This window comes from Catellatospora methionotrophica (assembly GCF_011297335.1).
Classification (GTDB): domain Bacteria; phylum Actinomycetota; class Actinomycetes; order Mycobacteriales; family Micromonosporaceae; genus Catellatospora; species Catellatospora methionotrophica.
The window spans coordinates 1-81,495 of the sequence record NZ_JAAOTJ010000023.1 but is presented as its reverse complement, the minus strand read 5'-3'; the positions used below and the strand labels follow the sequence as shown (position 1 = coordinate 81,495).

Below are 81,495 nucleotides of genomic sequence, written 5' to 3'. Positions count from 1 at the left end.
GACCAAGAAGAGACGACGTCAGCACGGGCGACCACCACCACGGCACCACCACCCCGACCACGGCCGCAACCGCCACGCACGGTTTTCACCCGTGAACGGGCCGCCATTCAGGCGAAGGGACTAACCCGTGCAGTCACCAAGGTCCAGGACGAGCGGAGCGCCAGGGTTGTCGGGCCTCCAGCCCTGATGAAGAGCGGTTCGTATGCTCGCTGCCACGATGGCGGGCAGCACGGGTTGAACCGGGAGTTTCAGCCAGTTGCTCGGATGTGGCGCTGAGGTGCGAACAACCAGGACCGTGCCAGTACCCTCCGCCGACTCGACTGCGAAGGTCAACGGGGTCCAGCCCATACCTTGGCAGTAGGTGGGCTTCCTTCTCACGGTCCAGCGGTAGCCACGGGCGTCAACGGTGATGTGCCGGCTACCTCGCTTCGCCAAGCTCACACTGCCTCCATCAAGCCTTGAACTGGCTCGCAGGGTACAGCGTGGACGACGGGCGAGTCGTTCGGGCGGCCGGACGTTGTGCCTCACTCGCCCACGGCGGGCGACCTACGCCCAGGCTAAGACACCGTGGTTCGCATCTACGTTTGAGATCGTCTTCAGCCTGCTGACATCCGCGTATGGCGGAGCCGCACCCCACGACGGGAGGAGTTGTCGTGGGGTGCGGCGGCAGGCGGACCGGATCAGCGGGTGATGTTGATTGCCGCCTCCGCCTCTGCGGCGCGCTTGCCGCCGAAGCCGAGCACCGACAGGAACGCCAGCAGTGCCATGACCGCGGCCACGCCGAGGACCGCGGGCACGGTGCCGAACCCGTCGAGCGCGAACCCGGCGACCAGCGCCCCGATGGAGTTGGTGCCGGACGCCAGCAGCATCGAGATCGACCCGACCCGTCCCTGCATCCGGTTGGGCGTGGTCTTGACCTGGTACACCATCCCGGCCACGTTCGACACGCCCGCCCCGTACACGATGGCGGTGTAGATCGCGGCGAGCACGACGGCGTTGTCGGCGAACGCGATGAGCGGCATGAGCACCGCCCAGCTGATGTTGACGAAGATGATGATGCGCCGGATACCGATCAGCTTCATGAAGAAGTTGCTGCTCAGCGCGCCGAGCATGCCACCGATCCCGTTGACCGCGAGCACGAAGCCGATGATCGCCGGCGAGCCGCCGATGTCCTTGACGATGATGATCAGGGCGAGGTTGAGCACCTGGAACAGGATGTTGCTGGCCGCGATGAGGCTGAGCGCGCGGAGCAGGTACACCTGCTCCCAGACGAACGCGAAGCCTTCGCGGACCCGGGCCAGGATGCGCGGCGGGGTGCCCTGCTCGTCGAGCGGCACCCGCAGGTCTTTGCGGATGAACAGCAGCGTGGTCAGCGAGATCAGGTAGGCGATGGCGCTGAAGCCGAACGGCATCCAGCGGGTGAGGGCGTAGAACAGCGTGCCGACGGGCTGGCCGATGAGCCCGGCGGCCTGGCCGCGTGCCTCGTTGCCGGCCATGGCCGCGCCGAGCTGGGTCTCGTCGACGACGTTGCGGACGGCGGCGCGTTCGGACAGGCGGTAGAACACGCCGAGGCTGGCCTCGACGAACGCGGCCGCCATGATCAGCGGCACCCAGACGTAGCCGAGCAGCACGGCGGCGAACACGCCGCCGACGGCGACGATCCGGCCCACGTCACAGATGATCATCGTCTTGCGCCGGTCCCACTGGTCGACCAGGGCCCCGGCGGGCAGCTGCACCAGCAGGTTGGGCAGCAGCGCCGCGAACCCGACCAGGCCCGCGGCGGTCGCCGAGCCGGTGGACCAGAAGACCAGCAGGGTGTACGCGATGGCGCTGACCCGGCCGCCGAGGAACGCCATCCCGGCGCCGGTCCACAGCAGGATGAAGTCGCGGTTGCGCCACAGGCCCGGCGGCTTGGGCCGCTGCTCGGGCTCCGGGGCCCCGTCCGTCCCGGTCGCCGGGTCCGAGCGGACCGCGGGTGTCGCCCCTGCGGCCTCGGTGGCTGCCTTCTCGGCCTGGAGGGCCGTCACCAGGGCCGCGGCTGCCTCCGCCGGGGCGGCCTGGTCCGGCGGCGACTGCTGTGCCCCGGTCTGCTCGCCGACTACCGTCATGCGGTCTCATCCTCTCCGGGCGCGATCGAGCGGCACCAGTCAAGGACCGCCATCGCGCTGTACATCTTGTTCTCGGCCTGGAAGAAGGCGAGGCTGGCCGGTCCGTCGAGGACGTCGGCGCTCACCTCCTCGCCGCGGTGTGCGGGCAGGTCGTGCAGGAACACGGCGTGCGGGCTGTGCCGCCACAGGTCGGCGGTGACCTGGAAGGGGGCGAACACGGTGCGCCAGTCCGGGTCGGGTTTGCTGGTGCCGGTGGTCTGCCAGCGGGTGGTGTAGATCGCGTCGACGTCCTTGGGCAGCTGGTCCATGTCGTGGCGTTCGACGATGACCGCCCCGGTCCGGGCCGCCTGGGCGTGTGCCCGTGCGGCGAGGTCGGCCGGGAGCCCGTACCCCGGTGGGGTGCGCAGTTCCAGGGTGGTGCCGGGCAGGCGGGTCATGGCCAGGGCCAGGGCGGTGGCGGTGTTGTTGCCCTCGCCGACGTAGAGCAGGTGCAGGTCGTGCAGGCGGCCGAAGTGCCGGTACAGCGTGGTCAGGTCGGCCAGGGCCTGGGTGGGGTGCTCCTGGGCGCTCATCGCGTTGACGACCGACATCCGGTCCTGCCCGGCCCAGCCGCGCATCTCGGCCTGGTCGGCGGCGGTGCGGGCGACGAGCACGTCGAGCATGCCCGACAGCACCCGGCCGGTGTCCTCGGTCGTCTCCCCGGTGTTGAGTTGCAGGTCGCCGGGCCCGTACGCGATGAGCCGCGCGCCCAGCCGCAGTGCCCCGCTGGAGAAGGCGGTGCGGGTGCGGGTGGAGGTCCGTGCGAAGTAGACCCCCACCACCTGGCCGGCCAGGGGGTGGTCGTGCTCCCCCCGGGCCATCCGCGCGCCTGCCCGTGCGACGGCGACGATGTCGGTGTCGCTCAGGTCGTCCATCGAGATGAGGTGCCGCGCACCCATCGGTTGCCTCCTGGTCATGGCCGGGTCCACTCGTCGCTGCGGCTGAGGGCTTCCCCGACGAACTGGATGATCTCTTTGCCGTTCTCGCCGTTGGTCAGCACGACCACGCCCGCCCCGGCGCGCAGCCGGGAGAACGCCATCGCGCGGTGGCCGGCGGGTTCGCCGCCGTGGCCGAACTCGATGTCGTCGCCGGTCGCGTCGACGATGCTGCCCAGGCCGTAGAGGCTGGCCGGGTGCATGGTCAGCAGCTGCTCGGCGTCGGTGCGGCGCAGCACCCGGCCGGTGTCGTACAGGTGGGCGTTGCGGATCTCCCGGGCGACCTTGGCGAGGTCGGGGGCGGTGGTCCACAGGCCTGCGGCGGCGGCGTCGACGCGTTCACGCCAGCAGCCGTCGATCGGGCGGCCGTGCCGGTCGTGGCCGATCGCCACCGGGCGGCCCTGCGGGAACGCCTGGTCGAAGCTGCTGTCGGCCATGTCCAGCGGGTCGAGCACCAGCTCGCGCATGAGTGGCGCGAACGGGGTTCCGGTGATCGACTCCATCAGTTCCTGCAGGACCCAGTAGTGCACGTTGGCCTTGCGGTAGGCCGCGCCGGGCACGCCTTCGGCCCGCAGGCCGCCGAGCAGGTCGCGTAGCGACGGTCCGGTGGTGCCGGGCGCGTGGCCGACGTGGTCGACCGGGGCGAGCCCGGACAGGTGCCCGAGCAACTGGCGGGCGGTGACCGGGTGGTCGCCGGGGACCCGCAGGCCGCGCAGGTGGTTGTTGACGTCGTCGTCGAGTGACAGCGACCCGTTCGCGGCCAGGCGCAGCACGCCCAGTGCGGTCAGGTGCTTGCTGACCGAGCCGACGGCGAACACCGTGTCGGCGGTCACCGGGTGCCCGCCGGGGGTGAGCACCCCGAAGGCGCGTACGTCGGCCAGTTCGCCGCCGTCGATCAGCGCGACGACGGTGCCGGGCACGTGCTCGGTGGCCATGGCCGCCAGCGGGCTGGGCAGGGCCCGGCCGGTGCGCCAGCGCAGGGCGCGCAGGGTGTCCTCGGCCAGGCGGGTGACCTCGCCGTGGTCGTGGGCGTCGGCGTGGAAGGCCCAGCTGAGCTGGAGCCTGCCGCCGTCGACCGCGGTCTGCACGGCGACCGGGGGCCGTGGCGCGTCGGCGTCGCGGACGATCCGGTCGAGCTGCCAGCCCTTGCGCCTGCCGTTACGGGCCCGGTGGTGCAGCCGCACCGTCGCGCCGGTGCCGCCGACGGCCCGGTTGACCGCCGCGACCAGCACCTCGGGCAGGGCCGAGGCGTCCAGCAGCAGCGCGGCGGTGGCTTCGACGGACAGTTCCATGACGACCCGCTGCGGGGCGACGTCGAGTTCGCTGAGCCGCTCGACGGTGACCGGTGTCGCGGGCAGCACCTCGACCGCGCCGGTGCGGCGGGTGCGTTCCGTGCCCTCGTTCAGGCTCGTGACCACGTCGGCCCAGTCCAGGTCGGACAGGGTGTCGGCGGTCAGCGCGACCAGCAGGTGCACGGGCTTGCCGTTCGTCTCGACCAGGGCGCTGTGGCCCTGCTCGATCAGCGCGGCGAGTTCCCCGGCCCGGCGGCGGCCGGCTTTGCCGACCTCGGCCCGCCGGAGCTGGCCGAGGTTGACGGCGCGGGTGGCCAGGGCCGTGGTGACGGCGCACCAGGCCTGGTCACCGTCCATGCCGGAGGGCACGGACAGCTGTACGACGCACTGCGCCTGGGCCGGTGCGGGCTGCTCCGGTTCGTCGGCCGGGGTTTCCGGGGCGACGGCCGCGGCGAGGTCGCGCAGGGTCTGGTCCTGGTAGAGCTGGCGCAGGCCGAGCGGGAGACCCGCCTGCCTGGCTGCCGCGATCACTTGGATGATCAGGATCGAGTGGCCGCCCAAGGCGAAGAACCGGTCGTCCAGACCGATCCGCTCGACGCCGAGCACCCGCTGCCAGATCCCGGCGAGCAGCGCCTCCGTCGGCGTCGACGGGGGCACGTACGCGGGGCCGCTGTCGGCGGTGTCGGGGGTGGGCAGGGCCCGCCGGTCGACCTTGCCGTTGGCGTTGAGCGGCATCTCGGCCAGCGCCACGAAGTACGTGGGGACCATGTACTCCGGGAGGTTCTGCTGGCAGTAAGCGGCCAGGTCGGCGGTGTCGCCGTCGGCGACGTAGTAGGCGACCAGGCGGCGGTCGCCGGGGCTGACCTCGTACGCGGTCACGTACGAGTCGGCGACGCCGGGGTGCGCCGACAGCGCTGCCTGGATCTCGCCGGGCTCGATCCGGTAACCGCGGATCTTCACCTGGTCGTCGATGCGGCCCGCGAAGTCGACCACGCCGCTGGGCAGCCAGCGGGCCAGGTCGCCGGTGCGGTACAGGCGCGACCCGGCCGGCCCGAACGGGTCGGGCACGAACTTGGCCGCGGTCAGCTCCGGCTGGCGGGCGTAGCCGCGGGACACGCCGTAGCCGCCGACGTACAGCTCGCCGATGACCCCGACCGGCACCGGGCGCATGTTCACGTCCAGCACGTGCATGGTCATCCGGGGCAGCGGGTGGCCGATCGGCAGCACGTCGAAGTCCTGCGGCCCGTCGACGGGGTAGATGCAGGTGCCGACGGACGCCTCGGTCGGGCCGTACTCGTTGACGACCTTGGTGGTCGGGGACAGCGCGGTCCACGCGTCGAGGGTGCGGCGGGTGAACGGTTCGCCCGCGACGACCAGCACCGGGGTCAGCGCTGCGGCCTCGGCGGCGGTGAGCTGGTGGGTGAGCACGTCGAGGTGGCCGGGGGTCAGCTTGATGAAGCTGAACGGGCCCGCCGCGACGAGCTGCCGCCCGAGGTCGTCGAGGGTCGCGTCGGCCGGGAACAGCCAGGTGCGCCGCCCGGTGATCAGCGGCGCCCACACGTTGGGCACCACCAGGTCGAACGCGACCGAGGAGAAGACCGGGGCGCCGCCGGGGCGGTCACCGATCAGCTCGGCTGCGGCCCACCGGACGTGGTTGGCCAGGCCGCCGTGGGTGACCTGCACGCCCTTGGGGCGGCCGGTGGAACCCGACGTGAAGATGACGTACGCGAGCTGGTCGAGGTCGACCGGCGGCTGGGCGGCGGGTTCGTGCCCGGCGATGGCGTCGGCGTCGCGGTCGAGCAGCACCAGCCGCACCCCGTCGCCGAACCGGTCGGCGGTGGCCTGCTGGGTCACCACGACGTCGGCTCCGGCGGTGGCCAGCATGTGCGCGATCCGCTCGGCGGGCTGCGCCGGGTCCAGCGGCAGGTACGCGCCGCCGGCCCGCCATACGCCCAGGAAGGTGGCCAGCAGGTCGGTGCCGCGCTCGACGAGCACGCCGACGGCCTGCTCCCGTTGTACGCCGAGGGCGAGCAGGTGGGCGGCGATGCGCCCGGCCCGCGCGTCGAGTGCGGCGTAGGTCAGGTCCCCGGCCGCGATCGCGTCGGGGGTGGCCGCGACCTGGGCCGCGAACAGCTCCGGCACCGACGCGGTGACCTCGGCCGTCAGCGCGGCCGGGTACGCCGGGTCGTTCCAGGTGACGGTGACGTCGTGCAGCTCGCCCTCGGGCAGCAGCGCGACGGTCGCGTCGCCGTCGGCGTCGGCGGCCATCGCCTCCAGCACCTGCCGGAAGATCTGCGCGACGCGGCGGGCGCTGTCGGGGGTCAGCGAGCGGGTGTCGGTGCGCAGCACCAGGTGGCCGGGTTCGGTGGCCACCGACAGCGGGAACTCGTTGGCGCCCGCGCCGATGGTCGCGCCCTCGGCGACCAGGTCCCCGACGACCTCGTCGAAGTCGTGGTAGCTGAAGTAGACGTCGATGAGCCGTTCCCCGGCGCCCTGGCCGCGGCGGATCGCCGGGGACGGGTAGCGCCGGTGCGGGAACATCTCGATCTCCCGGGCGTACACCTGCTCGACGAGTTCGCGCCAGGTGCGCGCGGACCGGTCGTGGGCGAACGGCAGCGTGTTGAGCGACATGCCCAGCACCCGTTCGGCGCCCAGCACGGCGGGGCGGCTGTTGGAGACCAGTCCGGTGGAGAACTCGGCCTGGTCGGTCAGGCGGCTCATGACGTTGAGGTGCGCGGCGTGCAGCACGCTCTTGAACGACACCCGGGCCTTCGACGCCAGGGCGCGCAGGTCGCGCTCCAGGTCGAACAGGCGCACCCGCACCGTGTACGGCTGCCCGGCGCTCGACGGGTCGCCCCAGCCCGCGGGCAGGGTGAACTTGTCGAACCGGTCGACGAGGCGCTGCCAGTGGCCGCGGTCGTCCTCCGACGCCAGGGCCTCCTGCTCGCCGGCGATGACGTCGGCGAAGCGCACCGCGGGCAGCGGCTCCAGCTGCACCGGGCCACCGGCCCGCAGCTGCCGGTACGCCGACAGGATCTCGGTGAGCAGCGCGTGCAGGCTCCAGCCTTCCAGGATCACGTGGCAGACGGTCAGCCCGAGCCGCCACGTCTCGTCGGTCTCCAGGTGCGCGTCGACGCGGATCAGCGGCGCGGCGGTGACGTCGAACGGGGTGGCGTACTGCCGGGCGGTGAACTCCCGCACGGCGGTGTCCTGCTCGGCCTCGTCGAGGTGGCGCAGGTCGTGCACGGTCACCGGCAGCGTCGCCGCGCGGTGCACGAGCTGCAGCGGCTCGCTGTAGTCGGTGGCGTCGACGCTGGTGCGCAGCACCTCGTGCCGGTCGGCGACCAGCTGCACCGCGTCGGCGAGGGCCACCGCGTCGAACGGTTCGGCGTCGGGGATCCGGAACGAGGCCACGTTGTGGTAGGTCCGGGTCTCGCCCTCGGTCATCAGCTCGACGAGCATGCCCAGCTGCACCCGGGCCAGCGGGTACGCGTCGACCACGTCTTCGGGCAGGCGCTCGCGGTCGGCGTCGGCGATCAGCGAGAACGGGGCGGCCTGCCGCTCCTCCTCCACGTCGCCGTCGCGTTCGGACAGGGCCGCGCACAGCGCCTCGACGGTCTGCAGTTGCAGGATGTCGCGGACCGTGGCCGCGAACCCGGCCGCCCGCAGCGCGCCGACCAGCGCGATGGCGCGGATCGAGTGGCCGCCGATGTCGAAGAACCCGTCGCGCACGCCGACCCGGTCCACCCCGAGCACGGTCGCCCAGACGGCGGCGACCTGCTCCTCGACGGGCGTGCGCGGGGCGACGTACTCCCATACCGCGGCCTGGGCCGACGGGTCCGGGTGCGGCAGGGCCCGCTTGTCGAGCTTGCCGTTCGGGGTCAGCGGCAGCGCGGCCAGCGGCACGAACGCCGACGGGATCATGTAGTCGGGCAGGGTACGGGCCAGCATCGTGCGCAGCTGCGCCGGGCGCGGCACCTCCTCGCCCTCGGGCACCGCGTAGGCGACCAGGCGCTTGTCGCCGGGGGTGTCCTCGCGGACGACCACGACGGCGTCGCGGATGCCGGGCACGGCCGCCAGCGCGGCCTGGATCTCGCCGAGCTCGATGCGGTAGCCACGGATCTTGACCTGGTCGTCGATGCGGCCCAGGAACTCCAGGCTCCCGTCCGGCAGGCGCTTGGCCAGGTCACCGGAGCGGTAGAGGCGCGAACCGGCGGGGCCGAACGGGTCCGGGACGAACCGCTGCGCGGTCAGCTCGGGCCGGTTCAGGTAGCCCCGCGCCACACCCGGGCCGGCGACGTAGATCTCGCCGGGGACCCCGGCGGGGACCAGGTTGCCGCTGGCGTCGAGCAGGTGCACCCGCAGGTCGGACAGGGGGCGGCCGACCCGGTTCGGGGCGCCGGGTTCCAGGTCGCGCTTGGTGACCCGGTGGTAGGTGGTGTGCACCGTCGTCTCGGTGATGCCGTACATGTTGAGCAACGCGGTGCGGGCCAGGCCCATCCGGTCCACCCACGGGCGCAGCTCGGGGATGTCGAGCTTCTCCCCCGCGAACACCACCGCGCGCAGCGACAGGCGCTTGACGCGCGGGTCGCCGTCGCGGGCCAGGCCGACCAGGCCCCGGAACGCCGACGGGGTCTGGTTCAGCACGGTCACGCCGTGCTCGACCAGCAGGTCGGCGAACTCGTCGGGCGAGCGGGTCACGTCGCGCGGGACGACGACGAGCTTGCCGCCGTACAGCAGCGAGCCCCACAGCTCCCAGACGGACACGTCGAAGGCGTAGGAGTGGAACAGCGGCCACACGTCGGTCTCGTCGAAGCCGTAGTGCTCCTGGGCCACGAGCAGCAGCCGCAGCACGTTGGCGTGGGTGAGGCTGACGCCCTTCGGGCGGCCGGTCGAGCCGGACGTGTAGATGACGTAGATGAGGTTGTCGGGGGTGCCGAACACGGCCGGGTTGGCCTCGGGCTCGGTGTCGAAGGTCTGCCTGTCGAGCAGGATCATCCGGCCGGAGTACACCTCGGACAGGGCCGGGGCCAGGTCGGATGTGGTGACGACCAGGGACAGGCCCGCGTCGTCGACCATGAACCCGAGCCGGTCGGCGGGCTGGATCGGGTCCAGCGGCAGGTACGCCGCCCCGGACTTGAGCACGCCCAGCAGCGCCGGGACGAGTTCGGCTCCGCGCTCCAGGTGTACGCCGACCAGGGTCTCCGGGCCCGCGCCGAGCCCGCGCAGGTGGTGCGCGAGCCGGTTGGCCTTCGCGTTGAGCTGCGCGTACGTCAGCTCGACACCCTCGAACTCAACCGCCGTGGCGTGCGGGGTCGCGGCGGCCTGCGCCTCGAACGCCTGGTGCACACACCGGTCGACGGCCTCGGCCGGGGTGGAATCGGCCGCGCCGAGCAGCCGCTCCCGCTCGCCCGGGGGCAGGCACGGGGCCTGGGCGTTGCCGTCGACGTCGGCGACGATCGCCTCCAGCACCGCCCGGTACATGGCCGCGATCCGGTCCAGGTTGGCGCGGCTCAGGGTGCGGTTGTCGGTGGACAGGCTGTACGCGCCGTCGCGGGCGACGACGGCCAGGCCGAACTCGGTCGAGCCCTCGCCCATGCGTACCCCGACCCGGCCCTCGCCGGAGTGCTCCCCCGCCGCCCTGGTGAAGTCCTGGTAGCTGAAGAAGACCTCGATCAGTCCCCGGCCGACCTCCTGCTGGATGGTCGGCAGCGGGTAGCGGCGGTGCGGCCACAGCTCGACCTCGCGGGCCAGCGTCGCGGTGATCAGCTCGCGCCAGGTGCGCGCGGACCGGTCGTGGGCGAACGGCAGCGTGTTGAGGTACATGCCGTGCACCCGGTCAGCGCCGGTCAGCTCGGGCCGGGCGTCGCAGACCAGGCCGGTGAAGAACGACTCGTCGCCGACGAGCTGGCTCATCACCTTCAGGTGCGCGGCGTGCAGCACCGCCTTCAGCGACGACTGGGCCGTGCCGGCCACGGCGCGCAGGCCGTCGGCCAGGTCGCGGTAGTCGACGGTGGCCCGCAGCGCCTCGCGCGGCGTGCCCTCGTCCTCGCCCCACCCGGCGGGCAGCGTGAACCGCGCGTGGCGGGCCACGACGTCGTGCCAGTAGGACCGGTCGTCGGCGGAGTTCAGCGACGCCAGCTCACCGGCGATGAAGTCGGCGTAGCGCAGCGGCGGCCGCTCCAGCGTCACGGGGGTGCCGTCGCGCAGGCCGTCGAAGACCTCCAGCAGCTCGGCCAGCAGCGTGTTGACGCTCCAGCCCTCGGTGACGGCGTGGCACATGGTGAACGTCAGCCACCAGGCCTGGTCGCTCTCCAGGTGCGCGGCGATGCGCACCAGCGGCGCGGCGGTCAGGTCGAACGGGCGGGCCCGCTCGGCGGCGATGAACTCCTCCAGGGCCGCGCTCTGCTCGGCGGCCGGCAGCCGCCGGCCGTCGACGATCGTCACCGGCGGCGCGACCGTCTCGTGGACCAGCTGCATCGGCGTCGACAGGCCGGTGACCTCGAACGAGGTCCGCAGCACGTCGTGGTGCCCGAGCACCGCCGACACGGCCTTGGTGAACAGGTCGGCGTCGAAGGGCCGGTCGTCGCTGATCCGGTGCGCGATGACGCTGTGGTAGCTGCCGCGCTCGTCGCCCGCGGCCAGCTCCACCAGCATGCCGAGCTGGATCTGCGACATCGGGTACGCGTCGGCGAGCCCACTACGGGCGTGCAGCGCGGACCGGTCCCAGTTGGAGATCAGCGCGAACGGCTCGGTCGAGGTCACCGCGTCGGCCGCCTCGCCGAGATCGATCGTCGCGGCGAGCGCGGCGATGGTCCGGGTCGCGAACACGTCGCGCACCGAGGTCGCGATACCGGCCTCGCGCAGCGCGCCGACCAGCACGACGGCGCGCATCGAGTCGCCGCCGAGGTCGAAGAACGAGTCCTCGACGCCCACCTTCTCGGCGCCGAGCACGGTCGCCCAGACCCGGGCGAGCCGGGCCTCGGTCTCGTCGCGGGGGGCGACGTACTCGCCGGTGACGTAGGCGTCGGTGTCGGGGGCGGGCAGCAGGCGGCGGTCCAGCTTGCCGTTGGGGCTCAGCGGCAGGGCCGCGACCCGCACGAACGCGCTGGGCAGCATCGTCTCCGGCAGGGACCGGCGCAGCTGCTCGCGCAGCTCGGCCGGCTCCGGGGACTCCCCCGGCGCGGGGACGACGTAGCCGACGAGGCTGCGGCGGCCTGATTCGTTGGTGTAGACGCTGGCCGCGGCCTCGGCGACGCCGGGGCAGCCGCGCAGTGCGACCTCGATCTCGCCGAGCTCGATGCGGACACCGTTGAGCTTGATCTGGGTGTCGATCCGGCCCAGGTAGTCCAGGCTGCCGTCGGGCCGCCACGAACCGGCGTCGCCGGTGCGGTAGAGCCGCCCGCCGACGTCGAACGGGTCGGGCACGAACTTCGACGCGGTCATCGCGGGCTGGTTGTGGTAGCCCCGCGACAGGGCCGTGCCCGCGACGTACACCTCGCCGGGAGCGCCGACCGGGACCGGCTGGAGCTGCTCGTCGAGCACGTACAGGCGCACGTTCGGGTACGGGACGCCGATCGGGGTGCGCTCCAGCGCGCCGACGACCGCCGGGTCGCAGGTCCAGTGGCTGACCTCGATCGCGGCCTCGGCCGGGCCGTAGCCGTTGGCCAGGGTGCACCACGGCATCGCCGCAGTGACCCGGCGGACCAGGTCGATCGGCAGTTCCTCGCCGACCGCCTCGATGGTCTTGAGGTCGCGGCACTGCTCCAGGCCCTCGCCCAGCATCACGCCGAGCATCGACGGCACGAACACCACGACGGTGACCTTCTCGTCGCGCATCAGGCCGGTCAGGTACGCCGGGTCGCGGTGCCCGCCGGGGCGGGCCACCACCAGGCGGCCGCCGACCAGCAGGGTGCCCCAGATCTCGCCCATCGACAGATCGAAACCGGTCTCGGTCTTGAGCAGCACCGTCGACGTCGCATCCACGCCGAACGCGGGCGCGGCGCCGAGCAGCGACCGGTTGACCAGGGCCCGGTGGGTGTTGAGCGTGCCCTTGGGGCGACCGGTCGAACCGGAGGTGTAGATGACGTAGGAGATGTCGTCCGGGCTCGCGGTCGGGACCGGGTCGGTGGCGGGCCGGTCGGCCCACGCCTGCGGCTCGTCGAGCACGACCAGGGTCGCCGCCGTCTGCGGCAGCTCGCCGACCAGCGCCCGCTGCGCCAGCAGCACCGGCGCGGCGGTGTCCTCGACGAGGTACGCCAGCCGGTCGGCCGGGTACTCCGGGTCCAGCGGCACGTAGCCGCCGCCCGCCTTGGCGATGGCCAGCACGGCGACAACCAGCTCGGTGGAGCGGCCGGCGCACACGGCGACCAGCACGTCCGGGCCGACACCGAGGTCGCGCAGGTGGTGGGCGAGCCGGTTGGCGCGGCCGTTCAGGTCGGCGTACGTGACGTGCACGCCGTCCTCGGTGACCGCGACCGCGTCCGGGGTCGCCTCGGCCTGCGCCTCGAAGGCGAGCTGGGCGGTGTCCGGCAGCACGGTCGACGTGCCGGTGTCGGTCCAGGTGTGCAGGATCGTCTCCCGTTCCGTGGCGGGCAGGTGATTGACGCGGGCGTCACCGTCGGGGTCGGCCGCGATCGCGGCCAGCACCTCGCGGTACATCGCGCCGAGCCGTTCGGCGTCGGCCCGCCCGAGGGCGGCGGTGGTCAGCACGATGTGCCCGCCCGCGGTGCTGACCGCGAGCGCGAACTCGGTGCTGCCCTCGCCGACGCTCTCGCGGGCGTCGATCGGGCCGTCGGCGACCTGCCGGAAGTCCTGGTAGTTGAAGATGACGCCGATCAGCGGCCGGCCGCCCGCGTCGCGCTGGATCTGCGGCAGCGGGTAGTGCCGGTGCGCCCACAGCTCGTTCTCGCGGTCGAAGACCCGGTGCACGAGTTCGCGCCAGGTGCGCGCGCCACGGTCGTGGCCGAAGGGCAGCGTGTTGATGTACATGCCGTGCACCCGGTCCGCGCCGGGGGCCTCGGGGCGGGCGTCGGCGACCAGGCCGCTGGAGAACGCGGCCTCGGTGGTGAGCTGGCCGAGCACCTTGAGGTGCGCGGCGTGCAGCACCGACTTGAGCGACACCTGCTCGGCGTCGGCCAGGGCGCGCAGGGCCGGGGCGAGGTCGTGGTACGGCACCCGCACCTTGACGGTCTCCCCCTGGGCGGACCAGGTCACGGGCAGCGCGAACGGCGCGTACCGCTCGGCGACGCCGGACCAGTAGGCCCGGTCGTCGGCCGAGGCCAGGGCGGCGAGTTCACCGGCGATGAAGTCGGCGTAGCGCACGGCGGCGGGCGGCGCGGTCTGCGCCGGGGTGCCGTCGCGGTGGGCCTGGTAGCGGCCGGTCAGCTCGGCGAGCAGGGAGTTGAAGTCCCAGCCGCCGGTGACCAGGTGGCTGACCGTGACCGTGAGCCACCAGCCGCCGTCGCCCGGGTGGGCGGCGATCCGCAGCAGCCCCGGCCGGTCCAGGCCGAACGGCAGCGAGCGCTGCCCGTCCAGGTAGGACTGGTGAGCCGACGCGTCATCGGAGACGGTGACGTCCACACTGGTCGCGTCGTGCACGAGCTGCAGCGGCACCGAGTAGCCCGCCGGAGCGAACGAGGTGCGCAGCGTCTCGTGGTGCACGACCAGCTCCGCCACGGCGGCGCGCAGCGCGTCGCCGTCCACGGCGGACCCGTCGCGGACCTTGACGGCGGTGACGATGTGGTACGCCCGGTCGCCGCTGTTCTGCGCGGCGACGACCATGCCGATCTGGGCCTGCGACATCGGGTACGCGTCGGTGACGCCCTCGGGCAGCAGCGCCCGGTCGGCGTCGGTGACCAGCGCGAACGGTGCGACAGCCGCGACGGGGACGGCGACGGTGTCCCCGGCCAGCTCGGCCAGGCGGGCGACGCTCTGGTGCACGAACACGTCGCGTACGCCGATCGCGAAGCCCGCGGCGCGCAGCGCCCCGGCCAGCGCGACGGCCCGCAGCGAGTCGCCGCCCAGCTCGAAGAACCCGTCGTGCACGCCGACCTGCTCGACGCCCAGCACCTCGGCGAAGACCCGGGCGAGCCCGGCCTCGGCGTCGGTGCGCGGGGCGATGTGCTCGCGGGTGCGCAGCGCGGACTGGTCCGGCGCGGGCAGCGCCCGGCGGTCCAGCTTGCCGGTCGAGGTCAGCGGGATGCGGTCCAGCGCCACGAACGCCGACGGGATCATGTACTCGGGCAGGGTCTGCCCGAGCGCGGTGCGCAGCACCGCCGCGTCGAGGGTGCCCTCGGCGATGACGTAGGCGACCAGGTTGCCGTCACGGACGATCACGACCGCGTCGGTCACGCCGTCCTGCGCCCGCAGCGCGGCCTGGATCTCGCCCAGCTCGATGCGGTAGCCACGGATCTTGACCTGGTCGTCGATGCGGCCCAGGAACTCCAGACTGCCGTCCGGCAGGCGCTTGGCCAGGTCACCGGAGCGGTAGAGGCGCGATCCGGCGGGACCGTACGGGTCCGGGACGAACCGCTGCGCCGTCAGCTCCGGGCGGTTCAGGTAACCGCGTGCCACGCCGGGGCCGCCGACATGGATCTCGCCGGGGACACCCACGGGCACCAGGTGACCCTGCTGGTCGAACAGGTAGACGGCCAGGTCGTCCAGGGGCCCGCCGACCGGCGAGACGCCCAGGACGCGCATGTCGTCGGCGGTCACCGGCCGGAACGTGGTGTGCACCGTCGTCTCGGTGATGCCGTACATGTTGACCAGCACCGGGGCGTCGAGCCCGACGCGGTCCGTCCACGGGGTGAGGTCGGCCAGCTCCAGCTTCTCGCCGCCGAACACCACGACCCGCAGGGCCAGGGCGTCGACGCGCGGGTCGCCGGACGCGGCGGCCGCGACCAGGGCACGGAACGCCGACGGCGTCTGGTTGAGGACGGTGACCTGCTCGTCGACCAGCAGCTGGAGGAAGTCCTCCGGCGAGCGGGCGACATCGAACGGGACGACGACGAGGCGGCCGCCGTACAGCAGCGGACCCCACAGCTCCCAGACCGAGAAGTCGAACGCGTAGGAGTGGAACAGCGTCCACACGTCGGACGAACCGAAGGAGAACTCGGGCAGCTCAGCGGTCACGGTGAACAGGCGGTGCACGTTGGCGTGGGTCAGCGCGACGCCCTTGGGGCGGCCCGTGGACCCGGACGTGTAGATGACGTAGATCAGGTCGTCGGGGGTGGTGACCGGCGGCGGGTTCGCGGCCGGGTGGGCGCTCAGGTCGGTCTCGTCGAGCAGGATCAGCTCGCGGTCGGCCGTGAACAGGCCCGCGTGGGCGCGTTCGGTGAGCACGATGCGGGCGTCGCCGTCGGCGAGCATGAACTCGCGCCGGTCGGCCGGGTACGCCGGGTCCAGCGGCAGGTACGCCGCGCCGGACTTGAGCACGCCCAGCAGCGCCGGGACCAGTTCGGCACCGCGGTCGAGGCAGACGCCGACCAGGACACCGGGTCCCGCGCCGAGCCCGCGCAGGTGATGGGCGAGCCGGTTGGCCTCGGCGTTGAGCTGCGCGTAGGTCAGCGATCCGGTTCCGGCGGTCACCGCGACCGCGTCGGGCGTCGCGGCGACCTGGGCCTCGAACAGCTCGTGCAGCGTCCGGCGGTCCTGCGGGGCGTCCGCGACGACCGGGGCCGGGGTGAGCAGGCGAGCCTCGCCCGGCGGCAGGTACACGGCCTGGGCGTCGCCGTCGGGGCCGGCCGCCATCGCGGCGAGCACGGCCTCGTACATCAGGGACAGGCGGTTCATGTGGTGCCGGTTGAACACGCCGGTGTGGCTGCTCAGACCCAGGTAGCCGCCCATGGTGGTGACGGACAGGTCGAACTCGGTCGGGCTGTCGCTGATGGTGCTGTCGGCGTCGACGGTCTCGCCGTCGATGTTGTGGAAGTCCAGGTAGGTGAAGATGCAGTCGATCAGGCGTACGCCGCCGGCCTCGCGCTGCACGGCGGGCAGCGGGAAGCGGCGGTGCGGCCACAGCGCGACCTCACCGGCGAACACCTGCTGCACCAGCTCACGCCAGGTGCGGGCGGTGCGGGCGGTGCGGTCGAAGCCGAACGGCAGCGTGTTGAGGTGCATGCCGTACACCCGCTCCGCGCCCAGGACCTCCGGGCGGGCGTCGCAGACCAGGCCCGCCGAGAACGACTCGGCCTCGGTCAGCTGGCTGAGCACCTTCAGGTGCGCGGCCAGCAGCACCGACTTGATCGGCACGCGGGTCTGCGCGGCCAGAGCCTTGAGCCCGTCGGCGAAGCGGCCCAGGGCCACGCCGCCACGGATCGGCTCGCGGGCCACGTCCGCGTACGCCCACCCGGCCGGGATCGCCACCGGCGGGTACGACGCGACGACGTCGCGCCAGTAGCCGCGGTCGTCGGCGGACTCCAGCGACGCCAGCTCGGCGGCGATGAAGTCGGCGTAGCGCACCGGCGGCTTGGCCGGGTCGGCGGCCCGGCCGCCGTCGCGCAGGGTGCGGTAGCAGTCCAGCAGCTCCATGAGCAGGGAGTGGTAGCTCCAGCCCTCGGTGATGGTGTGCGACTGGGTGAACGTGACCCGGTAGGCGTCGTCGGACAGCAGGTGCACGGCGAAGCGCAGCAGCGGCGCCTGGCTGAGGTCGAACAGCACCTCCCGCTCGGCGGCCACGAACCCGCGCACAGCGAGGCGCTGCGCCTCGGTGTCGAGGTCGCGCAGGTCGTGCACGGCCACCGGGATCTCGACGCCGTCGAGCACGAGCTGCATCGGCACCGAGTACGCGGTCAGCTCCATCGCGGTGCGCAGGATCTCGTGCCGTCCGGCGACCTGCCGCGCGGCGGCCCGGAACGGCTCGGCCGCGAACGGCACGTCGTCGGCGATCCGGAACGAGGTCACGTTGTGGTAGGCGTTCTTGCCGTCCCCGGCCAGCATCTCCACGAGCATGCCGACCTGCGCCTGCGACATCGGGTACGCGTCGACCACGTTGCCCGGCAGCGCGGCCCGGTCGGCGTCGCTGATCAGCGCGTACGGCGCGACGGGCGTGAACTGCTCGGCCGGGGCGGTGCGCCCGCCGACCAGTTCGGCCAGCTCGGCGACGCTCTGGTGCTCGAACACGTCGCGCACGGCCAGGTCGAACCCGGCCGCGCGGGCCGCGCCGACCAGGGCGACCGCGCGGATCGAGTCGCCGCCCAGGTCGAAGAAGCTGTCGTGCACGCCGACCTGATCGACGCCGAGCCCGTCGCGCCACACCTCGGCGAGGCGCTCCTCGGCGTCGGTGCGCGGCGCGACGAACTCCCGCTCGGCGCGCAGCGCACCCCGGTCGGGGGCGGGCAGGGCCCGCCGGTCGAGCTTGCCGTTGACGGTCATCGGGACGGCGTCGATCGCCACGAACGCCGACGGCACCATGTACGGCGGCACGTGCGCGCCGACGTGCTCGGCCAGCTCAGCCGCCGTCGGCGCGGCGACGTTGCCGGCCGCGTCGGCGGTGTCCGAGGCGGTGTCGGCGGCGACCGTGAAGTAGGCGACCAGGCGCTTGTCGCCGGGGCTGTCCTCGCGGACGACGACGACGCCGTCGCGCACCCCGGGGTGGGCGTTGAGCGCGGCCTGGATCTCGCCGAGCTCGATGCGGTAGCCGCGGATCTTGACCTGGTCGTCGATGCGGCCCAGGAACTCCAGGCTGCCGTCGGGCAGGCGGCGGGCCAGGTCACCGGAGCGGTACAGGCGCGAACCGGCCGGGCCGAACGGGTCCGGGACGAACTTGCTCGCGGTCAGCTCCGGGCGGTGCAGGTAGCCGCGGGCAACGCCGGGGCCGCCGACGTGGATCTCACCGGGCACGCCCAGCGGCACCAGGTGGCCGTTCTGGTCGTACAGGTGCACGGTCAGGTCGCCCAGCGGGTGCCCGACGGGGTTGCCGGTGCCGGACGCCACGTCGGCGGCCTGCACCTGGTAGAAGGTGGTGTGCACGGTCGTCTCGGTGATGCCGTACATGTTGAGCAGGCGCGGGGCCTCGTAGCCGCGGCGCGCGGTCCACGGGGCCAGCTCGCCGAACTCCAGCTTCTCCCCCGCGAACACCACGGCGCGCAGTTTCAGCGCGTCGATGCGCGGGTCGCCGTCGCGGGCCAGGCCGACCAGGCCCCGGAACGCCGACGGGGTCTGGTTGAGCACCGTGACGCCGTGCGTGACGAGCAGGTCGAGGAAGTCCTCCGGCGACCGGGTGACCTCGCGCGGGACGACGACGAGCTTGCCGCCGTAGAGCAGCGAACCCCACAGCTCCCAGACGGAGACGTCGAACGCGTACGAGTGGAACAGCGGCCACACGTCGGACGGGCCGAAGCCGTAGTGCTCCTCGGCGATCAGCAGCAGCCGCAGCACGCTGGCGTGCGACAGGCTGACGCCCTTGGGCCGGCCGGTCGAACCGGACGTGTAGATGACGTAGATCAGGTTGTCGGGCGTGGACACCGTCACCGGGTTCGTGTCCGGCTCGGTCTCGAACGTCTGCTCGTCGACGAACAGCAGCGTGCCGGGGTAGCCGTCGAACAGGTGCGCGTGGGCGAACTGGGTCACCACGACCGGCGCCTGGGCGTCGGACAGCATGAAGCCCAGCCGCTCGGCGGGCTGCGCCGAGTCCAGCGGCAGGTACGCCCCGCCGGACTTGAGCACGCCCAGCAGCGCCGGGACGAGCTCCGCGCCCCGGTCGAGGCATACCCCGACCAAGGTCTCCGGGCGCACGCCCAGGCCGCGCAGGTGGTGCGCGAGCCGGTTGGCCTTGGCGTTGAGCTGCGCGTAGGACAGCACCTGGCCGTCGAACTCGACCGCCGGAGCGTCCGGGGCCGCCGCGACCTGGGCCTCGAAGACCTCGTGCACGCAGCGGGTCGCGGGCACGGACCGCACCGCGTACGAGCGCTCGGCAAGGACCGTGGCGTCGACGGCGGGCAGCAGCACCCGCTGGGCGTCGCCGTCCGGGTCGGCGACGATCTCCTCCAGCACCGCCCGGTACATCGCCGCCAGGCGGCGGGTGTTGTCGCGGCTCAGGTGCGCCGAGTTGGCGGTGAGCATGAACGCCCCGGCCCGGCTGGAGACCGTCAGCGGGAACTCGGTCGGGCTGTCGTCGATGCTGGCCTGGTAGTCGACCAGGTTCGTGTCGACCTGGTTGAAGTCCTGGTAGTTGAAGTAGACGCCGATCAGGCGCTCGCCGCCGGCCTCGCGCTGCACGGCGGGCAGCGGGAACCGGCGGTGCGGCCACAGCGCCACCTCACCGGCGAACACCTGCTGCACCAGCTCACGCCACGTGCGGGCGGTGCGGTCGAAGCCGAACGGCAGCGTGTTGAGGTACATGCCGTAGACCTTGTCCGCGCCGAGCAGTTCGGGGCGGGCGTCGCAGACCAGGCCCGCCGAGAACGACGCGGCCTCGGTCAGCTGGCTGAGCACCTTGAGGTGGGTGGCCAGCATGACGGCCTTGAACGACACCTTCGCGCTCGCCGCGAACGCCCGGAGCTGGTGGTCGAGGTCGTGGTAGGGCGCGGGCTGCACGTACATCTCGGCGGGCGCGGAGTCGTCGCCCCAGCCCGTCGGCACGTCGAAGCGGGGGTACGCGGCGACGACGTCACGCCAGTAGGTGCGGCTGTCGGCGGACTCCAGCGCGGCCAGCTCGGCGGCGATGAAGTCGGCGTAGCGCACCTGCTGGGCGGGACGCTCGGCGGGGACGCCGCCGGAGCGTAGCGCGCGGTAGACCTCCAGCAGCTCCATGAGCAGCGAGTGCAGGCTCCAGCCTTCGAGGATGGCGTGGCACTCGGTGACCGACAGCCACCACGCGCCGCCGTCGACCTGGTGCGCGTGCACCCGGAACAGGGTCGGCGCGGCGAGGTCGAACAGGGTCGCGCGCTCGCTGGCGGCGTACGCCCGCAGGCCTTGGGCGATGCCAGCGGCGTCGCGGCCGGTGAGGTCGGTGACGCCGCTGGCCATGACGGCGCTCTCGTGCACGAGCTGCAGCGGCTGCGAGAACGAGATCAGGTCGAAGCCGGTGCGCAGCACGTCGTGGCGGGCCACGACGGTCGCGGCGGCCCCGGCGAGAGCGTCGGCGTCGACCGGGTCGGCGTCGACGATCCGGAACGAGGTGACGTTGTGGTAGTTGTTCTGACCGGTCCCGGTCAGCATCTCCACGATCATGCCCGCCTGGACCTGCGACAGCGGGTACGCGTCGACGATCCCGGCCGGCAGCTTGCCCCGGTCCAGTTCGGAGATCAGCGCGTACGGCGCGACCGTGCGCTGCTGCTCGGGGGCGGGGCGGCCGGTGACGTGCTCGGCGAGCGCGGCGACGGTGCGGTGCTCGAACACGTCGCGCACGGCGACGTCGAAGCCCTCCTGGCGCAGCGCGCCGACCAGCGCGACGGCGCGGATCGAGTCGCCGCCCAGGTCGAAGAAGCCGTCCTGGACGCCGACGCGCTCGGTCTTGAGGACCTGCTGCCAGACGTCGGCCATGCGCTGCTCGGCGGGCGTGCGCGGGGCGACGTAGTCGGCGCCGCTGACGATGGTGGCACGGTCGGGTGAGGGCAGGGCCTTGCGGTCGAGTTTGCCGTTGGCGGTCAGCGGCAGGCGCGGCAGGGCCAGGAACGCGGTCGGCACCATGTAGTCGGGCAGGGTCCGGCCCATCAGGGCGCGGATCTGCACCGGGGAGGGCAGCTGCTCCTCGCCGTCGGGCACGGCGTAGCCGACCAGGCGCTTGTCGCCGGGGGTGTCCTCGCGCACGATGACGACAGCCTCGCGGATGCCGGGCACGGCGTTCAGCGCGGCCTGGATCTCGCCCAGCTCGATCCGGTAGCCGCGGATCTTGACCTGGTCGTCGATGCGGCCCAGGAACTCCAGACTGCCGTCGGCCAGGCGCTTGGCGAGGTCACCGGACCGGTAGAGCCGCGATCCGGCGGGACCGTACGGGTCCGGGACGAACCGCTGCGCGGTCAGCTCGGGGCGGTTGAGGTAGCCGCGGGCCACGCCGGGGCCGCCGACGTGGATCTCGCCGGGAACCCCGATCGGGACCGGGTGGCCGTGCTGGTCGAGCAGGTACACCGACAGGTCGTCGAGCGGACCGCCGACCGGGGACGCGCCGAGCACGCGCATGTCCGCGCCGTTGATCGGCCGGAACGTGGTGTGCACCGTGGTCTCGGTGATGCCGTACATGTTGACCAGCACGGGACCGTGCAGGCCGACGCGGTCGACCCACGGGGTGAGGTCGGCCAGTTCCAGCTTCTCCCCGCCGAACACGACGGCCCGCAGGGCGAGCCGGTCGACCCAGGGGTCACCGGACGCGGCGGCCGCGACCAGGGCACGGAACGCCGACGGGGTCTGGTTCAGCACGGTGACCTGCTCGTCGACCAGCAGCTGGAGGAAGTCCTCCGGCGAGCGGGCGACATCGAACGGCACGACGACCAGGCGGCCGCCATACAGCAGCGGACCCCACAGCTCCCAGACCGAGAAGTCGAACGCGTACGAGTGGAACAGCGTCCACACGTCCGACGTCCCGAAGGAGAACTCGGGCAGCTCGGCGGTCACGGTGAACAGGCGGTGCACGTTGGCGTGAGTCAGCGCGACGCCCTTGGGGCGGCCCGTCGAACCCGACGTGTAGATCACGTAGATCAGGTCGTCGGCGGTGTTGCGCAGCTCGGGGTCGGTGTCAGGCTGGGCGGCCAGCTCGGGGGCGTCGGTGTCGACGAGCACGGCGTGGCCGGTGAAGCCGTCGAGCAGCGCGCGGTGCTCGACGTCGGTGACCACGTGTGCGGCGGCCGCGTCGTCGAGCATGTACGCGATGCGGTCGGCGGGCACGGACGGGTCCAGCGGCAGGTACGCCGCACCGGACTTGAGCACGCCCAGCAGCGCCGGGACCAGCTCGGCTCCCCGGTCGAGGCAGACTCCGACCAGGACACCCGGCCCCGCACCCAGTCCGCGCAGGTGGTGGGCGAGCTGGTTGGCCTTGGCGTTGAGCTGCGCGTAGGTCAGCGACACGGTCCCTGAGGTCACCGCGACGGCGTCGGGCGTGGCCGTGACCTGGGTCTCGAACAGCTCCTGCAGGGTGCGGTAGTCCTGCGGGGTGGCGGCGGTCAGCGGCGCGGGGGTGACGAGCGCGGTCTCGGCGGCGTCGAGCAGGCCGAGGTCGCCGACCCGGGCGGACGGGTCAGCGACCACGTGCTCCAGCAGCCGGATCAGGTGCGCGGCGAAGCGCTGCACGGTCCGCGCGTCGAACAGCGCGGTGGCGTACTCGAACCGCCCGGCCAGGCCGCCATCGAGGCGGTCCTCGACGTGCAGGGTGAGGTCGACCTTGGACACCTGCCAGCGGATCGGCACCGGGGTGATGCCGACGGTGCCGTCACCGGCGGTGCGCTCCTCGTGCATGGTGAACACGGTCTGGTAGAGCGGGCTGCGGGACATGTCCCGGTCGGGCTGCAGCTCGTCGACCAGCTTCGCGAACGGGGTGTCCTGGTGGTCGAAGGCGTCCAGCACCGTGCCCCGGACCCGGCCGAGCAGCGTCGTGAAGTCCGGGTCGTCGTCCCACTGGGAGCGGATGACCAGGCTGTTGATGCCGTACCCCAGCAGCTGCTGCAGCTCGGGCCGGTTGCGTCCGGACACGACGGTGCCCACGGCGACGTCGGCCTTGCCGGTGTAGCGCGACAGCAGCGCCTGGTAGGCGGCCATCAGGGTGACGAACACGGTGGTATCGGCCTCGGCGGCGAGTTTGCGCACCCCGGCGGCCAGGTCGGCGGGCAGCACGATCGGGACCGAGCCGCCGCGCCAGTCGCGCCGGGCCGGGCGGGCCCGGTCGGTCGGCAGTTCCAGCGGCTCAAGGTCGGCGAGCTGGGTCCGCCAGTAGGCGAGCTGGCGGTCCAGGATGTCGCCGCCGAGCCGGGCGCGCTGCCAGGCGGCGAAGTCGGCGTACTGGACCTGCGGCTCGGCCAGCGGGGCGCCCGCGTACAGGGCGCCCAGCTCGCGGACGAACACCTCGGTCGACCAGGCGTCGCAGGCGATGTGGTGGAACGTGGTGACCAGGATGCGGTCGCCGTCCGACAGCCGGATCAGGTGCCCGCGCACCGGCCACTGCCGCTCCAGGTCGAACCCGGTGACGGTCTCGGTGTCGACGAGTGCGGCGGCGCGCTGCTCGCGCTCGTCGGCGGCCAGGCCGGTCAGGTCGGTGACGGTCAGCGCGCCGTCGCGCGGGGCGTCGACGACCTGCACCGGCTCGTCGTCGACCAGCTCGTAGCGGGTGCGCAGCACCTCGTGCCGGGCGATGACCTGCTGCCAGGCCGCCGCGAGGGCGGCCTCGTCGACCGGGCCGGTCAGCCGCAGGGCGACCGGCACCAGGTACTCGGCGCTGTCGGGCTCCAGCCGGTTCAGGAACCACATCTGCTGCTGCCCGAACGACAGCGGCAGCGGGCGGGTCCGGTCCGCGGCGGGGATGCGCGTGCGGCGGGTCCCGGCCGACCCGGCCAGGCGGCGGCGGATCAGCTCCTCGCGGGACTGCGCCTCGTACGCGGTGCTGGTCATGCCGAAAGCTCCTTCAACGACGTCTGCGCTGCGGTGGGGGCGGACTCCTCCGCCCAGATGCGGTCCTCGATCGCTTCGGCCAGGCCGGCGACGGTGGGCCGCTCGAAGATGAGCCGGATGGACAGGTCCAGGTCGAACTCCTCCTGCAGGCGCGACACCAGCCGCACGGCGAGGATGGAGTGGCCGCCCAGGGCGAAGAAGTTCTGCCGTACGCCGTGGACCGGCGTGCCGAGCAGTTCCGTCCAGATGCCGGCGATGCGCTGCTGGGCCAGGGTGGTCGGCGGTTCGCCGCCCTCGGGGGCGGTGGCGCTGTCCGGGTCGGGCAGCGCGCCGCGGTCGACCTTGCCGTTGGCGTTGAGCGGCAGGTGCTCCAGCGGCACGAACGCACTGGGCATCATGTAGTCGGGCAGCCGGGTGGCGCAGTGCTCGGCCAGTGCGGCAAGGTCGTCGCCGACGACGTACGCGACCAGGCGCTTGTCGCCGTTGGGGCGCTTGTCGACCACGACGGCGCTGCTGCGCACGCCCGGGTGGGCGTCGATGACGGCCTTGATCTCGCCCAGCTCGATCCGGTAGCCCCGGATCTTCACCTGGTCGTCGATGCGGCCGAGGAACTCCACGGCCCCGCCCGGTAGACGCCGGGCCAGGTCACCGGTGCGGTACAGGCGCGTGCCGTCGGCGGCGAACGGGTCGGGCAGGAAACGCTCGGCGGTCAGGTCGGGCCGCCCGGCGTAGCCGCGGGCCACGCCGGTGCCGCCGACGTACAGCTCGCCGATGACACCGTCGGGCAGCAGCCGCAGCCCGGCGTCGAGCACGTGCATGGCCATGTTCGGCAGCGGGTAGCCGATCGGCACCACCTCGACGCCGTCCTGCGCGACGTTGATCGGGTAGATGCAGGTGCCGACGGACGCCTCGGTCGGGCCGTACTCGTTGACCAGGCCGCCCGGTCCGAGCAGGTCCAGCCAGCGGGTTGCCAGCGCGCCGGGCAGGCCCTCGCCCGCCACGACGATGATCGGGGCGAGCGCGGCGGCCTGCTCGTCGTCGAGCTGGTGGCCGAGCAGTTCCAGGTGGCCGGGGGTCAGCTTGATGAAGCTGTACGGTCCGGCCTCCGACAGCAGCTTGCCGAGCTGGGTGACCTCGACGTCGGCGGGCAGCATCCGCACCGCCTGCCCGGTCACCAGCGGACCCCACAGGTTCGGCACGACCAGGTCGAACGCGGTCGAGGAGAACAGCGGCGCGCCGCCGGTGCCCTTGGTCGCGAGTTCCTGCGCCGCCCAGACCACGTGGTTGGCCAGGCCCCGATGGGTGACCATGACGCCCTTGGGCAGCCCGGTCGAACCGGACGTGAAGATGACGTATGCCAGCTCGTCGGGCTCGGTGTCGCGGCGCAGCGGCTTGGCCGGCGACGCCGCGATCATGAGGGCGTGCGTGTCGACGAGCAGCATCGGCACGTCGAACCGGTCGGCGTACGCGGCCTGGGTGACCACGGTGCGGGCACCGGCGATCGACAGCATGTGCGCGACCCGCTCGACCGGGTAGGTCGGGTCGACCGGCAGGTATGCCGCGCCGGCCTTCCATGCGCCGAGCATCGCGGCGGGCAGCGACGCGGAGCGGTCCAGCAGCACCGCCACCACCGAGCCCGGCCCGGCTCCCATGGCGCGCAGCTGGTGCGCGATCTGGTCGGCCATGGCGTCGAGTTCGGCGTAGCTGATGTCGCCGGTGTCGGTGGCGACCGCGACAGCCTTGGGCCGGGCCGCGGCGCGCGCCTCGAACAGGTCGAGCACGCTGTCGCTGGTCCGCAGCACGGCCGCGTCGTTGTAGGTGACCAGCAGGCGGTGGCGTTCCTCGGCGGTGATCAGGTCGAGTTCGCCGAGCGGGGTCGCCGGGGCGGCGACGGCCTGCTCCAGCAGGCGTACGAACCGGTCGGCGAGCAGCTGCACGGTGCCCGGGTCGAAGATCGCGGTGGCGTACTCGAAGGCCGCCTCCAGGCTGCCGTCCTCACGCCGCCACATGAACAGGGTCAGGTCGGTCTTGGCGACCTGCCAGGCGCGCTGGAAGGCGTCCATGGCCAGGCCGTCGCTCGCCACGACGCTGGTGCCGCCCTCGTCCTGCAGGTCGAAGGCGACCTGGTAGAGCGGGGTGCGGGACAGGTCGCGCTCGGGGGCGAGCTCGTCGACCAGCCGCTCGAACGGCACGCTGGAGTGCGCGAACGCCTCGGTGCAGGTCTGCTTGGCGAGCCGGACCGCGTCGGTGAAGGTCAGCTCCGGGGTCAGCGTGTTGCGCAGCACGAGCGAGTTGAGGAAGAACCCGGCCACGTTCTCGATCTCGGGGCGCACCCGCCCGGCGACCGGCGTGCCGACGGGCACGTCCCACTGCCCGGCCTGGCGGGCCAGGGTGGTGGCGAACCCGGCGAGCAGCGTCATGAACGGGGTCGCGCCCTCGGCCCGGCCCAGCTCGGTGACGGCGGCGGCCAGTGCGGGACGGATCGTGACGCGCACACCGGAGCCGCGGCTGTCGCGCTCGGCCGGCCGGGGCCGGTCGAGGGGCAGGTCCAGCGGGGTGAGATCGGCGAGGTTTTGCCGCCAGAACGTGAGGTCCTGGGCGATGAGCTCGTCGGTGAGTTCGGCGCGCTGCCAGACGGCGTAGTCGGCGTACTGCACGGGCAGGTCCGGCAGGCGGGCCGGGCGGCCCTGCGCCAGGGCGGTGCACAGTTCGCGCAGGTCGCGCTCCAGCAGCACGGTGGTCCAGCCGTCGGAGGCGATGTGGTGCAGGGTGACCAGCAGGACGTGCTCGGCGGCGGGCAGGCGCACCAGCATGGCGCGCCACAGCGGGCCGTCAGCCAGGTCGAAGCCGCGCCGGAACTGCTCGCCGAACAGGCCGGTGACCTGGTCCGGGGTGGCGTCCTCGACGCGCAGCTCGACCTCGCCGGCCTCCACGATGACCTGGCGGGGTTCGCCGCCGCGGGTGACGTAGCGGGTGCGCAGGGCCTCGTGCCGCTGCTCCAGCAGGCGCAGCGCCTCGTGCACGGTGGCGGCCGAGGTGTCGGCGGGAAGGCGCAGGAACAGCGGCGACACCCACTCGGGGCTGCCGGGGTGCATCCGGTCGAGGAACCACAGCCGGTGCTGGCCGAACGACAGCGGCAGGCCGTCGCCGCGCTCGACCGGGGCCAGGGGGCGGGTCTCGGGTTCGGTGCTGTCGTCGAGCAGCTGCGCCTGGGCCTGCACGGTCGCGGCGCGGAACAGCTTGCGCAGCGCGATACGGCCGCCGGAGTGCGCGTTGAGGCGGTTGGCGAGCCGGGTCAGCACCAGCGAGGAGCCGCCCAGCTCGAAGAAGTCGTCGTGCACGCCGACGGTCGCCACCCCGAGCAGGTCCTGCCACACCTGGGCGACGGCCTGTTCGGACGGGGTGCGCGGGGCGACGAACGCGCGGCGGACCGGCTCGTCGATCGGCGGCAGCGCCTTGCGGTCGACCTTGCCGCTGGGGGTCAGCGGCAGCGTCTCCAGGAATCGCAGCGCGGTCGGGATCAGGGCTTCGGGCAGCCGGGTGGCGAGGAAGTCGCGCAGTCCGGTGCTGTCCAGTTCGGAGCGCTTGACGACGTAGGCGGCCAGCCGCTTGGCGCCGCTGGCGTCGGTGTAGGAGGTGACGGTCGCCGACTGCACGCTGTCGTGGCCGACCAGGGTCGCCTCGATCTCGGCGGGCTCGATCCGGACACCGTTGATCTTTACCTGGTCGTCGATGCGGCCCAGGTATTCCAGCACCCCGTCGGCGCGCCAGCGCACCTGGTCACCGGTGCGGTAGAGGCGGCCGCCGGCCGGGCCGTACGGGTCGGGCACGAACCGCTCGGCGGTCGCGTCGGCGCGGCCCAGGTAGCCGCGGGCCAGCGCGACGCCGCCCACGTGCAGTTCCCCGGCCATGCCGACGGGCACCGGGTCGCCCTCGTCGTCGAGCACCAGCAGGCGGGTGCCGTCGATCGGGCGGCCGATCGGGATCGGGCCCGCGGCCAGCGCCGGGTCGACCTCGAACGCGCTGACGTCGATGGAGCACTCGGTGGGGCCGTAGGTGTTCCACACGGTCAGCGCGTGCGGGCCGCGCAGGCGGGTGGCGAGTTCGGCGTGCAGCGGCTCACCGGCCGAGAAGACCAGCCGCAGGCTGGCACAGGCCGCCCAGCCGGGCTCGTCGGCCAGCAGGCGCAGCACCGAGGGCACGCCCTGCAGCACGGTGACGCCGTGCTCGGCGATCGCGGCGACCAGCAGGCCCGGGTCGCGCTCGGCGCCCTCGGGGGCCAGCACGATGGTGCCGCCGCTGCTCAGCGGGCCGAAGAACTCCCAGCCCGCGGCGTCGAAGCTGATCGACGTCTTCTGGATGACGCGGTCGCCCGCGCCGAGGCCGTGGCGGCGCACGGTCCAGGCGACGCGGTTGGCGATGCCCGCGTGGGTGATGACGACGCCCTTGGGGCGGCCGGTGGAACCGGAGGTGTAGATGGCGTACGCGGGGGCGTCCGGGCTGACCTCGACCTGCGGGTCGTACTCCGGCTGGCCGTGCAGGGCGTCGGTGTCGTCGAGCAGGATCGTGTCGACCGCGGTGCCGGGCTCGATGCCGCGCTCGGTCAGCAGGATCCGCGCGCCGGTGTCGGCCAGGATCCAGGCGCGGCGGTCCACGGGGTGTGACGGGTCCAGCGGCACGTACGCGCCGCCGGCCCGCCACACTCCGAGCAGGGCCGTGACCAGGTCGAACCCGCGCTCCAGGCATACCCCGACCAGGCTTTCGGGACCGACTCCGCGGTCACGCAGCAGGTGGGCGAGCCGGTTGGCCCGGCGGTCGAGCTCCCGGTAGGTCATCGTGCGCACGCCGTCGGCGGCCGCGATGGCGTCGGGGGTCGCCGCGGCCTGGTGCGCGACGAGGTGGTGCAACAGCGAAGGCAGGTCGTCGCCGGTCCGGTGGGCCGGGGCTGCCGTCAGTGGGGCGTCCATCGCGTTCCTCGCTCAGTTCGGCTGGTCAGGGGTGGGGGGTCAGGCGGTCGCGGTCGCCATGCGGCGGCGCAGGCTGGCCGGGCGCATGTCGGTCCAGACCTCGGCGATGTTGGCCAGGCACTCGTCCTTGGTGCCGGTGAAGCCCTGCGCGGTCCAGCCGGCCGGGATCTCGCGGTCGGCCCACCAGATCGAGTACTGCTCCTCGTCGTTGCGCACGACGGTGTAGCGGGTCTCGTCGCTCACGGGTTTGCTCCTTCGTTGGTGTGGGACGGGGCGGCCGCGGCGGCCTGCCCGGAGTCGTTGCCGGTGATGAACCCGGTGACGGTGGTGCCTACGCCCTGCCGCAGCGCCTGGGTGCGGACCCAGGCCGCCAGGGCCAGGTCGAGCACGCCGAGGCCGAAGGGCGAGAACACGACGGTCCGGGCCGGGCCGGGGGCGTGCGCCCGGCCGCGGATCAGCTGGCCGATGGACGCGTCGATGAAGTCGCGCCCGCCGGTGGCCTGCTCGGCCAGGTGCAGCGAGGTGCGCTCCCGGCAGACGTGGTCGGCGTCGTCGACGACGTTGGCCGCGCCGAGGACCGCCTCGACGGTGAGGTCGCGCAGCGACACGTGCAGCACGCGGCTGCCCGGTGCGCAGGGCGACAGGTCCAGGTGCGGCTCACCGGCCGTGGTGGCCAGCGAGATCAGGGGCTGCGCGGCCAGGGCCCCGGTCGCCGACGCGGCGACGGTGAAGGCCGCCTTCGGGCACAGCGCGGCGGCCCGCACAGCGAAGTCCTCGGCCCGGGCCGGGTCGTGGTCGTACACCACGACCTGCTCGAACGGCGGCAGCAGCGCGGCCAGGAAGCGCAGCACCTCGAAGTTGATGACCCCGCAGCCGATCAGCGCGACCCCGGCCGGTCGGGCCTGCCCGGTGAGCAGGTCGGCGGCGAGCGCGGCGCTGGCCGCGGTGCGCTGGGCGGAGATGAGCGCGCCCTCGATGAAGGCGACCGGGTGGCCGGTCTCCAGCGAGTTCAGCACGACGGCCGCGCTGGCCCGCGCGACGCCCCGGTCGATGTTGCCCGGGAACGAGGAGATCCATTTGAGACCGGCCACCGGCTGCGGCCCGCCGACGTAGGCGGGCAGGCCGATGATCCGGTCGCGCGGGGAGTCCGGGAAGCGCAGGAAGACCGAGTGCGGCAGCGCGGTGTCGCCCTCGTCGTGGCGGCGGTACGTGTCGCGCACCAGCTCGACGACGTCGAGCTCGCGGTCGGCGAGCACCGCGCGCACGTCGTCATGGCCGAGAATCAGCACGGGTGTGTTCCTTCCACAGGTGCGAGACCTCTCCGAAGTGCCGGTGCACCCATTCGTCGGAGTAGATGGTGTCGAGGTACCGGTCGCCGCCGTCCGGGAAGATCATCACGGCGGTGGCGCCGGCGGGGATGCGCGGCAGGTGCCGCTCCAGGGCGGCCACGACCGCACCGGACGAACCGCCAGCGAGGATCGCCTCGCGGTTGACCAGCAGCCGGCAGGCGACCACGCACTCCAGGTCGGAGATGTGCGCGACCTCGTGCGCGGCCGTCGGGTCCAGCAGCGGCGGCACGACCGACGCGCCGTGGCCCGGAATGAGCCGCGGGGCGCGCTGGCCGCCGAAGATGACGCTGCCGATCGCGTCGACGGCGACGAACTTGGTGCGCAGGTCGTGCAGCCGCGCGTAGTCGGCGCAGCCGCGCAGGGTGCCGAAGGTGCTGGTCGAGCAGAACAGGTAGTCGACCCGGCCGCCCAGGCCGTGCACGATCTCGGCCATGGTGCGCTGGTGGGCGCGCGGGTTGAGGTGGTTGTGGTACTGGTTGGGGCTGTACGCGTGCGGGATGCTGCCCACCAGTTCCCGCACCCGCGCCATCCGCAGCGGCAGGTACTGGCTGGTGTCGCCGTCCTCGGCGCACACCATCTCGATCTCGGTCTGGTAGGCGCGCAGGATCGCCAGGTTCTGCTCGGTCGTCTTCGGATCCACCACGCAGATGAAGCGGATGCCGTAGTACGCGCAGATCTGGGCGATGCCGATGGCGAGGTTGCCCGAGCTCGACTCCACCACGACCGCGCGGCCGGGCACCAGCTCCCCCGAGTGAATCTTCGCGAGCAGCATGCTGAGCGCCGAACGGTCCTTGATGCTGCCGCCGGGGTTGAACCGCTCCAGCTTCGCGAAGACCCGGACGGGAGAGCCGTGGAACAGGTTTTCCAGCTCGACCAATGGCGTATTGCCCACCGTCGAGAGAATGCCTTTGACGCTGATGGTTGCCACGGCCTTCTCCTTCCCTCGGGGCCGCCATTCCGTTGTCCTCGACAAGGGTGTGGCGGCCCGCTATACCGGGTCTATACGGAATCGATGACTCAGGCCGAGCCGAGCGCGAACAGGCGCGACTGCTCGTCGGCGTCGACCAGGGACACCCGGGACAGCCGGGTTTGCGGGGCGTCACAGGCGACCGTGACCACCCGCAGCAGGTGGTCGGCGAAGCGTTCGAAGGTTTCGCGCTCGTACAGCTCGGTGTCGTAGCGCAGCGCGACGCTGAAGCCGCGCGGCCCCTGGGTGAACTCGACGGTCAGGTCGGTCTGCCCCTCCAGGTGCGGCACGTCGAGCATCTGCACGGTGTGCGGGCCCAGCCGCACCGGCGGGTCGCCGGCGGTGGGGATCTGGTCGGCGCGCTGCGCGGCGACCATGGTCACGGTCGTACGCACGAGCGGCCCGTCCGCGCTTCGACCGGCGTTGACCAGCGCGAACGGGTACGTGCCACGGGCCATCGCGCCGGTGAGCCGGTGCCCCACGGCGGCCAGCGCCTGCGCGACGGTGTCCGTACGCGACATGCGCACCCGCAGCAGGACCGTGTTGACCAGCAGCCCGACCACGTCCCGCAGGACCCGGCTGCGCCGGGTGGTGGTGGGGCAGCCGATGGTCAGGTCCTCCTGGCCGGTGTAGCGGTGCAGCAGGATCAGCAGTGATCCGGTCAGCACCGCGAACGGGGTGACCCCGGTGGCGACCGCGGTCTCGCGTACCCGCTGGGCCAGGTCGACCGGCAGGGTGCGGACCACGGTCGCCCCGGTGTATCCCGGCCGCGAGCCGCGCGGGTGGTCCGGCGGCACGGCGGCCGCCTGCGACCCGTCGGCGACGTCGCGCCAGTACGCGGCAAGCTCCGCCGCCAGGGGCGAGGCCAGCATGTCGCGTTCGTTGGTGACGTAGTCGTCGAAGGTGCCGCGCTGCGGCGGCAGTTCCGGCTCGGCGCCCGACGCCAGGGCCAGGTACGTCGCGGCCAGTTCCCGCCAGACCAGGCGCTGGGACAGCGCGTCGGTGGCGATGTGGTGCACCGCGACCACGAGCACGGCGTCGTGCGGGCGGTGCAGCAGCACCGCCCGGAACACGCCGTGTTCGAGGTCGAAGGGCTCCCTGGCCAGCTCGCGGGTCAGCGTGAGCAGCGCGGCGTCGTCGAGACCGGACACGTCCCGCCGCACCAGCCCGTACGAGCCGGGCGGCGCGATCTCCCGCACCGGCCCGTCGCCGTCGCGGACGAACCGCGAGCGCAGCATGTCGTGCCGGGTGACCAGCAGGTCCACGGCACGGCACAGTGCGTCGGCGTCGGGCCCCGGCGTGAACAGCGCCGCGTCGGCGTCGTTGTAGGCCGAGCTCTCCGGGGCGAGCGTGTGGTGCAGCCACAGGGCCTGCTGGCCGGCCGACAGCGGCACGAGGGTGCCTCGGCTCACCTCAGCCGACCCGTGTCCCGGCCACGAAGTCGACGAGGTGGCGCACCTGGATGAAGGTGCTCACGTCGTCGTCGGGCACGGTGACGTCGAACTCGCTCTCGGCGGCGGCCAGCAGGTCGACGCGGTTGAGCGAGTCCATGCCCAGCTCCTCGAAGCTGGTGTCGAGGGTGATCTCGCGGTCGGTGAGCTCGGGCATCACCTGGCGGATCAGCCGGACGATGTCGGTGAGCACTGCGTTTTCGGACATGTCGATTCCCATCGCGGTTGTTTCGGATCGGTCTTCCGCCGGGCGGCGGGCGGTCAGGTCAGGGCATCCGGACGATCTGTCCGGCGTAGGTCAGGCCGGCGCCGAAGCCGAGCAGCAGGACGAGGTCGCCCGGTGTGGTCTTGCCGCTCTCGCGCAGGCGGGTCAGCGCCAGCGGCACCGAGGCGGCCGAGGTGTTGCCGGTGTGGATGACGTCGCGGGAGACCTGGTCGTCGGCGAAGCCGAGCACCCGGGTGAGGGTGTCGATGATGCGGCGGTTGGCCTGGTGCGGCACGAACCAGGCGACGTCGGACATGGCCACGCCCGCCCGCTCGCACGCCTGCCGGGCCACCTTCGGCATGGTCGCCGTCGACCACTTGTAGACCAGCGGGCCGTCCATCGCGACGTACTCGTTGCCGTCGTCGAAGATCCGGGTCTCCAGCACCGCGTGCCGGCCGCCGTCGCTGCCCCACACCGAGGGGCCGATGTCGGCGCGCTCGGAGCGCGACACCACCGCCGCCCCGGCCCCGTCGCCGAAGATGACGTACGTGTCCGGGGTGTCCTTGTTGATCAGGTCGGAGGTGCGCTCGGCGCCCACGACCAGGGCGTTGCGGGCGTCGCCGAGGCGCACCGCGTTGGACGCGTTGGCCAGCGAGTAGGTGAAGCCGGCGCAGACCGCGTTGACGTCGAACGCGCCTGCCGACGGGATGCCCAGCCGGCTGGCGATCTGCGCCGCCGCCCCGGGGATCCGCTGCAGCCGCGTCGAGGTCGCCAGGATGAGCAGGTCCACGTCGGCGGTGTCGACGTCGGCCATGGCGAGTGCCTTGCCGCACGCCTCGACCGACATCGTGACGATGTCCTCGTCGGGTGAGGCGTGATGCCTGGTCTGGATACCGGTGCGGTCGACGATCCAGTCCGGGGTGACCGAGGTGAGCTGAGCCAGCTCCTCATTGCCGACGCAGTGCGCCGGACGGTAAGCCCCGAGTCCCGTAATGGTCGACCCGTACACGTCGAGCATCGCATTCCCTTCGTCGGATGCACCGCATTGGCGGTGGTACGCGAAAAGGAACTGTCGACACCGTGGCTATATGTTTCCTATACGAATTCCCGGGGCCGCGTCTATAGGAACGGTATAGCGGGCCTGCGTAGTTTTCGGATTCGCGCTGATCCGACTACGAGGGCACGGCGAGGGAGAGCATCATGGGCGGCCTGCCCGATTTCGACGAGGTGACGCCCGCGCGCTGCGGGGAACTGGCGGACCGGTTCGGTTCGCCGCTCTACGTGTACGACGGCTCGACCCTGGTGCGCTCGCTGCGCGAGCTGACCGGCGTGCTGCACCCGGCCATGGAGGTCTTCTACTCCCTCAAGGCCAACCCGAACATCAGCGTGCTGTCGCTGCTGGCCGCGCACGGCGCGCGCGCCGAGGTGTCGTCGCTGGTCGAGCTGCGCACCGCGCTGGCCGCCGGGGTCGCCCCGGCCGACGTCATCTTCCTCGGACCGGGCAAGAAGCCCGACGAGCTGCGCGCCTGCCTCGACGCCGGCATCTACGCCGTGGTCGCCGAGTCGTTCGCCGAGCTGTCCGAACTGGACGCTCTCGCGGCCGCCGCGGGACGCCGGGTGCGGGTGCTGGTGCGGGTCAACCCGGCCGAGACCGCGCAGGGCGCGCGGCTGGCGATGGGCGGCAAGCCCCGCCAGTTCGGCATCGACGAGGCGCAGCTGCTGGCCGCCGGTGACCTGCCCGGCCGCCACCGCCACCTGGACTTCGCCGGAGTGCACGGCTACCTGGGCACCCGCATCCTGGACCACACCACCGCCGTGGCCAACACGGTGCAGGTGCTGGCGTTGGCCGAGCGGCTGGCCGAGGCGACCGGCATCGGGATCGACGCCGTCGACGTCGGCGGCGGCCTGGGCATCGCGTACTTCGACAAGGAGACCGACCTCGACCTCGACGCGCTGCGCGCCGGGATGTACGAGGCCGTCGAGCCGTTCCACCGCCGCCACCCGCACACCCGGCTGCTGTTCGAGGCGGGCCGCTTCCTGGCGGGCCGGGCCGGGGTCTACGTGACCCGGGTCCGCTACGTCAAGGAGTCGATGGGCCAGCGGTTCGCGGTCACCGACGGCGGCACGCACCACCACATGGCCGCGGTCGGGGTGGGCTCGTTCGTCAAGCGCAACTTCCCCGTCGTGGCGCTGAGCAGCCCCGATGCCCCGGCCACCGGCCCGTGGCAGCTGACCGGGCCGCTGTGTACGCCCAACGACCTCATCGCCAAGGACGTGGCCCTGCCCGACCTGGCCCCCGGCGACCTGGTCGGCATCGCGCGCTCCGGCGCGTACGGGCCGTCGGCGTCGCCGGTGCTGTTCCTCAGCCACGGTCACCCGGCCGAGGTGCTCGTCCACGAGGGGACCGCGTACCTGGTGCGTGACCGTGACGAGCCCGCGGACCTGCTGCGCCAGCAGCACCTGCACCACTTCCCCGCCACCGTCCCCGCGACGGCCTGACCACCGTTTCAAGGAGTGCGCACATGAACCGCAACGACGTCATCGACCAGATCCGGATCGTGGTCGGCAAGGTGCTCGGCCACGAGATCAAGGCGCTGTCGCCCGACGAGCGGCTGCTCGACGGCCTGAACCTCGACTCGACCAGCATGCTGGAGATCCTGATGGAGCTCGAGGACACCCTCGGGTTCGAGGTCGACATCGACTCGCTGGACCCGGCCGTGTTCGAGACCGTGGGCAGCTTCGCCGACTACATCGTCGACGCCGTCCAGAAGGGCTGAGCCGGTGTCGCCCGCTCTGATCAGCGTCGCGGCCGGTGAGCTCCGGCGCGTCGCGCGCGAGCGCGGCCTGGCTGCCGGGCTGGGCGCGATCATCCGTGGCGGTGTCCCGGTCCCCTGCTCGGCCACGGGCCTGACCCTGCTGCCGGTCGGCGTGCTCGGCGAGGTCGCCGCGTGGCGGCTGCCGGGGGCGACGGTGCCCGCCGACCGGGCCACGGTCACCGTGCTGGCCCACGCGCTGGGCGAGACCGAGGGCCTGACCCAGGTCCGGATCGTCGCGCGTGGCGAGCAGGTGCCGTCGCAGCGTACGGCCGAACCCGAGCCGGACGACGCGGTGCTGCTGCTGGCGTCGGTGCGGCTGGGGCTGCTGGAGCACATGCTCGAAGCGGCCGTCGCGCACCTGAACAGCCGGATCGTCGACGGCAGGCCGCTGACCACCCGGCAGATGATCCAGGCCGCGGTCGCCGACACGGTGACCGTCGCCCGGACCATCGCGCACGTGCTCGACGACCCCGAACTGCCCGGCGGCGCGCTGGCCGAGGCGCACGAACGCCTCGACGAGGCCGGCTGGACCGTGACCACCCTGTTCGGCGCGGGCGGCTACCTGCGTGAGCACCCGGTGCGCTGCCTGTACGTGGCGGGCCTGGTCCACGACGCCTGGCACACCGACGACTACCGATAGGAACCCCTGTGGACCCCGACGACGAGCTTGAGGCACTACGCGCGCAGGCCGGTGAGCATGCGGCGCAGCTGCGTGCGCTGGCGCTGTCCGTGGACGCCGCACCCGATCGCGTGGACGAGCATCTGTCGTCCCCGGCGATGCAGGCCGTGCGCGGGCTCGACCCGATCGCCCTGGGCGCGCGGCGCACCGTGGCGATGCTGGTGGAGCTTGCCCGCGGCGACGCAGGCATGGTGCTGGCCTGCCCGGGACCGGCGCTGGCCGGGGTCGTCACGGGCATCATCGGCTCCCCCGAGCAGCAGGAGCGCCTGCGGTCGGCCGTCGCCGACGGCCGCGGCTGGGCGTTTCTGGCCATCACCGAACCCGATGTGGGCAGCGACGCGACCGCGCTGCGCACCGAACTGCGCCCGGCCGGCGACGGCACCTTCCGGCTGTACGGCGTCAAGCGCTACATCGGCAACGGCGCGCGGGCCCGGATCGGCGTCGTGCTGGCCCGCACCGGCCCGGGGCCGCTCGCGCTGCGCGCGGTCCTGGTCGACGGCGCGAGCCCGCAGTTGCGGGCCCGCCCGCTGGACATGGTCGGGCTGCGCGGGGCGCAGATCAGCGAGCTGGCGTTCGACGGCATGCCCGTCGGCCCCCAGGACCTGCTCGGCGAGCACCTGAGCCCGCTGCGGCGCGGCATGTGGGGCGTGATGCAGGGCTTCACCACGGTACGGGTGCAGATCGCCGCGATGGCGGTCGGCACCTCGCTGGCCGTGCACGAGTACGTACACGCGCAACGGCGCGGCTGGCGGACCGGCGAGCTCGCCGTGCTGGACCGCGCCCACGCCGAGATCGCCGCCGTCCACCGCCTCACCCAGCGGGCCGCCGCCGCGGTGGACGCCGACCGCCGCCACACCCATCCCGCGTCCCTGGCCAAGCTCGCCGCGGTGAGCCTGGCCAGGACGGTCACCCGCCGGCTGCCCCGGCTGCTGGGCCGTGGCGCGCTGCTGGAGCACCCCCTGCTCGAGAAGTGGTGGCGTGACGTGTGCGCCTTCGAGTTCATGGAGGGCACCAGCCACATCCAGCGCCTGCACGTGGCCCAGCACTGCCTGAAGAACGGGTTCGATCATGACAACTAACGTTCGGGTCGGAGTGGACGTGCTGCTGCGCGAGCGGTTCCACCGCCTGGCGCAGCACCCCCGCTACCGGGCCCTGCTGTTCACCGAGGACGAGCTGGGCCAGGCCCCGGCGGGCGCGTCGCCGCAGCGGGTCGAGGAGTACCTGGCGGGCCGGTTCGCGGCCAAGGAGGCCGTGGCGAAGGTGCTGGGCACCGGGTTCCTGCGCGGCATCGTCTGGCACGACATCGAGGTGCTGCGCGACCGGCTCGGCGGGCCGTCGGTGACCCTGCGCAAGGGCGCCCGGCGGGCGGCCGAGGAGAACCGGCTCAGCGACATCTCCGTCTCCATCACCCATCAGGGACCCGTGGTGGTCTCCGTCGCGGCAGGACTGTCATCGTGAGCGAACAGAGCTGGGATGCCATCGTCGTCGGCGCGGGCCAGGGCGGTCTCACGGCGGCGGCCTACCTGGCCGCCGTCGGCGGGCAGCGGGTGCTGGTGCTGGAGGCCAACGCCATCGCGGGCGGCAGCACCCAGGTGTTCCGCCGCCGGGGCCGGTTCGAGTTCGACGTGGGCACCCACTACCTGCCCGAGTGCGGGCCCGGCGGGGTGCTCCACGCCGCATACCAGGGCCTCGGGCTCGGCGAGCGGATCACGTTCGGCCGCCTGGACCCGGACTGCTTCGACCGGATCGTGCTGCCCGGCGGCCTGGACGTGGCGGTGCCCAGCGACCCGGCCGGCTACCGCGAGCGCATGGCCGCCGCGCTGCCGGGCGAGGCCGACGCGGTACGCGCCTACGCCGACCTGCTGTCGGAGCTGTACGACCAGGTCCGTGGCGCGGTGATCCGCCCGCTCGGCGGCGCCGAGAACCCCGCCGCGGGTCCGGCGGTGCCGAACCGGTGGAGCACCGCGACGCTGGACCGGCTGATGCGCCACTGCGGGCTGTCCCCGCGCGCGCGGACCGCGCTGTCCGCCCAGTCGCTCAACTACGGCCTGGGCCCGTCGCAGGTAAGCGCGCTGGGTCACGCCGCGATGCTGGGCGACTACCTGGCCGGGGCCTGGTATCCGCACGGCGGCGGCCAGATGCTCAGCGCGACCCTGCTGGAGGTCATCGACGCGTACGGCGGAGAGCTGCGCACCCGCAGCCGCGTCGGGGAGATCCTGGTCGAGGGCGGGCGGGCCGCCGGGGTGCGCCTGACCGACGGCACCGAGCTGCGTGCCCCGGTCGTGGTGTCCAACGCCGACTACCGCCGCACCATGCTGGAACTGGTCGGCGCGGAGCACCTGCCGCCCGCGGTCGCGGGCCGGGCCGAGCGTGCGGTGATGGCGCTGCCGCTGGTCAGCGTCTACCTGGCAGTGGACGCGGCGGCTGTGCGCCCACAGGCACACAACATCTGGTGGTACGAGACCGACGACGTCGACGGCGTCTACGAGCGCCTCAACGCGGGCGAGTTCGAACGGCCGGAGATGGCGTTCCTCAGCTCCGGCAGCGCGAAGAACCCGCTGCACGAGGCAGCCGACCACCACACCATCGAGATCGTCACCGTGGTCCCGCCCGGCTGGGCCCCGTGGGCCGCCGAGCCCGCGGTCGCCGAGTCCTACGCGTACCGCCGCGACGAGGCGTACCAGACCGAGAAGGAGCGGGTCGGGCAGCTGCTGCTGGACCTGGCCGAACGGGCGCTCGGGCCGCTGCGCCCGCACCTGCTGCACTACGAGGTCGCCACGCCGCTGACCCAGACCCGCTTCGCCGGGGCCACCGGCGGCACGCCTTACGGCCTGGCGACCACGCCGCGCCAGTACGGCGCGCTGCGCCCGGATCACACCAGCCCGGTGCCAGGGTTGTTCCTGGCCGGGTCGAGCAGCCGCAACGGGTGCGGCATCAGCGCGGTGACGGTCGGCGGGGTGCGCTGCGCCGAGGCGGTGCTCGGGCAGTCGCTGCTGTCGGAGGTGCTGGCGGGCAAGGTGTACGGCTCGGCCGCGGCGCTGCCCGAGCGCGGGCCCGGCTGGGATCCGCTGCTGGCCTCGCGCGGCAGCCGGGCGCTCAAGCACCGGAGGCGGGCATGAGCGCGACCTCGCTGGCCGCCGTTGGCAGCTTCCTGCCAGACACCGACGTGACCCTGGAACAAGCTGCCACCGTGCTGGGCCTGACCGACCAGGAACTCAAGCGCTACCGGCGCTTCTTCGGCCTGGACCGGGTGCGCTGGGCGACCGGCGCGCGGCAGGAGGACCTGCTCGTCGCCGCGATCGGGCAGCTGCCCGACCTGGACGCCTACCGCGGCCGCATCCGCTACGCGATCCACGCCCGCACCATCGAACCGACCGGGGCGTACTCCTCGCAGCCCCTGCACACCGCGCTGGCCCGGACCGGACTCGGGCACGCGCAGGCGTTCGCGCTGAGCCAGCACGCCTGCTCCTCGGGGCTGCTCGCGGTCGACCTGGCCGGGCGGCTGCTCGACACCGACGGCGACCCCGACGCGCTGGTGCTGGTGCTGACCGGGGAGAAGACCTATCCGCACGTGGCCCGGTTCATGCCGGCCGCGATGGTGATGGGCGAGTCCTCGGCGGCCTGCCTGGTCGGGCGGGACGGCGAACGCGACCGCGTGCTGGCGTACACCACCCGCACCTACGGGCAGTTCAACGCGGTCACCGTCCGGTCGGGGCCACAGGCTGCGGCGTTCGAGCAGATGTACATCCCGGGGCTGGCCGACCTGATCCGCGACACCGTCGCGCAGGCCGGGCTGACCCTGGACGACCTGCGCCTGGTGCTGCCGCACAACGTCAACCGGATCTCCTGGACCCGGCTGGCCAGGCTGCTGGACCTGCCGCTGGACCGGCTGATGCTCGACAACATCGCCCGGACCGGGCACTGCTTCTGCGCCGACCCGTTCGTCAACTACTCCCGCGCCCGCGAGCTGGACCTGCTGCGGCCGGGCGACCACTACCTCATGGCGAGCGTGGGCCTGGGCGCCACGTTCTCGGCCATGCTGCTGCGACACTAGGAGACGACGTGCTCAGGCTCACCGCCGTCAGGCACTTCCCGTTCGACCTGGACGACGCGCGACCCTCCTGCCACGGGCTGGCCGAGGTGTTCGCCGAGCGGCTGGCCGGCGACGGGGTGCCCGCCGACCCGGCCGCCGCACTGGTCGGCAACCGCAACAGCTTCTCGCTGATGAGCGCGCACGTGGCCGCGCAACTGTGCCCCGACCCGGACGTGGTGCTGGTCGGGCACGCCGCGCACGACTGCGATCTGAGCACGTCGGTCGCCGGATACCTGCAACAGCGGCTGCCCGGCGACCCGCTGGTGCTGGCGGTCAGCGAACAGGGCGCGACCACCGGCTTCGCGGCGCTGACCATGGCACGGGCGCTGCACGACACCGGCGCGGGCCGCCGCATCCTGGTCGTGCTCGCCGACCAGGCGACCTTCACCTACGACGATCCGCGCCTGTCCGGCCTGGACCGGCGGCGTGACCACGCCGTGGGGCTGCTGTTCACCGACGACGGCGGCACCCCGGTGACCGAGCTGCGGGTGCTGGCACAGGTCGACCGGCAGTCGCTGCCCTCGGCACTGGCCGCGGCGGCCAAGGAGGCCGTGTCGGCCCCGCACGGGGTGCTGGTCGCCGGAGCGGGACTCAGCCCTGCCGACACCGCCGCGGCGACCGGCGGGCAGGTGGCCGTACGCCACGCCGCCGCCGACCGGCTGACCACGGCGGTCTGGTCGGCGCTGGCCGACGAGCTGGCCGCCCCCGCCACGTGCGAGCGCACCGTGGTCGCCGTCGAGTACGAGCCGGACCTCGGCTACCTGTCCACCCTGGCGCTGACCGTGCCGCCCGCCCCGACGTCTGGAGCCGTCCGTGACTGACCTGCTGCATGACCTGCTCGACCGGGCCGCCGCGCGGCTGCCCGACGCCCCCGCGCTGACCTGCAACGAAACGACGCTGACCTGGGCCGGGCTGGCCGAGGGCAGCAGGCGTGCCGCGGCCCGGCTGCGCGCCCGCGGGGTGCGCCGCGGCGACCGGGTGGTGGTCATCGCCCCGAACCATCCGTCGGTGGCGCTGCTCACCTACGCCTGCTCGCGGCTGGGCGCGGTGTTCGTGGTGCTGCACGAGCAGGTACGCGGGCCGGGCCTGGTGCACGTGCTCACCGACGCCGAGCCCACGCTGCTGGTCACCGACGCGCCCGCGGCCCGCTGGGAGGCTGCCGAGCTGGGCATCGCCGTGCTCGGCGTCGACGAGGCGGCGGGCGGCGACCCGACCGCCGAGGAGGTCGCGGCGCTGGCCGAGCTGCCGGGGTGCCGGGCGCTGGGCGTCGACCCGCTGTGCCTGATCTACACCTCGGGCAGCACCGGCATGCCCAAGGCCGTCGTCTCCACGCACGCCCAGCTCGTGTTCGCCGCCCGCGCGATCCAGAGCCGGCTGAACTACCACGCCGTCGACACCGTCTACATCGCTCTGCCGCTGTCCTTCGACTACGGGCTGTACCAGCTGTTCCTGGGCGCGCTCAGTGGCGCGCACTGCTGGGTGGGCACGTCGGCGGAGATCGGCCCCGGGCTGCTGCGCAACCTGCGCCGCTCGCGGGCCACGGTGCTGCCCGCGGTGCCGTCGCTGGCCGAGAACCTGGCCCGGATGCTGGCCCGTTACGGCGGGGACCTGCCGCTGCGGCTGATCACCAATACCGGCGCGGCGATGCAGCCGGCCACCCTGGCCCGGCTGCGGGAACTGCTGCCCGACCTGAAGGTGCAGCTGATGTTCGGGCTGACCGAGTGCAAGCGGGTCGCCATCATGACCCCTGACGAGGACCTGCGCCGCCCCGGCGCGTGCGGGCTGCCGCTGCCGGGCACGGAGGTGCTGGTGCTCGACGACGACGGCGAGCCGGTGGCACCGGGGGTGATCGGCGAGATCGTGGTGCGCGGCCCGCACGTGATGAGCGGCTACTGGCGCCGCCCGGAGCTCAGCCAGCAGCGCTTCCCGCGCCGCGAAGGGCTGTTCCCGCAGCTGAACTCGGGCGACTACGGGTGGCTGGACGCCGACGGCTACCTGTACTTCAGCGGGCGGCGCGACGACCTGTACAAGGCGCACGGTTTCCGGGTCAGCGCGACCGAGGTCGAGGCGGCCGCGTGCCGCCTGCCGGGGATCGAGGCCGCGGCGGTGCTGCCGCCCACCGCGCAGCGGGCCGAGCCGCTGCTGTTCGTGGTCGGCAAGCTCACCGGGGCTGAGGTGCTGGAACGGCTGCGGGCGGAGATGGAGCCGTACAAGGTGCCGCCGCGCTGCACGGTCGTCGAGGCGATGCCGCTGACCGGAAACGGCAAGACCGACCGCAAGGCGCTCGCGGTGACCTACGGCTGAGCTGCGCCGATGCTCACGGGCGGCCCGGTGTTCACGCCGGGCCGCCATCGTCACGTGCGACCTGCGATGGCACCCGATAGGGCGCCGCGCAACGGCTCGCGCCATACCGGAAACCCGCTCGCGTTTCAATGCGTCACCGCAGGTCAGCGGCTTACGCTCTGCGGCGGGCGTCGGCAGCATGTTGCCACGGCAGGTTGATGCAAGATCGAAGCGCGGATTTCTTTCTCCAGGGTCGGTAGAAATCAATTCAGCAAAGCAAGTCCACCCCCAAAGGAGATCGAAATGCGCACCTCGACCAAGGCGATCACCGGCCTCGTGGCGACCACCGTGATGGCCCTCGGAATGGCCGTTGCCGTCCTCGCCGCCGGCGCGGACACGACCGCCCCGACGAACGGGATCCAGGCCGAAGGCTTCGGCTGGGACAGCGTCGAAGGCGGCTTCGGCTGGGACTCCGTGTCGCCCTCACCCAGCGCTTCGCCGCAGGCCTGAACTCGGCCGGTGTGACCGGCCTGCGCACCGATGGTGCGGCCACCCCTCTTATGGACACCTATTACATCCGGATCGGAAAGAGATGGAATTTCGAATTCTCGGACCTGTGGAGGTCTGGGGAAGCGACGGGGAAATACCACTCGACGGTTCCAAACAACGCACCGTTCTAGCCGCCCTCCTCCTCGCTCGGGGCCGCATGGTCTCCGACTCGCACCTGTGCCGGCTGCTCTGGCACGACAACCCGCCGGCGACCTTCAACGCCCAGATCTACACCTACGTCTCCCGGCTGCGTAAATACCTCGGGAACGCGGTGACGATCGCCCGCCAGCGCCCCGGATACCTGCTGCGGGTGGACCCCCGCCAGGTGGACTCGGAGAACTTCGCCCGGCTCGCCCGCCTGGGCGGCGAGGCGCTCAAGGCCGAGGACTACGACCTCGCTTCCGGGCTGCTCGGCCAGGCGCTGGAGCTGTGGCGCGGGCCGGCGCTGACCAACGTGACCCAGCAACTCGCCGACGAGCAGGCACATCGTCTCGACGAGTCCCGGCTGGTCGCCCTGGAGGGCCGCATCGAGGCGGACCTGGCCCTGGGCAGGCACGTGGACCTGCTCCCCGAACTGACCGGTGTGGTCGCCGAGCATCCCATGCACGAGCGGTTCCGCGCCCTGCTCATGTCGACGCTGTGGCGCTGCGACCGGCAGGCCGACGCGCTGGCCGTGTTCCACGACGGGCGTAAGGTTCTGGCCGAGGAACTCGGAGTGTCACCCGGCCGCCTGCTGACCGACACCTACCGGGCGATCCTCGTCGGTGAGACGCAGCAACGGCCCGGCCGGGCCGCCACGGTGAGGCACGCCGCCGCGGTGTAGCACCCGGCCCCGAGCCGAGGCACGGCGATCGCTCCAGCCCCCCGCACCTTCGATCCAACCATCGCCGTTCTCGCACCCGGGGAAGGACCATGCCTCGAATCACCCCGTCCACGGACGTCCACGGGATCCACCGATGTATCTCGTGATCGCCATCGTGGACACGCCCGGGCACCTCGCCGAGCTGGAGACCGTACGGCGGCGCCTCGTCGAGGGCGCCGCCGGCACGGACCGCCTCGAACACGTCTACCTGGCCATCCGGCCCGGCGGCATCGCCTGCTCCCTCTACCTGCGGGCAGAGGACGAGGGGCAGGCCCGGCAACTGGCCGAGCAGCTGGTCCGGCGCACCATGGCCACCCTGCCCGGCCTGGACCAGTGGTCACTGCACCTGCTGTGGAACCGGTGAGCGGCCGGCGGGGGGACCCGCCGGCCGCTCACGCGAGGTCGGCGTCGGTGATCCAGCCGCGTTCGGCGGCGAGCACGCCCGCCTGGAACCGGCTGCGCGCCCCGAGCTGCTGCAGCAGATCGGCCGTGTTGCGGCGCACGGTGCGCACCGACACGCCGAGCTTGCGCGCCATCGCCTCGTCGGTATAGCCCGAGGCCAGCAGCCGCAGCACCTGCTTCTCCTGACTGGACAGGCCGGAGTCGTCGCTGACCCGGCTCACGCCCAGCGGCGTGGAGATCTCCCACACGAAGTAGAACAGCGAGACCAGCGCCTCGACCAGCCCGGCCCCGGACAGCACCACCGCACCGGCATTGCTGCGGTCGCTGTCGATCGGCACCACCGCGTGTTCACGGTCGACGATCAGCATGCGCACCGGCAGCACCGGGGTGGTGCGCACCTCGCTGCCGAGTTCCTGCAGCCACAGCGCGTACGCCGTGGTGCGGGCGTCGTTGAACATGCTGTCGAGGTACACGGTGCGGATCTTGACGCCACGGGCTACGGCAGCCTCGTCGAGCACCCGGCTGGCCCGCAGACCCTCCGGGGACTGCGCGCCGCCCGGCATGAACGACAGCGCCTCGGTGCGGCAGGAGACCGCCAGCTCCTCCAGCCGGCCACGGATGGCGTCGAGGCCGATCAGCCGCTCGACCGCCGGGTCGTTGCTGTTGGCCTTGATCTCGGCGTGGTTGATCAGCAGTTGCGCCACCGCCGCGCGGCTGCGCGCGATCTCGTGGTTGCGCTGGGCCAGCTTCTCCTGCTCGCGTTCCAGCAGCGCGGTCAGGCCGAGCTCCGGGCTGACCGCACGGAACTCGCGCGGCTCCTCCCAGCGCAACCGGACCAGTTCCAGGTGTGCGAGCTGGTCGAGGGTGCAGCGCACGGTCTGTTCGTCGACGCCCAGCTCGGCCGACACGTCCGTCACGCCGATGTCCGGTTGTCTGAGCACCGCCAGATACACGGATTGCATAAGGTCACTCAAGCCCAAGGATTCGAGCATGTTTCCCCCATGAAACATCGATGTGCCTTGCACACGAAGACGCACACTACCGGACTGCCATCCGCATGCCATCAGGTCGTTTCACCATGTGAATGAAGGGTAGGGCCAATCAGCTCCTGGTTAACAGCCTTCCACCTTGATAAATGTCGATATTTCCGCAACGTCCTATGTGGTCACTGAAGGGAGACTCGCCGGTAACATAGAAGTCTTCGGAGATCAGGACGTCACGATTGTCGATTGGCGACTCAGTTGTCGGAAGCGCGACTATCAGCGCCGATCGTGGAGGGCAACCAAACGCAATGCGATCAGCGTAAGACAGCTGGATGGCGTGCCGGGGCGGCCGCCCGCAGCGCCGTCAGCGCCGCGTCCAGAGCAGCCGTCAGCGGCTCGATCGACCGCATGGCCTGGGTCAGCAGCAGGCCGCCCTGGACCGCGGCGAACACCGCCAGCGCGAGCCGGCCGGGATCGGCGTCGGCGCGCAGCAGCCCGCTCTCACGCATCCGGCCCAGCCCGTCGCGCAGGAGGCCGCGCCACCGGTCCATGTGCCCGACCACCTCGGCCGCGGCGGCCGGGTCGGTGCCGACCAGCTCGCTGACCAGCGTGCCGATCGGGCAACCCCAGTGCGGCTGCGAGCCGTAGTAGGCCACCAGCGCGTCGCGCCAGCCGTCCCACGCCGCCCAGGTGTCGAGCGTGTCCAGAAACGGACGCTGCGCCCGCAGCACCCGCTCCATCTGCAGGTCCGCGATGGCCAGCACCAGCTCGCTCTTGCCGCCGGGAAAGTAGTGGAACAGCTGGCTCTTGCTGGTCAGGGTGCCCGCGCGCACATCGTCGAGGCTCGTGCCACCGACCCCGCGCGCCAGCACCAGGTCCGCCGCGGTCGCGACGATGCGCGCCCGGGTGGCGGCTCCCTTGGCGGTCAGCCGGGCAGGGGTGGCGGTCGTCATCAGGCCATTCTACTGTTACTGGACCGCAGGGTCCAATACTGGCGGGTCCTCCCACGGCGTGGGCGACCGACACCTCGTGAAGAAAACTTTTGTACGCTCCCCCATGAAGCTGCTATTTCCTACACAGGGAGCGTTATGAGCGAGCCCGCGCAGACCATGGCGGTGGCGGTCTCCGCCGCCGGGCTGTGGACCTCACCCGATGCCGCGCGGACGCTGGACGCACCCGCCCTGGACACCCCCGCGCGGCTGCGCGCCTGGGCCCGCGCCCAGGGCCCCGACGAGCGCCGCGACCTGTGGGGCCGGGTCGACAGCCAGCTGCTGCTCGGCGAGACGGTGCTGGTCCGGGAGGTGCGCGACGGCTGGGCCCGGATCAACGCCCCCGCCCAGCCCACCCGCAAGGACCCACGCGGCTACCCGGGCTGGCTGCCCCTGGCACAGCTCGCCGCCCCCGCCGAACGGACCGGCGCGCACGTGGTGGTCACCGAGCAGGTCACCGACCTCAGGGACAGCCCCGGTGGCCGCGTCGTCGCCGACGACGTCAGCTACGCCACGGTGCTGCCCGCCCGGCGGCGGCAGGACGGATACACCGAGGTCGGCCTGCCCGGTGGCGGGACCGGCTGGCTGGCCGACAAGCACCTCGACGACCACCGGGCCCGCGGCCCGCTGCCGACCGGCGAGCAGCTGGTCACCGCGGCCCGGCTGTTCCTGGGCCTGATGTATCTGGCCGGCGGCACGCACGGGCTGATGCTCGACTGCTCCGGGCTGCCCCACCTCATCTACCGGCGGTTCGGGCACACCGTCCCGCGTGACGCCAGCGACCTGGCGCTGCTCGGCGAGCACGTGGAGGTCGCCGACCTGGCCCCGGGCGACCTCGCGGTCTTCCAGAACGACGAGACCGGCGACGTCTACCACACCGGTGTCTGCACCGGCGGCGGCCAGGAGGTGCTGCACGTGTCCCAGACCGACTGGGCCTGCGTGGACGGCGTACTCACCGAACGCCGCCGCCGCCACCTGGTGTCGGGCCGCCGCCTGCGCTCGGCGTAGCGGAACGCCGGCTGACCCGGCGGTTGCCCGTGGGCCCCGGACCGGAGCCCACGGGGTCGTGCGTCAGCCGCCGTTGACCTGATGGAACGGGGTCAGGTCGACGGTCGGGCGGGTGGTGCGGGCGCCCGCCTGCGCGACCGGGGCCGGGATCGAGTCGAACAGCTGGCGGCCCAGCACCGCGTGCGCCTCGACGGCCGGGTGGGTGGCGCCGTAGTTGTCCAGCCCGCCGAGGGAGTCGGCGAAGAACGCGAACGTCAGTGCGGGCGCGCCGGAGCTGTCGAACATGATGCCGACCTCGTGACGGCCCGCGCCCAGGGTGTTGAAGTCGGCGCCGTACTTGACGGCCACCCGGCTGCGCTCGTTGGAAGACATGTTGCGCCGGATGCCGTCGTGGTAGCCGTTGACCCAGCGCATGATGCCCAGCAGGAAGTCGCAGGACTTCGCCGACAGCAGGGTCTTGTTCGCCAGCCGCCACAGCAGGTCGTGCATCTCCGCCGGGGTGGTCTTGCCCAGGAAGAACCGGTTGGGGTTGGCCACCGGGACGACCCGGGTGTTGACGAAGCCCTTCGCGGCCAGGATCTGGTTGATCTCCAGCGCGGGCACGACCCGGCCGCACATGCGCACCGCGGTGTTGTCCGAGACCAGCAGCAGCGCGGTGAGGAAGTTGGCGACCGTGATGTCGTCACCCCACACGGTGTGCAGGTGGTAGATGCCGCTGCCGCCCAGGATGATGTCGGCCTGCAGGTCGAGCTTCTGGCCGAGTTGCAGCTCGCCCCGGTCGACCTTGTCCATCACGGCCACCGCGACGGCGACCTTCTGCACGCTGTATCCGTCGACGATCGCGTCGACGTCGTCGGCGATGACGGTCTCCAGCACGCCGGCCGCGTTCAGGGCGGCGACGTGGGAGTGCCATACGCCGCCGGCCTTGGTCTTCTGTCGCTGGTAGACCCGGCGCAGGTGGCCCGGACCGGTGCCGCGTTCCTCGTCGGCCGCGAGCGCCGGGGTGGCCGCGCCGAAGGTGGCCGCGGCGGCGCCGAGCCCGAGGCCTCCGATGGCGGCGCGGCGGGAGAGAGGTGTGGACACGAGATTCCCCGTTCGTCGTGAAGGGATGGTCCGGTCGATCCTAGGCACGGGATCGCCCGGCCGCCGACCGTGATCGGCCGGGCCCGCCGCCGCCCCGGTGGGTGTGGTGGCGATCAGCCCGGCGGTGACCGGGGCACGGTCGGCCGCGGGCCGCAGACATCCATCCGGGCGCATGCCCGCGCCGGTCGGCCGGTCCACAGTCGACTGTGGACGACCCTGGTGAGCAGCGACGATCGCCGGACGTGCGAACCCGATCGGGTGACTGTCGCGAAGGCGACCCGGGTGCGGAGGTACACGAATCGTGTTCATGACGCCGTCTGCCTGGCGGTACGCATGATCGATCTGCCGTGAGAGCGGTCCTGGCCCCTCATTCAGGAATGGGGACAGGTCGGCCGGTGTCGGGCGCTTCGCCGGGAGTGCTACCTAGGGACTCTGCACCGGCTTCGGCAGAGGAGACAGACCGGCGTGCTCGCGGACGATGAGACCAGGCACTGGGCGGAACGCCTCGCGGCGGCGACCGCACCGCAGGAGATCGGCGTCGCGGGGGGCGTCCTGGAGGCGTACCTCGCCGGAGGCTCGCAGCGCCAGGCGATCCTGCGCCCCGGCCGCACCGGCTCCGGCTCGGCCGGCGTCGAGCTGGTCACCGCCCTGGCCGCGATCATGCACGCGATCGACGTCGCCGGAGTGCACCTCAGGGCACTGCTGGCCGCCGCCGCCACCGGCAACTCACTGAACCCGCTCGCCCTCATCGTCGGTTTCAAGGCCTACCGCAGCCCGAAGGCCCGCGCCCCGCAGGACCCGCCGCTGGACCCGGAACTCACCGCGCGGGCCAGGACCGCCGTCGAGATGTGCCCGCGCCTGACCCGGCGACTGCCCCGATGACCACCACCGCACCGGTCGCCGCTGTCACGGCGGCGCTGCCGCGCCCCCTCGTGCCGCCGTGGCTGTGGCTGTTCTCCGGGCTGTGCCTGCTGGGCACCGCATGGAACCTGCCCCGGCTGCTCACCGACCCGGTGGCGGCGGCCCGCGACGTGTTCGACCGCGGCTCGCACGCCGAGCCGGCGGTCACCGCCATGCTCGCGGTGCTGGGCGTCTGCTCGGTGCTGCCCACGCTGCTGATCGGCCTGGCCCTGGTCGCGGTGCTGCTGCCGCGCGTGCGCGGGCGGCTCGTCGAGCGGCGGCTCGTGCCACCGGGTGCGCTGCCGGCCCGCACCGCGGCCGCCGTCGCGCAGATGCAGTCGTTCGTGGACGGGATCCACCACGGCGTCGTGGTACGGCTGTCCGGCGCACCCGGCAACGGCGGCGCGCAGGTGTACGCGGCCGGCTGGCGCGAGCCCCGCATCCTGGCGTACCCGGCGCTGGTCGCCCTGTGGGAGCACGAGCCCGCCGCCGCCCGCGCGATCCTGGTCCACGAGCTGGGCCACATCCGCAACGGCGAGCACCTGCTCGTCGGCCGGCTCGGGCCGTTCGCGCTACTGGCCCGCGCCTGGGCACCGGTGTACCTGGCCCTGCTGGCGGTGCCGCCGCTGCTGCTGCCCATCGCCGACGAGCAGGCCTTCGCGGTGGCCGCGTCACTGCTCGGCGGCGCGGTGACCGCCGCACCGTCGGGGCTGATCGCGCCGGTGCTCGCGTTGTGGCTGGCCGAGCTGGCCGCCGACCGGGTCGCCGCCGACGACGGCCGGGCAAAGCCACTGGCCGGGACGCTGACGCGGGGGCGGCGTACGTTCGGCCGCCTGCTCACCCATCCGCCGCGCTGGCTGCGCCGGGCGCTGTTGCGCCGTCCCGACCCGGCGACGGTGCTGGTGCTCGCCGCCTGGCCGCTGACGTTCCTCGGCGAGCTGGCCCTGCTGGGCCTGGCGGCGCTGATCGCGTCGGCGGGTGAGCGGTGGACCCTGGCCCAGGCCTGGCACCACTACACCGGCGCTGGTTACGGGGTCGCCTCGGCGGGGCTGCGGACCTGCCTGGTCGCCGCCCTGTTGCTGCTGTGCTGGCCGTGGCTGAGCGGCGGGTGGCCCGCGCTGTGGACCCGTGGCCGGGTGCCGGTGCGGCGGCGCAGCGGCGTCGCACTGCACGTGGCCGCGGCGATGATCCCCCTCGCGGTCGCCGCGGCGGTCGTCGCCGTGCGGCCGGTGCCGCCTGGCCAGCTGTGGAGCCTGGACTATCCGACCCGGCTGACCACCGAGCTGTCCGGCTTCGGCACGGTCATGCGCCCGGAGCCGGACCTGCCGGGCAACGCGGGGCCGGGCTGGACCGGCGGGCCGCTGGCGTACCCGGTCCGGCTGCGGACCACCGCCGTGGTGTCGCTGACCCTGGTGGGCGGTCGCGGGGACCGGGCCGCCCGGGCCACCGCGGTCGTGGTCGGCAGTGTCTGGGAGTTCACCGCCGACGGCCGCCTGGTCTGCCGCCCGTCCGGCGGGCGCAGGCCGGTGCCGGGCACGTTCACCGCCGACGGGCCCTGGCTGCACGCGAGCGCGTTCCCCGCCGACTTCACCGACCTGACCTCGGACAACGTCGTCGGCCGGTTCGACCTGCTCGCCAGCCCACCACGGGCCGAGCTGCACTGGATCATCGGCTGGTCCGCCGACGGCGACCACAGCTCGTACCGCATCGTCGTCACGCTGACCCCGCAGGACACGCCCTGAGACAGCCTGACCCCTCGGGCTGGGGGCCTTCGAACAGGGCCCCAGCCCGGAGGGTTAACCCGGAAGACGATCCGGCAGCGGCGGCAGATCTGCCGCCGTACTCTGATTGAACATTCAGCTTTCGGCCCTAGGCTCAAAGGATGCTGAGTCGCGCCGGAAAACTCGACCGCCTCCCGGACCCGCCCCCGGTGGCCGTCCCGGACGACGCCGAGCCCGCACCGGCCCCCCGGCGACGGTGGTGGCGGGACAGCCGTGCGCTGGTCGCGGCGGGTGTCGCGGTGGCGCTGGCGGTCACGGCCGTCGTCGCGTTCCAGTGGGGCGCGGCCGACAACGTCCCGCCCGCCGTCGTCGCGCCGACACCGTCGCCGTCGGACGACGGGATACTCACCGTCGCCGAGGTGCGCCAGGTCCTGGTCCCGTCGGTGGTGTCGATCCGGACCACCGGCCCGGGGGACGCGGCGGCGTCGGGCACCGGCGTGCTGGCCAACGCCGACGGCACGATCCTGACGGCGTTGCACGTGGTCAAGGGCGCGGCGAAGATCGAGGTCGGCTACGCCGACGGCAGCACCACCCCGGCGAAGATCGCCGCCGCCGATCCGGCGACCGACATCGCCGCGCTGACCCCGGAGAAGCTGCCCGAGGTGCTGGTCCCGGCCGTGATCGGCGGAGTGCCCGGCATCGGCGAGCAGGTCGTGGCGATCGGCGACCAGCTCGGCCTGACCGGCTCGACGACGACCGGGGTGGTGTCGGGGCTGGAGCGGTCGGTCACCGTCGACGACGTCGGCAGGCTCGCCGGGCTCATCCAGTTCGACGCCGCGGTCAATCCGGGCAGCTCCGGCGGCCCGCTGGTGAACATGCGCGGCCAGACCGTCGGCATCGTGGTCGCGCTGGCCAACCCGACCGACGCGGGCACGTTCATCGGTGTCGGCTTCGCCGTGCCGATCGCGACGGCCGCCGCGGGCGGCGGCCCGCCCCCACCCCTGTGACCTCGCCCGACAATCGTCTTGAACACTCGATCCGATGAGGACGGACCCATGAACACACCCGTTTCCGGCAACGGCCACCTGCCGCCCTCCCGCCCGCTCGGCGGCCCGTCCCCGGCCGCCGGTCAGAGCACCGTCGAGCAGGTGCTCTACGAGGTCAAGAAGGTCATCGTCGGGCAGGATCTGCTGCTGGAGCGGCTGATGGTCGCGCTGCTGGCACGCGGGCACATCCTCGTCGAGGGCGTGCCGGGCCTGGCCAAGACGCTGGCCGTGAAGTCCCTGGCCGAGGCCGTCGGCGGGCAGTTCCACCGGGTGCAGTTCACCCCCGACCTGGTGCCCGCCGACATCACCGGCACCCGCACCTACCACCAGCACAGTGGCGAGTTCCAGGTGTCGCTCGGGCCGGTGTTCACGAACCTGCTGCTCGCCGACGAGATCAACCGGGCGCCCGCGAAGGTGCAGAGCGCGCTGCTGGAGGTGATGCAGGAGCACCAGGTGACCATCGGCCGCGAGACGCACCGGGTGCCGGAGCCGTTCCTGGTGCTGGCCACGCAGAACCCGATCGAGTCCGACGGCACGTATCCGCTGCCCGAGGCGCAGGTCGACCGGTTCATGATGAAGGTCCTGGTGGGCTACCCGAGCGCCACCGAGGAGTTCGTCATCGTCGAGCGGGCGGTCAGTCCGGGTGCGGCGATCCAGCGCATCATCGACCCCGAGCAGCTGATCGTGCTTCAGCAGCAGGCCGACCGGGTCTACGTCGACCCGTCGCTGATCGAGTACGCGGTCCGGCTGACCGCCGCGACCCGCGAACCGGCGCTGGTAGGCCAGCAGCAGCTGGGGCGTTACATCACGTTCGGGGCCAGTCCCCGCGCGTCGATCAACCTGGTGCTGGCCGGGCGGGCGCTGGCGTTCCTGCGCGGCCGCGACTACGCGCTCCCGCAGGACCTGACCGACCTGGCCCTGGACGTGCTGCGGCACCGCCTGGTGATGTCGTACGAGGCACTGGCAGACGAGGTCAGCGCCGACGCGGTGCTGGACCGGATCATGTCGTCGCTGCCCGTGCCGGAACTCGCCATGCAGGGCCGCTGAGCATGACGGCGGCGTCGGACCGGTTGCTGCGGCGGCTGGAGTGGCAGGTGCTGCGGCGGCTCGACGGGCGGTTGCAGGGCGGGCACCGCACCGTGTGGCGCGGGGCGGGGCTCGACTTCAGTGACGTGCGGGCGTACACGCCTGAGGACGACGTCCGGCACATCGACTGGAACGTCACCGCACGGATGGACGAGCCGTTCGTGCGCCAGTACACCGAGGATCGTGACCTCACCGCGTGGCTGGTGCTGGACCGGTCGGCGTCGATGCGCGGCGCGGGCGGCCACGGCAAGGACGTGACCCTCAGCGAGCTGGCCGTGTGCCTGGCGCGGCTGCTGACGTACCGCGGCAACCGGGTCGGGGCGATCCTGTTCGACAACCGCCACCAGCGGGTCGTGCCGCCGCGTACGGGCCGCGACCAGGTGTTGCGGCTGACGCACGAACTCGGCGTGCCGGTGCCGCGCGCCGACGCCGGGTCGACCACGGACCTGTCGGCGATGCTGCGGCTGGCCGCCGCGACGGCCCGGCGGCGCAGCCTGGTGCTGGTGCTGTCGGACTTCATCGGCGACCCCGGCTGGGAGCGGTCGCTGGCGCTGCTGGCGCACCGGCACGAGGTCGTCGCGGTGCGCATCGTCGACCCGGCCGAGCTGGAACTGCCCGACCTGGGCATGATCGTCGTCGAGGATGCCGAGACCGGCGAGCAGTTGCTGCTCGACAGCGGTGATCCGCTGCTGCGCGAGCGCCTGGCCGCCGAGGTCCAGGCGCGGGAGGCCGGGCTGACCGAGACGATGAACCGGGCCGGGGTGGCGGCCCATCGTGTCACCACCGACACCGACCTCGTCGACGCCCTGGTCGACATGGTGCGCCGGACGAGGCGGAGAAGCCGATGACCGTGCAGTATCCGTTCCTGATCGCGCTGGCGGTGGTCGGCACCGGCGCGGCCGTGCTGGCGTACCTGCGGCTGCAGCGCCGGCGGACCGCCGCGCTGCGGGTCGCGGGGCTGGGCCTGACCGCGGCGGGCGGCCGGGGCGCGGTGCGCCGTCACCTGCCGTACATCCTGTTCCTGGCGGCCCTGCCGATGCTGCTGATCGGCCTGGCCCGGCCGAGCGCGGAGCTGCCGGTGCCGCGGGTGTCGGGCACGGTGATGCTGGTGTTCGACGTGTCCAACAGCATGGCCGCCACCGACGTCGAGCCGTCGCGGCTGGCCGCGGCGCAGTCGGCCGGGGCGAACTTCGTCGACCAGCAGCCGTCCACGGTGGACGTCGGGGTGGTCATCTTCGGCCAGGGGGGCCTGCTGACGCAGACCCCGACCGACGATCGGGCGGCGGTGAAGAACGCCATCACCCGGCTGAGCACCAGCGGCAGCACGTCGCTGCGGCAGGCGATCCTGACGGCGCTGTCGGCGATCGTCGGCGAGCCGGTCGAGCTGCCGACGCAGGAGGACGCCGCACCGCCGGACCTGGGCTACTGGGGTTCGGCGACGATCATCGTGTTCTCCGACGGGCAGGAGACCGAGAGCCCGGAGCAGGCGCAGGCTGCGGCGGCGCTGGCGGCGGCGGCCGGGGTGCGCATCGAGACCGTCGGCGTCGGCACGCCGCAGGGCACGACGGTCGAGGTCGAGGGCTACCAGGTCGCGACCGCGCTCGACGAGCAGCTGCTCACCGACCTGTCGGCGATCACCGGCGGCACGTACCACCCGGCCCGGGACGCGGCCGCGCTCCACGACATCCACCGGTCCATCGACCTGCGCATCACCACCGAACCCGAGTACATCGAGCTCACCGCGCTGTTCGCGGGCTCCGCGCTGCTGCTGCTGACCCTCGGCGGACTGCTGATGATCCGCTGGTACGGAAGGATCGTCTGATGTCGCTGGCCTGGCCGTGGGCGCTGGCCGCCCTGCTCGTGGTTCCGCTGCTGCTGGCGCTGCGCTGGTGGCTGAACCGGCGGCGGCGCAAGGTGGCGGTGCGGGTGTCGAGCATCGCGCTGATCCGGGCCGCGCTGCCGGGCCGTTCGCGCTGGCAGCGGCGTATCCCGGCGGCGCTGTTCGCGCTGGGGCTGCTGGCGCTGGGGCTGGCGCTGGCCCGGCCGCAGGCGTCGATGGCGGTGCCGCAGGACTCGACGTCGATCCTGCTGGCGATGGACGTGTCGCAGTCGATGTGCTCGACCGACGTGCCGCCGAACCGGCTGGCCGCGGCGCGCGACGCGGCGCGGGAGTTCGTGCTGGCGCAGGAGGACGGGACCAGGATCGGGCTGGTCGCGTTCTCGGGCATCTCGGGGTTGCTGGTCGAGCCGACCGACGACAAGCAGGCGCTGCTGACCGCGATCGACAACCTGCGCACCTCGCGCGGTACGGCGATCGGGCAGGCGATCCTGACCTCGATCGACGCGATCGCCGAGATCAACCCGGCGGTCCCGCCGACCGGGGTGGAGCTGGGCGCGCCCGGTTCGCCCGGCGCGGGCGAGTACGTCGCCGACACGATCGTGGTGCTGACCGACGGCGCGAACACCCAGGGCGTCGACCCGGTGACGGCGGCGCAGGAGGCCAAGGCGCGCGGCCTGCGGGTGTACACCATCGGGTTCGGCACCACCGATCCGGCGCCGCTGATCTGCAGCGCCGACCAGATGACCGCGGGTTCGGGTGCGCGGCCGGAGTGGCAGGGCCGCGGCGGCGGCGGGCGGCGCGCGCAGCTGATCGACGAGGAGACCCTCGGCGAGGTCGCCGAGCTGACCGGCGGCGAGTACTTCCGGGCGCAGGACTCCGAGCAGCTCGTGGACGTACTAACGGACCTGCCGGGCACGATCACCGTGCAGAGGCAGGACGTCGAGCTGACGGTCTGGTTCGTGCTGGCGGCGACGCTGCTGGTCGGGACCGGGGTGGGACTGTCGCTGCGGTGGAACCGGTCCTGACCCCGCGTACGCACGAACAGTCCCGCATAGACGCTGGCCTATTACATCGAATATTTGCAGGTCAAACTCGATGTAATAGGCCAGCGTCTATGGAAAGCGGCATCCCGCCGGAGCCCCGTCTTGCTGCCGGTCAGGCCGGGGTCAGCACGACGCTCCAGCCGATCGCGCGGGCCGAGGCGACCGTGCTCGTCGCCGTCACCGCGGGCCACGGGCCTGCCGCGACGCCGCCGGTGTCGGCCGCGAGCGCGACGAGCCTGCCGCCGCCGCTGCCGGTGGTCGCGGTCCGGGCGGTGACGGTGCCCGGCGCCGACCAGGTCGCGGTCGCGCTGACCTTCTGCACCCAGTAGCTGGCCACCGCCGACCCGCTCGCGCCGACGGTCGTCGCGGCTGTCGGGTGGGTGGTCTTGGTGGCGGTGTCCTCGAACGCGGCGGCGGTGACCGGTCCCGCGCCGGAGTACGCCAGGATCACCAGGCTGGCCTTGGTGATCGCGTCGAACGTCGTGGTCACCGACGAGCCCGCCGTGTCCGCGACCGCGGTGCGGGTGAACACCCAGGACACCATGTCGGTGCCGTCGGTCTTCGTGCCGAGCAGGGTCCATCCGGCCGGGGTCGTCATCGTCGCGGCCCGGTTCACCGACAGGAACAGCAGCAGCGTGTCACCGGCCTGCACGGCCGCCGGGACCGTCACCGCGGGACGCATGACGTTGGTGTCGACGCCGGTGGCGGCCCGGTAGGCCACGGTGCCGCCGGCCGGCGCCGACGTGACGGTGACGGTCCGGGTGAGGCTGCCGGTCGCGCCGTCGTCGTCGGTGACGGTCAGCGTCACCGGGTAGGAGCCCGCGGCGGCGTAGGTGTGCGGCGGGTTCGGGCCGGTGGCGGTGCCGCCGTCGCCGAACGTCCAGGCGTACGCGGTGACGTCGCCGTCCGGGTCGGTCGAGCCCGAGCCGTCGAACGTGCACGCCAGCAGGGTGCACGAGGAGCTGAACGCCGCGACCGGGTCCTGGTTGACCGGCGGCGTGCCGCCGTCGGGGACGAGCACGACGGTGTACGCCTGCCCGCCGCCCCCGGCCACGGTCACACCGGAGATGCCGGGCACGGTGATCGCGGTCGGGCGGCTGGTGACGGTCCCGTCGCCGAGCTGCCCGTCGGCGTTGTAACCCCAGGTCTTCACCGAGCCGTCGGCCATCGCCGCGACACCGTGGTCCCGGCCTGACGCCAGCGACACCGCCGAGGTCACGCCGGTCACCGGCACCGGCCTGGTCCGGTTGACGTTCGTGCCGTCGCCCAGCTCGTTGCGGTAGTTGCGGCCCCAGGACAGCACCTGCCCGTCGGCGCGCAGCGCGTACGTGTGGTGCGCGCCCGCGATCACGTCGGCGATGCCCGAGGCGAAGATCTGCACCGGTGCCGTCCGGTTCGTCAGCGTGCCGTCGCCGACCTGCCCGTACGCGTTCCAGCCCCACGCCCACAGCGAACCGTCGGCCAGCCGCGCCAGCCCGTGGTCCCGCCCGCCCGCGAGCTTGGTCACGTTGGCCAGCGAACCGACCCGCACCGGCGAGGTCCGCTGGGTCGTGGTGCCGTCGCCCAGCTCGCCGTTGCTGTTCTGCCCCCACCCGTACGCGAACCCGTTGGCCCGGATCGCGTAGCTCATGTCCCGGCCCGCGGCCAGCGACACCGCGTCGGTGAGCCCGGTGACCGCGACCGGTGACAGCCGGTTGGTCGTCGAGCCGTCGCCGATCTGCCCGGTCGTGTTCAGGCCCCACGTGTACACCGCGCCCGACGCGGTACGCGCCAGCGAGTGGTCATGACCGGACGCCACCTCGACGATCCCGGCCAGACCGGGCACCAGCGTCGGCGACAGCCGGGTGCTGGTGTTGCCGGTGCCGAGCTGCCCGAACGCGTTACCGCCCCAGGTCCACACGCGGCCGTCCGCGTCCAGGGCGACGACGTGGTCGCGGCCGCCCGCGATCTGCACGATGTCGGTCAGCCCCGGCACCGCGCCCGGTGTGCGCCGGGCGGTGGTGCTGCCGTTGCCGAGCTGGCCCAGACTGTTGCCGCCCCAGGTCCAGGCGGTGTACGTGACGTCGGCGGCCGCGGTGACGGCCGGCGTCGCGACCACCACCATCAGGGTCGCCAGTACCACGCCGAGTTGCTTCACAGACACGCGCATTCGCGACTCCCACCCCAAAGGTCTGCGCGAACCTAACGTGCGGGCGAACCTTCGCGGCAGGGCCGGTTCAGCCATATTCCGGTCGTGATTCCGACCGGCGATGCCGCCGGGCCGCCCACCCGGACCACCCGATCCGGCGAAGCCGGAAGGACGTCGGCCGAGCGCGTGCTCCCGACGGTGTCCACCCGCGTGGTTACCCTGGACCGATGATCGATCGGCGGCAGGTGCTCCACTTCCGGGTCCAGGCCCAGCAGCTCGACCGGGCGTCCGGGACGCTCGCCGACACCGCCGTGCTCGACCTCGGCGTCCAGGACACCGGCCCGGACGGCGCGGCCTGGGCGCTGGCGGTACGCGGCGTCGACGTGTCCGCACTGCCCGCCAAGGACACCGTGCTGCTGTGGACGGTGCGCGGCGCGCCGCACCTGTACCGCCGCGCCGACGTCGGCCGGATCGCGGCCGCGGTCGAGCCGTTCTCCGACGCCGACGCGGGCAAGCGCATCTACGACGCGTCCAAGCCGCTCAAGGCCGCCGGCATCGCCAACCTGGCCGCCCTCGACGAAGTCGCCGCCCGGATGCGCGAGATCGTCACCGAGCCGACGGTCAAAGGCGACATGTCAGGTGCTCTGGCCAAGGTCATGCCCGAGCCCTACCTGCGCTTCTGCCGCCCCTGCGACGCCACCCACCTCTACGAGATGCCGTTCCGCCTGGCCGCCGTCCGCGCGGGCCTGGAACTCCAGCCCGGCACCTCTCCCCCGGTCCTGCAGCGCATCGCCGGTTTCCGCAAGGCCGCAACACCAGGCGAGAAATTCGACGTCGTACGCGCCTACCTGCGCCTGCTCGGCCCGGCCACCCCGAAACACGTCGCCGGTTACCTCGACGCCCCGGTCAAGGACGTCCAGGCGCACTGGCCCGACGACGTCGTCGAGGTGACCGTCGACGGCGAGAAGCGCTGGCTGCTGGCCGCCGACGAGCACGCGCTGGATGCCCCTGCCACCGACGCGACCCGGCTGCTCGGCCCGTTCGACCTGTTCCTGCAGGCCAAGGACCGGTCCACCCTGGTCCCCGACGAGGCCCGCGCCAAGCAGCTGTGGCCGGTGCTCGGCCGTCCGGGTGCGGTCCTGTCCGGCGGCGAACTGGTCGGCGTCTGGCGTCCCCGCAAGTCGGGCAAGAAGTTCACGGTCGCCGTCGAACCGTGGGGCCCGATGGCGGCCGCGACCCGCACCGCGGTCACCGAGCAGGCCGAACGGCTCGCCGCGCATCGCCAGGTCGAGCTGACGGGCGTCGCGTTCGGCGACTGAGCCGTGCGGGCTTCAGACCGGCCAGTACGACAGCAGTTTGCTCAGGCTGACCAGCCGCCGCACCGATTCGCCGTGAACAGCCGTTCCGCAGTTGGCGTTGATCTCGACCAGCAGCGACCGGCCGTCGCCGTAGCCCAGCACGATCTGATACTGCTCGCGATCCATAGCCAGGCAGGTGATCCGGTCCGCCGGCCGCGGCGCGTCGTTCAGCAACGCCGTCACCTCGTCCGCCGATCCCGGCAGCGGCGTCGACGCCGACAGGTCCAGGGTGTCGCCGGTCTGCCGGTAGGCGCAGAGCAGCGCCTTCGTCGCGTGCTCCGGCACGAACGGCGACCCGCCGCGATCGGCGGTGGTGTCCTCGCCGCCGTCGCGATGCGCGGGACACGCGTAAGCGGCCAGCGACCCGGCGTCCGTGGGCCGACCCTCGGCCCCGTCGTCGAGCACAGCGGACAGTCCCCAGGCCGACCCGGCCACCAGCGCGGCGACGGCGAGGGCAGCGAGCACCGTCTTCCCGCTCCGGCCCCGGCCAGGACGGCGACGTTCGTCGCGTCCGGGTGCCGGGGAGGAGTCGTCAGCCATGTCGGACCTCATGCTTTCGCTACCTCTGTGCTCGTGGTGATCAGCATTGCGCACGACAGCCGCCGTGCGGCCACCGAGGAGCAGTGGTCGCCCGGCCGCTCACCGCCTCATCACCTTAGTCATCCTAGTACCGGCGTGACACCGAAGGTGCTCGTGATGGTGGGCCAGTCCTGGTAGAAAAACAGCTCGCCGTTGTCGCCGCCCTTGGCCACCGTCACACCCTTGACCCGGACGCCGGTGCCGTCGAGCGAGAACACGGGGGCGCCACTGTCGCCGCCCTGGCACGACGGCAGCCCGTCGACCTGCACGGCCCAGTACATGTCGTAGGTGTAGAAGCAGTCGCCATCCGAATCGCAGCCCCAGAGATTGCCCCAACTGCCCAGCGTCTCGATGTCGCACACGGTCCCACTGCGGTAGCCGGACTGGCAGAGGTACTCGTGGGACACGGGATTGCCTGCGCTGCGCACCGGCTTCGAGTAGCTGGTCCCGGGGGCGCCGTCGAAGATCCGGCCGTATCCGCGCGCGTTGATGAGCATGAGGTCGTAGCCCCAGTCGTCGTCGTACACGCCGCCGATGAACTCTCCTGCCGCGTCGTAGAACTTGTTCGACGGGTTCGCGCAGTGCGAAGCGGTGATCAGGTAGGTCTGGCTGCCTTTGCGTACGCCGAAGCCGGAGGTGCAGTTGTTGACCCGGGTCGCGCTGAGCGGTATGCGCAGATGGGTTCCGCCGTTCCACGCGGCCTGGTCGTTCTCCCGCGTGCAGGCCCCTGCACAGGCCGCACGGGTGACCCCGGCCGTGGCGACGGTGACGGCGACGGGCACGTCGAGTCCCATCGTCGCGAGGATGGACTCGACCCGTTTGGGCGCGCGGCCACCGAGAGCCGCCTGCCGAGCCGCCATGGCCGTCGCGGGCATGCGCTGCACCTCCAGGCCCGAGCCGTCGGGCCTGGCGAAGACGCTCTGGATGTCGGAGCCGAGGCCCGTCGCGGCCGAGACCCGAGTGATCGCCGCGTCTAGTTCGGCTTTCGAATAGCGCGCCGGGCGCGTGCGGACGGTGCCGAACTTCGCCGCGGCTCGCACCGCCGCCTGGATGACCGCGGGAACGTCGCCCCTCCAGTAGACCGAAAGGCCGCCGTCCTCGAACGACATGCTGGTGAAGCCCGAGGCTGACAGCCTGCCGATCTCGTCGTACAGCAGGTCGACCGCCGGGTTGAGCGCCTCCTGCCGCCGCATCTCGGCGAGCAGCGCCGGGTCCAGGTTGTCAGTGGACCGGCTGTCAGCGACCCCGGAGGCAAGCGATGCCGACGATTCCCCGGCCGCGCGCACCGGGCCGGGCGTCAGCGCGGCCGACACCGCGAGGAACGCCGCGAGCAGCGCCGATGCGGACCGCATGACCGACGTTCTTACGCCCGCCCCGACGTCCGTCGAGTCTGATCGTCCCCGTTGCATGAAGAACTCCTCCTATCAGGAGGTCCGAAAGGAGGCCGCCACTGGCGACCTTGTTCGAAGTTTATCAATGCATGCCATTCGCATACAAGGGGTCGATTACTACAGGGAGTTGGATCAGCACGCTCAGTGCGCAACGCCTACGCGGTGCCTCGTAGCACCCGCGCTCTGCCGACCAGGTAGTCGAGCAGTTCCGGCTCTGCCAGGTGAAAGACACCCGGATCAAGCACGCCGCGGACCGGGAGCCATCTTCACCAGACCCAGGTCGGCAAGGTCGGCCGCGCCACGGGCGGCGTGCTCGCCGCCCGCGAGCACCAGGGTCCGCGCAGCCTGGTATCGGCACCCGGCGGCCTCGAAGGCGTCCACCACGGCGAGCAGTGCATCGTGGTCGCCGTCGAGCAGAGCCTGCGCCCGGTCGACGATCGCCCCGGCGACCGGGTTGCCCGCCACCACCGCCCGCGCCTCGGCCACGCGTGCGGCGGCGTCGGGGCTGGCGGCGAGCACGGCGGCCTCGGCGCGCAGCGCCACGTACCAGTGCAGCCAGATCCAGGTGACCCATTTCCACACGTCGGCGGGTTCGGGGGCCATCCGGTCCAGTGCCTGCCGGGCCCGTCCGGTGTGGAGCATGCCGATCGCGTCGAAGACCGCGCCGTAGCCGTACGTGTGCTCGGGCGGCGCGCCGAGCTGCCCCATGATCGCGTCCCACTCGTCGCGGGCGTCGTGGTCGCCGCGCAGGCCGTGGATCATCGCGACGGCGGCCACGGCCGGGCCGAGCACCGAACGGGCCGGGCTGCCCGCGCGCTGCCACGCTTCGAGGAACCGGGCGCTGACGGCGCGGACCTGCTCGACGTCGCCGGCCAGGGCGTCGGCGACCAGCAGCCAGCTCGTGGCGCGGTGGCCGACCTCGGCCAGCAGCGGGTGGTCGGCGAGCTGGCGGGCCCAGCGGCGGGTGTCGGTGAGGTCGCCCGCGCCGAGGCCCGCTTCGGTGGCCATGCCGAGCGCGTCGATCAGCTCGTGGGTGCGGGCCGGGCTGTCGGGTGCGGACGTGAGCAACGTGATCCTGCGCCGGGCCGTGGTCGCGGCCCCGAAGGTGTCGCCGTCCCAGCTCCGGGCTCCGGTGAGGGAGTCGAGGGCGGCGGAGGTGGCGAGCGGGTCGCCGGTGCGCTGGGCGAGGTCGACGGCGCGTTCTGCGTACGCGATGGTCTGCGGCACGTCGTTGTCGGCGGGACCCTGGGCCGCGCCGTACGCGTCGAAGATGACCCCGGCCTCGGCCAGCGCGACCGCCGCGAGGGCGGCCGGGTCGTCACCGGCCAGGTCCCGGGCCTGGTCGACGAGCGCGACGGTCTCGTCGCGGGTCGGCAGGTGTTCGAACTTGCTCCAGAACCGGTGCGCGTTGGTGGCGGCGGTAGCAAGGTCACGGGCCGTGGCGGCGGTGTCCCCGGCGCGGCGGGCGGCGTCGGCGGCCTGCTGGTGCAGGCGGTACATGTCGTCGCCGCGCATCCGGCACCCGGCCACGGCGGCGGCCTCGCGCAGCGCCGTCGCGGCGTCGGCCGGGTCGGCGGCCAGCGCGGCCGCCTGCTCGAAACGCAGCTGCGATTCGCCGACGAAGGTACGGGTGAAGGTCAGCCCGCCCATCAGCAGCGCGAGCCGGTACGCGTCCGCGCGCTGCTCGGGCCGGTCGGCGGCCCACGCCAGGGCGGCGCGCAGGTCGTCGGCGACGGTGTCGAAACGGGCCCGCCAGTCGCCGCGCACCGTGGCCAGGTCGGCGGCCCTGCCCAGGCACCAGTGCAGGTGCCCGGATCGGGCATCGGCCAGTTCACCGGCCTCGGTGAGCTGCTCGGTGCCGTACTGCCGGATCGTCTCCAGCGCCCGGAACGTCGTCGCGCCCGGTGACGACGTGACCGCCAGCAGGCTCTGCTCGGCCAGCCGGGCCAGCCCGACGGCGACGCTGCCCGGCTCGGACCCGGTGACCTCAGCCGCCGCGTCCACGGTGAACGGTGCCACGAACACCGACACCCGGCGCAGCAACGCCCGGTCGGCGGGCTCCAGCAGGGCATGGCTCCAGTCCAGCGCCGCCCGGACCGAGCGGTGCCGGTCGTCGGCCCGGGAGCCGCCCTCCAGCAGCCGCAGCTGGTCGGACAGCCCCGCGGTGAGACCGTCGAGGCCGAGGGCGGGCCACCGGGCGGCGGCCAGCTCGATCGCCAGCGCCACCCCGTCCAGCCGCTCGCAGACCGCGGCGATGTGCTCGCGCATCACCGGGTCGGCGGGCCAGCGCAGCTCGGTGGTCCGGCCGAGGAACAGCGCGACCGCGTCCGATTCGCCGTCGCCGTCCAGCGACATCGGCGGGACCTGGTAGACGCGTTCGAACGGCACCATCAGGCGGGCGCGGCTGGTGGTCAGCACCGTCAGCCCGGGGCAGGTCGCGAGCAGCCGCTCCAGGAACGGGGCGACCCCGTCGCGCACGTGTTCGCAGTTGTCGAGGACCAGCAGGGCATTGCGGTCGGCGAGCGCGGCCGACACCGACTCGTCCATGGTGCGGCCCGGCTGCTCGCCGATGCCCAGCGCCCCGGCGACCGCGCCCGCGACCGCAGTGGCGGCCTGGTCGCTGACCGGGACGAGGTCGACGAACCACACGCCGTCGGCGAAGTCGGCGGCCGCGTCGGCGGCCACTGCCAGCGCGAGCCGGGTCTTGCCCACTCCGCCGGGGCCGACCGCGGACACCTGCCGGTGCGTCTTGACCAGCTCGGCCAGTGCGGCGCGTTCCCGCGAGCGCCCCACGAACGAGGTCAGCGGCGTCGGCAGCACCTGCGCGGGCTGCGCCCGGTCGGTGCGGACCGTCTCGGCGGCACGCTGCGCGAGCGCACGCCGGTCGGGCGCCTCCAGCTTGCGCAGCAGCGACGAGACGTGACTTTCGACCGTACGCACCGAGATGAACAGCCGTGCGCCGATCTCGGCGTTGCTGAGGTGCTCCCCGAGCAGTGCCAGCACTTCGGCTTCCCGAGCCGAGATGTCCACCGTCGTCCCCGCCATGAACGACATTCTCGCGCACCGGTCCGTGGCCGGTTTCCGAGGTCCGTTCCGTGGTCGCCACGGATGTGGGCGCACTCCCGCTAACGGCAGGCTGTGACCAGTTCCCGCTCATCGATGAGCGACACGACCGGGCCGCCACCGGCCCACCACCATAGGAGTGATCATGAACGGCTCGACCACCCAGGGCATCAAGACCGTGCTGCACCCGGTGTCCGACCTGGCCGCCGCCAAGGCCGTGTACGCCGCGCTGCTCGGTTTCGCCCCGCAGACCGACTCGCCGTACTACGTCGGTTTCGAGGCCGAGGGCCAGCAGATCGGGCTCGTCCCGCACCGCGCCGGGCAGGCCATGGCCGCGCCGGTGGCCTACTGGCACGTCCCGGACATCGCGGCGAAGCTCGCCGAGGTGACCGCCGCGGGCGCCATCGTGCAGCAGGCCCCGCACGACGTCGGCGGCGGCCGCCTGGTGGCCACCGTCACCGACCCCGACGGCAACGTCCTGGGCCTGCTCCAGGACAGCTGACCCGCCCGGCATCCGCTGTCCGGGGCGGCGGCCCGCCGCCTGGACAGCGGGGGGCCGCTGGGTCTGCGAGGATGCCACGGTCGCGTTCCTTCGCCCGCGAGGTGATTTCTTGAGGCAGGTGGCGCTGCTCTCGCACGCCCGGCTGCCCCGGCAGTACGACGACCGCCAGGTCCTGGCCACCACCGTGGACGCGTGGGGCAGGGCACAGTGGTTCCTCTGCCCGCAGGTGGGTCTGGTACCGGTCACGCACGGCGGGCACTACGCCCGGCCGTCGCGCTATCCCTATGACGGCGTACTCGTCAGCAGCGACGGAACCGCCGTCCGCGAACGGGTCCTGCGGGGCGTCGACCTGCGGCCGAGCCATCTGGACACGCTGCCCAACGAGCGGGTGCTCCTGCAGGGGCGCACCGCAGACCATGCGGGCGGCGCCCAGATCTATGGCCGTGACGGCCGGCGGCGGCGCTCGTTCGACATGGGCACCGCGGTCGAGCAGGTGCTGGCCGACCGGCACCACCATCTGTGGAGCGCCTACTTCGACGAGGGCGTCTACGTCGATCCGATCAGCGCCTCCGGCCTGGTCCGCTGGGACAGCGGCGGCAACCGGCAGTGGGGCTACTCCGCCCCGCCGGGCGTGGCTTACATCGATACCGTGTACGCGTTCAATGTCGACGACCGGATGGCCTGGGCCGTGTACTACCCGACGTTCCCGCTCCTGCAGGCCCACGCCGACGGGCGCGTCCGGTTGCGGCGCAACCCCCTCGGCCGCCCCTCGGGCCTGGCTGTGCACGGTGACCGGCTGCTCCTGCTCGGCTGCGACGGGACCGGCAGCCTGCACTACTGCCGGCTGACCGACGACGAGGTCGTCGTGGTTGACGAAGCGGTGCTCACCCGGCCGGACGGCGGCCCGCTGCGCGGCCGGATCCAGACCGTCGGCCGTGGACGCCACCTGTACGTGCGCCCCGCGTCCGGCTGGACCTGGCACGTGCTGAGCCTGTGATCGGCCCCGGTAGCCTGCTGCGGGTGATGCTGCCGCTGCCGCCCGGGGAGTTCCGGGCCTACCTGTTCGACTGCGACGGCACCGTCGCCGACTCGATGCCGCTGCACTACCGGGCGTGGTCGCAGGCGGTCGGCGAGTGGGGCTGCGACTTCCCCGAGGATCTGTTCTACGCCTGGGGCGGGCGTACGGTGCCCGACATCATCGCCGACCTGAACAGCACGCGCGGGCTGGCCATGCCGCCGGCCGAGGTCGACGAACGCCGCGAGGGTCTGTACCAGGAGCTGCTGCCGCAGCTGACCGCGGTGCCGGAAGTGCTGGCGCACATCGAGCACGCCCACGGGCGGGTCCCGTTCGCGGTGGTGTCCGGCGGTGCCCGCGCGTCGGTCGCCAGGTCGCTGACGACGCTGGGGCTGCTGGACCGGTTCGACCTGATGGTGTGCGCGGAGGACTACACGCGGGCCAAGCCCGACCCGGAGGCGTTCCTGCTGGCCGCGCAGCGGCTGGGGGTCGCGCCGGAGCACTGCGTGGTGTTCGAGGACACCGACCTGGGCGTCGCGGCGGCGACCGCGGCGGGCATGGCATGGGTACGCGTGCCGCCGCCCTGGCAGCGTGCGGCGGCCTGACCGGGTACACGCAAAAGCCGGGGTGCGCAGGTTCGCGCACCCCGGCTTTCAGTTCACCGTGATCAGGGCTGCATACCGGCCGTACCGGCCGGACGCACGATCACCGCGGAGCTGACGACGGTCACACCGGGCACGGTGGACGCGATCATCTCGGTGGTCAGCGCGCCGAAGCCGGTCTGGATGCCGCGCACGTTGACCGTGTACGACGCCGTGCCGCCCGGAGCCGGGTCGGTGCTGGTGACGACCAGGTCCTGGGTCGGCAGGGTGCCGACCGGGAGCTGCTCGCCGCCGGTGCCGTCGGCGCTCTCCGCGCCCACGATGTACGCCTGCCCGTTCGGGTCGGCGGGCAGCGCGGCCGCGTCGTACGCGTAGGAGATGTCCTGCGTGCCGTTGACGCCGATCCAGATCTGGAAGTGACGGTTGGAGTTGGTGCCCCACACGTCGACCTGCCACTCCAGCACCAGCCAGGTGCTGACGCCGTCGGTCAGCGTCGCGACCCGGATGCCCTCGTCGTTGGTGCCGTCGAGGTCGCTCCAGAACGGGGCCAGCACGTTGTTCGGGCGGGCCGGGTCCGGGATCTGGGTCAGGTTGCAGCAGTTGTTGTCCTCGCTGGTGGCGCCGCCGACGACCGCGTAGCCGTTGGACAGCACTCCGATGGAGGTGTACGTGATGCCGTTGTAGACGTACGGCGGCACGGTGTAGTTGACGACGGACTCGTCACCGAGCGGGTCGGGCGTGATGCCGAACGCCGCCAGCGGGATGTAGCCCGCCGGTCCGGCACCGGGGTCGATCGACGGCACGCCGGGCTTGGCACCGGTCAGCGTGACGCCGTTCTTGGTGACCAGCCACGGCGTGCTCACGGTGGCACCGGTCGCGCCGGTGGCCTTGAGCTTGCCGTTGAGCACCGTCTTGAAGTCGGCGGTGGCGTCGGCGAACGAGTTGTTCGTCGCGGTCACCGTGCAGGTGGTGTTGCCCGACAGCGGGATCGAGCCCGCGGCGCAGGTGCTGGTCAGGCTGACGCTGCCCTGCTGCGGCACGAACGCCACCGGCAGGTGCAGGGTCGGCATGCCGGCCCGGGTCGCGTCCAGGTCGATCTGGCCGAAGTACTGCCCGGTGGGCGCGCTCGACTCGATCGTGATCTTCAGCGCCTTGGACTTGCCCGGGTTCAGCGTGAACGTCGCCGGCGCAACCGTGATCTTGCTACCCGCCGGGGCGGACGTGGTCACGTTGTACGTCTGCGCCTTGCTGCTCACGTTGGTCGCCGTGCGGAACGTGGAGACCCGGCCCGGCAGGACCGGCACGTTGACCGACGGCAGGTTCAGGTGCACGGCCGCGTTCGGGTCGTTGCCCAGCGAGAACATCCGCTCGGCGGTCTCGTCGAAGGTGATGCCCGGGTTGGACGCCTTCGTCAGGTCGAGACGACCCGAACCGGTGTCGAACGGGTCGGCCGGGGTGACCGTGTCCTCCTTGACGACCGACGTCTTGGCCGTCGTCATCATGGCGGACTTGATCTGGCCGGGCGTCCACGTCGGGTGCGCGGCCTTGAGCAGCACGGCCGCGCCCGCGATGTGCGGAGCGGACATCGAGGTGCCGGCGATCGCCTGGAAGTACTCGCCCGCCGGGCCGCCGTCGATGGCGTCCGGGGTGGGCGTGTTACCGGCCAGGATCTGCACACCGGGCGCGGTGATGTCGGGCTTGATGCCCAGCCCGCCCGGTCCGCGCGACGAGAACGCCGCCATCACGTCGCCCTGGCCGTTCTGCTTCTGCCCGGCGGTGAAGGACGCGGTGATGCCCGCGGGGTGCGCGGTCACGAACGCGTTGAACTGCGTGCCGTCGGCCAGGTGCACCGTCGGCAGGTAGTGGTTGTCGGTCTCGATGTCGGCCAGCGCGGCGTTGAACAGGATCATGCCTGCCGCGCCGCCCGCCTTGACGTTGTAGCCCTTCTCGACGCGGGCGTTGACGCCGCGCTGGCAGGCCACGATCTTGCCCGCGACCGAGGCCGGGGCCGCGCTCTGGCACAGCGGGTCGCCGTAGGACGACGACATCACCACGGGCAGCTCGCCGATCCCGGCGGTGATCGACGCGCCGGTCAGCACCAGGGTGTCCGCACCCGACTTGAGGGTCAGCGTGGACACGAACTCGCGGGTCTGGGTCGACGCCGCGACCGTGGTGACCCACGGGGACACGTGGTCGGTGGTCGCCGAACCCGGGCCCGAGTTGCCGGCCGAGGCCGACACGAACACGCCCGCGGCGTACGCGTCGAGGAACGTGAGCTCCACCGCGTCGGTGAACGGGTTGCTGCCACCCGAGATCGAGTAGTTGATGACCGATACGCCGTCGAGGATCGCCTGCTGCGCGGCGGCGGCCAGGTCGGAGCTGAAGCCGCCCTGCGGGCCCAGCGCCTTGTAGACCGACAGCCACGCGCCCGGCGCGACGCCGTTCAGCGGGCCGCGCTCGACGCCGAACACCATCGCCGAGGCGAGCTTGTTGCCGGCCGAGGTCGACGCGGTGTGGGTGCCGTGGCCACCGCTGTCACGCGCGGAGTGGTAGACGTCGTCACCGGTCTGCGCGTCGTAGGTGTCGAGGAACTTGCCACCGCCGATGAGCTTGTGGTTGCAGACGAAGACGTCCGTGGCGGGGGTCAGCGGGTTGTCGCCGAAGTCGCACTCACGGGCCGTGCCGTCGGCCTTGGCCGGCGGGGCGCCCAGGTTGCCCTGGTCGGCGAAGGACGGGTGCTCCGGCCACGCGCCGGTGTCGATGACACCGATGATGACGCCCTTGCCCGCGTTGGCGGTGCCGCCCAGGCCCGGGTAGAGCGAGGTCGCGCCGATGAACGGGGCACTGGCGTCGGTGAGCGGCTGGCGCAGCTCGTCCTTCTGCACCGCGGACACGCCGGGGATCTTCAGCACGTCGGCGATCTTGTTGGCGGGAACGGTCGCCGCGACACCGCCGTAGACGGTGCGCAGCCGCTGCCCGGCCTTGGCGCCCTTGACGTTGCCGAGGGCCTTGACGAACGCGTCCTCACGCTGGGCGAGGTAGCCCTCGTAGCGCTTCTCCGCGGCGTTGCCGGACAGCTTCTTGCCGGTGACGCGCGGGCTGGTCGCGGCGTAGCCGTCGATGCCGCCGGCGTAGGTCGCCACCGCGTCGACGTCGAGCTTCACCAGCACCGGCAGCAGCGCGGTGTCGGTGCGGCCGAGCAGCGACGGGTCCGTCTGCGCGAGGCGGCTGCTGGGGGTCTTGTCCGCCGTGATGTGCGAGGTCGCCGTCACCTTGTTCGCCTTGAAGGGCGAGGGCTGCGGAGCCGCCATTCCGGGAGTGGTCCACGTCGCGCCGGTCAGCGGCACGACGAGAACCCCCACGAACGCAGCTCGTAGCCACCTGGGTGATCTCATCCGGACACCTTTCTAGGGCATGAGCGGAGGTGGCGGCGCACGGAGCCGCAGAGCGGTCCGAAACAGGAGAGCGCCGCTGAAGGGAATGCGAAGGGATCGTTGCACAAGAAGGCAATCCGGCACCAGGGTCCCAACGGTCAGAACGCCGTCGAACAGTGTCCGAACAGGACCCAAACGATGACCCAGGTCGGCCGAATCGGTGACGTCGACGCAGCTCTATGCCGCCATGGCGAGCACCGTCGACACCGGCGGGCGAGTATCGCCGCCACGGCCGCCGACGATGAAGCAAATGCACGTCAGGAATCGACCGATGGCGTCGCTCCGCCTATGTCCGGACATTCCTTCTTCGCCCATTCACGTGGTCACTGCGGGCCCTTGCGGCTCGCAATGTGCCGCAGCGCGCGCGGTGACCCGGAAGCTGAGCGCTCCAGCGCCGAGAGGCTCGCCCAGTCGCACACCTCGGCCTGGTCGCGCCGACGGCTCTCGGTCTCGGTCTCGGTCTCGGTCCCGGTCTCGGGGAGGATCTCAGGCTCCCGGCCGCGGGCGCGGCCCCGCGGCCGGGAGCGGGGGCCGCGCAGGTGGTGCGGTCGTCGACGGCCTCGGCTGGAGGTGATCCGGTCGGCCGTTCCGGCATCGTGGGGTTCGACGTCGGCGTTCGACCGCGTCGGCTCAATCGCCGAAGCGGTCGAGCAGCACGGCGAGCCGCTGTTCACGACCGTCAGGGAGCAGACGGCCGTCGCGCATGAGGGTGGCAAGCCCGTGCAGGCTGGCCCAGAACACCTCGGTGCGCACCCCGAGGTCGTCGTCGCCGACGAGCGGCCGCACCACTTCGAGCAGCTCGCCGAACGCCTCCTGCAGGGGCGCGGGGGCGGCCGGGGTCGCGAACGGCAGCCCGACCGCGAGCGCGAAGATCGCTTCGTACAGCGCGGGCCGCTGCTCGGCGAAGTCGGTGTACGCATGGGCGACCGCGGCGAGCGCCGCCACGCCGTCGGCTGCGCCCGTGCGGGCCGCGCGCAGCAGCACAGCGAGTTCCGCGCAACCTTCGACGGCGACCGCCGCCATGATGGCGTCCTTGCCCTTGAAGTGGCTGTAGAGCACGGGCTGGCTGTATTCGATGATCTCGGCCAGCCGCCGCGTGGTGACGGCGTCCCAGCCCTGCGCCTCGGCGAGGTCGCGGGCGGCCGTGACGATGAGCCGTTCACGTTCGGCCAGTTCGCGCTCGCGGCGCTTAGACGTCGACATGGCCTGATTCTAGCGTCGCTAGCGACCCTGTCAAAGCTATGTTAGTGTCGCTCTCGTTCCTAGCGCCGCTAGATTTCGAGGAGTACGCCATGCTCACCCCCACCGCCTACGGGCTCGCGATCGTGCTCGACCTGTTCATCGTGTTCATCGGCCTGCGCTTCCTGCTCGTCCCGCAGGCGTCGGCGGCCGGCTACGGCGTGCCCGCCAAGCCCGGCGGCGACGCCGCCTACCTGACCGTCAAGGGCGTACGCGACCTCACGTACGGCATCCTCGGCCTGGCCCTGCTCGCCTTCGCCGGAGCCCACGCCGAGGCCTGGTTCATGCTCGTCGTGGCCCTGATCCCGCTGGCCGACACCGTGATCGTGCTACGCAACGGCGGCACGAAGGCGGTCGCGTTCGGCATCCACTTCGCCACCGCCGTCGTCGTGCTCATCAGCGCCGCGCTGCTGTTCGCCGTCTGAGTGCGGCCGGCCGAAAGACGCGAGGATCGCTGTCCGGTGTCGGAAACCGCGGTGCAAGCCGAGGTTTCGACACCGAACAGCGATCTTCGCGGCGCGGCGCAAGCTAACGGCTGTCGCGCCCGGCCTGGCGGCGTGCCCCGGCTGCCCGCGAGGAGGCCTGCCGTTTGCGCAGTCCTGGCGAGTCCGGCGACCGGTCGGTCACCTGGCTGCCCGGACGGGCTTTCACCGGTGGGCGCGACGGCCGGGGCGGGTTGGTGTTGCGGCTGTCCTTGGCCATCTGCAGTCGCTCGGACTTGAGCTGCTGCGCGCTCGCGCGGGCGGCGGTCGCCACGGCCCGGCTGACCCGGGCGAGCGCGTCCTCGAAGACCTCGGCCTTCTGCCGGTCGCGGGTGCCCTTGGGGTTGGCCTTGCCGCGGCCGCCGGACTCGGCGACGCGCAGACCGGACTGGCGGCGGTAGAGCTTGACGTACTTGTTGCGGGCCCGCCGGATGCGATCGTGCAGGTCGAGCAGGCCGTCCTCGTCGAGTCCGGCGAGCTGTTCGCGCTCGGTGTCGCGGATCAGCATCATCTCGTCCTCGGTGAGCGTGTTCAGGATGGCTGTGGTCATTGCTCGCTCCCCCGACCTCGCACGCGCATCAGCGGTCTGTCACCGGCTGTCGCAGGTCATGCTATGTCTGCGGCGGACGGCCGGGGGTGCGAACGGGGCATCGTGCCGGTCGTCGCGACCGGTGCGATGCGCTGGGTGTCGATCAGGCCGGGCCGTTCGGAGGCGAAGCGGCTCACCGCTTCGAGGGCTTTGAGGTCGTCCTTGCTCTTCTCCCGGGCGGCATCGTCGTCGGCTTGGGCTCCCAGCAGGTGGCCGGCCATCTCCCAGCGTGGGTTGCCGAACAGGTGCCCGACGGTGTGCACGGTGCGCGCCACGAACCGGCGCGACAGGTTGGCCAGTTTTTCCTCGGTGCCCATGACGGCGCTCCTCTCACCCCTGGTTACCTGTGGAAACCGTCGAGGTCTCCTCCTTGATGATGCGTGGTCCGGGCCGCCGTCCGGAAGCACTCGTTCAGGTTTGCGTCGGTTTGCGCATCGATCGACGCGGGAGCGACGCATTGACGTAGGTCGCCACAGTCTCCAAGATGTCTCTCTATACGAAACACTGTTTCGCCTACAGAAACGGAGCATCGCCTTGAGGACCTCGACCCACCGTGTACGGCGCACCGCCGTCGCCGCGCTCACCGCCGCCCTCGCCGCCGTGACCGCGGTGCTGGCGGTGCCCGCGCCCGCCGCCGCGGCCTACTCCTCTGTCGCCGTGTACGCCAGCACCGTCAACGGCGACGCCGCCGACGTCTACCACCCGGTCACCGGCTCGCCGCACGACCCGTGGCCGGTCGTGCTGCTGCTGCAGGGCGCCAATGTGGACAAGGCCCACTACTCCGGCTACGCGAGCAAGGTCGCCTCGTACGGCTTCGCGGTCGTGGTGCCCAACCACTTCCAGGTGCTGTTCGGCCAGCCGGGCCTCTACGCCACCGGCGCGCAGGCCGGCTGGACCGTGAACTGGGCGCAGACCGAGAACGCCCGCACCGGCTCGCCGCTGCTGGGCGCGCTCGACCCGAGCCGGCTGCTGCTGCTCGGGCACTCCTTCGGCGGCGCGGCGGCGCTCAACCTGACCACCGGGCTGTGCACCCCGCCGTTCTGCACCGTGCCCGCGCCCGCTCCGCCGCAGCTCAAGGCCGTCGCACTGTACGGAACCAACAACACCCAGCCCGGCACCGGCACCACCCCGCCGGTCGCCAACACCGTCCCGGTCGCCCTGATCCAGGCCAGCGCCGACGGCATCGGCAGCCCGGCCAACGGGTACGCCACCTACCACGCGCTCACCTCGCCGCCGAAGCTGTACGTGAGCCTGCTCGGCGTGAACCACTACGGCATCACCAACACGCAGAACCCGGCCGGGGCGCGGCCGGACCTGTCCCCGCAGACCCTCGCCCAGGCGCAGAGCGTGGAGACCGCGGCCCGGTGGAGCGCCTACTGGCTGCGCGCGCAGCTGGGCGACCCGGTCGGCCAGGCCTGGGTCTACGGCTTCGGCGACCTCGTCGACGCGAACGTGACCGCCGAGTTCGTGTACTGAGCCGAACGAACAGGCCGGGCCGCCACGGGGCGGTCCGGCCTCACCATGTCATCGCTGAGCATCTATTGACCGGGATTTGCGCGCATCGTATCGTGAGAGCGCTCTCTCACGCACCCGGAAGCCTGGCTCGCCGCGATGTAGCCCTGCATCGCAGTCACGCCGGTCGCAGCCCTGACCCGATCCGGAGCTTGGAGAGCGCTCTCGCAGTCGCCCGCTGCGGGATCCGTCCACCTCATCTCGAATGTGAGGTTCCGCGATGCGTACCAGAAGAAAGGTCCTCGGCGTGCTCGCCGCGACCGCGCTGGCCGTCCCGCTGGCCGTGGCCGCGACCGCCTCGCCCGCCCAGGCGATCGGACCCGACCCGCTCCCCGTCACCGTCACCAACAACACCGGCCGCGGCGACGCGGTCTACCTGTACGTCATCGGCGTGCAGCTGTCCACCGGCCGCCTCGGCTACGTCAACAGCGGCGGCGGCTTCACACCGTGGACCGGCGGGCAGCTGCCGCCCTCGCCCGCACCCGACGTGTCGATCGCCGGTCCCGGCAACGGCGCCAGCAGCACCATCCGCTTTCCGCGCGGCTTCTCCGGCCGGGCCTACTTCTCCTTCGGCGAGAAGCTCAAGTTCTTCCTCACCCCCGACGGCCTGGTCCAGCCCGCACCGTGGGCGTCCGGCGACGCGAACTACAACATCCTGTTCGACTGGAGCGAGTTCACCTACAACAACGACGGGCTGTGGATCAACAGTTCGCAGGTCGACATGTTCTCGGTCCCGCACGCGGTGACCGTGACCGGCGCGTCCGGGGCGACCAAGCGCACCGGCGACGTCGTGTCCGACGGCCGCAACAACGTCATCAACCAGATCCGGGCCCAGTCGGGCTGGGCGAACACCGTCTACACCCGCCCCTCGGACGGCACCGTGCTGCGCGTGCTCGCCCCGGGCAAGGCGGCCGGAGCGGGCCTGTTCAGCTCCACCTACCTCGACGGTTACATCAACTCGGCGTGGAACGCCTACGCGTCCAAGACGCTGACCGTGGTGCCGTTCACCGACCAGCCCAACACCCGCTACTTCGGGCGGACCAGCGGCAACGTCATGAACTTCACCAACTCCGCCGGCCAGCAGGTCGCCTCGTTCAACAAGCCGACCAGCGCCCACGTGTGGGGCTGCGACGGCAACCTGGGCGCACCCAACGACCTGGTCGTCGGGCCGATCGCGCGCACCCTGTGCGCCGCGCTCAACCGCGGCACGCTGGGCACCGTCGACACCCAGCCCAGCACCAACGCGGGCCAGTTCTACCAGAACAGCCCCACCAACCAGTACGCCAAGATCATTCACTCGAACATGGCCGACGGCAAGGCGTACGCGTTCGCGTTCGACGACGTCGGCGCGTTCGAGTCGCTGGTCCACGACGGCGACCCGCGCTCGGCCAGCATCGTGCTGAGCCCGTTCGGCGCCGGCGGCAACCCGCCCGGTGGCGGCCCGATCTCGTCGACCACCTGGTATAGCGTGATCAACAAGACGAGCAGCAAGTGCGTCGACGCCCGCGCCTCCGGCACCGCCAACGGCACCGCCATCCAGCAGTACACCTGCAACAACAGCTTCGCCCAGCAGTACCTGTTCCAGCCGACCAGCGGCGGCTACGTGCGGATCAACAACCGCAACAACCCCGCGCAGGTGCTGGACGTCAACGGGGTGTCGGCCGCCGACAACGCCACGATCCACCTGTGGGCCTACGGCGGCGGCAACAACCAGCAGTGGCTGCCCGTGTCCGAGGGCGGCGGGTACTACCACTTCGTGTCCCGCCACAGCGGCAAGTGCCTGGACGTGCCCGCGGCCTCCACGGCCGACAGCGTCCAGCTGGTGCAGTACACGTGCAACGGCTCTGGTGCGCAGTCCTTCCGGCTGACCGCCCAGTCCTGAGCACCAGAGCCGGGGCCGCCGGGTGTGATCATCCCGGCGGCCCCGGCCGCTGTCCGTCACGACGGGTCCCGCCACCAGGCCCTGTGCCAGACTTGTGACGGAGAGTAGTTTCCTTTCACCACCGGAGGCTCGTCACGGCGGCGGAGGATGGCGCACGCGAGACCCGGACGGCCGCAGCCGGACCCGACCGGGCCGTGCTGGGCGTCGCCCTGGTGGGCGCGGTCTGGGTGATCGTCTACGCGATCCTGCTCAAGACCACCAGGCACTCCCCCGACGCCTCCCGCTTCGTCGGCGAGGTCCTCTACCTGGCGCCCATCATGGCCGCGGTCGCGCTGGCCGTCTACGCCGCGCGCCACACCCGCCAGCGCGTCGGCACCGCGTGGCGGATGCTGGTCGTGTCGAATTCGCTGTGGCTGATCGGCGAGTCCACCTGGGCCGTCTACTCCTACATAGCCCCACAGGGCGCACCCGTACCGTCGTTCGCCGACGCGGCCTACCTGCTCTCGTACGCCGTGGCGCTGCCCGCCATCGTGATCGGCCTGGGCCTGGGCGTGCTCGGCCGGACCCAGGGACTGCTCGACGCGCTGCTCGTCGCCGCGGGCGCCGCGGCGATCGGCTGGCAGACGCTGATCAGCCCGCTCGTACCCAGCGCCTGGAACGCCGCCGCGGTGGTCACCTTCCTCTACCCGGTGTTCTCCGTCAGCATCGTCAGCATCCTGGTCGCGGTCCTGCTCAGCGGCGCGCGCCACGTGCCCCGCTCGATGATCGTCGTGGGTATGTCGTTCGGCCTGGCCGCCGTCACCGACGGCGCGTACGCCTACCTCACGGCCGTGAGCCGGTACCAGAGTGACAGCTGGGTGAACCTCGGCTGGCAGATCGAGGCCGTGCTGCTGTGCGTCGCGGCCGTCGTCGCGGGCCGCCGCGCCGAAGCCGACCAGCCCCGCACCGTCGAGCCGGACCTGGCGTTCCTGCCCGTCGTGGTGGCCGTGCTCGCCGTCGGCGGCCTGGCCGTCGCCGATCTGGTGCTGGTAGGCCGACTCAGCCTGGTCACGCTGGTGGTGACCACCCTGTTGCTGCTGGGTCTGCTGGTGCGGCAGGTGGTGGCCACCCGGGACCGGGCCCGGCTCACCCAGGGCCTGCGCACCGCAGCGATCACCGACCAGCTCACCGGCCTGTACAACCGGCGCTTCTTCAAGGAGATGATCGACGTCGAGGCCGAGCGCTCCGACCGCCGTGGCCTGCCGCTCAGCCTGGTCCTGATCGACCTCGACCACTTCAAGGAGGTGAACGACACCTACGGCCACACCGTCGGCGACGCCGTGCTCACCGACGTCGGCCAGCGCCTGCGCCGGGAGGTACGCGGCAGCGATTTGCTGTGCCGCTACGGCGGGGAGGAGTTCGTCTGCCTGCTGCCCGGCACCGGCGCTCAGGCCGCGTACGAACTCGCCGAGCGGCTGCGCCAGACGCTGCGCAGCACCCCGGTGATCGTCCCCGGGATGGCCGAACCCGTCCTGCTCACCGCGTCGCTCGGGGTCGCCACCGCCGAACCCGGCCTGCGCGGCCGGGTCGACACCGACGCCCTCATCAACGAGGCCGACCAGGCCGTCTACCGGGCCAAGGCGCTCGGCCGCGACCGGGTCGTCGGCTCGGGACAGCTCTCACCGACCGCCGCCGACCCGGTCGCCGACCTGCCCCCGGCGCTGGTCTGGATGGCCGACCGGATCGACCGGGCGCTCGGCGACCAGGAGTCCGCCGCAGCGGTGTCACGCTGGGCGTTTCGCACCGCGTCGCGGCTGGGCCTGGACGAGGCGGCGCAGCGGCGCACCGCGGCCGCCGCCCGCGTGCACGACATCGGCCTGATCACCCGCCTGGCCACCCGGCAGCCCGACCAGCCCGACGGCGACCACCGGGCCGACGCGCGGGGCCACCCCGCCCAGGGCGCCCGGCTGCTCGTCGAACTGGCCGCGCGGCCGGACCTCGCGCCGGTGGTAGCCGCCCACCACGAGCGCTACGACGGCACCGGCTACCCGTACGGGCTGGCCGGCGCGGACATCCCCGTCGAGGCACGCATCATCGCCGTCTGCGACGCCTGGGCCGACCTGCGTGCGGCCGGTCCCCAGCGCCCCGTGGCCGCCCGGCCGCCCTGCCGCGACGCGCTCGTCCGGGAACGCGGAACCCGCTTCGATCCCGTCGTACTCGACGCCTTCCTCGCGCTGCTCGACGACGGTGCCGTCGACGACCCCGCCTGGTTCGACGACCGGCCCGCACGACCCGCCCACGCCGTGTAGAGAACCGCCGGTCCGCTCCGACCTATGGTCAGACGGGGCGGCCGCCCCGCGATCGACGAGGAGCAAGACGATGAGCAAGGTCACCTGCGACATGGCGATGTCGGTGGACGGTTACACCTCGGGACTGAACCAGCGCCTGGACGCGCCGTTCGGCGACGGGGTCGGGCAGAGCCTGCACCGCTGGATGTTCGACGAGCCCGACGACAACGCCGAGGAGTTGTCGGCCATCCTCGACGCGGGCGCGTTCATCATGGGCCGAAACATGTTCACCCCCGACCGCGGCGACTGGGACCTGGACTGGACCGGCTGGTGGGGCGACGAGCCGCCGTACCGCGCGCCGGTGTTCGTGCTCACCCACCACGGGCGCGAGCCGCTGAAGATGGCGGGCGGCACCGTGTTCCACTTCGTCACCGGCGGGATCGGCGAGGCCATGGAGCGGGCGCGGGACGCCGCGGGCGAGCGCAACGTCTCGATCGCGGGCGGGGCCGCGACGGTGAACCAGTTCCTCAACGCCGGGCTGATCGACGAGCTGCGGCTGCACATCGCGCCGGTGCTGCTCGGCCGTGGTGAGCGGCTGTTCGTGGGTGTCGACCGCACGGACCTGGTGCAGGTCGGGGTGCGGCACACGGACCTGGTCACGCACGTGCGCTACGAGGTGGCGCGCCCGGCGGCGGCCTGATCGGGGCCGCCGCCGGGGCGGATCACCATCGGCGAAGGCGGCCGCCGAGGGTCGAGGAATTTCCGGAAACTATCGGCGTACTCCTATCGAACGCGCGGCGGTCCGGCGCTGTCGCGGACGACGAGTTCGGTGGCGAGCTCCACGCGCGGGCTCTCCACGTGCTCGCCCCGGGCCAGTCGCAGCACGGTGCGGGCGGCGACCATGCCCATCTCGGCGAGGGGCTGGCGGACGGTGGTCATCGGCGGCGACGACCAGCGCACCTCGGGCAGGTCGTCGAAGCCGACGACGCTGACGTCGTCGGCGACCCGCAGCCCCTGCTGGCGTACGGCCTCGTACACGCCCAGCGCCATCTGGTCGCACGAGGCGAAGATCGCCGTCGGCGGGTCGGGCAGCCGCAGCAGCCGGGTGCCGCCGGTGAAGCCGGACTCATGGTAGAAGTCGCCCTGGTGGATGAGGTCGTCGTCGATCGGCAGCCCGGCCGACTCCATGGCGGCCCGGTAGCCGTCCATCCGGGCCCGGCTGCACATCAGCTGGGGCAGGCCGGTGATGAACCCGATGCGGCGGTGGCCCAGCCGGATCAGGTACTCGGTGGCGGCCAGGCCGCCGGCCCAGTTGGTCGCGCCGACGGTGGGCGCGTCCTGCTGCGGGATGCCGTCGGCGTCGACGAGCACCACGGGGATGTTGAGCCGGCGCAGTTCGGCCTGCAGCGGCGGCTCCACCATCGAGGTCACGAAGATGACGCCCTCGGTGGCGCGGGTGCGCAGGCTGTCCAGCCACTGCCGGGCCGAGGAGTTGCGGCGGTGGATGGCCGTGACCACAGTGCCGATCCCGGCGGCGTGCGCCACGTCCTCGACACCCCGGATGATCTCGACGGCCCACGGGCTGTCCAGGTCGGGGAAGACCAGGTCCAGCAGGCCGGAGCTGGTGCGCGCGGCGGACGGGCGGCGGCGGTAGCCGTGCCGGGTCAGCAGTTCCTCGACGCGCTCGCGGGTCTGCGAGGCCACATCGGAGCGGCCGTTGAGCACGCGGGAGACCGTGGGCACGGAGACCCCGGCCAGATCGGCGATCGCGGCGATGGTGACCTTGCGCGTATCGTTCTCAGCCACAGACAGCTCCTCGGGACCGGCGCGACGGCAGCGGTATGCCGTCCCCGCGGCCGCCGGTCAGGGGTCCGGCGGCCTGGGCACAGCGTAGTCATGAAAGTTTCATACGACTACCGATACATGTTGCGGGTCAAGATTTTGTCAGCGGATGCAGCCGCGCGGCGCGGCGGCGCTGTCGCGTACGACCAGTTCGGTGGACAGCTCCACCCGCGGGCTCTCGATCTTCTCGCCCTGGGCCAGGCGCAGTACGGTGCGCGCGGCCAGCAGGCCCATCTCGGACAGCGGCTGCCGGACGGTGGTCAGCGGCGGGGAGGACCAGCGGACTTCGGGCAGGTCGTCGAAGCCGACGACGCTGACGTCGTCGGCCACGCGCAGGCCGCGCTGGCGGATGGCCTCGTACACGCCCAGGGCCATCTGGTCGCTGGAGGCGAAGATCGCCGTCGGCGGGTCGGACAGCCCCAGCAGCCGGCCGCCGCCGGAGAACCCGGCCTCGTGGTAGAAGTTGCCCGGATAGACGAGCTTGTCGTCGATCGCGATGCCCGCGGCCTCCAGCGCGGCGCGGTAGCCGTCGATGCGGGCGCGGCTGCACATCAGCTGCGGCGGTCCGGCGATGAAGCCGATGCGCCGGTGCCCGAGCCCGATGAGGTATTCGGTGGCCCGCAGCGCCCCGGCCCAGTTGGTCGCGCCGATGGTCGGCGCCTCCTGCGGCGGCACCCCGGCCGCGTCGACGATCACGACGGGGATGTTGAGGCGGCGCAGTTCGGCCTGCAGCGGAGGTTCCAGGGTGGACGTCACGAAGATGACGCCCTCGGTGGAACGGGCACGCAGGTTCTCCAGCCACTGCTTGGCCGCCGAGGTGCGCCGGTGGATCGCCGACACCACGGTGCCGATGCCCGCCGCGTGCGCGACGTCCTCGACCCCGCGGATGATCTCGACGGCCCACGGGCTGTCCAGGTCGTTGAAGACCAGGTCGATCAGACCGGAACTGGCCCGCATGCTCGGCGGGCGGCGGCGGTAGCCGTGGCGGGTGAGCAGTTCCTCGACGCGTTCGCGGGTCTGCGGTGAGACGTCGGAGCGGCCGTTGATCACGCGCGAGACCGTGGGCACCGACACCCCGGCCAGCCGCGCGATGACCGCGATGGTCACCTTCCGGTAGGCGTCCATCCTCAGCCCTTGACGCTGCCGGCGAGGCCGCCGATGAGCTGTCGTTCGGCGATGGCGTAGAAGCCGAGGGCGGGGATCATGGACAGGACGACGTAGGCGAGGACTTTGGCGGTGTCGTCGGCGTATTGGCCTTGGAAGGCCTGGACGCCTACGGGCAGGGTCCACCAGGTCTGGTCGGTGAAGACGACCAGGGGGAGGAAGAAGTTGTTCCAGCTGGCGACGATGGCCAGGACGGTGACGGTGGCGAGGGCTG

The 81,495-nt window shown here is 72.5% G+C and carries 52 protein-coding genes and 1 pseudogene; 29 read left to right on the top strand and 24 right to left on the bottom strand.

Annotated features, from left to right (window positions below):
* Positions 1-680: 680 nt before the first annotated feature.
* The 10 genes from HAV40_RS33165 to HAV40_RS33120 all read right to left on the bottom strand — a co-directional run bounded on the left by HAV40_RS33165 (position 681) and on the right by HAV40_RS33120 (position 33,867).
* Entirely contained in the window at positions 681-2,108 is a 1,428-nt protein-coding gene (locus HAV40_RS33165; RefSeq protein WP_166388237.1) for an MFS transporter, read from the bottom strand.
* Entirely contained in the window at positions 2,105-3,046 is a 942-nt protein-coding gene (locus HAV40_RS33160; RefSeq protein WP_166388236.1) for an ornithine carbamoyltransferase, read from the bottom strand. Before HAV40_RS33160 ends, HAV40_RS33165 begins: the two co-directional genes overlap by 4 nt.
* Positions 3,047-3,060: 14 nt before the next feature.
* Positions 3,061-23,910 (bottom strand): non-ribosomal peptide synthetase, encoded by a 20,850-nt coding sequence (locus HAV40_RS33155; protein WP_166388235.1) that lies wholly within the window; start codon positions 23,908-23,910, stop codon positions 3,061-3,063.
* On the bottom strand, positions 23,907-28,877 hold the full coding sequence (locus tag HAV40_RS33150; RefSeq protein WP_166388234.1) for a non-ribosomal peptide synthetase: 4,971 nt from the start codon (positions 28,875-28,877) through the stop codon (positions 23,907-23,909). The genes HAV40_RS33155 and HAV40_RS33150 overlap by 4 nt, the downstream gene beginning before the upstream one ends.
* 39 nt (positions 28,878-28,916) lie before the next feature.
* Positions 28,917-29,120, bottom strand: coding sequence for an MbtH family protein (locus HAV40_RS33145; RefSeq protein ID WP_166388233.1), 204 nt, complete (start codon positions 29,118-29,120; stop codon positions 28,917-28,919).
* Entirely contained in the window at positions 29,117-30,166 is a 1,050-nt protein-coding gene (gene sbnB, locus HAV40_RS33140) for a 2,3-diaminopropionate biosynthesis protein SbnB (RefSeq protein ID WP_166388232.1), read from the bottom strand. The genes HAV40_RS33145 and sbnB overlap by 4 nt, the downstream gene beginning before the upstream one ends.
* Positions 30,147-31,130, bottom strand: a complete 984-nt coding sequence (sbnA, locus tag HAV40_RS33135; RefSeq protein ID WP_203672200.1) for a 2,3-diaminopropionate biosynthesis protein SbnA — start codon at positions 31,128-31,130, stop codon at positions 30,147-30,149. The genes sbnB and sbnA overlap by 20 nt, the downstream gene beginning before the upstream one ends.
* Positions 31,131-31,243: 113 nt before the next feature.
* Positions 31,244-32,605 (bottom strand): condensation domain-containing protein, encoded by a 1,362-nt coding sequence (locus HAV40_RS33130; protein WP_166388230.1) that lies wholly within the window; start codon positions 32,603-32,605, stop codon positions 31,244-31,246.
* Between the two features lies 1 nt (position 32,606).
* The gene (locus tag HAV40_RS33125) at positions 32,607-32,852 is read right to left on the bottom strand and encodes an acyl carrier protein (RefSeq protein WP_166388229.1); all 246 of its coding nucleotides are present in this window, start codon (positions 32,850-32,852) and stop codon (positions 32,607-32,609) included.
* A 58-nt stretch (positions 32,853-32,910) separates the two neighbouring features.
* Positions 32,911-33,867 (bottom strand): beta-ketoacyl-ACP synthase III, encoded by a 957-nt coding sequence (locus HAV40_RS33120; protein ID WP_166388228.1) that lies wholly within the window; start codon positions 33,865-33,867, stop codon positions 32,911-32,913.
* Positions 33,868-34,049: 182 nt separating this feature from the next.
* Here HAV40_RS33120 and HAV40_RS33115 point away from each other — a divergent pair, with 182 nt between their 5' ends.
* The 12 genes from HAV40_RS33115 (at position 34,050) to HAV40_RS33060 (ending at position 44,495) form a co-directional block, all read left to right on the top strand.
* Entirely contained in the window at positions 34,050-35,348 is a 1,299-nt protein-coding gene (locus HAV40_RS33115; protein WP_166388227.1) for a type III PLP-dependent enzyme domain-containing protein, read from the top strand.
* A gap of 23 nt (positions 35,349-35,371) precedes the next feature.
* Entirely contained in the window at positions 35,372-35,626 is a 255-nt protein-coding gene (locus HAV40_RS33110; RefSeq protein WP_166388226.1) for an acyl carrier protein, read from the top strand.
* 4 nt (positions 35,627-35,630) lie between these two features.
* Positions 35,631-36,305 (top strand): hypothetical protein, encoded by a 675-nt coding sequence (locus HAV40_RS33105; RefSeq protein ID WP_166388225.1) that lies wholly within the window; start codon positions 35,631-35,633, stop codon positions 36,303-36,305.
* A gap of 8 nt (positions 36,306-36,313) precedes the next feature.
* Positions 36,314-37,423, top strand: coding sequence for an acyl-CoA dehydrogenase family protein (locus HAV40_RS33100; RefSeq protein WP_166388224.1), 1,110 nt, complete (start codon positions 36,314-36,316; stop codon positions 37,421-37,423).
* A complete protein-coding gene (locus HAV40_RS33095) occupies positions 37,413-37,802 on the top strand; it encodes a holo-ACP synthase (protein ID WP_166388223.1) in 390 nt (129 codons plus the stop codon). Before HAV40_RS33100 ends, HAV40_RS33095 begins: the two co-directional genes overlap by 11 nt.
* Positions 37,799-39,463, top strand: coding sequence for a phytoene desaturase family protein (locus HAV40_RS33090; protein ID WP_203672184.1), 1,665 nt, complete (start codon positions 37,799-37,801; stop codon positions 39,461-39,463). The genes HAV40_RS33095 and HAV40_RS33090 overlap by 4 nt, the downstream gene beginning before the upstream one ends.
* Positions 39,460-40,398 carry a 3-oxoacyl-[acyl-carrier-protein] synthase III C-terminal domain-containing protein gene (locus HAV40_RS33085; RefSeq protein WP_166388222.1) on the top strand — a complete coding sequence of 313 codons (939 nt, stop codon included), beginning with the start codon at positions 39,460-39,462 and terminating at the stop codon, positions 40,396-40,398. The genes HAV40_RS33090 and HAV40_RS33085 overlap by 4 nt, the downstream gene beginning before the upstream one ends.
* A gap of 8 nt (positions 40,399-40,406) precedes the next feature.
* A complete protein-coding gene (locus tag HAV40_RS33080; protein ID WP_166388221.1) occupies positions 40,407-41,258 on the top strand; it encodes a beta-ketoacyl-[acyl-carrier-protein] synthase family protein in 852 nt (283 codons plus the stop codon).
* Positions 41,251-42,741 carry a class I adenylate-forming enzyme family protein gene (locus HAV40_RS33075; RefSeq protein WP_166388220.1) on the top strand — a complete coding sequence of 497 codons (1,491 nt, stop codon included), beginning with the start codon at positions 41,251-41,253 and terminating at the stop codon, positions 42,739-42,741. Before HAV40_RS33080 ends, HAV40_RS33075 begins: the two co-directional genes overlap by 8 nt.
* Positions 42,742-43,023: 282 nt before the next feature.
* Positions 43,024-43,230 carry a hypothetical protein gene (locus tag HAV40_RS33070; protein WP_166388219.1) on the top strand — a complete coding sequence of 69 codons (207 nt, stop codon included), beginning with the start codon at positions 43,024-43,026 and terminating at the stop codon, positions 43,228-43,230.
* A gap of 82 nt (positions 43,231-43,312) precedes the next feature.
* Positions 43,313-44,092 (top strand): AfsR/SARP family transcriptional regulator, encoded by a 780-nt coding sequence (locus HAV40_RS33065; protein ID WP_166388218.1) that lies wholly within the window; start codon positions 43,313-43,315, stop codon positions 44,090-44,092.
* Between the two features lie 133 nt (positions 44,093-44,225).
* Positions 44,226-44,495, top strand: a complete 270-nt coding sequence (locus HAV40_RS33060; protein ID WP_166388217.1) for a hypothetical protein — start codon at positions 44,226-44,228, stop codon at positions 44,493-44,495.
* A gap of 28 nt (positions 44,496-44,523) precedes the next feature.
* Here HAV40_RS33060 and HAV40_RS33055 read toward each other — a convergent pair whose 3' ends face one another.
* Together HAV40_RS33055 and HAV40_RS33050 are read right to left on the bottom strand one after the other, a co-directional pair.
* Positions 44,524-45,525, bottom strand: a complete 1,002-nt coding sequence (locus HAV40_RS33055) for a helix-turn-helix transcriptional regulator (RefSeq protein WP_166388216.1) — start codon at positions 45,523-45,525, stop codon at positions 44,524-44,526.
* 305 nt (positions 45,526-45,830) lie between these two features.
* Positions 45,831-46,469: a TetR/AcrR family transcriptional regulator gene (locus HAV40_RS33050; protein WP_166388215.1), complete on the bottom strand. Its 639-nt coding sequence runs from the start codon at positions 46,467-46,469 to the stop codon at positions 45,831-45,833.
* Positions 46,470-46,604: 135 nt separating this feature from the next.
* Between HAV40_RS33050 and HAV40_RS33045 the strand changes: the two genes are divergently transcribed.
* Positions 46,605-47,513, top strand: a complete 909-nt coding sequence (locus HAV40_RS33045) for a C40 family peptidase (protein WP_166388214.1) — start codon at positions 46,605-46,607, stop codon at positions 47,511-47,513.
* Positions 47,514-47,576: 63 nt separating this feature from the next.
* Here HAV40_RS33045 and HAV40_RS33040 read toward each other — a convergent pair whose 3' ends face one another.
* Positions 47,577-48,596 (bottom strand): serine hydrolase, encoded by a 1,020-nt coding sequence (locus tag HAV40_RS33040; protein WP_166388213.1) that lies wholly within the window; start codon positions 48,594-48,596, stop codon positions 47,577-47,579.
* 465 nt (positions 48,597-49,061) lie between these two features.
* Here HAV40_RS33040 and HAV40_RS33035 point away from each other — a divergent pair, with 465 nt between their 5' ends.
* The 7 genes from HAV40_RS33035 (at position 49,062) to HAV40_RS33005 (ending at position 56,214) form a co-directional block, all read left to right on the top strand.
* On the top strand, positions 49,062-49,478 hold the full coding sequence (locus tag HAV40_RS33035) for a hypothetical protein (protein WP_166388212.1): 417 nt from the start codon (positions 49,062-49,064) through the stop codon (positions 49,476-49,478).
* Positions 49,475-51,238, top strand: coding sequence for a M48 family metalloprotease (locus tag HAV40_RS33030; RefSeq protein ID WP_166388211.1), 1,764 nt, complete (start codon positions 49,475-49,477; stop codon positions 51,236-51,238). The genes HAV40_RS33035 and HAV40_RS33030 overlap by 4 nt, the downstream gene beginning before the upstream one ends.
* Positions 51,239-51,378: 140 nt before the next feature.
* The gene (locus HAV40_RS33025; protein ID WP_166388210.1) at positions 51,379-52,224 is read left to right on the top strand and encodes a S1C family serine protease; all 846 of its coding nucleotides are present in this window, start codon (positions 51,379-51,381) and stop codon (positions 52,222-52,224) included.
* 48 nt (positions 52,225-52,272) lie between these two features.
* Entirely contained in the window at positions 52,273-53,310 is a 1,038-nt protein-coding gene (locus HAV40_RS33020; protein ID WP_166388209.1) for an AAA family ATPase, read from the top strand.
* A 2-nt stretch (positions 53,311-53,312) separates the two neighbouring features.
* Positions 53,313-54,197: a DUF58 domain-containing protein gene (locus tag HAV40_RS33015; protein WP_166388208.1), complete on the top strand. Its 885-nt coding sequence runs from the start codon at positions 53,313-53,315 to the stop codon at positions 54,195-54,197.
* Positions 54,194-55,171: a VWA domain-containing protein gene (locus HAV40_RS33010; RefSeq protein WP_166388207.1), complete on the top strand. Its 978-nt coding sequence runs from the start codon at positions 54,194-54,196 to the stop codon at positions 55,169-55,171. The genes HAV40_RS33015 and HAV40_RS33010 overlap by 4 nt, the downstream gene beginning before the upstream one ends.
* Positions 55,171-56,214, top strand: a complete 1,044-nt coding sequence (locus HAV40_RS33005) for a VWA domain-containing protein (protein WP_166388206.1) — start codon at positions 55,171-55,173, stop codon at positions 56,212-56,214. Before HAV40_RS33010 ends, HAV40_RS33005 begins: the two co-directional genes overlap by 1 nt.
* A gap of 130 nt (positions 56,215-56,344) precedes the next feature.
* Here HAV40_RS33005 and HAV40_RS33000 read toward each other — a convergent pair whose 3' ends face one another.
* The gene (locus HAV40_RS33000) at positions 56,345-58,381 is read right to left on the bottom strand and encodes an RCC1 domain-containing protein (RefSeq protein WP_166388205.1); all 2,037 of its coding nucleotides are present in this window, start codon (positions 58,379-58,381) and stop codon (positions 56,345-56,347) included.
* Positions 58,382-58,587: 206 nt separating this feature from the next.
* Here HAV40_RS33000 and HAV40_RS32995 point away from each other — a divergent pair, with 206 nt between their 5' ends.
* Positions 58,588-59,679 carry a winged helix DNA-binding domain-containing protein gene (locus HAV40_RS32995; protein WP_166388204.1) on the top strand — a complete coding sequence of 364 codons (1,092 nt, stop codon included), beginning with the start codon at positions 58,588-58,590 and terminating at the stop codon, positions 59,677-59,679.
* Positions 59,680-59,691: 12 nt separating this feature from the next.
* On the opposite strand, the gene HAV40_RS32990 is transcribed toward HAV40_RS32995, so the two are convergent.
* The 3 genes from HAV40_RS32990 to HAV40_RS32980 form a co-directional block, all read right to left on the bottom strand.
* Positions 59,692-60,258 carry a hypothetical protein gene (locus HAV40_RS32990; RefSeq protein WP_166388203.1) on the bottom strand — a complete coding sequence of 189 codons (567 nt, stop codon included), beginning with the start codon at positions 60,256-60,258 and terminating at the stop codon, positions 59,692-59,694.
* Positions 60,259-60,377: 119 nt separating this feature from the next.
* Positions 60,378-61,610, bottom strand: a complete 1,233-nt coding sequence (locus tag HAV40_RS32985) for a trypsin-like peptidase domain-containing protein (RefSeq protein ID WP_166388202.1) — start codon at positions 61,608-61,610, stop codon at positions 60,378-60,380.
* 315 nt (positions 61,611-61,925) lie between these two features.
* The gene (locus HAV40_RS32980) at positions 61,926-64,733 is read right to left on the bottom strand and encodes an ATP-binding protein (RefSeq protein WP_166388201.1); all 2,808 of its coding nucleotides are present in this window, start codon (positions 64,731-64,733) and stop codon (positions 61,926-61,928) included.
* Positions 64,734-64,896: 163 nt separating this feature from the next.
* Between HAV40_RS32980 and HAV40_RS32975 the strand changes: the two genes are divergently transcribed.
* From HAV40_RS32975 to HAV40_RS32965, 3 genes are all read left to right on the top strand, one after another.
* On the top strand, positions 64,897-65,253 hold the full coding sequence (locus HAV40_RS32975) for a VOC family protein (protein ID WP_166388200.1): 357 nt from the start codon (positions 64,897-64,899) through the stop codon (positions 65,251-65,253).
* 109 nt (positions 65,254-65,362) lie between these two features.
* A complete protein-coding gene (locus tag HAV40_RS32970) occupies positions 65,363-66,250 on the top strand; it encodes a hypothetical protein (protein ID WP_203672190.1) in 888 nt (295 codons plus the stop codon).
* Positions 66,247-66,873, top strand: coding sequence for an HAD family hydrolase (locus HAV40_RS32965; RefSeq protein WP_308441082.1), 627 nt, complete (start codon positions 66,247-66,249; stop codon positions 66,871-66,873). Before HAV40_RS32970 ends, HAV40_RS32965 begins: the two co-directional genes overlap by 4 nt.
* A gap of 62 nt (positions 66,874-66,935) precedes the next feature.
* On the opposite strand, the gene HAV40_RS32960 is transcribed toward HAV40_RS32965, so the two are convergent.
* Together HAV40_RS32960 and HAV40_RS32955 are read right to left on the bottom strand one after the other, a co-directional pair.
* Complete coding sequence (locus tag HAV40_RS32960) at positions 66,936-70,265, bottom strand: S8 family serine peptidase (RefSeq protein ID WP_203672198.1); 3,330 nt, start codon at positions 70,263-70,265, stop codon at positions 66,936-66,938.
* Between the two features lie 669 nt (positions 70,266-70,934).
* Positions 70,935-71,507, bottom strand: a complete 573-nt coding sequence (locus HAV40_RS32955; protein ID WP_166388199.1) for a TetR/AcrR family transcriptional regulator — start codon at positions 71,505-71,507, stop codon at positions 70,935-70,937.
* An 89-nt stretch (positions 71,508-71,596) separates the two neighbouring features.
* Between HAV40_RS32955 and HAV40_RS32950 the strand changes: the two genes are divergently transcribed.
* Positions 71,597-71,968: a DUF4267 domain-containing protein gene (locus HAV40_RS32950; RefSeq protein WP_166388198.1), complete on the top strand. Its 372-nt coding sequence runs from the start codon at positions 71,597-71,599 to the stop codon at positions 71,966-71,968.
* 103 nt (positions 71,969-72,071) lie between these two features.
* On the opposite strand, the gene HAV40_RS32945 is transcribed toward HAV40_RS32950, so the two are convergent.
* Both HAV40_RS32945 and HAV40_RS32940 read right to left on the bottom strand, forming a co-directional pair.
* Entirely contained in the window at positions 72,072-72,575 is a 504-nt protein-coding gene (locus HAV40_RS32945; RefSeq protein ID WP_166388197.1) for a hypothetical protein, read from the bottom strand.
* A 56-nt stretch (positions 72,576-72,631) separates the two neighbouring features.
* A complete protein-coding gene (locus tag HAV40_RS32940) occupies positions 72,632-72,931 on the bottom strand; it encodes a hypothetical protein (protein WP_166388196.1) in 300 nt (99 codons plus the stop codon).
* Between the two features lie 217 nt (positions 72,932-73,148).
* Between HAV40_RS32940 and HAV40_RS32935 the strand changes: the two genes are divergently transcribed.
* The 4 genes from HAV40_RS32935 (at position 73,149) to HAV40_RS32920 (ending at position 78,975) form a co-directional block, all read left to right on the top strand.
* A complete protein-coding gene (locus HAV40_RS32935) occupies positions 73,149-74,090 on the top strand; it encodes an alpha/beta hydrolase family protein (protein WP_166388195.1) in 942 nt (313 codons plus the stop codon).
* A 256-nt stretch (positions 74,091-74,346) separates the two neighbouring features.
* A complete protein-coding gene (locus tag HAV40_RS32930; protein ID WP_166388194.1) occupies positions 74,347-76,008 on the top strand; it encodes a beta-1,3-glucanase family protein in 1,662 nt (553 codons plus the stop codon).
* A 194-nt stretch (positions 76,009-76,202) separates the two neighbouring features.
* The gene (locus HAV40_RS32925) at positions 76,203-78,296 is read left to right on the top strand and encodes a diguanylate cyclase (RefSeq protein WP_166388193.1); all 2,094 of its coding nucleotides are present in this window, start codon (positions 76,203-76,205) and stop codon (positions 78,294-78,296) included.
* Between the two features lie 70 nt (positions 78,297-78,366).
* Positions 78,367-78,975, top strand: a complete 609-nt coding sequence (locus HAV40_RS32920) for a dihydrofolate reductase family protein (protein WP_166388192.1) — start codon at positions 78,367-78,369, stop codon at positions 78,973-78,975.
* Between the two features lie 83 nt (positions 78,976-79,058).
* Here the strand turns inward: HAV40_RS32920 and HAV40_RS32915 are convergent, their stop codons facing one another.
* The 3 genes and pseudogenes from HAV40_RS32915 to HAV40_RS32905 form a co-directional block, all read right to left on the bottom strand.
* Positions 79,059-80,081, bottom strand: coding sequence for a LacI family DNA-binding transcriptional regulator (locus HAV40_RS32915; RefSeq protein WP_166388191.1), 1,023 nt, complete (start codon positions 80,079-80,081; stop codon positions 79,059-79,061).
* A gap of 138 nt (positions 80,082-80,219) precedes the next feature.
* Complete coding sequence (locus HAV40_RS32910; RefSeq protein ID WP_166388190.1) at positions 80,220-81,242, bottom strand: LacI family DNA-binding transcriptional regulator; 1,023 nt, start codon at positions 81,240-81,242, stop codon at positions 80,220-80,222.
* Between the two features lie 2 nt (positions 81,243-81,244).
* Positions 81,245-81,495: pseudogene (locus HAV40_RS32905) on the bottom strand (carbohydrate ABC transporter permease); the annotation flags it as partial.

Coding starts and splice junctions, on each gene's coding strand:
- HAV40_RS32990 (WP_166388203.1), bottom strand. CDS start 60,258: ATGGCTGACGACTCCTCCCCGGCACCCGGACGCGACGAACGTCGCCGT.
- HAV40_RS33015 (WP_166388208.1), top strand. CDS start 53,313: ATGACGGCGGCGTCGGACCGGTTGCTGCGGCGGCTGGAGTGGCAGGTG.
- HAV40_RS33115 (WP_166388227.1), top strand. CDS start 34,050: ATGGGCGGCCTGCCCGATTTCGACGAGGTGACGCCCGCGCGCTGCGGG.
- HAV40_RS33050 (WP_166388215.1), bottom strand. CDS start 46,469: ATGACGACCGCCACCCCTGCCCGGCTGACCGCCAAGGGAGCCGCCACC.
- HAV40_RS32920 (WP_166388192.1), top strand. CDS start 78,367: ATGAGCAAGGTCACCTGCGACATGGCGATGTCGGTGGACGGTTACACC.
- HAV40_RS32960 (WP_203672198.1), bottom strand. CDS start 70,265: ATGAGATCACCCAGGTGGCTACGAGCTGCGTTCGTGGGGGTTCTCGTC.
- HAV40_RS33025 (WP_166388210.1), top strand. CDS start 51,379: ATGCTGAGTCGCGCCGGAAAACTCGACCGCCTCCCGGACCCGCCCCCG.
- HAV40_RS32940 (WP_166388196.1), bottom strand. CDS start 72,931: ATGGGCACCGAGGAAAAACTGGCCAACCTGTCGCGCCGGTTCGTGGCG.
- HAV40_RS33165 (WP_166388237.1), bottom strand. CDS start 2,108: ATGACGGTAGTCGGCGAGCAGACCGGGGCACAGCAGTCGCCGCCGGAC.
- HAV40_RS33155 (WP_166388235.1), bottom strand. CDS start 23,910: ATGACCAGCACCGCGTACGAGGCGCAGTCCCGCGAGGAGCTGATCCGC.
- HAV40_RS33055 (WP_166388216.1), bottom strand. CDS start 45,525: ATGCTCGAATCCTTGGGCTTGAGTGACCTTATGCAATCCGTGTATCTG.
- HAV40_RS32980 (WP_166388201.1), bottom strand. CDS start 64,733: ATGGCGGGGACGACGGTGGACATCTCGGCTCGGGAAGCCGAAGTGCTG.
- HAV40_RS32995 (WP_166388204.1), top strand. CDS start 58,588: ATGATCGATCGGCGGCAGGTGCTCCACTTCCGGGTCCAGGCCCAGCAG.
- HAV40_RS33010 (WP_166388207.1), top strand. CDS start 54,194: ATGACCGTGCAGTATCCGTTCCTGATCGCGCTGGCGGTGGTCGGCACC.
- HAV40_RS33020 (WP_166388209.1), top strand. CDS start 52,273: ATGAACACACCCGTTTCCGGCAACGGCCACCTGCCGCCCTCCCGCCCG.
- HAV40_RS33070 (WP_166388219.1), top strand. CDS start 43,024: ATGCGCACCTCGACCAAGGCGATCACCGGCCTCGTGGCGACCACCGTG.
- HAV40_RS33060 (WP_166388217.1), top strand. CDS start 44,226: ATGTATCTCGTGATCGCCATCGTGGACACGCCCGGGCACCTCGCCGAG.
- HAV40_RS33085 (WP_166388222.1), top strand. CDS start 39,460: ATGAGCGCGACCTCGCTGGCCGCCGTTGGCAGCTTCCTGCCAGACACC.
- HAV40_RS32975 (WP_166388200.1), top strand. CDS start 64,897: ATGAACGGCTCGACCACCCAGGGCATCAAGACCGTGCTGCACCCGGTG.
- HAV40_RS33045 (WP_166388214.1), top strand. CDS start 46,605: ATGAGCGAGCCCGCGCAGACCATGGCGGTGGCGGTCTCCGCCGCCGGG.
- HAV40_RS32930 (WP_166388194.1), top strand. CDS start 74,347: ATGCGTACCAGAAGAAAGGTCCTCGGCGTGCTCGCCGCGACCGCGCTG.
- HAV40_RS33150 (WP_166388234.1), bottom strand. CDS start 28,877: ATGGACGCCCCACTGACGGCAGCCCCGGCCCACCGGACCGGCGACGAC.
- HAV40_RS32950 (WP_166388198.1), top strand. CDS start 71,597: ATGCTCACCCCCACCGCCTACGGGCTCGCGATCGTGCTCGACCTGTTC.
- HAV40_RS32910 (WP_166388190.1), bottom strand. CDS start 81,242: ATGGACGCCTACCGGAAGGTGACCATCGCGGTCATCGCGCGGCTGGCC.
- HAV40_RS33120 (WP_166388228.1), bottom strand. CDS start 33,867: ATGCTCGACGTGTACGGGTCGACCATTACGGGACTCGGGGCTTACCGT.
- HAV40_RS33125 (WP_166388229.1), bottom strand. CDS start 32,852: ATGTCCGAAAACGCAGTGCTCACCGACATCGTCCGGCTGATCCGCCAG.
- HAV40_RS33095 (WP_166388223.1), top strand. CDS start 37,413: ATGACAACTAACGTTCGGGTCGGAGTGGACGTGCTGCTGCGCGAGCGG.
- HAV40_RS33160 (WP_166388236.1), bottom strand. CDS start 3,046: ATGGGTGCGCGGCACCTCATCTCGATGGACGACCTGAGCGACACCGAC.
- HAV40_RS33110 (WP_166388226.1), top strand. CDS start 35,372: ATGAACCGCAACGACGTCATCGACCAGATCCGGATCGTGGTCGGCAAG.
- HAV40_RS33065 (WP_166388218.1), top strand. CDS start 43,313: ATGGAATTTCGAATTCTCGGACCTGTGGAGGTCTGGGGAAGCGACGGG.
- HAV40_RS33005 (WP_166388206.1), top strand. CDS start 55,171: ATGTCGCTGGCCTGGCCGTGGGCGCTGGCCGCCCTGCTCGTGGTTCCG.
- HAV40_RS32955 (WP_166388199.1), bottom strand. CDS start 71,507: ATGTCGACGTCTAAGCGCCGCGAGCGCGAACTGGCCGAACGTGAACGG.
- HAV40_RS32945 (WP_166388197.1), bottom strand. CDS start 72,575: ATGACCACAGCCATCCTGAACACGCTCACCGAGGACGAGATGATGCTG.
- HAV40_RS33000 (WP_166388205.1), bottom strand. CDS start 58,381: ATGCGCGTGTCTGTGAAGCAACTCGGCGTGGTACTGGCGACCCTGATG.
- HAV40_RS33030 (WP_166388211.1), top strand. CDS start 49,475: ATGACCACCACCGCACCGGTCGCCGCTGTCACGGCGGCGCTGCCGCGC.